Raw genomic sequence first — 104088 nt, 5'->3', positions numbered from 1 at the left:
TCAAACCTGACGATTTGGCGCTGCTGGCGGGAAAACTCGACGCCCACCAAGTGAATCGGCTTGCCCGCGGCGCGGTATTTGTCAGCGTAGCCTTTGGCTTTAATCTGCTCTAATGCCTTCCCTTCGGGTAGTTGCTCCACCACCTTAAACTCAAACAGGTAAAAGTGCCCGGCGAAATCCACTGTCATATCCACTTTGCCGAAATGGCTAGCGTCTTCTACCGTCACGTTTACCCCAAGGGCCGCGAAATGGCTATAGAAGACACTCGCATAATGCCCTTCATACTGGGCAATAGGGTTGTTGCGGTACCAGTCATGGGGCAGCCCGGCGTAAAGCGCCTTAAGGTGAACTTCAAGACCTGCTAAATCATGGGCGCGCAGGTGAGTAAACAGCGTTTTGCGCTCGCGAGCTGGGTTCTCAACACCTAATACCGGCAGTAACACTTGGTTTAAGCTGGTTTCTACTTCCTGGTTAGGAAAACCCAAGGTATAAAGCCGATACCCCACCATGGGCTCTTCCACCTGCTTAACGGTTAGATATCCCGTTTGAAACAGCAGCGCCTCAGTGCCTATATGGTCAACATCAAAACGGCCTAGCAACTCAGCCTCGGTTTCTAGCTGGTCTAATGAAGGCGTAAATACCCCGCGTTGCTTTAAAAGCTCCACTAAAAACGTGGGAGTAGCGCTTTCAAACCAGTAAGGCCCGAACTGTCGCTCCTGAAACAGCAGCAATACATCAAAGGGATTATATACAGCAGTCACTTCCTGCCCGCACCAGCGGTATCCGTTATACCAATGCTTAATTTGAGCACGGTCTAGCCTCGGTAACTCAGGGGCAAAGGTGCTGTCAATATCCTCATCGGTATAACCGCAAATGGTTGCGTAAGCAGGCGATAGCGTAATATCACGCAGGTTATTCAGTCCCGAAAAAAGACTCACTTTACTGAATATAGAGACACCGGTGAGCAGCACAAAGCGTAAGTGCGGGTCAGCGTCTTTGAGTACGCTGTACAGGTTTTTCAGCCCTTCGCGCAGCTCACGAGCTCGCTCTGGAACCAAAATATTGTCGAGAATAGGCTTATCGTATTCATCGATCAGTACCACCGCGCGCTGACCAAACGTCTGATGAGCACGGCGAATCAGATCCGAAAAATCATTGGCAATCAGCTTGGGGCGCTCGCTGACAATCCCCAAGCGCTCGCGATGCTGAGCCAACTGATAGCGGATATGGGTATCCAGATCTTCGCGACTAGCCAAATGCCCATCAGCAAAGCTAATACGAATCACCGGATGCTCAGTTTGCCAATCCCATTTATCGTGTATATACAGCCCTTCAAACAGCACTTTGCGGCCTTCAAATAGGCAACACAGGGTGTCTAATAACAGGCTTTTACCAAAAAGGCGCGGGCGGGAAAGGAAGAAGTAACCACCTTCTTCAACCAACTGGTGAAGCAATGGCGTTTTATCGACATAATAATAACCGCCTGTGCGTAACTTACCGAAAGCCTGAACGCCAATCGGCAGTTTGAGATGGTTTGCGGTGGGTCTTTCAGTGAGCATGGCAGCCTCAAGCAGCAGGTATTCTATGTATCAGCATAACACGCACAGCACTGCCTCTATCGAAAGACGACTGTTTGCCGAGACGCCTGATTTGCTGGTCAATATGATTAATCACCCAGCCTAGGGCCTATTGACTGATGCACAGATCCCCCCGTGTGAACAACAAAGTCAGTGCTGGGGTTCGGCACGCAGCCGCTCAACCTCCTCGACCGGCAGTTCTCGATCTCTGCAATCAGAAGGATGATAACGGTTAAACAGAAAGCGTCACCACATCAAAGCCGACAATTTGGCGCTGCTGGCGGGAGAGCTCAACGCCCACCAAGTGAATCGGCTTGTCCGCGGCGCGGTATTTGCTGGCGTAGCCTTGGTTTTTAATCTGCTCTAATCCGCTGCCTTCTAGCAATGGCTCTACCACTTTGAACCCAAATAGATAAAGGTATAAGCCGACACCCCACCATCGGCTTTTCCACCTGCTTGATGGTTAGTATCCCGTTTGAAATAACAGCGCCTCAGTGCCAATGTGGCTTCCAGGCCCATGTTCATTGATGGGAGGTACAGCTTGCACAGCCAAAACACTACTGTAATTGCCAATTATGGGTGATACAGTGCGCAGCATAAACATGGCCACTAGCGCTTACTATCCAGTGCTTGTACTATATATATGATAGCAAGATACAAGTAATGAGGTGAGCCCATGGCGATTAAACCTGATGCAGAACAACGATTTGCAGCCCAGGCGGCGCGTTACACGCGACGCGCTTATCAGGTATCGTTGAGCAGCGGTCAACACATAGTGGAGATCGTCGACGGTGAACTTGTTGAAACACGTCCCGATGGCAGCACGCAGGTTCTGAAGAAAGCGCCTCCTAAGCATAAAGCTCCCATAGGAATGAAGCTCAAGGTTACCTAATGGATGAGACACCCCGCTTGCGGATGTTTGCTGGGCCCAATGGTTCAGGAAAAAGCACGATTCAAAATGTAATTCCCTCTCACCTTAAAGGGGTGTACATCAACCCTGATGATATTGAGAGAAGCGCCAAAGATACAGGCGCAATATACTTCAGTGACTACTCCGTAGATGTTTCAAAATCTGCCATTGAGGACTATTTTTACCTTTCACCTCTAACAGAAAAAGCTTCCTTAACGCCGTAGCTTGAAACCATCATATTTGAAGACAATTGCATCAGCTTTCCCACAACAGAACCCAATTCCTATATTGCCTCCATCGCCTCATCGTTGATCCGTGACCAACTAATTGCGTCTCGAATTAGCTTCACATTTGAAACAGTTATGTCGTCTAAGGACAAAATTCAAGTGTTACAGGCAGCTCGGCACGCAGGCTTCAAGAACTATCTTTACTACATCGCCACTGACGATCCTGCTATCAACGTTCAGCGCGTTCGGAATCGGGTGAACATAGGCGGCCACCCTGTGCCTGAAGACAAAATTCGCCAACGCTATTACCGGTCGCTCGATTTATTACTCAGTGCTATCAAACTTACCGACCGCGCATTTATCTTCGATAATTCAGGTCACGAAGCTATTTGGCTAGTTGAAATAAATCCCGAAGGCGAAATCGAACCTAGAGTAGAAGAACTACCGGATTGGTTCTACAAGCGCATTATTTTATAACAAACTTATTTTATTGAGACACCATTGGCGATCTCAACAGACTAGCCGTCATTGATAATTGACTCGCTACGTCCTTCATATATCAGCGAGTTGCGCTCGCAAACACGCTACCGATGAACGGCTTAAACTACCTGAAACAAGCTCAGCCTTTACGGCACTGCCTGCCCCGTAGGCGCCAGAATCTTGCGCAAGAAGTGGCGCGTGCGCTCATCCTTTGGTGCGGTAAATAGCTCCTCAGGCGGAGCTTGCTCGACGATGCCGCCTTCGTCCATAAATACCACACGATCCGCCACGTCACGGGCGAACTGCATCTCGTGGGTAACAACGATCATCGTCTGGCGCTCTACTGCCAACTGCTTCATCAAGCTCAACACTTCCTCGACCCACTGCGGATCAAGCGACGACGTGGGCTCATCAAACAAAATCACATCGGCATTAGCCGCCATCGCCCGACCGATTCCAACACGCTGCTGCTGGCCGCCCGAGAGCGACGCCGGGTAAGCATCGGCTTTATCCGCCAGGCCGATGCGTTCCAGAATCTCCCTTGCCCGCGCATGGGCTTTAGCTTTCGGCAGCTTGTCCACCACGATCATCCCTTCGCTGATATTATCCAGCGCGGTTTTATTGGCGAACAGGCCATAGTTCTGAAACACAAACGCCGTGCGCCGACGCAGGGCCAGAATATCGGCCCGGCTGGCGCGCTGGGTATCAACCTTCAAATCACCCACCTGCAAATGCCCGGCGTCTGGCTTTTCCAAGAAGTTAATACAGCGCAGCAGCGTTGATTTACCGGTGCCGGAAGGGCCAATGATGACGATAATCTCGCCCTGGGAAAGGCTCAAATCAATATCGTTAAACACCGTGTGGCCGCCAAAGCGCTTGGTAATGCCTTGCAGCGAAATCATCGTTGGTAGGCCTTATTCAGGTAAATTTCTAACCGGCGCTGCCCCCAGGAAAGCATTTCAACGATGACCCAGTAGATGAGCGCCACCAGCAAGAAGGCTTCCAAATAGAGAAAGCTCCCCGCCGCCTCTTTTTGCGTCGCGCCCATTAATTCGGTCACCCCCAGCGTAAAGGCCAGCGAGGTCGCTTTGATCATATCGATGAAGTAATTCATCAGCGTCGGCGTCGCCACGCGGGTTGCTTGGGGCAAAATGATACGGCGCATTAACTGTGACTGGGTCATGCCGATGGAAAGCGCCGCCTCGGTCTGGCTGCGGTCAATCCCCACAATCGCCGCACGAATGGACTCGGCCATATAGGCAGAAAAGTGCAGCGTCAGCCCCAGCACCGCAGCAGTGACGCCGGTAATCGCAATCAACGAACTAATCAGTTGCGGCAAGCCGTAGTAAAAAAGAAACAGCTGAACCAGCAGCGGCGTACCACGAAAAAACGAGATAAACAGCAGCGAGAGCCCGTTTAACACCGGCACTTTTGATACGCGAACCACCGCCAGCAAGCATGACAATATCAGCGCAAACACCATCGCGATGGCCGCCATCTGCAGCGTGAGCGGCAGATAACGCAGCAGAACCGGCAGCAGCCCCCACATATACTCAAGGTTAAGCATGATTTTTCAACATTTGATAAATCGCTTATAAGCAAACGGCCGTGGCAATGCCACGGCCGCGTTGAACGGATTAGCCTAGCGGTTACGGCTGAGTGATATCAGTATCAAACCACTTTTCCGATATCTCACGCAGCTCACCGTTCTCACGTAGTTCATCTAGCGCTGCGTCTACGCGGTCGCGCTGCTCACGGCCCGCTTCGTCATCGCGGAACGGTAGCGCGTTCTCAATGGACGAGAACGGCTGACCCGCCAGCGCTAATGGCAGGCCTTTCTCTTTAATGACTTGCGTCGCACTCACGCGATCCATCACAAACGCCTCTACACGGCCCAGTGCCACATCCTGCTCAATGTTGGATTCATAGGTGCGAATATCAATTTCATCGGCATTGGGCTGTTCACGCAGCAGCTGCTCATAGTTCGAGCCCAGATTAACCGCGACACTCTTGCCGGATAAATCTTCAACACCCTGAATAGTGTCATTACCGGCCTTAACGACGACCTGGGCGCCGTCATACACGTAAGGCGAAGTAAACACATACTTCGCTTCCCGCTCTGGGGTAATCGTGATCTGGTTAGCGATGGTGTCGATACGTCCAGACTCCAGCATACCCGCTAGGCCCGAGAAGCTCGCCGTAACGAACTCAATGTCATCACCGGTGATCTCACCTACGGCGTTCATCACATCAACTTCAAAGCCTTGTAGCTCATCCTGCTCAACAAAGGTGAAGGGGAAGTAACCGCCGGACATGCCCACACGGAGCGTTTCGGCTTGGGCAGCAGCGGCAAACAACCCACTGGCAACGCTCAGCGAAAGCGCCGCTAGGGTAGTCGTTAACTTACGTGGTAATGGCATGAGTCTGTTTCCTCGTTGGTTGATAGCCCGACGATACGGATAGCCGCACAAATAGTCATGAGGCATTGATGGCTTGTATTTTACCCCTACGACAAAAGCATACAAAAGAATATTAAGGATAATTTTTATGCTTTTATTGCATATACGCTGATGCCGAGCTGTGTAGCTACTTTTGCATGACAGCCAGGAATGCTTTCGGCGTGGCCGGTTGGCGCTGTGCATCGGATATGCCACCTTCAAGCCCAGCTAGCTCTTGAATAAACGAAACAAATTTTCCCAGCTGCACCTTAGCAAGCCCGCGCCTGCGCTTAGGCTTATTAATGGCGCCACGCCCAATCTTAGGTTATCATTTGATGATAACTAAGGTGAGGCAAAGCGTATTGAGTGAAAAAACACCAGACCCAGGCCTGGACACCCTTTTAGACCTCAATGGCGAGGTCTTTCCTATGGATAACGGCTATTGGACAAAGTTCGAAGCTTGGCGTGTAGAGCCGAGCGAGCAGATACCGCATGGCATTAGGTATTCGCTCACCCTTCACGACAGACATAACCAGCGAATCATTGGCTACGACAACGCCCATGCCATCAAACCCAAGAGGAAGAATTTTTTAGCCAAAAAGAAGACGTGGGATCACAAGCATAAAATGGAACAAATTGAAGATTATGAATTTGAAAGCGCCGGAAAACTTATGGAAGATTTCTGGGATGAAGTTGAAAAAACGCTTGATAACTAGCAGGTGGGAAGAGATGAAAACTAAAGTAATGAAAGTCGGCATCATCTCAAAAGAGGACTATCGCAAACGCACTATTGCGATGGCCAAAGGAGATTACAAACCCAAAAAAAACGAGCCAAAGGTGTGGTTTGAATCTATAACCTCTATGGCTCAGGTTTTGAATAACGAAAACCAAGAGCTTCTAAGAACAATCATTCACAACAAGCCACGCTCAATATCCGACCTTGAAAAAATAACATCTAGAAAAAAATCAAATCTTTCAAGGACATTAAAGACTCTTGAAAAATACGGCATCGTAAGCCTTAAAAAAGAGCATGGTAAAGTCATACCAGAAGTTAACGCTACAGATTTTAATGTTCAGTTTGGGCTTCACTATAGCCATCCCATCAAGAACAGTCATTCATTGCCCCTATGACGTTATATGGCACTTACAACAGTTCATGGATCGATTCACGCGAGACCCAGCAAGCACGAGATATGTTTAGATAGAAATAGTCAAAATGTAGTGAGCCATACTTTCGTCAAGGAAAACCAATGAAGCCGAACCTAGTTAACGATTCCTCTGCGGCTGAAGTTAGCGTTATCTCCTGCCCCCAGAACGTTCGGCGTGAGGCTGTCTTACAGTTAAAGGCCGCGCGCGACGAATGGGGCCGTAACGAATTGGTGGTGGCTATTAACCTGATGCTGGAACAGGTAGATGCCGATTGGAGCGGCTTACTGATAACGGCGGACGCGGAAGGAAACCCCACTGGGGCCATTTGGGTGGAAGTGTTAACAAGCAAAGAAGCCAATCTATGGCTACCCCATAGCGAGTGTGGTTGTACGCCTGAGTTATTGAGCGCTGCTATTGGCTGGGCAAGACAGCAGGGCCTCAGGGTAGTGAAAACAGTGGTTGAGGGAAACGACCTACAAACTGCCACCCTTCTTCGGGAAAATGGTTTTCCCAAGACAGTCAGCTTGAACTATATGAGTGTTTCCACCCAAACGGTATTGAAAGCGCCTGTGGCTAATGCGCTTGCCAGCTTTATCCATGTAGAAGAGCTAGCACCTGAAAGGCTTGAAACCGTGTTTGGTCAGATTGAGAAAAACTCGCTGGACTGCCCTGATTTACAAGGAATGTTGACCGCGCAAGAAGCATTAGAGGGGTTTTATCGACAGGATGTGCATGCCCCTGCGCACTGGTACCTTGTGCACTGCGAAAGAGAGGATGCTGGCGTATTGCTACTTGCCCCGCACCCGGCGTCCAATAACTGGGAGCTGATGTACATGGGGCTAGTGCCCGCTTGGCGTGGCCGTGGGCTGGGTGTTCAAGTGGTGAATGAAGCCCTACACCGGGCCAGAGAAGCCGGGATAGAAGAAGTAATATTAGCGGTGGATGAACGCAACACGCCAGCGCGGCAGCTATATGAGCAGTTCGGGTTTAGATCACGGATCACCTGTGTCGTCCATGCCTGGATACACAAAAGCGAGAAGCCTCAGGAAAAGCTATAAAAAAAGCTTGAAGCCGTCACCTGTAAACGGCTTCTTAGCTTCCTACCATCAATCCAACATCGCCTGCGTATGCTCGCGCTGCTGCTTCACGGCATCATCCAAAATCGCCAGCAGCGTTTCATAATCCTCAGGCATGTCGTCGTCCATCCCTGTATTCTCAAAGCGCTTAAGCGTGGCTTGCGTTTCATCAATGACGGTTTGCAGCTCATCGATGACTTGCTCATATTCCTCTGGCGTCATCAGGGCACCTGGTCAATTAAAGAGTTTCCAGAATGGCAACGCCTTCAGGGGTATCACCTTCCCACGGTGTCACATTCAGGCCCGTCACGTTAGCGTTTTCTGGGCCGTTGGGTACAACATCGCACAGCGGCTGCAAGCGTTCCAGCGTGCCGTGAATCACCGCTTCGGCACTGCCATCGGCCAGGTTACGTACCCAGCCCGCTATCTCACGCTGGGTCAGCTCATCGGCCAGCCACTGGCGATAGCCTACCCCTTGCACTGTGCCGGTTATCATCAAGTGCAGAGTCAAGGGGGTATCCGACCCAGCGCCAGCCACCGGTGGCACGGGCAGTTCAAACGCCCAGGGCGCCACACCTGCTTTCTCACACAGCCGCGCATGAGCCAGCTCGGCTTGCTGCTGGGTGTCTTGCGTTTCATCCACTAGCTCAGCGCTGTGGATTAACGGGCGGTTCAGGCGTTCTGCCACATGGGTTGCCATGCTCAGTGCGGCCTGGTTGGCGGGAGTGTCTTCAATGATGTTCAGCACGACATCCACCGCCGGTAGCTTGCGTAAAAGCTCCGGGGTATTTTCCAGGGTGTCGACAAACAGCTCGACCCGCGTGATGTGCGCGACATCCAGCCCGCCGGGCAGGTGGCGATGGCCTTGTACCAGGGCATAGCGGAACTGTTGAGCATCAAACCGCCACTGGGAAGCGGCAGCGTTACGTAACACCAGCACGCGCAGCTTTTCTTCACGCTCAGCGTTGATGACGACGAACGGCCGCTTGAGCAGTGCGCGCCGCGCCCACAGGTCGCCCTGGGTGGGATAACCCGCCTCGTGGTACATGGCGGCTAACTGAAATATCCCCTGGGCGTTACTCGGGCGCAGCGCCACCAGCCGGTGCATTGCGCTTAAAGCGGCGCGGTCGTGCCCTAGCTGTGCGTGTAAACGCGCCAGACGCTCATAGACTTCCGGGTGGTTGGGCAACTGATACGAGGCACTCAATAACGAGGAAAGCGCTTCTTGCGGCTTGCCATGTTGCATCTGCAACGTGCCCGCCAGTAACAACACCTGCGGGTTCGCCGGGTCTTGCTGTTGCAGCGTTGCCAACAAGGTAACGGCCAGTTCGGTTTGGTCGTGGGCCAGCGCCGTGCGGATATTATCCAGCTGCTGTTGCGACTGCTGCGCCAACGGCGAAGGCGGCACAGCGGCTTGCCGACGTTGGCGGGCGGTGTTCGGTGATTTTTTCGACGTGCGAACCATGCGAGGAGTCCTGTGGGCGAGCGCTACCGGCGCGGTGTAAAGATGGCCCGATAGTAGCAAACAATGGGATGAGTGATGTCAGAGACTTGGGTAATCGGCAAGTAGGAGATCGCTTCAATACAGTGTCATGGCGAGGAGCGCAGCGACGTGGCCATCTCTAGCTTGTAGCTTGGCTCGGCACAACCCCATGATCACTTAACTGCGTGCCGAGCCGGTTTAAACAATCACTTGGAACCTGACATATAGCCTCTTTCTCTTAATACTCTTCGCGCAACACCCTTCTCGCTCTCTGAGTTGCCCGTAAAACCTTTGCTTTTTATTATGTTTACAAGCTCTTCATCAGGCTTTTGCTCATATTCTTGCTTGAGTTCTTTGAGTTCACCGGCCTTTTGTTCAATACCGTTAGAGACTACCGTAGCGGTATTTCCAAGAAATTTTGCAGTTTTATAGCTGACTTCACCAAACTTGTTCCAAAATCCCATAGTGTTTACCTATAAATTCACAGCTAACTTAGCAACCATTGTGCACTTCGAGTTTAACGATCTGGACAAGTCCGCTTATCATGCTGATAGCTACCACACACACTACACCGCCTAGCATCCGGGCATGTTTGTACATTATGACCAGCTCGACCACACCCAGAGCAACGTGACGGTTTTGGACAATTCTTTGCCGTATGACTTCCTGATCCACAAAACGAACATGCCATCTTGCGATGTCTCCCTTAAAGCATAAAAACGGGGCCTTTCGGCCCCGTTATATATCGATCAATCAGCTTAAAAGCTAACCAATTAACCCAACAGAGAAAGAACGTTCTGCGGAATCTGGTTGGCCTGGGCCAGCACGGACGTACCAGCTTGCTGAAGAATCTGCGCGCGGGTCATGTTAGCTACTTCTACTGCGTAGTCAGCATCTTCGATACGCGAACGGGCAGCAGAGAGGTTAGTCTCGTTGGTGCTCAAGTTGGTGATGGCAGACTCGAATCGGTTCTGCACAGCACCCAGTTCAGAACGCAGGCTGTCGACTTGTGACAGAGCGTTATCCAAGGCTGCCAGCGGGTTTTCGGTTGCATCCGCATCACTCAGAGCTTCTTTAGTCAGGCTACCATCTTCGGTAACGAAGATTTCGCTTGCAGCACCATCGGTGATCTTGCCATTATCATTGACGTAGACAGATGCAGTTGCTCCTGTGGTTCCTGAAGTTAGTGAATAATCACCATCAAAACCAGAAGTATAGGTCGCAGTAGTTGCATCCTGAGTTCCTGTTGATACATCATTGTAAACTGCATTAGTAGCATCGATACCATATAAATTGGCAGCGGTACCTTCACCATCGGTGTCTACATCGTAAGCGTTGGTTGTATCTTGAGCGACCTGATTCTGTAAATCTTCAAAGGCAATGGTTTCATTGGTAGTATTTACACTTCCAGCAAGACCATCGGCACTATAAACCGTATCTTCTGCAGTCGTAATGCTGCCTGCAGAACGGCCAACATCAGCGAGCTCACTGACCAAGTCGTCGATAGTGGCGACAGGGTCCCCAGCTGTGTTTGTTACACTTAAATCAGCCGAGCCAGCGGTACCGGTCAGGTATAAGTTCTCACCGGTAGACGCCAGGGTTAAAGCACCAGAAGAGGAAACGTTAACTTCCTTGTCATCGCCACCTAAATTAACGGTAATGGTGCTGGTCTCTCCAGCGCCTGGTGTCAGGCCTAGGTCAGTCGCAAGATTACCCGCAGTACCATCGACAGCCACACCAGTACGATCGAAGCTGAAGGTGTTGGTGTCCGCATTGAGGGTATACTCGACATTATCAGTCATCTGCTCAACGGTCGCACCATCTTTCAGGTTCTCGAACAGATCCCCAACGCTAGAGGCTGTATTGAAATTAGCGTTTGTATACTCGTTCGAGGTACCCACTTGAGTAAAGTCGTTGGCACGCAGATCCTGAACGGTAGCGGTGGAGTTAGCGGTACCGGTACCGTTAACATTGAAGCCAGCCAGGTTCAGCGTTTCGGCATTGATCTGCTTTAGATTGACTGAGATGGTCTGACCATCGTTAGCGCCAACCTGAATTTTCAGACCTTCGTCGCCTGCCAGCACCTTGGTACCGTTGAAGTCGGTTTCTTCGGAAATACGGTTGATCTCATCCAGACGCTGGTTGATTTCGTCCTGGATCGAGTTCAAGTCAGAGTCGGAGTTGGTGCCATTCTGTGCCTGAACGGACAATTCACGGATGCGCTGCAGGTTGTCGTTGACCTGGTTCAAACCGCCTTCCGCAGTCTGGGCGATAGAGATACCATCGTTGGCATTACGCTGCGCCTGGCCCAGGCCGGTAATCTGTGCGGTGAAACGGTTGGCGATTGCCTGACCTGCCGCATCATCCTTGGCACTGTTGATGCGCAGGCCAGAGCTCAAGCGTTCCATGGAAGTCTGCAGATCATTTTGCGACTTGTTCAGGTTCTGCTGGCCGATCATCGACGTGATGTTGGTATTGATCACTGACATGGTGTGATACTCCTTGCTTTGGACACTGGCCTTGAAGGCCCGCTTTTCGGCCACTGTGTGTGCCGTTATATTAATTAACGGCAGGGCGAGGAGGATCTTTAGGGGGAGTGGTAAAAAAAGATGTAAACGTTGGTAACTGGGAGGTGAGGGGATTCATGCTTGGCCTGGGAGCCACCGAGAGATTGAGATTGCTTCGCTGAGCTCAATGACATACCCACTCATTAATACAGTTTCTTTATCGTTCCAAAGCAAAAGCAGCGTCAAGCGCTGCTTTTTATCGTGCTTAAGCGATAGCTATTGATGTAACGCTACTTTTTACGCCCTAGCTGGGCATCCAGCGCATCGAACTGCTGCGTCAAGTAGGAGCTCATACTGTTCATTTGCGAGACCATTATATCGAGTTGGCTGAACTGGCTGCGGTAACGGGCAATGGTGGCATCAATACTTTTTTCCATACGCTCAAAGCGGGTATCGAGGCTTTTTACGCGGTTTTCCGCACCGGTGATAGCCCCTTTAATGACGCCGTTGCTGCCGAGCATCTGTTCAATTGACGCCCCCAGCTTGCCCGCCAAGCCACTCTCTTTTTTATCGCCCGCAAAAAAGGCGCCAAGCGCTTGGGGGTTATTCGCCACCAGGTCACTCAACTTAGCGTCGTCTACTTTTAGCGTGCCGTCACGCTGTAGGGAAATGCCTAACTGACTTAACGTGGAGAGCTCACCGCCTTCCACACCACCGGTTAATACGCTGCGTAAGCGTGATTCAACCGTGCGCACAGCGCTATCACCGAGTAGCTCTCCTGCGGTCTCACTATCGCCACTGAACGACGTTTGCTTAGTGATAACACCTTTTAAGTCGTTAAACGCTTTTACAAAGCCGTTAATCGCTTCGCGCTGTTTTAGCGTGTCGCGCTCGATGTTAACCGTGCTGGAAGCGGTTTCACCCTCAGCCATACTGAGTTCAGCGAGATTAAGCGTTACGCCCTGAATCGCACCCTCGATTTGATTTTTGGCGCTGCTGATCGCAATGCCATTAACCGTTAATGCAGCATCTTGCCCTTGGCGCTTGGCACCTGCTTCTACTGCCTCACTGAATGGGCCGGTTACGGGCGCATCTGCGGCATCGACAAAGCTGAAACTGTCAATGGAGGCATCGGCACCGGTTACCTTGGAACTTAACGCCAGCCGGTAACCTTCGCCATCGTTAATAATGGTGGCGTTTACGCCTGATTCTTTGTTGGCGTTAATGGTATCTCGAATACCGTTTAAGGTGCTACCTGGGGCAATGGCGATATCCACTGAATCGCCATTGCCAAAATTCAGCTTGAGCGCGGTAGCCCCCTGCAGATCAAGCGCTTGATCTTTTTTGTCAACCCGGCTGGAGGCGAGCGTGCCCGAGGTCGCCAGCTGGCTGACTTCCACCCGGTAACTACCTGGTAGCGCACTCGCGGTTGTGGTAGCGGTAATGCCATCACCGCGCACACTGGCGGAAAGGCTTTGGTAGAGCTTGGGATCATTGATTTTCGCTACGGCGTCTTGAAACGCATCCAGCGAGGTTTGCAGTTGGCCGTAGGCAGAAATTTTGGCTTGTTGCTGTGTTTTCTGCTGAGTGATGGGAGCGAGCTTCCCACGCTCTGCTTCTTGTAGTTGATCCAACAGGCCGGTCAGGTCGAGTCCCGAACCAACGCCAAGAGAGGTTATCGTCGCCATACTGGGTGTTCCTCAGTGAAAAGGCTAAACCAAAAACATTACGCGCACTTATGTGCACCATTAAACTTGATACTTACCTTATCGACTGAAAAGAGGGCGACTTTAGCGCTTTATCTTCCGCTAACTGGGCTAATTTATTTTTCTAATAAAAACGCCTGCTTAGCGCAGGCGTCAGAAACGTCAATGTCTAACTTTCAGTATCAATTACGGCCTAGCTGGGCATCCAGCGCATCGAACTGCTGAGTGAGGTAGCTGCTCGTTTGGTTCATTTGCGCAATAATCCCATCTAGCTGACCAAACTGCGTGCGGTAACGCGAGATGGTTTGGTCAATGGATTGCTCCATACGCGTATAGCGCTCACCTAGCGACTCTATGCGGTTTTCAGCACCTGTAATGGCCCCGGTCACGGTACCGTTGGTACTGAGCAATTGCTCGACCATTGTATTGACCTGCCCCGCCATACCGGTTTCATCTGAGCTACCCGCGAAAAAGGCTGACAGCGCATCTTGGTTGTTGGAAATAGCGTTGTCGAGTGCGTCGGAATCGATTTCTAACGTGCCATCCGTCTGCAGTGAAATGCCAATATCACTGAGCATCGATATCTCACCTTCCACACCACCGGTGAGCACGCTACGCATGCGTGATTCGACAGTGCGTACGGTGCTGTCGCCTAATAGCTCGCCCGCTGCACCGGTTTCCGCATTAAAACTGGTTAACTTGCCAATGGTGCCTTTCAGGTCATTATAGGCATCCACAAAGCTAGTCACGGCTTCACGAACAGCGAGTGTGTCCTGCTCTATTTTAACTGTACTCTCACCTTCTTCTTGAAGGTTCAGCGTTACGCCTTGAATCGCGCCTTCAACCTGATTAGTAGAGCTAGTAATCGCAATGCCATTAACGTTAAGAGCGGCATCAGTACCGCTTTGATGCGTACCTGTTCCATCACCCACATCACGATCTGCATCAAACGGAGCAACGCCAGTAAATGAGAAGTTACTAATTGATGCATCGGCGCCGGTTTCGCTTGAACTAAGTGCTAAACGGAAATCTGTACCGTCATTAACAATAGTCGCGTTTACACCAGAATCCCCGCTGGCGTTGATAGTATCCCGGACCTCTTCAAGGGTGCTGCCTGCCGCAAGCGTGATCTCTTTGGTGGAGTTATCAGCAAAGGTCAGGGTCAGGGTTTGATCTGCAGCTGCATCAATTATAGGCGTATCGGCAGCACCCACCCCGGTAGAAGCAAGCGTGCCGCGGGTAGCCAGGGTTTCAACGCTTACGTTGTAGCTGCCCGGCTGCGCTTCTGCATCGGCGGAGGCGGCTACGGCTTCGCCACCCACGTTAGTCGAAAGGCTTTCGTAAAGAGCGCTGTCATTGAGCGCATCAGCAGAATCCTGAAACGCTGAAAGCGCGCTTTGCAGCTGACCGTAGGCAGAAATTTTGGTCTGCTGGGTTTCCAGTTGCTGCTCTATGGGCTCAAGTTTACCTCGTTCGGCGTCTTGCAATTGATCCAACAAGCCGTTGAGGTCTAGGCCTGAGCCAATACCGAGTGATGAAATGGAAGCCATGCTTTACCGTCCTTTTATAACGTCGTAACTCTAATGCTTACGCTGCTCATGCAGAAACCTATCGATGTATTAATTAATACTATCGGCTATTCAATAGCAAACTTGAATAATTGCAGCCTATTTTAAGTATTTAAATGTCCAGGAAGTGTGCTTCTAGCGATTAATTTCATTCCTGCCGCATGAGGAAATCTCAGTTGAGACGCATTAAGCATCTCACACCCTCCTTAATAATAGACCTTGGTCTAATGCGCTTGGTCGTTTATAATGCGCTGCAACAAGCCCATTTTGGTGCTACCCGCAGGAGAATATCGTATGCCTTCAGAACCGATGCCTCTCGAGCGTTCTGAACAACGCCCCCCACTTTCGCCCAATGGGTTATCCACCGCGGCCAACGTTCAACGCAGCCTGCGCCAGTGCTTATCGATTGCCGCTGAATTGTTATACGACCACGGTCATGTGCTGGAAACCATTACCCTTCCTCAACGCGGCTTGGCCTGCCGTGAGCTGGCAACGCTTAGCGCGGCCGCGCCTACCTGGGCAACCTGCCAGCGAGTGATGGAAACCAGTGAAGCCGCCACTTTTAATGAATATGGCCGTTTTGTGTTGACCCACCTGGGGCGCGAATTGATGTTTGATATGTTTGGGCAAGGGGCCGCCGACTGCGCCTGACCCTGCGTAACTATTTCTTGACTGACTGTGCCTTGCCTATAAGAAAATCGCCCGCAAGCGAACGCTGCGGGCGATTTTGTTGGGGCGTCTTTTCTAGTAACTTTTGTTGATCAACTTTTTTCTAGCGCCTAGCTTTTAGGTCTGGTTTTCTTTGGCTTAACGCAGGCCGAGCAGCGAAAGAATAAACAGCACAACCACGATAAGACCAATAATGTAGATAATGTTACGCATTAGGGCGCTCCTTGCTTATTGCGTTTTAGGAAAATCAAAGGCTTGCTCACCCATGAGCCAATTTTGAACAGTTTAGCAGGCTTTTTCTTCTTTTGCGTAATGCCCCTGCATTTCCCTGTTTGAAAGTGACAGTGCTCGCGTGGCCGCCTCGCTAACGTTATCCGAGGTGTTGACGGTTCTCGTCGAATGCTCGCTGAATTATTTTCTGCTGCTTTCCATCGATTTCTAGTTCACGGCAAAGGGACGACCATTCGGATAGAGCATCAAGGGTCTGCTCGATATAAAGATCCGGGGTTAAGTACTTGAAGGAAGCACAAACCTGTTTGAGCTTCTTACGGGTAGCCAAGCCTGCACCGCTGAAAGACGTTGTATGCTCATCTGCGTAGCCCTGAACAGGAGCGTAAGTCAGGTCATAAGCTGGCGCCAGTGTCCATCGCCCTTGATCATGCAAAAAAGCGAAGTTCTTAGCGTGGTCATCGTGATTGTGGGTCAGGGCATTGAACACCATCAGCCTCGCCATACGCTCAACGTCTTCTGCATGGCGGGTGAAGGCGTTGGTTGCTTTTAAAAGATCTGAATAGTCCAGTGATGGAGCGCTGTAATCAGCATATAGAATACCGCTAGCCGTCATCATGTGGATTTTATGATTACCGTTGCGATCAAAACGCTGAGTAGAAAAGAAACGCTCGGTTCCCGTTGAGGCGTTGAGCTCAATCAGCTTGCTCGCGGCCATTTTCACCCCAGCACGCTCTGCCAACACTGAGTAGGCGTACTCGATAGCGCCGGTGTCCCGATGCTCAGTTGGCGCACGGAATTTCACTAGCCAATGCTGATAACCCGCAGGAAGTTCCTGGAAAGATGTACTGCACTGCTTACCATCAGTAGATAACGCCACGATCACCTTGGGCCGGGCACCTGCCGGGGAACCACCGGCTAGGCGCAGAGCATCCAGCGTGGTCGCGGTTTCACCTTCGTAAACAGCGTGAGATGCCTGATAGAGCTGGCTTAGGTCAATATTATCTTCGTCAGCAGTACGCTCAATAACGGGCTGATACTCCAATGCCCCCATTCCCCTATCGGCCATATAAGCTAGCCGATCAAGTGGGGAAATATCTCTCCGGTCTTTGCCATGCTCGGCAAGGAAATAGCGATCCATGAGCAGCATTCCCCATCCGTCCGGTAGAGAATCAGCAAATGCCCCATGTAGCCCATTGAAAAGGGCTGGGTCTGCTGCTTTCTGGGGTTGGCTGGTAAAATCCATGTTCAAGGGCGACAAATTGAAACCTTCCGCCACCCACTGGGGGTGATAGGCAAAGTAGATCCCCTGTCGGCTAGCGACCAGCTCCCCCACAGGGTTACCTGCTAGCAGCACCTCTACGGTGTTGATCCGCTTCATTTTCGCCCCCTAGTACGACCTGTCCGTTTGATCTCTTCAAGCGATATGGGGTGGTCATGCTTGAAGAGCTCGGCAATTTGAAATGTTGCGCCCAGCGCCGTGGCAATGAGCACTAGGCCATCGAGGGTTATTTGCCCATGAGACTCAAATCGCTTAATAGTGGACTCGGAAACACCCGCCATCTGCGCCAAGGTTTTACGGGAAAGGTTTTTCGCCAATCGCATTTCTCGCGCGTTGGCGCCAACCTGCTGGGCCAGTTCGCCAGGGGCAAGAAGTGAGTGAGTCAGGGCCATAGAAAACACCTCAATAACGGCTCATTTATAAACCATTATACACTAAAACTGGCTTTAAAAGCCCAAATATGAACCGTTAATATAGGCGATCGGCTCCAGATTTAGGCTCATAAAGCGCTATTGGCCTTACGTCTAGCGGCTATCTACTGCGGAACCTCTTCTGCTTCTAAACCTCGAACCTTTGCCACTTATACCGAAGGTGTTGCGATGCGCGCTACTGCTTTGCTTATTTCGTTTGCTGTTATGTCCTTATTCACCACTGCCAATGCAGTCGCTAATAAACCTTCTGCGAATACATTACAGACGCTAAACCAGCAAACCCGCCAGCTTGAGCGTGTACACAGCGTGGTGGTGGCTCACGAGGGTGAGATTATCCACGAGCATCATCAGGGCGGGCCAGGCGTTGCGTCGCCAGCCAACATTAAGTCGTTATCCAAAACGGTACTCGCCGCCATTACCGGTGCGGCGATTGAAGCGGGCGTTATCGAATCGGCTCAGCAGCGTTTGGTCGCACTGTTGGGTGATCAAGTGCCGAACGGCACCGACCCGCGTGTTGACGAGATTACCGTGGCGCATTTACTCGCACTGCAGGCCGGGCTTGAGCGCACCTCGGGCAGCAATTATGGCGCTTGGGTGGCCAGCGCCAACTGGGTAAACGATGCCATTACGCGCCCCTTCGTGGATGAGCCCGGTGGGCGCATGCTCTACTCTACCGGCAGCAGCCATCTGCTTTCCGCTGCGCTCACCCGTGCCAGCGGCGAGACAACCCACGCGCTTGCCCAGCGGCTATTGGGCGATCCGCTCAATATCACCATTCGCCCTTGGCTGCGCGACCCTCAGGGTATCTATTTTGGCGGCAATGATATGCAGCTTTCGCCAAGGGCACTGATTGAAATAGGCGAGCTGTATCGCAACGATGGTGTGGTCGATGAGGGTACAGAGGCTAGGCAGCGCGTCCTGCCTGAAGGTTGGGTAGAGGCCTCCTGGCAGGCGCGAGGCACATCGCAGTGGACCGGGGATGGCTACGGCTATGGCTGGTTTATTACTCAGTTGGCGGGGGAAGACGTTTACTATGGGCGCGGCTACGGTGGCCAAGCGTTGTATGTCATTCCGGAACGGGCGATGACCGTGGCGATCACGTCAGACCCCAACCCACCCTCGCCGGGCGGGCAGTTCCAACAGCGGTTAAATAGGCTGGTGGAGGGCTTGCTGGAAGAAAGTGCTGAGTAGAACAGCGAATCAACGTGGCTTACTCGCCTTTGTGGCCTAGGCTCATTAGGTAAAACGCGGCTGCCAATACCCCTGGTTTTCAGACGGGTTTAGGCGGCGGCGTTGAAACCGGATCAGGCATGACGGTACTTGAGTTATTATATATAAGTTGTTATATCAGGCTCATGGTGATCAATACGCAGGTGGCGACGAACAGCGCAAACCCAAGCAGCAGCGCGACACCGTCGCGGGCAACCAAGCCTAACCCCAAGAGGGTAAGCGCCAGCCCCGCCCCGTTGGCCGAAAACGGAATAAACTCCATCGGCGGCATCGCCAGAGCAATCAATAAACACACAACGGCAGTCACCCGGATACCCACGTAGCCCGTCAACCAGGGTAAACGCACCCGCAATAGCCCATCTATCCAACGGGCGGGCTTTTTCACTAACTGAATGCCCTTATCGAATTTTTGCTGAGAAATCGAACGTTTCAGCAGCCAGTTGGGCAGCCAAAAGGCTTCACGCCCTAACAGCAGTTGTACTGAGACAAGCAACACCAGTGCGGCCATTAGCGTCGGCATTCCCGGTATATCGCCGATAATCGGGGCGAGAGTAATCAATCCCGCCACCAGCAGCAGCGGTCCAAACGAACGCCGACCGACCGCCCGAACGACATTATCAACGCTGACTCGTGAAGCGTGCTGCTCCATGCGCTCAAGCGAATCAATTAAATCGATTAAAGTGGTATCTTCGTTGCGGTTATACATCGTCGTTATGGCGCTCTTCAACCTGTAGCTTGGTGCGAATAAAATCGCTGTGGCTGACATGGAGCAGGTCCGCCAACCGCCGAATCCGATGCTCTTCTAAAGGATCAACGTTGCCATCGGCCCAGGCCAGCTGCCACATTAATGCAACCAACTCATAGCGTTGATCATAGCCGTAATGGTCTTTGATTAAGCTAACGAACTGGTAGTGATCGACGGCGTCTTCCACTTCTGCCTGGGCCAACGCCATCAGCTCTTCCACATCGCTCTCGCTGAGCCGGTAGCGCTCAATAAGCATGCTGCGCAGCGTAGTTAGCTCTTCATCGGTGGTGTCGTAATCAGCTCGAACGATTTCACACAGCAGCGCGGCAGTGGCAAGCTCCAGGGTCAGCGTTTGGTTTTCGCGCTGCTCCGGCTGCGCCAGAGTACGCTGAAAAAAATCACTAATGGCGTTCAGCATGCGGTTTCTCCATGGATAGTTCTCAACTTCTGACCGTACTTAATCCTTGGAGTGCATTTATAAACAATGAGATTCACTGAGCGAAGAGCGATCATCAAGCGAATACACATAGGGCAGCCTTAGGGGCTGCCCTCTTTTGTGCCTTGAGTGAGGGTACTAATTAGCAAGACTGATTAGCAGGTTAGTGCTTACCAAGCAGAGCGTCCAAGCTATCTGCCGTTAGAATCTGTACTACCCACTCATCTAGCTGGGCGTCTGAAGCTAATGTCAGGCGATGATCTGCCCAATCGGGTATCTCGCCAAACTTCAAGGCGATTTGCTTACGCAACGTACCTTCCACTCCTTCATGGCGCCCTTCCTGGCGTCCTTCCTGGCGTCCTTCTAGACGCTCTTTCTCCCGCTCAAAGCGCTCAACAGTATTGACATAAGGCATGTGTTTTTCCTCCTGTATGGCGTAGACCGCCTGGACAAACTCGGACTCCAGGACTCTCGGTAGCTGGAGCATCCAGTCGATGATATTGAACAACCGCACAATCTGTTCACGGCTGTAGCCTCGTTCATACAGCAGCCGAATGAGAGCAATCTTGACGTCCTTGCGCGTAGCACCGTCTTTCAATCGCTTGGCGTAGATCTGGGCCATCACCACCAGCGCAAAGACATTGTCGCTGGCTTCCAGCTCTTTCCAGCGTGCTTCCCAATCAATCAGTTTAGCCGTGGGGAAGGTAAAGATCAGCTCGCACCCCCAGCGCTGATAGCGGAAAGTGGTGGGCCGGAAGCTATCGCGAGTATCAGCCAGCACCGCCAAGCTCACCACGTCCACCCCGTAGCGGTCTCGTAGCCGGTACTGATAGGTGTACATTCGCTCAGCAAACGCCTCCTCTGGCTCGCCCTGCACCTCAACGTGGATTAGCACCCAAGTCTCGCTGCCATCCTGTGCATAGACTTTGATCAGCTTGTCGGCGTAACGCCTGCCACTGTTGGCATCCGCCGTGATCTGCTGTAACTCCTTGTCAAGAAAGCTAAAGCCTTTCGACCAATCCACTTGTTCATAAATGGCTGGAAATAATAGGTCCAAAAACTCTTGGAAGTACCCTTCCAGCGCCATCTTCCAAGGGCTGTCGTGGTCGGTTGGTCGTGAGGTATCCGCTTCACTCATGCAAGCTCCTATTTCACTACTCGAATGCTAGCACAGTGGCGCTTTTCAAGCGCTATTCCGCTTAATGCTACCTGCCTGCGACGCCAATAAAAAAAGCGCTCAAATGGCTAGATCTCTCCTCAATCCTTCTGAATAAGCTGCTCTCTCAGCTGCTTGGGCACTTGCTTGATAATCAAGCGATCCTGAGTGGCGTCGTATTCGATGCTTGAGCCCAGCAGGTGGGAGTCAAAACTGATTGAGACGCCGCCCGCGCGTCCGGTAAAGCGGCGGAACTGGCTTAAGGTGCGCTTATCGGGCGGGATCTCCGGCGAGAGCCCGTAATCGGCGTTACGAATATGGTCGTAAAACGCTTTCGGCTGCTGTTCATTAACCAGGCCGGAAAGCTCGTCTAGCGTCATCGGCTCGCCACGGCGAAGCTGTTCGTTGGCGTAGTCCACCAGCGTGTCGGTTTTTTCGCGGCTGACCTCGTCGTTGTAATCTTCTTTCTCGACGTAGTCGCTAAACGCCTTGAGCAGCGTGCGGGTTTCCGCCGGGGCATCGACGCCCTCTTCCATGCCCAGCAGTGTGACCAATCCTTCAGCAAGCTTTTTACCACCGCGATCTTTTAGGAACGACACATACTGAGCGCTGGGGGCATCGCTCTGCCACTGGGTGAGGTTGATGCGCGCGGCCAGGGTCAACTGGCGGGTATTGAGCTGCGCGGCGGGCACAGGCTGGTGTTCCGCATCAATGCCAATGCCTTCCCCCTGATGCACTAACGCCACCAGCAAGGTTTCGGTGTCACCCTGGCGCTGGTGGCTAATCACTAAGTAACCACTTACTGACAGCTGCTCTTGAAGCTGCTTAACAAGCCGTTCGGCTAGCGCAACAGACAGCTCGACAAAGCTCTGCTCACCGGCAAGATAGGCGCGCAGCCACATGGCCAGCGGCCCGGCATGCTCGCCCTCTTCGGCAAAGCGCCCCCAGCCTTTGGGTTTGGTGTTGTAGGTGTCGTTCAACGCGCCTACCAAACTTGCCATCACCGGGTCGTCGCCGGGCTCTGGGGTATGCGGCGCGGCGGTAAGGTTTAAGCGCTCACCGTCAAGCGTTGGGTCGAGGCGGTGCACGATGCTTTGCAGTAGCGGCATAGGGGGTTACTAGCGTCCAGAGTAAAAGTGAATCAGGGTTTGAGGCGGTACCCGGTGCGGAAAATCCAACTAATGGTGACAAGGCAAACGGCCAGGAAGAGTATAATCATGCCCACGCTCGCCGCGAGACTGACATCGCTGATACCGTAAAAGCTCCAGCGAAAGCCGCTGACCAAGTACACCACGGGATTGGCTAAGGTAACGATTTGCCAAAACGGCGGCAGCATATCAATAGAGTAGAAGCTGCCACCTAAAAACGTTAGCGGCGTGATCACCAATAGGGGCACCAGCTGCAGCCGGTCAAAGCCATCGGCCCAAATGCCGATAATAAAACCGAGCAGGCTAAAGGTGAACGCCGTCAGCACTAAGAAAGTCAGCATCCAAAACGGATGGGCAACCTCCAGCGGTACAAATAAGTTCGAGGTAGCTAAAATAATCAGCCCGAGCAGAATCGACTTCGAGGCCGATGCGCCTACGTAGCCCAAAACGATTTCAAAATGGGAGATAGGCGCGGAAAGCAGCTCGTAAATGCTGCCAGAAAATTTAGGAAAGAAAATAGCAAAGGAGGCGTTGGAGACACTCTGGTTCAGCAGCATCAGCATGATCAAACCGGGCACGATAAAAGCGCCGTAGCTAACCCCGTTAACCTCGCTAATGCGTGAGCCAATCGCGGCGCCAAATACCACGAAGTAGAGCGATGTAGAAATCACCGGCGAAACAACACTTTGCAGTAAGGTGCGGCGCGTGCGGGCCATTTCCGCCATATAGATGGCGCGAATGGGGTGGAGGTTCATGGGCGCTCCTTGGGATTCACCAGGTCGACGAAGATATCCTCCAGCGAGCTTTGCCGAGTGTGCAGATCTTTGAAGGTAATGCCTTCACTCTCTAGGGTGGTTAACAGCTCTGATATGCCGTATCCCTCTTCCTCCTGGCTGCCGTCGTAGGTATAAATCAGTTCATACCCTTCAGCCGCTAGGCTTAGCTCAAAGCGCTGCAGGCTTGCAGGTAACTCGGTTAGCGGGTTGTGCAGATTTAGCGTTAGTTGTTTGCTGCCCAACTTGCTCATCAAGGCGGCTTTTTCTTCCACCAGCACCAGCTCACCGTGATTAATGACCCCGATACGGTCGGCCATTTCTTCGGCTTCTTCGATGTAATGCGTGGTTAGGATAATGGTCACGCCGTTGTCGCGCAGTTGGCGCACCACTTCCCACATTTCGCGGCGTAGCTCAACGTCGACCCCGGCGGTGGGTTCATCCAAAAACAAAATGCGCGGCTCGTGAGAGAGCGCTTTGGCAATCAGCACGCGGCGCTTCATACCGCCAGAGAGCGTTATTAGCCGGTTATTGCGCTTATCCCACAGTGCCAGCGATTTGAGCACTTTTTCGATATGCGTCGGGTTGGGCGCTTTGCCAAACAGGCCACGGCTAAAACTGACCGTGTTCCAGACGGTTTCAAACGCTTCGTTGGTGAGCTCTTGCGGCACCAGGCCAATACGTTCGCGCGCTTGGCGGTAGTGGCTAACGTTGTCAAAGCCGTCGACCAGCACATGGCCTTCGGTCGGGTTAACCAAGCCGCACACCACGCTGATCAGGGTGGTTTTACCCGCCCCATTGGGGCCTAACAGGGCAAATATTTCACCACGCTGAATGGTTAAATCCACACGAGTTAACGCCTGAAAGCCACCCTGGTAGGTTTTATTCAGACCGTTAATGCTAATAATCGGGTCGTTCAAGGCGTACTCCTCACGCCGCGACGCTGTAGTTGCGACGCTACAGTTGCAACACATGGCCACGGCGCTTCGAGACGAAATTAACTGCGGCTGGTGACTTCCAACAGATGATAGCCAAACTGGGTTTTTACCGGACCGTGCACTTGGCCTACTTCGTCGTTGAAAACGACTTTATCGAACTCAGGCACCATCTGGCCGGGGCCAAAACTACCCAGATCGCCACCCTGGCGGCTCGAAGGACAGCTGGAGTGCTCTTTGGCTACTTCGGCAAAGTCGCGGCCGTTTTGGATTTCTTCTTTGAGTGCTAAGCACTGTTCTTCACTGCTGACCAAAATGTGGCGGGCGCTGGCTTGTGTCATACGTTGCTCCTGAGAGGGGTTCTTTTTTGAGGTTGATCGTTTGGGGTTGATGATCGGTTTGGCATTTATGATCAAAAGGGCCGGTAGTTTATCACGGCACGCTTATAGCACCACTGCGGCGTATGGCTTCACCCACCTCTGCCAGCGCGCGTTCATGAGCACTGACTGCCACGGGTCCGCGGGTGCAGGCGACAATCACCCATGGCCCAGCGCTTTCATTGCCAGCACTGGCTGGCTCACGTTGAGCAATGCCTGCATCGCAACTGCGCCGCTGCTGCGTGCCGGTTTTATGGGCGAAGCTTATGCCGTCGCCCAGGCCCGCTTTAAGACGCTGTTTACCAGAACGGGTTCGCTGCATAACCGCTATTAAACGTTTGCGATGCAGGGCATCGAAATCTTCCATGCCGTCTTGCCTTTGTTGAAGGCCTTGTTTAACGCCGTGCAGGCTAGCCAACAGATCACCATAGGCGCTAAGCGTACCCACGTTCTCGCCAGTGGCTTCATAAGCATCAAAGGCGTGGTCGTAATCGGGTTGGGTGAAGGACCCCGTGCTGGCGCCCAGCCTGCGGGCTAATGCTTGGGCGCGTTGATTAACGCTGTGCTTGCGCAGGGCTATAAAATCCATTCCGCCCAGTTTGCGGGCATCAGGGTGCAGCTCGCCGTAAACTCCTTGGCGCACGCCCACCAGTTTGGAAATAGGCCCAAGCTCAGCGGGATTACCGCCGCTTGCGGCCACCATGCGACTGGCACGTTCGTTGACGGCCGCAAGCCCCACGCGATCAATCAGCATATCGGTGGCGGTGTTATCGCTGACGGTGATCATGTGTTCCAGCAAGTATCCGATGGAGATCGGCGTGCCGGGGTCGTGCCAGTTGGTAGGTCCGGCGCCGTCCACATAGTCACTGTGCGTAAGCGTCAAACGTTCATCCAGAGAAAGCGTACCCGCTTGGCGTTCAGCGAGCACTTGCGCTGCCACCGGTACTTTAATTAGCGAAGCTAAATACCAAGGGTCATCAGCGCGCCATGAAAATGCTTCGCCGCTGGCGAGGTTTTGCACATAAACGCCCAACTGGCCCGCAAAGACACCTTCAATGGCTTGTAAACGGGCGGTTAAATCGCCCTGCCAAACGCTGTGTTTATCTATTTCATAGTACCAGTTTGCATCGTACCCATTTGTGTCGTACCCATTGGTACCATCAACCTCGGCGTGAACAGGCAGCGCAATAAGCAGCGCAACCGCAACCAGCCCGCGTTGTATCCAGTGTCGCAAATCGTACGCCCCAGCAGTTATTAATTGCTTTTAATGGTGTTTAGCCATCCAACGGGTCAGCCAAATCCATGCCGCTGCGCCCAGTATCAACAGGCCGCCAACACCAAGCGCCTGTGGATAGCTGTACGCTCCCTGGCCTTTCCACAAAAAGCGCAGCATCAAAAAGATCACCACAATGTGGAAAATAAATGCTTTGAGGGCATCGGAACCGACAATGGTTAGCGGCAAAAGTGCCTTGGCGGCCTTGGCGCCGCCAGCAAGCGCTAAAGCTAATAACACCAGTGCGCCGCCCAGGCTAAACAGCATAAACTGCAGCCCAGGCGGGTGTTTACCCACATTATTGGCCACCGCCAGCATCGCCGCGTGTACATCGCCGCTAGCAAGCGCAATGGCATAAAACCCACCGACCATTAGCGCGCCCAGCCCCAGCAGGGTAAGTACTAGGCGTCGCCGCGCGATGGGCTCAAAGTAGCAGCGCAACAGGGCTTCACCGATGAGCAGCCCCACCAGGATTAGCGGTGCGCGGCTAATCTGCCCCCAGGTGTAGTGGTCTTCATGATCGACCAGCAGCGCTTTGAGAATATCGTTACCGCCAAACGTAAGGTTCTGCAACCAAACGGTCAGCGCGATTAATACCCCGATAGTGGCCAGGCGGCTCCATAGCGGCGCCCGCGCCCAAAGTGGCAGCATCAGCGGCACCCACAACAGCGCGATGGCGTAAAAGCCTAGGATTTCAACCCAGATGCCAAAACGCCCATAGAGCAGCGCATCGACGATCTCGCTGGGGGTATTGAACGGGAGCATTTCAATAATGAGCAGCGCCTTGTACCAAAACCATACTTCTACAGCTCGCAGCCACAGCTTTAACCGCCGCTTGGGCCAATCATCGCTTTGGGTATGAGAGAGAAATGCGACGGCTAAAGCGATCCCGAAGACCACGATAAATAACGACGATGAGAATTTGGTCAGTAAATGAACCGGCACCATGCCCCAGTCCGGCACATTACGAATACCCACTAATCCACTGACCGAATGACTCACGATCATTAACCCAATGGCGATGCCACGGGCCAAATCAATGGCTTCTATGCGGCCATCAGCCTTAGGCAGTTGGGGCGTTTCGTTCCAGGCAATCGCCATGGGCATTTCCTTATTTCCTGCGCTAATCCTGCTTCAGTCAATAAGTTAATACCGCATTTGCCAACAAACATGAACCCAATGCGCGCTTGCAGGTTCAACGCTTGCGTACTTGGCGCTTGGTTAGAACGTTCAAGATTCCTAACGAGAAATGCCCCGCATGAGCGGGGCATTTGGTGGTTATCGTTAGACTCGATGAGTTAGGCAATTAGACCTAAACCCTCAAAATCTATGATAACAGCTTACTCATCATCTAAAGCAGGCTGTCCCTGGGTGCCGGTCGGTGGCTCAGATTCTGCGCCAGTACCAGGGATGCCGGTATCATCATCATCGCCTTCCACAGTAGTTACTGTGCCTTCGTCATCTTCCAGATTAGTCTGCTGCCTAGTGCCATCGGCCGGATCATCTTCTAGGCCAACCGTCACGCCCTCTTCTTCAGGTTCAGGGGAAACAGTGCCTTGATCAAGGTTTAAATCAGTCTCTTGCCGAGTTCCGGTATCTGGCTCGCCTTCTTCATGCATGTCTGCAAAAGCGAGCGGACTTGCCATTAAAGCAAATGATACGCCAAAAATGCCTAATTTCTTAAAAGAATCCTTCTTCATCATAATACCGCCTCCTATTTGGCTTTACTTCCTTGGTAAAAACAACAGATCATCCTTGCTGTACAATACTTACCTTAGTAACCAAAGCTGTATCAGTCAAGTGCTATCTTGCTGTATTAAAGTTCCTCATACAGCTTACATGCGGGACATAAAATTTTTTTCAACTGATATCATGGCACTTTTTGTCATTTGTTGCTGGGTGGCCATAAACGCCCCAGGCTTATGACCAACGCCTAAGCAACTTCAATGTGATTACCAACATAGTATAGTCGCCTTTGAACAGTTTTTTACTCGTAGGCCATCTCTTCAAGTTCTTTCCCGCGCGTCTCTTTTACAAAATAGATAACGAAGAGTGTTGATGCAACGACACTGACCGCATAGAAGCCGTAAGCACCGACCAGCCCAATGGAAGCCAGCACAATGGGGAAGGTCATGGTGATACCGAAATTGGCCAGCCACTAAGAAAGACCTGCTAGCCCAATAGTGCTAAGCCCAGCCCGCATCCACCGCTAGTTCTTGCCCGGTGATGGCTTGGCTTTCGTCGCTGGCCAAAAACAGCACAGTAGGGGCGATGTGTTGGGGTTCGAGGCGTAATTTGAGGCACTGGCGCGCTTGAATGGCGGCTTCGTCGTCGGGGCCAATCCATTTTTCCAGCTGTCGTTTGGTCATCACCGCGCCGGGCACCAGCGTATTAACGCGAATATTGTGCTCGCCCAGGTCGCGGGCCAAGCTGCGGGTTAGGCCGTGGGCCGCCGCTTTTGCGGTGACATAGGCGGGCAAACCACCCAGCGCCATCTGCACGCTAACCGAGCCAAAGTTAATAATCGAGCCACCGCCCGCTTGGATCATCTGTTGAGCCGCCGCCTGGGCGGCAAAAAACATCGGCCGCAGGTTGAGCGACATTCGTTCATCCCAATAGGCAACATTCACCTCCCGCCAGTCGTGACGATCGTCGCTGGCAGCATTATTGATGAGGGTATGGATTTGCCCGACATTTTGTCCGGTATCGGCAATTACCTGTTGTAAGCTGGCTACATCGCGAATATCGCAATGGTGGTAGCGCGGCACCTCTCCGGTCTCGGCACGCAGTTCATCAACCAGCGACTCGCTGGCGGCGTCGTTGATATCGACAAACACCACCCACGCGCCCTGGTAGTGAAAGGCACGGGTAAGCGCGGCGCCAATGCCACTGCCACCCCCGGTAATAAAGACCACTCGCTGCTCAAGGCTGGTATAGCGCGCTGAGTGCTGTGTCATAGCGGTTCTCTCTTGGTTTTATTATTATTTGTTTTCCGTCACATATTCATCCACTGCCCACCGGCGGCAGACGAAGCCAACGCGCGCGTGATAAACCTCAGGCCATCAACGCCGTCCGCAACGCTCGGCGTGGGTGCAGCAAGTGCATTGGCATTTGAGCCGTTTTGATGCGCTTGGATTTGCACTGCGAAGTCGCTATAAAGCTGTGCGAAAGCTTCGAGATAGCCTTCTGGATGCCCTGCTGGAATCCGCGCCGCGGCCATGGCGGCGTCGCCCAGACCAGGGCCGTTGCGAGTTAAGATACGCGGGGGCTCACCCAGCGGCGAATGCACTAGCTGATTGGGGTTTTCCTGACGCCACTCAAGGCCACCGCGGCTGCCATAAACGCGTAACTGCAGGCCATTTTCATTACCTGCCGCTACCTGGCTCGACCACAGCATGCCCCGTGCGCCACCCTTGAAGCGCAGCAGCATATGCACGTTGTCATCCAGCGCGCGGCCTTCGACAAAGGTGTGCATATCGGCAGCGAGCGATTCGAGCTCTAACCCCGTCACATAGCGCGCCAGGTGGTAGGCGTGGGTGCCGATATCGCCCAAACAGCCCGCCGGGCCGCTGCGTTTGGGGTCGGTGCGCCACTCGGCTTGCTTCACGCCGCTGTCTTCCAGCCGGGTAGATAGCCAATCTTGCGGGTACTCAACCTGAACGACGCGAAGCTCGCCCAGCTCGCCGTTGGCGACCATCGCGCGCGCCTGGCGAACCAGCGAGTAGCCGGAGTAGTTGTGGGTCAAGCCGAAGAACAGTCCCGTCCGTTCCACCAGCTCGGCGAGGGTTTGCGACTCTTCCAGGGTGATTGTCATCGGCTTATCGCAGATGACGTGAAACCCCGCTTCAAGAAAGGTGCGCGCCACGTCGAAGTGCACATGGTTGGGGGTCACAATGGCAACCACGTCGATACCATCCGAGCGCTTGCGCTCCGCTTCGGCCATGGCTTGGTAGTCAGGGTAGGCGCGTTCGGCGTCAACGTGGAGCTCCGCGGCGGCGGCCCGGCTGCGCTCAGGGTCAGAGGCAAAGGCCCCGGCGACCAGCTCGTAGTGGTCATCCAACCGTGCGGCGATGCGGTGCACCCCGCCAATAAACGCCCCCTGGCCACCGCCGACCATGCCCAGGCGCAGCCGACGCGGCGTGTCGTGTTGATTGCTCATGTCGTATAGCCCTCCCCTTTGGTTAAATTAACTGAGGCTCGTTATTAAAGACCAAGGATGCGGCGATTGGCGGCTTGGTCGGAGCCGCCGTCAGCGAAGTCATCAAACGCCCGCTCGGTTACCTCAATAATGTGGTCGCGGATAAAGGTTGCACCTTCCCGGGCACCGACTTCCGGATGCTTCAAGCAGCACTCCCACTCCAGCACCGCCCAGCCGTGGTAGTCGTTGGCCGCCATCCACGAGAAGATTGACTTGAAGTCGATTTGGCCATCGCCCAGGGAACGAAAGCGGCCCGCGCGCTCTGTCCAGGACTGATAGCCCGAATAAACACCCTGCTTGGGGCTGGGGTTAAACTCGGCGTCCTTAACGTGAAACATCTGAATATGGTCGCGGTACACATCCAAAAAGCCGCGATAGTCGAGCTGCTGCAGGATCAGGTGGCTGGGGTCGTAAAGAATATGACAGCGTGGATGGTTGCCGACCCGCTCAAGAAACATCTCAAAGGTGATGCCGTCGTGGAGATCTTCGCCGGGATGAATCTCGTAGCAGAGGTTCACACCCGCCTCGTCAAAGGCATCCAGAATCGGCCGCCAGCGATTCGCCAGCTCGTCGAACGCCGTCTCGACCAAGCCCGCCGGGCGCTGGGGCCAGGGGTAGATGAATGGCCACGCCAGCGACCCGGAAAAGGTGCCGTGGTCGGTGAGGCCAAGATTTTGCGATGCTTTGGCGGCCAGCTTCAACTGCTCTACCGCCCAGGCCTGGCGAGCTTTGGGGTTACCGCGCACTTCGGGCACCGCGAAGCCGTCGAACATCTCGTCGTAAACCGGATGCACGGCGACCAACTGGCCCTGAAGGTGGGTGGAAAGTTCGGTAAGCGTCAGGCCGTGTTCGGCCAGGGTGCCTTTGACCTCATCGCAGTAGGTGCGGCTCTCGGCGGCACGCTTTAAATCGATCATGCGTGCGTCCCAACTGGGAATCTGCACGCCCTTATAGCCTAGCCCGGCCGCCCAGGCGGCAATGCTATCGAGGCTGTTAAAGGGGGCTTCGTCACCGGCGAACTGGGCGAGAAACAGCGCCGGCCCTTGGATCGTTTTCATAGGGCGTCTCTCTATAACGTCTCACTGGCAATCACATTTCAATGCGCCAGAAAATTTCAATGAAGCAGAGGAGCGCGGGCGGTTTCACCCGCGCCTTTTGGTCAGGTCAGACCATGATCAGAACGGCGAGTCAGGGAAGTAGTACTGCTCGGCGTTCTCCTCGGTAATCAGCGGCGAGCCTAGAATGTACTCGCCCACCACCGGGCCGTTGGAGACAAAGTGCTGCACGGTCAGGTCCATGGCAGTGGCGATCATGGCGGGTGGATAAAGCACGTCTACCGGCACCAGCTCATCGCCTTCCATGACCCGCTTGATAATGTCCTTCATGCCCGCGCCGCCGACAATAAACAGCTCATCTTCACGATCCGCCTGACGCACGGCTTCAATAACGCCGAGGGCGATATCGTCATCCTGGGCCCAGACGGCGTCGATGTTGTCGAAGCGCGACAGGTAGTCCTGCATGACTTCAAAGCCATCGTCGCGATTCCAGTTGGCGTGCTGCATATCGAGAATATTGACGTCGGAGCCTTCGATCGCTTCCTGGAAGCCTTCCACCCGCTCATCGTCGATCACGGTGGGAATACCGCGCAGCACGACAATGTCGCCTTCGCCATCAAGGCGCTCGCGGATGTACTCGCCGGACACGCGGCCTAACTCGTGGTTATTGCCCGCCACGTAGAGGTCTTCGATGCCCTCTTGAGTGAGCCCCCGGTCTACCACCGTCACGAAGACGCCGGATTCTTTGACGCGACGTACCGGATCGGTCAGCGGGCCCGACTCAAACGGCAGCACGACTAAAGCATCGATATTGCGCAGCGATACCAAGTCTTCGAGATCATTGGCCTGCTCGCCGGCCGTACCTGCCGTCGAGATCGTAATCTCGATATCGGGATAAAGCGCCTCGAGGCGCTTTTTAGCCTCTTCGGCGTGGTAATTGACGCCCCCCGTCCAGCCATGGGTGGCGGCGGGAATGGATACGCCGATGGTGTGCTCCTGGGCAACGGCGGCGCCGGAAAGCGCGATTGTTGAAGTGAGTGTGGCGGTAGTGACGCAGGCCGCCAGTGTGGTTTTGATGGTTCGCATAGTGGTGCTCCTTTCGTTTTTGTCTTTGTTTTGCTGTTTTTCTTGCTGCATTGCGAGCTGCTAAGGGTTGATGTTGCGAACGTTTTTCTGGTTTTTATATTTGTCTCATTACCTCAGGGCGCTGTTTTCTTCCACGACGCACGCTGCAGGTAGACCGCCACGATGATAATGGCACCCTGGACCGTTCCGTTGAGGTAGTTGGAAATGGCGTCGGTCAAGTTAAGAATATTGCCAATCATGGTCAGCATGATGGCGCCCACCACGGTGCCCCAGATTCGCCCATGCCCGCCCCTGAGCATGGTGCCGCCGATGATCACCGCGGCAATCGCCTCTAACTCCCAGAGCACCCCGGTAGCGCCCGATGCCGAGCCCAGCCGAGGCACGTAGATAATCGTCGCCAAGGCCACGCACACGCCCTGCAGCATGTAGGTCATGGTCTTGATACGGTCGACGTGGATGGCGCTGTATTCGGCAACTTTTTCGTTGGAGCCGATGGCAAAGCAGTAGCGCCCGAAGCGGGTGTAGTTGAGTAGGATGTAGCCAATAATCGCGACCGCCAGAAACACCCAGACCGGAATGGTGATGCCCAGGAAGCTGCCGTAATACACCGGACGGTAGATATCGCGCACTGCCCAGTCCAGGGTGAGGGTGCCGCCATCGGCGAGGTACGTCACCAGTGAGCGGTAAATCCCCATGGTGCCGAGAGTGACGATAAAAGCTTCAATTTTGCCTTTGGTGGTCACCATGCCGTTGATAAAGCCTGCGCAGAGTCCCAGCAGCAGTGAGGCACCCACGCCGAACAGCACGGTGGTGAGCCCTGCGCCAAACTGCTCGACCAGGCTGTTCATCAGGATAATCATTACCCCGGCAATAAAAGCCGCCATCGACCCGACCGAAAGATCCAGCCCGCCCGCGGTAATTACAAAGGTGGCGCCGATGGCAATGATGCCGATAAAGGCACTGCGGGTGAGCATGTTGGAGAGGTTATCCAGCCCCAGAAATGCCGGGTTGATCAGTACTCCCAATAGCGCCAGAATCACCAGCGCCACAAAAGGCCCCCAGGTTTTCAGGTCAACGGAAAAACCTCTCGATGCTGTCGTTTTGTTATTAGCCATAACGCTGCTCATCTGCGCCTACTCCCTTGATGCCGGATGCGTACTGCATGATTTCTTGTTCGTTGATCTGCTCGCCTTCGAGCAACCCGGTAAGTACTCCGGCGCACATTACCGCCACCCGGTGGGAAAGGCCGATCAGTTCGCCCATCTCTGAAGAGATCAATATCACTGAGCAGCCTGCTTCGGTCAGTTCATGAATAAAGTGATAGATCTGGTGCTTGGTACCCACATCAATGCCACGGGTCGGCTCATTGATAATCACGATTTCGGGGTCAATGGACATCACTTTGGCGAGCAGCAATTTCTGCTGATTGCCGCCGGAGAGTTCAGCGGCGGTGCGCACTGCCGTACGCAGGCGGATATCAAAGCGCTGGATAGCCTGCTGAAAGGCCTGCTCTTCGCGGCGGCGGTCGATAAGCGGGTGACAGTGAGCACGTAAATTGAGCAGCGTAACGTTGGAGCGCAGATCCATATTGAGCACCAGGCCTTTGCCCTTACGATCCTCGGTGAGATAGGCGATACGTTGATGCACCGCATCGCGCAGGTGGCGCAGAATTACCGGCTGGCCGTTGCGTAGCACCTGACCGGCGCTTTTACCGCGTAGCCCCAGCACGGCTTCAAGCAGCGCGGTTCGGCCAGCGCCCACGATGCCCCCAAACCCCAACACTTCCCCCCGGCGAAGGGCAAAGCTGGCCTGTTTCACGGCGCCGGGCACCACCATATCCCGCACTTCCAGCACCACCGGCGCATCGTCAGGAAGCTGCGTGCGCGGTGGGTACATTTCCGTGATTTCACGCCCCACCATCAGCCGCGCCAGCTCCTCTTTACTGCGTCCGGCCATGGGCCCGCTATCGACCAAATGGCCGTCGCGCAGCACCGTCACGCGGTCAGCGATCTGCTCGATTTCACGCAGCTTGTGGGAGATATACAAAATTGCTACGCCCCGCTTCCGCAGCCGGTCGATGAGTGCGAAAAGTACGTTTACTTCATTTTCCGTCAGGGTCGCGGTGGGCTCATCCATAATCAGCACGCGCACGTCGCGGGTGATTGCCTTGGCGATTTCCACCATCTGCTGATCGGAGGTACTCAGGTCTTTCACACGGGCGCGTGGATCAACGTCGGTTTCAAGCTCCGCCAGCGCCTCCCGGCTCTGTTGCCGCATGGCTCGCCGATCCAGAAACATGCCGCGGCGCAGTTCGCGGCCCAGGAAGATGTTCTCTTCCACACTGAGCTGTTCAGCTAGCGCCAGCTCCTGGTGGATCATTACCACGCCGTCGGCCTCTGCCTCACCGCTGGAGCGGTAGTGCCGCTGGCTACCGTCTACCAATACCTCACCCGAGGTGGGGCGAAGGTAACCGGCCAGAATTTTTACCAACGTCGATTTACCGGCGCCGTTCTCGCCCAGCAGGGCGTGCACCTCGCCCGCCTGCAGGTCAAGATCTACGTCGAATAACACCTGGTTTTCACCAAACGAGCGGCAGAGCTTGCGCGCCGATAACAGCATAGGGCCACCTGATGATGTCTGTTGTTATTGTATTAGGGGCTTATCAGCATCAATTGCTTTAGGAAGATGCTCTATTTACTTTAGGTACTAAAATAAATATCTGCATATGCAACTTAGGTCGTATTTTGACAATCGCGTTAACGCCCCACGATGAGTAACTAAATACAACGACTCAAGACAACGACTCATACAATCACGGCGACCCTATGGCCCTTCCGTCGACTGAGACTAGCCGCCTAGACAACACTCTAGCGGTGATCCGAACCCTGCGTGACCATGGGCCGGTTGCACGCACCGATCTGAGCAAACTCAATGGCATTAGCTCTGCCACCGTGACCTCAATTAGCGCCGAACTGCTTCAACAGGACTTGATCACGCAACAACCGCCTGAAACACCCCGCCCCTACGGGCGCGGTCGGCCGAAAACACTGATACAGCTCAACCCTCAAGCCGCCTATGTGGTGTGCATTAAGCTATCAATCAATGAGATCCAACTGGTAGTGGGGGATTTCGCGGGCCAAGTCCGCCATCGTGAGTACTACGCCGCATCCACTTTGGCGTTGAGCGCCGACGACCTGGAAGCACTGCTGGAAGACAAAATCAGCGCTGTCTGCGCTCAACAGTTGAAGGGTTTTCAACGCTTGGCGGGTATTTGTTTGGCAGTGCAGGGGGTGGTGTCATCGCAAAGCGGAACGATTATCTGGTCACCCGCCCTGAGCTTTCGTAACGCACCAATGTCAGCACGTTTGGCTGAGCGTTTTCACTGCAGCGTACTGCTGGAAAACGACGCCAACTGTATCGCCAATGTGCTGGCTGCACGGTCCGCCTATGCGGATTGCGCCAATTTAGTGGTCATTATGCTGGGCTACGGTATCGGTATGTCAGTGCTGATTAACGGCGTGCCTTATCTCGGCGCCAATGGCTCGGCGGCCGAGTTTGGGCACAGCAAATATCAGCCCGATGGAGCGCGATGCGCCTGCGGACGCCGCGGCTGTATCGAAGCCTACGCCAGCGACTACGCGCTCTATCGCGCCGCCGCCGAACAGCTAGCACTCCCCTCAGGCGACAGCGCACACCCTTCCGAACAGCAGATGCAGGCGCTGACACAGTTGGCATTAAAAGGCGACCCGACGGCCCAGCGCATTTACGATGAAGCCGGTCGGGCGTTGGGTGTCGGCATCGCCAATGTGCTGGCGCTCTTTAACCCCGATCTAGTGCTGATTACCGGCTCCGGCGTACGCGGCTTTGGCGCCATGCAGGCCGCCATGCACTCCGCCATTGACGATGCCCTGGTGGCCGAACTTAGAGGCACCACCCGCATCGAAAGCTGCGCCTGGGACCGCGACATGACCTGCATGGGCGGCATCGCCATGGCGCTAAACGCGACCGATGCCGAGACCCTCCAGGCAACCGCTCAACGAGTTCAATAGCCGTCAGTCGTGGTAGACAACGCTGCGCCCGCCGTCGATGGTTAAGCAGCTAGCGTTGATAAAGGGTGCTTCATCTGAGGCCAGGAAAACCACCGTCATGGCGACTTCCTCAGGTTGCCCCAGCCGCCCAGGCGGCAGCAAGGCTTCGATGCGGGCCTTCGCCGCGGCAGGGTCATCGAACGTCTGCCAATGCGCCTCTACCGCCGGGGTGGCGATATAACCCGGCGCAATCGCATTGACCCGTACACCGCGTGGGGCGTACTCAATGCCGAGCGCTCGGGTTAAACCAATCAAGCCGTGCTTGGCCACCGGGTAGGGAAAGCAGCCGGGAATAATCGAGAAGCTATGGGTGGAGGCAATATTGATAATGGCGCCGCCGCCCTGTTCTATTAGATCCGGCAACACCGCCCGGCTACAGTACCAGGCACCTTCCAGATCGACCGCCATACAACGTTGCCAGGCGTCCTCCGGCATGGCGAGCGGCTCATGGAAGACATTCATTCCGGCGTTATTAACTAGCGTGGTTAAGGGCCCGTTACTCTGACGCGCCTGCGCCACGGCGGCTTCCACCGCAGCACGGTCGGCAATGTCTGCCACCAGCGCTTGGGCGTAGTGGCCTTCGCCACGCAGCTCTTCCACCAGCCGTTCGACACCATCGCCATCCCGATCCAGCAAGGCGACTGTGGCCCCCTCGTGAATGCAGGCCTCCGCGATGGCACGGCCAATGCCGGTAGCCGCACCCGTCACTAGAATGTGCTTAGCGGCCAGCCTAGCGGTCATTGCGTTTCCTTATTAGTTAATCAATGCGAGTGGCGCGGTACCTCAGAACCCCGACACCCGACCAGGAAGTCGAAGTCACAGCCTTCGTCCGCCTGGAGTACCCGCTCGATATACAGCTGGCGATAGCCGCCCTGGCTGGCGATTAGCGTTGAGGCGGCAGTGGGGTCGCTTTCGGCCAGCCGTGAGGCCAGCTCTTCATCGCTGATATCCAGGTGCAGTCGGCCGCTCGCGCAGTCAAGTTCGATCCAGTCGCCGTTGCGCACGGCGGCCAGCGGGCCACCCGCTGCGGCTTCTGGAGCAACGTGCAGTACCACGGTGCCATACGCCGTGCCGCTCATGCGGGCATCGGAGATGCGCACCATATCGGTAATGCCCTGGGCAAGGATCTTGGGCGGCAGGCCCATGTTGCCCACCTCGGCCATGCCGTGATAACCCCGTGGGCCGCAGTGTTTCATAACAAGAATGTCGTTGGCTTCGACGTCCAGGTCAGGGTCATTGATGCGCGCCTTATAGTCGTCGAAATCCTCGAAGACCACCGCTCGGCCGCGATGCTGCATGAGTTCGGCCGTTGCTGCCGAGGGCTTGAGCACCGCGCCGTTGGGGGCCAGGTTGCCGCGCACTACGCAGATGCCGCCGTCCGCCGTGAGCGGGTTATCCAATGGGCGAATAACTTCGTCGTCATACAGCGGCGCATCCTGGACGTTCTCCCAGAGTGTTTTGCCGTTGACGGTGAGCGCGTCCTTGAAGGGAAGCCGGTCGGCTTCACCCAGGCGTCTAAGCACCGCTGGTAGGCCACCAGCGTAGTAGAACTCCTCCATCAAAAACCGCCCCGAGGGCTGTAGATCGACCACAGTCGGCGTGCCGCGGCCCACGCGGCTCCAGTCGTCCAGGGTAAGATCCACACCGATACGCCCGGCAATAGCTTTAAGGTGAATCACCGCGTTGGTGGAGCCGCCAATCGCCGCGTTGGTGCGAATGGCGTTGTCGAAGGCTTCTTTGGTGAGAATTTTGGAGAGTTTGAGGTCTTCATTGACCATCTCGACGATGCGGTTGCCCGAGAGGTGGGCGAGCACGTAGCGGCGCGAGTCGACTGCCGGAATCGCCGCGTTGTGGGGCAGCGAAGTGCCCAGCGACTCGGCCATGCATGCCATGGTGGAGGCGGTGCCCATAGTGTTGCAGGTGCCCGCTGAGCGCGACATACCCGCTTCCGCGGCCATAAAGTCGTGCAGGGAAATCTCGCCCGCTTTGACCTGCTCGGAGAGCTTCCAGACCACGGTGCCGGAACCAATGTCCTTACCCTTGTGCTTACCGTTGAGCATCGGCCCGCCAGTGACCACGATGGTGGGGATATCGCAGCTTGCCGCGCCCATCAGCAGCGCTGGGGTGGTTTTGTCGCAGCCCACCAGCAGCACCACGCCATCCATGGGGTTGCCGCGAATAGCTTCTTCCACGTCCATGCTCGCCAGGTTACGGGTGAACATCGCCGTGGGGCGCAGGTTGGATTCGCCGTTGGAAAACACCGGAAACTCTACGGGGTAACCGCCCGCCTCCAGGATGCCCTGCTTCACGTGTTCCGCCAGCTTACGAAAGTGCGCATTACAGGGGGTCAATTCCGACCAGGTATTACATATACCGATAATCGGCTTGCCCTGAAACTCATGGTCGGGGATGCCCTGATTTTTCATCCAGCTGCGGTACATGAAGCCGTTCTTGTCGGCGGTGCCGAACCACTGGGCAGAGCGTAATGGTGGCTTACGATCGGGCATAATAAAGTCTCCGTACAACCGGTAAAATAACAGTAATAAAAAAGATAAAAGCTTAAACGTCAGGCCCGCTGACGACGGGTTTGCTTCCAGCGGTCGAACATCACCGCCAACAGCAGAATCGCACCGCGCACCAGGTATTGGTAAAAGGTCGGCACGTTGAGCAGCCCCATGGCGTTCTGCACGCAACCCATAATCAGTACGCCGACCAGCACGCCGGTGATCGTCGCCACGCCGCCCGATAGCGCCACGCCGCCCAGCACACAGGCGGAGATCACAGCAAGCTCCAAGCCCATGGAGGTATTGGGGTCGCCCAGGCCCATGCGCGATGCCAGCAATACACCGACCACGCCAGCAACAACGCCCTGCAAACCAAAGACAATAATTTTGAGACGACGGACATTAACCCCGGCAAGTGCCGCGGCTTCTGAGTTGCCGCCGGTGGCCAGCACGTTGCGGCCAAAGGCGGTCATATTGAGTATCACGCCAAAAATCACAAAGCAGGCCAGCATGGTCCATACCGGTAGCGTTAGGCCCAGAAAGGAGGCACTGCCCAGGTCAAAAAAGCCCGGCACGGTAATCATTACCGCATCGCCACCGGAGGTGATGTAGGCCAGCCCGCGCACAAACTCCATGGCCGCTAAGGTCGCAATCAGCGAGTTAATACCGAACTTGGCAATCACCAGACCGTTAAACGCCCCTACTGCGCCACCGGCAACCACGCCCCCAATCACGCCGATAAACACGCTACCGGTACTGGAGGTCACCACCGCCGCGACCACCCCGGCAAAGGCCACCGTGGAGGCCACCGAAAGATCCACCTCGCCCAGCGCCAATACCAGCATCATGGTGGTCGCCAAACTGCCGATCAGGGTGATCGAAAGCAACAGCCCAACCATATTGCGGCCCGTCAAAAAATCGGGGATAAGTACTGCCAGCGCCACAAACAGCAGCAAGAAAATCGCGATCAGCCCGGAAGTATCGAGCAGCGTGCGCAACGGCTTGATCAGCCCCTGGCGACCCGCTGGGCGGGCAGGTGTATTCTCACCTTGGGTTACATTGTCGGTTGTCATGATTGTTGTCCTGAGCTTGTTCTTTTAACAGCGATTGTCTTCTTAACAGCGACTGTCTTGGATAAACGTCAATTTAGGCGGGCAGCGCCAAGCCCAACAGGCGTTCCGGGGTGGCCGATTCGCGTGGCAACACTTCGACTAGTTCGCCATCGCGCATCACGGCGATGCGGTCGCAAATCGAGCTGACTTCCGCCAAGTCACTGGAAATCACCACCACGCTTTTGCCCTGTTCGGCTAGATCGTAGAGCAGCGAATAGATATCTCGCCGCGCGCCTACGTCAATCCCTCGGGTCGGTTCGTCCATTACAAACAGGTCGATCTCTTCAGCCAGCCAGCGGGCCAGAATTACCTTTTGCTGGTTGCCCCCGGAAAGCTTGCCAATCGGCGTACGCGGTCCCGGCGTTTTGACGCTGAGCTGCTGGATATAGGCTTCGGCATTGCGCCGTTCACGGCCAGGGTGACGGAACATGCCCCAGCGTTTGAAAAAGCGCCGACAGCTGATATTGAGGTTGTCAGCGACGCTGGCCACCGGAAAGATGCCTTGGGATTTGCGATCCTCTGGGCACATGGCAATACCGGCACGAATCGCCTCACCGGGGCTTTTAAAACGCCGCGACTCCCCGTTAAATGTCACGCTGCCAGCTTTGGGAGACTCGACACCACAGACCAGCCGCAGCAGCTCGCTGCGCCCTGCTCCCACCAGCCCAAATAACCCAAACACTTCACCGCGCTTAACGGAAAAACTCACTGGCGCTTTTAAGCCACGGCCTTGAATATTTTCAACATTCAAGATGACATCGCCGTGTTCGCGAGAGCGGTAGCCGTAAACATCGTCGATATCGCGGCCGACCATTTCGCTTACCAGCAGGTCGTGATTCAGCTCAGACATATCCTCGTGGGTACGAATATGCTGACCGTCGCGAAAGATGGTGACCGCATCGCACATCTCGAACACTTCTTCCATGCGATGGGTCACATACAGCACCACCCGCCCCTCGTCGCGCAGCCGCTTTATGATGCGCTTAAGCTGGCGGATTTCCTGGATGGAGAGGCTGCTGGTAGGTTCATCAAAGGCAATCACTTTGGCGTCACGCAACAACGCGCGACCAATCTCGATCATTTGCTGCTGGCCGATTGAAAGCTCGCGTACCTTGGTCGAGGGATGAATATCGCCCTCGCCCAGGTCGGCCAGAATCGCCATGGCTTTTTCCTTCAACTGACGGCGGTTCACGAACCCCTGCCGCGTGGGCAGTTGGCCCAGCAGCAGGTTTTCGGCCACCGACATATTGGGAGAAAGCGTTAGCTCCTGGTAAATGATGGCAATCCCTTCGCGCAGCGCTTCGCGGGCGTTGCTAAACACGTGGCGTTGACCATCAATCCACAGCGCACCTTCGGCCACACGGTTAACGCCGCTAAGCACTTTGAGCAGCGTGGATTTACCCGCGCCGTTCTCGCCCATCAGGGCATGCACTTGGCCAGTGTGAGCCGCAAAGCTCACACCATCCAGCGCCCGCACACCGGGGAAAACAACGCTAATCGCGTCGAAACGTAGATAGGGATCAGACATGCGTGAACACTCCGCAGATGGTCCGTACAGGTGTTTAGTGACAGCTAGCCCATGACAGGCTAGCTCTTTTGCAGATCCAGCTCTTAAAGACCCAGCTCTTCGCGAACTTCCTCCCAGTCCTCACGGGTCATCAACACGCCAGAGGTTTCAGTGTTGGCCGGTGGCTTCTGATCTTCAGTAATCCAGCGGTAGAGATCTTCAGCTGTCTGGCTGCCGTGCATGGTAGAGCTGACCGCCACGGTGCCATGGAAGCCCGTCGGGGTTTCGCGGGAGAATTCCGCAAAAGCGGCACCCGAGCCGTTGATACCCACACCGATCACATCCTCTGGGGCAAGACCGTATTGTTCGGTAGCCCGAACGCCACCTAGAACACTCTCCTCATTAAGGGCATAAATCACCCAGTGTTCATAATCGCCGTGCTGGGCAAGTACCGGCGACGCGGCGGAAAAGGCACTGGCGGTGTCAGTGTTTTGCTGAGGCGCATCAAAGATATTGTCCTCAGGAAAGCCAGCATCAACCAGAGAGTCGGTCGCGCCAGTGGTGCGTTCAACGGCGGTGGGTAGCTCGTCGTTGGTGATGCGCAACGCGGCAACCTCTTCAGGATTCCAACCGCGGGCTTCCATTTCTGCAGCGATCGCCTCGCCTACCTGCTGACCAATTTTATAACCGGACATACCCAGGTGCGGTACGTCTTCCATCGGCTCTCCGCTGGAATTAACAAACCGATCGTCCACGGTAATGACTTTCATATCGTACTGGTTGGCGCGGTTCATAATCGCAGTCCCCAAACGCACGTCTGGTGGGCAAATCACAAACCCGTCTGCGCCCTGGGCATACAGGTTATCAATTGCGCTGAGCACCTGCTGGCCGTCTTCCCCGCCCAGACGCACCACATCAAAGCCAAGCTCTTCACCTACCTCGGTAGCCGCCCGCTGTTCATTAATGAACCAAGCCTGCTCGGGCTTCTTGACGATGAAGCCAATCTTCACCTCATCATCATCCTGCGCCTGCACTGACCCCAATGAGGCCACCATAATCGCGCTACCCAGGGCCAAACGGGTAAATGTCTTGGTGAACGTTGTTGTTAAATTAGTGGTTAATCGCATGGTCGTACTCCTGATGTTTTAGCGAATCTTGTTGTTAATTGTGCTGATGCCTATTGATGACTCAGGTTTCAGGGACAAGCCCTGGCAGGTTACGAATCAAAGGACTCCTGGGCGGAAAAGCGATACACCGTCCGCGAACGGTAAGTGTCGCCGGGTTCTAGGGTTGTGTTGGGGAATGCCTCCTGATTGGGGGAATCGGGGTAGTGCTGGGTTTCCAGCGCAAAGCCAGAGCGGTGCTCATAAGCCTGGCCCTGCTTGCCGGTCAGGCTGCCGTCAAGAAAATTGCCCGAGTAGAACTGGATAGCCGGCTCGGTAGTGGAAATTTCTACCATGCGCCCACTCTGCGGTTCCCATACTTTGGCAGCCAAGACAAGCTCATCGGCCTCGGCGTTATCGCGGTCCAGCACGAAATTGTGGTCATAGCCGCCGCCAAAACCCAGCTGCTCGTTATCCTGGTCGATTCGTTCGCCGATCGGCGTCGCCTGGGTAAAGTCGAACGGCGTACCCTCTACCGGGCGGATCTCACCGGTAGGGATCAGCGAATCGTTTACCGGAGTAAACGCAGGGGCATTAATCATTAAATGGTGATCAAGAATGCTGTCGCTACCCCCGCCCTTTAAGTTGAAGTAGCTATGCTGGGTAAGGTTGATCGGCGTGGCTTTGTCTGTTGTGGCGCGATAATCCACCATCAGCTCATCGGCATCAGTCAGGGTGTAGGTAACTTCAGTTTCCAGCCTACCCGGGTAGCCCTCCTCGCCATCCTCGCTGGTATAGCGCAGGACAAGCCCGGTGCCCTCATCGTTCTCAAACGGCTCGGCCTGCCACAGCACTTTATCGAAGCCCTGGTCGCCGCCGTGCAGATGATTGTTGCCGTCGTTGGTTGCTAATGAATAGGTTTCGCCATTAAGGGAGAACTCACCGCCCGCGATACGGTTACCGTAGCGCCCTATAATTGCGCCGAAATAGGGGTTGGCCTGGCGGTATTCATCAGAGAGATAGGTTTCCAGAGAGTCGAAGCCCAGGGCGATATCGTCAAATTCCCCTTCCACGTTAGGGGTCTTTAGCGACAGAATAATCCCACCGTAGTTGGTTACCTGAAGCTCAATACCGTTGGCATTGGTAAACCGATAGACATCGACCTGACGGCCGTCGGGTAAGTGGCCAAATGTCGATTTCTCAATGCCGTTTCCGGCACTAGTTTCAGCAGTCGTTTGTTCGCCCTGTGCCTGGGCCGCGCTAAGCAATAGCATCGCGACACCGGCACTCAGCAGCAATTTTGGTCCTGCGACGACCCTTTGTGCGGACATGAGAGGCATGTTCTTGTTCCTTGCGTTGTTGTTGTTAGAGCGACGCCACCGTCGCGTATTCACCCCTTACAGTAGACACTTCCGACATAACCAACCAATATACAAATGAATCATTTTCAATATACTTTTGGTTATCAATGATACTGCAAGGCTTATCCTATGGGCGTTCTTGACGAGAACTGGTTTTTAGACGTGCGACTAAAGTTGCGCCATTTTCAGCTATTTTTAGCCTTGGATGAGCAACGCAACCTGCACCGTGCCGCCGAGCAGCTCAATATGAGCCAGCCAGCTGCCTCAAAACTGCTCAGCGATCTGGAAGCGAATCTGGGGATTCGGCTGTTTGATCGCCACTCGCGGGGGCTAACGCCCAATTGGTATGGCGAAATCATGATTCGCCATGCCCATAGCATGCTCTCGTCATTACACCATACCGGGGAGGAGTTGAATGCACTGCGTGACGGTAATGCAGGAACGGTGGCGGTTGGCACGGTGATGGCGCCGGCTGTGACGCTTATCACCAGTGCGATAGAGCGTGTGCACCGCGACCGGCCGGGGCTAAAAATCAGCGTGGATGTGGCGGTTAGTAAAGTGCTGGTACCGCGCCTACTCGAAGGCGAACTGGATTTTGCCATCACCCGGATACCGGCAGGCGTTGATGCCGAACGCTTCGTGTTTGAGGAAATTGGCGAGGAGGAGCTGTGCTTTGTCTGTCGCGAGGGGCACCCCTTAGCGAATAAAGCATCACTAAGCTTGGCGGATATGGCGGTCTATCCCTGGTCGTTGCAGCCCACCGGCGCGCTGATGCGCCAGCGAGTGGATAGCCTGTTCCTGCATCATCAAGTCGCACCGCCTCGCCAGATAATTGATACCGCCGACCTACTGGTGTCGCTGGCGCTGGTGGATAAATCCGACACTATCACGGTGACCACTCGTGAAGCCGCCAACCTGCTCTGCAACCCACAGCGCTTCCATCTGTTGCCCTTCAGCGAGACGCTTAGCGTGCAGCCTTACGGACTCGTTAGCTTACGCCACCAGCGGCTTTCGCCTGGGGCCGCCGCTTTTATGAGCGCCCTGCGGGAGATTATTGCTGAGGATGACCAGTAAAATCGGTGTTACTCGACAAACGCGTCGGTAGCCTCACGATGACCGTATAGAAACGCATCGGCGACCTGGCGCAGCGGGGCGACATCCACCTCGCTGCGTCCGCTTGCAATCAGCTCGGCAAAGCGCGCGTAGAGGCCCTGATACTCGCGCTCTTCGGCTTCAACCACCAGCTCGTCATCAATCATCAAACGACAGCCGCCATGGGTGAGGCTCAAACGGCTGCCGTCGCTATCGATATGCATATCCCAGGTAGGCGGACCGCTCTGAAGGAAGTCAAAATCGGCCTCGATCGCCGCGCCTTCTGGATCGGTAAAGGATAACTTTGCCGCAATCGGGGTTTGTGCATTACTCGGCACCAGCAGCCGCGCCTGTTGCAGAAAAAATGGCTGGGGCAGGATTTCAGTCGCAATTGAAAGCGCGTTGATACCGGGGTCAAAAACGCCCATACCACCGGGCTCCCATATCCACGCCTGGCCGGGGTGCCATACCCGCACGTCTTCCTTCCACTCGATTTCAACTCGCTGCACCTGCCGCTGGGCTAGCCATTGCTGGGCGTGGGCCACGCCGGGAGCAAACCGCGAGTGCCAGGCGGCAAACAGGCTAACGTCCTGCTTCTTAGCGCAGGCAATCAAGTCCTCTACTTCACTTAACGTCGCCCCTGGCGGCTTTTCCAGCAGCACGTGCTTGCCACGCATCAGCGCCGCTCGCGCCTGGGAGTAACGCAGGTGCGTCGGCGTGCAGATTGCCACCGCGGTGATGTCAGGGTGAGCGTCGAGCATCGCCTCCAGGTCTTGATAGCCGGGTAGTTCCGGCAGCGAGGCGTAAGGGTCTGCCGAAGCGATAAGCTCGCAGCTCGGTGTGGCGGCTATCGCGGGAAGGTGCTGGTCGCGGACGATTTTGCCCACGCCTACCAAGCCGAGGTTGAAATCAGACATATGCTTACCTTTGTTATTAGCCATTAAAAAAGTCAGGGGCGGTGTGTGGCAACTCAACGCTGCGCCCTAATGAACTGGCGCTATGCTCAAGCCCCAACGCCTCTGCAGTGCCCGCCAGCACCGCCTGGGCGGCCAGAAAAGCTTCTTTTGGACGGCGCAGGCGGATACTCTCCATCAGCCTACGGTGACGTTCGAGGCTTTCTTCCGGATCAGCAGCACTCTCATTGGACATGGAGATCAGCATATAAATCGAAGGGCGCAGGATATGCGATAGCTGCGCCCAAACGATATTATGGGTCGCCTTGAAGATGGCCTCGTGAAAGGCAAAATCGCACTCGCTATGCAGGCGTCGTTCCTCTTCGCAGGTGGCATTGCGCAGATTCTGCCCCAGGCCCTCGAACGCCTCTTCGATGGCAACCAAATCACGCGCCTTGGCCCGCTTGGCGGCGGTCATCGCCACATAGGGCTCGACATCCAGGCGGAAAGCGAGGATTTCACGCTGAATCTCCGGGTTGGGCGCGGCATAACGGGTCAACCAGCTGGTCACCTGAGCATCGAGAATATGCCACTCGGAGTACTCACGCACCTTGGAACCATGGCCAGAGATTCGCTCGATAATGCCGACATCGACCAACTGACGCAGATCGCTACGCACCGCCGAGCGATTAATCGCAAAGCGTTCGCATAGATCCATTTCACGCGGTACAAAATCGCCGGGGTGATAGCGACCACCGAATATCTCTTCGGCGAGATATTCGGCGACGCTAGGGCGAATGACTGGTTTGCTGAGAGATGATGTCAATGCGATGGGACCCTATTTCGATTCGAGCCAATCATAACGTACTTGACTGGTCTACTGTTACCGGCGGTGCTGCGCCTAACACGGCACGCTGCCGCAGTTCCAGGCGCCGCTCATAAAGCCCCTTGGCCAGCAGCGTACCTAGCACCATGCCGCCGCCCAGCAAGGCCACGGGGGCGGGCTGTTCACCGAGAATCCACCAGGCCAGCAGCGTGCCCACCACCACTTCCAGCAACAGCAATAGGCCCACTTCAGCAGAGGGCAGATACAACGGCCCGCGCTGCAGCAGTGTTACGCCACAGGGCACAATGATCAGACACAGCAGGATCACCACGGCGAGCTGATTGACGGCGGGCAGGGTGGGCTCGCTCCCCACCAGCCAAAACAGCCCAGCAACGCTGCCGACCAACAGGCCGTTGAATACCAACATGGGGCTCATGTCCACCCCGGGGCGCGTGCGGCAGAGGGTAAAGTTAATCGCCAGGGTGGTCGCCGCCATCAAGGCGAACGCGTTGCCCACCCAGGAACCTGCGCCCGCATCGTCCAGCGCGATCATGGCAACACCCGCCATACACAACAGGATTGCCAACCAGGTACGCCTGGGCAGGCGCTCCTTGAGGATGATCCAGGACAGCACCGCCGCAATTAACGGCGAACTGGCCAGTATCATCAACACGTTGCCCGCCTTGGTGTACTGATTACCCAGCACGAAACCACAGGTAGTCAGGCTGAACAGCAGTGCCACGGCGATACCCGTCCAGCCGCAGCGACGATAGGCCGCCAGAGTGCCACGGCCATAGCGCAGCAAGGCGATAAGCAGAAAACCTAATCCTGATAGATAACCGCGCCACATCAGAATTTCTGCATCGGGCAGGTCGGCTACCTTGATCAGCAAGGCATCCGGCGCCATGATCAGTGCGCCGCCAGCGGTTAACAGCAGGCCCTGCTGACGATGCGATAAGGTGCTTAAACGACTCATCGAAGTGCTCGCCCCTTCAGTGATTATCCCTGGGCGGATGCTGACGGGCCACATCGCGATATTTGGTGGCGGGTTCCAACGTCATACCGCGATCCAGCGGCTCGACCATACTGCGCTGGATCTCTTGCCAGGGGGTCTGGTGGCCGGGGTAGCGGTAACCACCTTGCTGAGCTAGCCGCTCGCGGCGCGCTTCTAGCTCACTGGCCTCAATCAGCAGCTGCACTTCGCAGCGCTTAAGATCGACCCGCAGACGGTCGCCGGTTTCCAGCAGCGCTAGCCCACCGCCGGTGGCGGCTTCCGGGGAGGCATTGAGAATCGACGGCGAGCCAGACGTACCCGACTGACGGCCATCACCCAGGCACGGCAGTGACTCGATGCCCTGTTTGATCAGCGCCTCCGGCGGCTGCATATTAACCACCTCGGCACCGCCGGGGTGGCCTACCGGGCCAGCCCCACGCATCACCAGAATGGTACACGCGTCGATGTTCAGCGCCGGGTCATCAATACGCGCGTGGTAATCCTCCGAGCCGTCAAACACCACTACCTTGCCTTCAAAGGCTTCCAGGTCGTTGGGGTCATTTAGGAAGCGCTCGCGAAAGTCCCGAGAGATAACGCTGGTTTTCATCAGCGCCGAGTCGAACAGATTGCCCTTGAGATTGAGGAAGCCCGCATGATCCACCAATGGGTCGTTATAGCGGCAAATCACATCAGCATCCTGGGTTTCACGGCCCTGAACATTATCGCCTATAGAGCGACCGTTGACCGTCAGCGCATCGCTGTGCAGCTTACCCGCCGTTTGTAGCTCGTGGAGTATGGCGGGCACGCCGCCAGCGCGGTAGAACTCTTCGCATAGGAAGGCACCTGCAGGCATAACGTTGGCCAGCAAGGGGATTTCATGGCCCAGGCGCTGCCAGTCATCGTTATCCAGCTCGATGCCCGAATGGCGGGCAATCGCATTGATATGTACCGGCGCATTAGACGAGCCGCCTAGCGCGGAGCAGGCCACAATGGCGTTCTCGAATGCTTCCCGGGTCAGAATATCCAGCGGGCGCAGGTCTTCCCACACCATATCGACAATCCGCGTGCCGGTGTCGTAGGCGGCCATCGCGCGCTCTTTATAAGGCGCGGGTATCACCGCCGAACCCGGCAGACTCATGCCCAACACTTCGGCCATGGAGTTCATGGTGGAGGCAGTGCCCATGGTATTGCAGTGGCCAATCGAGGGCGCTGAATCGCTGGCACGGGAAAGAAACTCGGCGTAGTCGATATCGCCCGCTGCCAGACGCTTGCGTAGCTCCCAGATGATGGTGCCCGAACCCACCCGCTCGGCGCCCCGCCAGCCGTTTAGCATCGGCCCGCCGGAAAGCACGATGGCAGGAATATTCACCGTTGCCGCCGCCATCAGCGCTGCCGGAGTGGTCTTGTCGCAGCCGGTGGTCAATACCACACCGTCTAACGGGTAGCCGTGCAGCACTTCCACGATGCCCAAATAAGCCAAATTACGATCTAGCGCGGCGGTGGGCCTACGCACGTTCTCGTGAATAGGGTGCATGGGGAATTCAAACGGCACGCCGCCCGCGGCGCGAATCCCGTCTTTCACCCGCTTCACCAGCTCAATGTGATGACGATTGCAGGGGGTTAAGTCCGAGCCCGACTGGCAAATACCGATAATCGGCTTACCGCTGGTCAACTCATCCAGCGTAATACCGTAATTAAGGTAGCGCTCAATACACAGCGCTGTGGTGCCAGGGTGATCGGGATTATCGAACCAATAACGTGAGCGCAATTGATCGGGAGTTATTCGCTGAAAATTGGCCATGGTGCCGCTCCACGCCTAGAGTAAAGTTGTTAGAGTCAAAAGAAAAACTGCTCATGACGGTACGCTTTCTTCGCTCTATCGTCGACACATACAAAAGTATATGTTGAACATACAGCTGAAACATTAGACATTTAGCTGCGGGTTGCGGTGCTATCCTCGAAAAGACGGCTCCGCACACATACAAAAACAACACACAACTTGCTGTGGTTCGCTGAGAAAACACCCTTAGCGTAGCGATCTACAGCACGCCAGGAGAGTGGCCACTATGCATTATTTTTGGAAACGCAGCCTATTAATCACCGGCGCCACGCTGCTCAGCTCAACGGCCGTTTACGCGCAAACGCCTGACCTATCCGATCCACCAGAGATTGAGGTTGATGTCATCACCGAGGATCTTGGTTCGCACAATATCCGTGTTGGCATTGGCTTAGCCGAATCCTCACCGCTGTATATCTCTACTCAATATTTCGGTGACATTCTTTCCGAGCGCACCGAGGGGCGGCTGACAGTTAATGTCTTTCCCAACAGCCAGCTCGGCGACGATGCGCAAATGATGGAGATGCTACAAACGGGGACGTTGGATATGACCATCCCTTCTACGTCCCCTGCGACCAGCTACGTAGAAGAGCTTGCCGTTTTCGACCTGCCGTTCTTGTTCCCTACCCGTGAAGCCGCCATGGCAGTGCTAGAAAGCGACGTTGCCCTGGACCTGCTCGACAAGTTCGATGGGACTGGCATTAAGGCCTTCGCCTATCATGAAAACGGCTACCGTCAACTCACCAATAGCGTGCGGCCCGTGGAGTCGCCTGAGGATGTGGCAGGACTGGACGTTGGTGGCCTGACCATTCGCACCATGGAAAATCCCGTGCAGTTAAGCATCTGGCAAGCGCTAGGCGCCAACCCAACGCCGATGGCGTTTGGCGAGGTATTTTCGGCCATGGAGCAAGGGGTTATTGATGGCCAGGAAAACCCTTGGAGCACTATCCTGACCTCCAATTTCCATGAAGTGCAGGATTACGGCTCCGAAACGCGCCATGTTTATACCCCCTTCATTATCATGATGTCCGAGCGTACCTGGGATCGCCTTGATCCGGCCTACCAGGAACTGGTCGAAGAAGCCGCCCGCGAGGCAGCCGCCTACGAGATCCAGTTGGCGACTGAGTACGACGACTGGGCACGTAATCAGCTTGAAGAGCGCGGCATGCAAATTACCCGCCTTAATGATGATCAAATTGCCGACTTCCAGGAAGCCGTGCAGCCCGTTTACGACGAGTGGGCCCCACGCATTGGCGAAGATTTGGTCGCTGAAATTCAGCAAATTGTCGAGTCGTCGATGGCAGAGTAAACGGCTTGCGATAACCGGGTTTTGTATTAAGAAGCTTACTAATAGACCAGGCAAGAGGCAGCCGCCTCTTGCCACTTACTCGTCTCTTCGGAGCGCTTATGGACACACCCAATACACCTATTCCGGATACCGCGGCATTTCTCGACGACCCCCAACGCAAACCGTTGGAGATCGATACTGAGGAGCGCCGGGGGCCTGCGCTATTTCGTTGGTTAACGCTGGCCATGGAACATGTGATCGCTGCCTTACTAGTCGCGCTGATCGTCTCGGTATCAGCCAACGTCATTGGGCGCTCGTTGCTTAATAATTCGGTGCCCTGGGCCGATGAGCTGGCCCGCATGCTGTTTATCTGGCTAATTTTTATCGGTGCCGCCGCCGCCTTTGCCCGCTTTGAGCATATCGCCGTGGATATTCTGGTCCGGCGGCTAAAACCGCGTGCAGCCCATACGCTTTACTTGATTCAGCATCTGTTTATCACCGTATTGATGGGGGTAATCATCTGGGGAGGCTACGTGGTGATGTCACGCGCTTCCGGGCGAACAGCGATCCTCAACGTGCCCTGGAACTTCGTCAACGTCTCGCTCGTGCTTTGCGCCACCTTTATAGGCGCGGTGGCGATTTGGCGCGCTTGGCAGAGCATTCAACAGATTCGCTCGCCCGACGTGCCGTCGACCACTCAGGGAGGCCGATAGACCATGTTATGGATTTTTCTCGGCATTCTGTTCGCTTCGCTAGCGCTGGGTTTGCCCATTGCCTTTGGCCTGGGTATCGCCGCCGTGGTGATGGCGGTACTCTCCGATATTCCATTGTCGATCTTGATTGAGCAGTCGATTCGCGGCGTTAACAGCTTTCCGCTGCTGGCAATCCCGTTCTTTATTCTGGTCGGGGAGGTGATGAGCAACGGCGGCATCGCCCGCCGGTTGATGGAGTTAGCGGGGGCTCTGGTAGGCTTTGTGCGCGGCGGCCTCGGTCAGGTAGCGATTACCGGCTCGATGTTCTTCGGCGGCATTAGCGGCTCTGCCGTCGCCGACACCGCGGCGACCGGCGCGATGATGATTCCCTCCATGACCAAGCAGGGCTACACCGCGCCGCAAGCCACGGCGATCAACACCGTTTCGTCGGTGATCGGCATTATTATTCCACCCTCTATCCCGCTGATTCTATACGGCATTGTGACCGAAACGTCGATTAGTCGGCTGTTTATTGCGGGCATCGTGCCGGGGATATTGATCGGTTTTGGCTTAATGGCAACGACCTTCATCATGGCAACCATCGGCCATGCCGGCCAAACCCGCAAGTTCCGTGTCGATGTGCTATGGCAGGCGTTCAAGGCGGCATGGTTGGCGCTGGTACTGCCGGTGCTCGTCATCGGCGGCATTATTGGCGGCATCTTCACCGCTACTGAGGCCGCCGTTGCGGCTCTACTTTACTCGCTGTTCATCTCGCTGGTGGTCTACCGCGAATTTAAGATTACGGCGCTCTGGGGCATGCTGATTCGTACTGCCCGCTTGACGGGCATGGTTTTGCTCCTACTGGCATTCGCTACCGTTATTGCGTGGTTTTTAACCATTAACATGGTGCCTCAGACGTTAGTTACCCAAGTACAGGCGATCACCCAAGATCCTTTCCTATTGCTCTTAATCGTCGCCGGCTTACTGCTACTGGTGGGGTTTGTAATGGACCTGACCCCCGCCATGGTGATTATGGCGCCGATGCTAACGCCCATTGTCACCTCGGTAGGGGTCGATCCCGTGTACTTTGGCGTACTGATGGCCTTTATTCTTGGCATTGGTCTTTTGACGCCGCCCGTGGGCACCTGCCTATACGTCGGCTGTGGGGTCGGCAAAGTCTCCATGGAACAGCTGGTTAAGGCCATGCTGCCTTACTACGCTACTTTGCTAGTGGTGCTGGTCATCCTGATCGCATTCCCCGGCATTGTGACGTGGTTACCTGACCTCACTGACGTGAGTGGCAATTAATGACACCCCTTACCATCACTACAACAAGGAATTCATGATGCGGTTGATTCAATACCTTGATCAGCGCCAGCTGCGGGTCGCCATGGTAGAAAACGCCGACGCCGTTCGCCCCATTACCATTGAGGGCGGCACCTACGCGCTGGCTCAGGCGGCTATCAACACGGGGGAGTCGCTTGAAGCCGCCATTACCTCACGCTTAGAAGACACGCTCATTGATTATCAGGTGTTGGTTGATGAGCGCCGCTTGCTACCGCCCCTTACCCACCCCGACCCCGCTCACTGCCTGGTAACCGGCACCGGGTTAACCCACTTGGGCAGTGCCGACACCCGCTCCGCCATGCACGCCAAAGCCCAGGCCGCAGAAGAAGATCTGACCGACTCCATGCGCATGTTCAAACTCGGCGTCGAGGGTGGCAAACCCGCCGCTAACTCGGTCGGCGCGCAGCCGGAGTGGTTCTATAAAGGCGACGGTGACTGCATCGTTGCGCCTGAAGCTGAGATGCCCAGCCCCGCGTTCGCAGAAGACGCCGGTGAAGAGCCCGAGCTGGCCGGGCTGTATGTTGTCGCGTCTGATGGCACGCCTTGGCGGGTCGGTTATGCCATCGGCAACGAGTTTTCCGATCACGTTACCGAACGTTTCAACTACCTATGGCTTGCCCACTCCAAGTTGCGCGCATGCAGCTTTGGGCCCGAGCTGTTGATCGGAGAACTGCCCGCCCATCTCGAAGGCACCAGCTGTATTCAACGCGACGGTCAAACGCTGTGGGAAAAGCCGTTTCTGACCGGTGAAGCCAATATGGCCCACAGCATTGCTAACCTTGAGTACCACCACTTTAAATATCCAGGCTTTCGCCGTCCTGGCGATGTCCACGTTCACTTCTTCGGTACCGCCACCTTAAGCTTCGCCGACGGGATTAAGGTACGCGAAGGGGATCGCTTCGAAATCACGCTTGGCGATTTTGGCCGCCCGCTGCGCAACTCGCTACGGGTGGAAGCAGACGAACCGGCTATCAGCGTAAAAACGCTTTAACTTAATCGCACCAACCCAGCAGGAGGATGTATGACCCTGGAAGGTAAACTACTGATTGGTCAGCAGGCCGTTAGCGGCCAACAGGCTGACATTCAAGCCGTCAATCCCGCCACCGGCGAAACTCTCGAACCCACCTATGCTGGCGGAAGCAAGGCCGAGGTCGAGCGCGCCTGTGAACTCGCCGAAGCGGCTTACGCCAGCTACCGCGAAACCTCGCTCGAAGAACGGGCCGTCTTCCTCGAAACCATCGCCAGCGAGATTGATGCGATTGGCGATGAGCTAACCGCGCGCGGCGTCGCTGAAACCGGCCTGCCCGAAGCCCGCCTGCAGGGCGAGCGTGGGCGTACCTGCGGCCAACTACGCTTGTTCGCCAACGTAGTCCGGGCCGGCGAGTGGCTGGATGTACGCATTGATCCGGCAATGCCTGATCGCGAACCGATGCCGCGTGTTGACCTGCGCCAGCGGCATATCGGCCTGGGCCCGGTAGCGGTGTTTGGCGCCAGCAACTTCCCGCTAGCCTTTAGCGTTGCCGGTGGCGATACCGCCTCGGCACTGGCCGCTGGCTGCCCGGTGGTGGTCAAGGGCCATTCCGCCCACCCCGGCACGTCCGAGCTGGTGGGTCGCGCCATTCAGCGCGCCGTTGCCAAGTGTAAACTGCCTGAGGGTGTCTTTTCGCTACTGTTTGGTTCGGGCAAAGAGATCGGTCAGGCGCTAGTTGCTGACCCGCGCATCCAAGCGGTAGGTTTCACCGGCTCGCGCAGCGGCGGCACGGCACTAATGGCCACCGCCCAGGCCCGGCCGCAGCCAATCCCCGTCTACGCCGAGATGAGTTCAATCAACCCGGCGTTTCTGCTGCCGGAAGCCCTCAAGGCACGCGGCAAGGAGATCGCCGAGGGGTTTGTCGGCTCCCTCAACATGGGCGCCGGGCAGTTCTGCACCAACCCAGGGCTGGTGATTGGGGTTCAGGGTCCTGAGCTGGATGCCTTTGTTGAAGCGGCCGCTGAAGCGGTCAAGGGCAGCGCTGCCCAGACCATGCTCACCCCGGGCATTCACGACGCCTACCAACAGGGTGTTGATCGGCTGGCCAACCATGCCAAGGTCACCGAGGTCGCCCGCGGCCAAGCGGGTGAGTCGGCCAACCCTTGCCAGGCAGGTCTATTCGTCGCAAGCGCGACCGACTTCCTGGCCGATGAGGCCCTGCAAGCTGAAGTGTTCGGCGCCAGCTCGCTGGTCATCGAATGCGCCAATGTCGACGAGATGCAGCGTGTCGCAGCCCAGGCCGAAGGCCAGCTAACCATTACCCTACAGATGGACGACGGTGACTTGGCGACGGCCAAACAACTGCTGCCCACGCTGGAGCGCAAGGCAGGGCGTATTCTAGCTAATGGCTGGCCTACAGGAGTCGAGGTGTGCCACGCCATGGTGCACGGCGGCCCGTATCCCGCCACATCCGACTCACGCACTACCTCGGTGGGTAGCGCGGCGATTTATCGCTTCCTGCGCCCAGTGTGCTATCAGGCGCTGCCGGAAGGACTACTGCCTGAAGCGCTGAAAGATAACAATCCTTTCAATGTACCGCGGCTGGTCGACGGCAAACGCGAGGGCTAGGACCGCTAGGAGGCATCCGAAAGGCGCTTTTTAAGCTGCATATAAGTGCCGTAGTGACGGTCGAGGTGGCGCTGCATGGCTGCCTCGGCCGCATCCGGGTCGCGGGATTCAATCGCCGCGATAATTTCGCTATGCGCAGAGGTAGCAGCTTTGTCCTCATCTTTTTTCTGCAGAACCAGAGCGCGACGATCATCCAGCCACTCGGAAAGCGCCACGTGAATGGCATCGAAGATCGGGTTACGGCCAATGCTTGCTAGCACGCCGTGAAAGTCGTTATCAGAACGCTTAAAGCGCGCTTCATCACCAATCGCATCGCGATTATCGGCCAACGCAGCGCGTAGCCTGGCCAAGTCCTCCTCGCTGGCATTGCGCGCGGCATAGCGGGCTAGCGATATCTCAAACATCGCGCGCGCTTCCTGGAAATACTGCTGGCCGTCGGGTTTGGAAAGCAATTGCCGGGTGACCCCGGAAAGCCTGGACATTACCGCTTCGGCGGTGGGGCGAATCACCCTGGCACGGGTGCCGCTGTTGATGGCAATTAAACCCAGCTGCTGAAGGTGAAACAGCGCTTCACGTACCGCGGGCCTGCCCACGCCAAACTGCTCCATCAACTCCCTTTCTGAAGGCAGTTGATCATTTTCACTTAGCCGCCCTTCGAGAATCTCCGCCTCGAGCTGTTCAGCGACCTGTTCGGACAGCGTTTTTCGCTCGATCCGGTATCTGCTCATAGGCAGTCACCCCTGGTTAACCTGGAATTTTCCACCATTTTACTGCATTTTCGTCATTGTCTTTCAACTAAGCCTTCAATTAGGCCTCAATCAAGTCGAGTGAGCGGGGCTATTCGGTACTCTCGAGCAATGTCGGCATAGGCCTGTTGATTGGCGGCATCAAGCGGGATTCCTTTAGCATCGCGTTCAGTTTGGCAGCGCCATTCCCTATCCCCCGGCGCCATGACTTCTGCTCCCTCGGCGGCTGGCTGGGAACGCAGGTCGGCTAAATAGTCCGCTAACCCACGGGCAAAGGTACCTTCCTCAACAAACGCATCGGGTTTCATGGCGAGAAAAAAATGCCCAACCCCGCGCGGGGTCGACATATCCGGCCCGCCCATCGGCAAAAGCTTAAAGCCATGCTGCATCCCGGATAGCATCGAACTTAAAATTTCCACCATGCCCCCCAGGCCGGCGCCTTTAAAGCCAAAAGCACTGCCTCCCAGCGGCAGCAATGCAGTGACTTCGCTGGGATCACGGGTTACCTGCCCGTTGGCATCGGCGGCCACTTGATCAGGCAGTTCACGGCCAATGGCATCGTACTGCTGCACGCGATTCCAGGGTACTGAGCTTGTTGCCATATCCAGCAGGTAGGGAGACTCCCCCGCCACCGGTGCCGCAAAGGCGATGGGATTAGTGCCGTGAAAAGGCTTGGCGCCATCGTGCAGCAGCACAAAGGGGTCCGAGTTACAAAACGCCATACCCAAATAACCGCGTTCGGCGGCCGCTAGCGCGTAACATCCCTCGGCACCAAAGTGCGACGAGTTACCTACGGCGACGGCGCCCATGCCTACCTTCTCCGCCATGGTCGTGGCGTGCTTCATGGCAGTGTAGCCTGCCAGGTGCCCCAGCCCATCATCCGCATCTAAATAGCCTGTTGCCGCTAAGCGCTGATGAAACACCATGTTGGGCGCGCCCTTGATACGCCCGCCTTTGAGTGCCTTCAAATAGTGGGGCAGCAGACGCAGGCCGTGGCTGTCTATACCCATGCGTGAGGCTGTTACCAGGGCCTGGGTGACAGCCGCTGCCGAGGCGCTGTCAGCACCGCCCGCCGCGAGTACCGCGCCCATAAAGTGCTTCAGGTCATCACGGGCAACGCGGAAATCCTGTTGGGAATCAGACATCAATCACTCCTATCACCGATAAATCAGCGTGGGCAGCCACAGCGAGATGGCCGGTATAAAGGTGACCATCAACAGCGCGATAACCAGCGGCACCAGGAACGGTAGCGTGCCGCGCATGCATTTCTCGAAGGAAATACCGGACACCCGCGAAAGCACATAGAGCACCATACCCACCGGCGGCGTGAGCAAACCTATCATCAGGTTGAGCACCATGATCACGCCGAAGTGAACCGGATCAACGCCCGCAGTCACCGCCACGGGCAATAATACCGGCACCAGTATGGTGATCGCCGCAATGGTTTCCATAAAGCAGCCCACCAGGATCAGCACCAGGTTGATGATGATCAACGTGACGATGGGATTGTCGGCGAACGGTCCGAGCAGGGTCACCACGTGCTGAGTGACCTGGTTACTGGTCAGGATCCAGGCAAATATCGAGGCACCGGCAACGATCAGCAGGATAACCGCCGTGGTCTCGATGGTTTCCATGCTGACCTTGAGCAAGCGGCGCCAAGTCAAAATCCGGTAGACCACGGCACCGAGGAACAGCGCGTACGCCACCGCCGCAATGGCGGCTTCGGTGGGCGTAAAGACGCCGCTCATAATGCCGCCGACGATGATGATGGGCGTTAGTAACGATAAAAAAGCCCGCTTGAAGGTATGACCCAGCACCCCTAGCGAGAACACCGCATCACGGGTATAGCCGCGCCGCCGTGAAATGATCGTGATCATCGCCATTAGCACCAGGCCCATCAATAGGCCCGGTACTAGACCTGCGACGAACAACTGGCCGACCGACACTGACGCCATCACGCCATAGATGACCATCGGCAGGCTCGGCGGAATAATCGGGCCGATAGTCGAAGAGGCCGCCGTGATGCCGACCGCGAACTCCTCGTCGTAACCGGCGTCCTTCATGGCTTTGATCTCGATAGTACCCAGCCCCCCAGCATCGGCCACTGCGGCACCCGACATGCCAGAAAAGACGATGCTGGCGCCGACATTGACGTGGCCCAGGCCACCACGCATCCAGCCCATCAGCGCCTTGGCGAAATCAAATATCCGCGAGGTAATGCCGCCGTTGTTCATTAAGTTACCGGCGAGAATAAAGAACGGGATCGCCAACAGCGGAAAGCTGTCGACACCGTTGATCATGCGGTGCATTACCACAACATCGGGCACCCTGCCGGTGAGCGTCACATAGAGCAGGCACGAACCCGCCAGGCTGATCGCGATCGGCACCCCCATCACCAACAGGGTGAACAGCAGCGCAAACAAGAACAATAGGTAGTGTTGGGTAACGGCCAGCGCGACGCAGCCGAGTATCGCAACCGCCGCGACCAGTGGCGCGACCAACGCGCCACCGCGCCGCATAGACAAAATGTTGGGCATTGGAGTGATCTCCGGGAGCGTGTCGTTTTGACGTTTTATTGTTGGGTTTGGTTGTTGGGTGTTGTTACGGGGTATCGCTATTGAGCAGTTCACTGGTTCCCGAACGCCAGTGACGTATCGCCACTTGAATACCGCGCACCAGCATCATGATGAAGCCCAGCATTACCAGGTAGTAGAGCCAGCTCTTGGGGATATCCACCGACACCATCAGTGCACTAGTGCGGTCGGCAAGCTTAAAGGTAATCCAAGCCATAATGGCGAAGAAGGCAATATTGATGAGGTCGACCAACGTCGACATGACACGCCCGAGCCAATCCGGCAGGTAGCGATAGAAAAACTCCACGGCAATATGCGACCCCTTGCGCACCGCCATGGTGCTGCCCAGAAAGCCCACCAACACCAGCAAGTAGCGCGCCATCTCTTCGGTCCAGGCGATTGAGTTGCCGAGTACATAACGGCTGAAAAATTGTAGAAAGACATCCAGCGCCAGCACCCAAAAGATCCCCAACGTCAGGAAATCTTCTAAGGCATACTCACGGATATCGAAAGTGTCGTCATCATCGAGACCGGCGAAACTGATCTCGTCAGTAGAGTCGCGTTGGCTCATGGTAGGCTCCTATTCTCCCCACCCCAAGCCTGGGGTGGGGAGATGCTTAGGCTACAAAAGGACGATTACAGACAAGGACGGACCCGGCCAAGGTCAGTCCGCTCGACCTTACTGACCAATGGCCTGCAGGCGATCATAGGTTTCCTGATCCCAGGTCGCCGCCTCTCCGTTATGGGCCGGTATCGTGGCTTCACGGAAGGGTGTAATGTCAACCTCGTTGACGGTCACCCCCTGCTCTTCAAACCAAGCCACCAGCTCCTCCTCGGACGCCAAAATATCCTGGGTGATACGCTCACCGGCTTCGCTGTAGACCTCACGGAAGGTATCGCGGTCTTCCTCAGAAAGACGATTCCATAACGGCCCACCGGCGATGGTAATCAGCGAATCGGTAATATGACCGGTCAGGTTGATATAGTCCTGCACTTCATAAAACGCCTTGGCGCGAATGGTCGGCAGTGGGTTCTCCTGGGCATCCACTACGCCCTGCTGAAGCGCCAAATAGACCTCAGAGAAGGCAATTGGCGTAGGGTTGGCACCCACTGCTTCGGGGAACATCATGTACATGGGGGCATTGGGCGTACGGATTTTAAGACCTTCCATGTCCTCGGGCGTATTGATTGGCTCGTTGGAGGTCACATGGCGACGCCCATAGTAATTCATGGCCAGTGGCACGTTACCGGTTTCATCTTGGTAACCCTGGGCGATTTCGTCGAACAGATCACTGTCAGCGTAGGCCTGCCAGTGGTCGAAATCACGGAACATGTAAGGCGCGCCGGCAATAGCCACCGGGCCATAGAAGCGGCCGGCGAACTGGTTGCCGGTGTAAATCAGGTCAACGGTGCCCAGCTGTAGCCCTTCGTTGATGTCCGCCTCCTTACCCAGTGACGACGCCGCGTGGACATTGATCGAATAACGGCCATCGGTACGCTCCTCAATTTCATCCGCCGCCCACAGGGCCCACTCATGGTAAGGCTCTGATGTCTCGTAGACGTGAGCAAACGTAAGCTCTTCTTGGGCATGTACGGCACCGGTCAGGGTGAGACCACTCGCGATTAGCGTCGCCGTTGCCAGGTGCGTCATCTTAAAGTTGGGTTGGCGTTTATAGTTCATTGTGTACTCCTTATAACCATTGGATTTGTTGTTGGTTATTTGTTAAGCGGCGGCAGTCGATATAACCGATCATCTGGCTGTATACGTGTCATACCACTAGATTCAAAACTAGTTGGTTGGCTGGCGTCGCGCAACCATTCTGATCAGAGTTTTTTAGTCGCGTTTAAAACGCCTCAAGAGTTAGCTTTAGCTGGTCATGCAAGCGTGCAAGCAGCTGTGGGTCACCGAAACCACCTGCTTTGGTCATCACTTTTTGTCGTGGGTCGCCATCCAGGCATCCCAACGCCACGCCTGGCGACCACTCAGCATCCACGTCGATATAACTCACCCCCTGCCGGGTAAGCACCGCCATGGCAATATCGCCACCGGTTAGAAATAGCAAACGCTCGGTATCGGCCTGCCAGGTTGCGGTAATTGAGGCCACCTGAGTGGCCATTGCATCGGCGACCTCGCTAGCCGTGCGCTGCTTTTCGCTAGTCACGCCGGGCACCACCACACAGGCACTATTAATAAGTCGCTGCCCGTTTTGCTCATGGCAAGCTTTCACAACGTCCAACTCGGGTGAAAACAGGCACAGTTGCTGAAGCTGCTCGGCAGCACGGGGGCTTCTTGAGCCAATGGCGTAGAGCACCGAGTTGACACCTTGCAGTGATTGAAACGGCGCATCAGGTTGCCCAAAACAGCGCTGAGCGATAGCCGTTGCCAAGCCTGCCGCGCCAGCCATCGCACGACTGTTTTCAAAACTGTTTTCAAGACCGTTTTCAAAACCGCGTAATGCATCGTAAAGCGCAGAGAGTTCTGCGTCGCTTTGCGCATCGGCGATGCAATCATGATCAGGAAGCGACGCCCCAAGCCCGGTGCGGTATCGCTGCAAGGGCATGCCTTTGGCGGCGAAGGCTCGATCAATGGGCCCAACTAAAGAGGGTGAACGTGCATCGTGTTGATAGGCGGTATCAGCCAGAGGGAGGCCATCAACCCATACGTTGGCATCGCGCACTAACCGCCCCTGGGCGGGCACGGCTGGCGCTAGCAGCAACGGCATGCCAAGCGCTTCTCGCAATGCCTTGCACTCAGCAATCACCTGTCCTCGCAGGGTCGAATCGACTTTTTTAAACCACTGCTGTGGGCTTGCTCGCTTGAGTACGCGCACAGCTTCGCTTACTCGACGCGCCGCCTCTTCCGCCTGAAGATGGCGAGATTCGGTATTGACGGCGATCACGTCTGGCCACTGGCCTTGCCAAGCCCCCAGTGTCGCCGCTAATACGTCCAGGCTGATAACCACGCGGGCATCCGCGCCACGGGCGGCAAAGGGCGCCGTGGCATCCAGCGCTCCCGACAAGTCGTCGGCAATAATCGCCACCTGACAGCCATTCATGAAGCGGCACCGCTGGCTAGCCGCCGGGCATAGGCAATCGCCGAGCCCATATTGGTGGCATCGGCTTTGCCCTGCCAGGCGATATCAAAGGCGGTGCCGTGATCCACCGAGGTGCGCTGAAGCGGCAAACCGAGGCTGACATTCACTGTGGTATCAAAGGCGATCAGTTTGACTGGGATATGTCCCTGATCGTGATACTGGGCAATCACCAGGTCGAACTCCCCCTTTGAGGCACGGTAAAACACTGTGTCCGCCGAGATCGGACCGCTCACGTCAAAACCGCGCTCGCGCAAGCGCTCCACCGCCGGGGCGATACAGCGGCTATCTTCGTCGCCGAAAATGCCGCCTTCGCCGCAGTGCGGGTTGAGGCCGGCAACGGCGATGCGCGGTGCCTCCAACCCCAGCTCAACCAAATGCGCATGCCCTGCCTCCACCGTGGCAATAATACGTTCAGGCATCACCCTATCAATGGCTTCGCGCAGCGACACATGGGTGGAAACATGCAGCGTCGAGAGCGTCTCTGAAGCCAGCAGCATGAACGATGAGGGCGCGCCAGTCAGCGATGCCAGCATCCCGGTATGGCCATCGTAATGGTGTCCGGCCTCATGCAGCGCCGCCTTGTTTAACGGTGCGGTGACAATCACCTGCGCCCGCCCGGCCTGCACCAATTCCACGGCTTTGTGCACGCAGCGAAACGCCATATCGCCAGCAGCGGCGCTGATTTTACCATCGGGCATATCAACGCCTTGCGGCGCTTCGACCACACCGACGGCCACATGACCCTTACCGCCCTCTGCTTGCTCCAGTGGCACGAACTCAAGCGCGGCGCCAACACTAGCGGCCGCACGGCGATAAATAGCCGGGTCACCGATGACCATGGCCGTGTCGCGCTCAGTATCAGACATAGCGCTCAACGCGCGGCAAATGATTTCCGGGCCAATACCGGCAGGGTCGCCCATGGTGATTGCAATGTCATAACAACGTGGGGAGCTATTCATGGCATTAGCTGCCCGCCGTTAACCTCAATGATTTGGCCAGCAACGTAGCCACTAAGGGCATCGGTACCCAGGAAAACATAGGCACCCACGCACTCTTCCGCCGTGCCCAAGCGCCCCATGGGAATCGACGCCCGGGCAGCGTCCAGATGCGCTTCGCTGGAGTGGCGTTCATGGAAGTCGGTCTCAATCGTACCTGGGGCGACGGCATTAACGCGGATGTTATCCCCCGCCAGCTCCTTGGCCATATTGCGGGTGATCGTACTCACAAAACCTTTGGCAGAAGCGTATAACCCCGCGCCGCCCCCACCGCCGTTGCGCGCGGCAATCGAGGTAGTGTGAATAATATTGCCGCCTCCCGCGCGGCGAAAGTGCGGCAGCGCCGCCCGGCTGGCCATGATCACCGAGCGCGCATTAAGGTCCATAACCCGGTCGTACTGGTCATCATCCATCTCATCCAAGCCAACACGGCCCCGCATATCGCCGGCGTTATTGATCAACAGATCCAATCCCCCCAGCCGTTCGGCAGCGTCATCGACGAGTTTTTGAGTCTCGCTGGTATGGCTGACATCTGCTTTCAGGGTAAAGGCGTTGCCGCCTGCATCACGAATAGCCTTGGCAACCGCTTCGGCGGGCGCTTCACTGCTGTGGTAATGCACCGCCACATGGGCGCCAAGCGCGCCTAATTGCTTGGCAACCGCCGCACCAATTCCGCGACTGGCACCGGTGATCAGTACTCGCTTACCTTTCCACTCGTCTAACATGACATTCTCCTAAACGCTTTGTACTTTTGTTGTTAAGAGCCTTTATTGTTAAGAGTCTTATTGTTAAGAACCTTGCTCAGCGCCATCGTCCTCATCTAGATAGATTTTCCTATCGACCCGAAATAGAACGTTGCGCTAGAGTGAGCAATAAACTGGCATACCTGTCATACAACACAACATCCATAACATGATAGGCGATGGCGCACCAACCGCCAGTCATTGACTACTTTCTTATCGTGCATCGCTATAGGAGGCGCCTATGCAACCATTGTCACTGCCGGATGCTCTACCCGCTGACGTTGAAAACGCCTTACTCGTTGGCCGTGTTTGGTTAGACAGCCAGCACCCCGGCCCTGTGCTGGCCACTGTGCAAAACGGCCAGGTGTTCGATATCACCGAGTTTGGCCCCACCATGGCCGATCTGCTCGAACGCGACGACCTGCTCGATGTGGTAAAGCGCGCCGACGGCGCGTCTCTGGGTAGTGTGGAGACGCTGCTGAAGAACTCACAGATGTCCCCACCGCAAGCGCCTTACTTACTAGCCCCCTGCGATGTTCAGGCCATTAAAGCCTGTGGCGTCACCTTTGCCGTCAGCCTGCTGGAACGGGTCATCGAGGAGCAAGCGGGCGGCGATTCGGCCAGGGCAGCCGAGCTGCGTGACGACTTGCAGGCGCTAATCGGCAAAGATCTTTCTAAAATCAAGCCGGGCTCTGACGAGGCGATGTCGCTTAAAAAAGCCCTTCAGGCGCGCGGTGGTTGGTCACAGTACATGGAAGTCGGCATCGGCCCGGATGCAGAGGTATTTACCAAAGCCCAGCCGCTGTCATCGGTAGGCTTTGGCACCCCGGTAGGTTTGCATCCGTCTTCCAAGTGGAATAACCCCGAGCCGGAAATCGTCCTGGCGGTGGACAGCCGCGGCCAAGTGCGCGGCGCCACCCTGGGCAACGACGTCAACCTGCGCGACGTGGAAGGTCGTAGCGCCCTGCTGCTCGGCAAGGCGAAAGACAACAACGCCTCCTGCTCCATTGGCCCCTTTATTCGCCTGTTCGATGACAATTTTGATATCGACAGCGTGCGCAATTGCCAGGTATCACTACGCATTGAAGGCGAGGACGACGACTTCCTGCTACAGGGCGAGAGCGATATGCGCGAGATCAGCCGCGACCCACTGGACCTGGTTAGCCAAACCATCGGCGACCATCATCAATACCCAGATGGTTTTATGCTGTTCCTGGGCACTATGTTCTCACCGATTCAGGACCGCGACGGCGAAGGTCAGGGCTTCACCCACCACCTGGGTGACCGCGTCACTATTGCGACGCCAGCGCTCGGCGCTCTGGTTAACCCAGTGGGGCAAAGCGATCAGTTGCCGCCCTGGACTTATGGCATTCGCGAACTGATGCGCCACTTAGCGCAGCGGTAAATAACTCACCCACTTCAACGCCTAGGAGAAAACAATGACAACCATCACCCGCGTCGAGATCCAGGATATTCGCTTCCCCACCTCGCGCTCACTGGACGGCTCGGACGCCATGAACGCCGCGCCGGACTACTCCGCCGCCTACGTTATCCTGCACACCGATGACGGCAGCCCTGAAGGTCACGGTTTAACCTTCACCATTGGCCGCGGCAACGAGATTGTGGTCACCGCCATCCAGTCGCTCGCGCCACTGATCGAGGGCCGCACGCTTTCCTCGATGACCGACAATATGGGCCACTTCTGGCGGGAGATCACCGGCGACAGCCAGCTGCGCTGGATCGGCCCTGATAAAGGCGCGATTCACCTCGCCACCGCCGCCATCGTCAACGCCGTGTGGGATATGTGGGCGAAAAGCGAAGGCAAGCCGGTGTGGAAACTGCTGGTGGACATGACGCCGGAGCAGCTGGTGCGCTGTCTCGACTTCCGCTTTGTCACCGATGCGCTAACGCCGGAAGAAGCGATCTGCCTGCTGCGCCGCCAATCCTCTGGCAAAGCCGAGCGTGAAGCCGAAATGCGCCGCGATGGCTACCCCGGCTATACCACCTCCGCAGGCTGGCTGGGCTACAGCGATGAAAAAGTGCGCAGCTTGGCTCGCGAAGCGCTGGCCGAAGGCTGGACGTACTTTAAGCAGAAGATCGGCGGCGACATTGAAGAAGATGCCCGCCGCGCGGCGCTGCTGCGTGAAGAGATCGGCTGGGACAACGTGCTGATGATGGACGCCAACCAGGTGTGGGAAGTCGATGAAACCGTCACCAAAATGCGTCGGCTTGCCGAATTTGACCCGCTGTGGATTGAAGAGCCCACCAGCCCTGATGACATCCTCGGCCACGCCGAAATCCGCCACCGGGTCACGCCTATCGGCGTCGCCACCGGCGAGCACTGCCACAACAAAGTGATGTTTAAGCAGTTCTTTCAGGCGGACGCAATTGACTACTGTCAACTCGATGCGGCGCGCCTGGGCGGGCTTAACGAAGTGATTCTAGTAACGCTGATGGCCGCCAAGTTCGGCGTACCCATTTGCCCCCACGGCGGCGGCGTTGGGCTATGCGAATATACCCAACACATCTCGCTGTTCGATTACATTGCAGTATCCGGCAGCCTTGAAGGCCGGGTGCTGGAGTATGTGGATCACCTTCATGAGCACTTTATCGACCCGGTCGTCATCAAGCGAGGTCGCTACCAGGTACCCGAGGCGCCGGGTTACAGTATTGCTATGCACGCAGAATCCCAAGCCCAGCACCGCTTCCCGGAGGGGGCTGCCTGGCAGGAAGAAACCTAATGACCGACAACACACCCTTTTTAAATGAGCTAACCACCCTGCTTGGCGAGCGCGGCTTAATCCGCGACCCGGACGCCATGGCGCGCTACACAAGCGACTGGGCGGGCGATACGTTGGGCGTGCCGCTGGCCGTAGCCCGCCCGGCGAATACCGCGGAAGTCGCCGAGGTAGCCAAGCGCTGCTATGAGCAAGGCGTCGCCATGACCCCCCAGGGCGGCCATAGCGGCCTAGTGGCAGGCGCCTTGCCTGCCACCAGTGGTCAGGAGCTGGTGATCAGCCTTGAGCGCTTGAATAGCGTGCGCGCCATTGACCCAATCAACTTCACCATCACCGTAGACGCGGGCTGCATCCTTGAAAACGTTAAGCTAGCCGCCTTTGATCACGACTGCGACTTTCCGCTCTCGCTGGGGGCCCAGGGCAGCTGCCAGATCGGCGGCAATATCGCTACGAACGCAGGCGGGCTTAACGTACTTCGCTACGGCATGATGCGCGAGCTGGTGCTGGGCCTTGAAGTAGTACTCCCCGACGGGCGCATCTGGGAGAGCCTTAACGCCCTGCACAAGGACAACCGCGGTTACGACCTTCAACAGCTGTTTCTAGGCAGCGAAGGCACTCTAGGCATTGTCACCGGCGCGGTACTCAAGCTCTCACCGCGGCTAACTCAGAGCCGCACCGCGCTGCTCGGCCTGCCCTCCGTTCAGGCGGTGATTGATCTCTACGGTTTGGCGCGCCGGGAGTGCTGTGACTTGCTGACCGCTTTTGAGCTAATCCCCCGCCGCTGCATCGAGCTGGCCATGGAAGCGACCCCTGAGCTGCGTGACCCGCTTGAAGACGACTACCCCTGGTACGTGTTAATGGAGGTCGCGGCCACGGGGCCAGTGGACCTCGGCGTAATGCTGGAACAGCTGCTGGAAACCGGCATGGAACGCGAGCTGGTGCTGGATGGCGCCCTGGCGTCCAGCGACACCCAGTCCGCTCAGCTATGGCAGTTCCGTGAGAGCATGCTGGAAGGCCAGCGGCGGCGCGGCGAGCACCTGCGCACCGATATCTCGGTGCCTATCTCGGCGATACCCGACTTCGTCGCCCGCGCAAGCGAGGTCGTCATGGCCGCCTCCCCCGAGTGCGAAATCATTGCCTACGGGCACGTGGGCGACGGCAACCTGCACTTCAATATCCTGCCGCCCAAGGCAATGGCGGACAGCAACAAGAAAGCCCACCTGCACGACTTGGAGGAGCGGCTGTTTGAAGTGCTCGACGGCTTCAACGGCAGCATTAGCGCCGAACACGGCATTGGCCGCACCAAGCAAGTGCCCTATTTGGCGCGGTTATCGCCAATTGAGCGGGAGATGGTCAGCGGCGTTAAAGCGCTATTCGACCCCAAAGGGCTGATGAACCCAGGCAGGATTTTGCCGGCTGGGGAATAGACGCTCAGCCATTAGTATCTGAAACGCTCCGCCAACTCACGCAGGGCGTTTGCATAAAGCAGCGTATCAATACCCACGCCGACGAAAGTGCAACCTGCGGCCAAGTAGCCGCGGGCCGCCTGCTCGTCTACCGTGACGATACCGGCAGCCTTACCCGCAGCACGAATTGTGGTGATAGCGTCACTGATCGCTGCAGTCACCTCGGGATGACCAGCATTGTTAAGATGCCCCATTGAAGCTGACAAATCCGCCGGACCAATAAATATTCCATGGACACCCTCTACGGCAGCAATTGCTTCCAGGTTCGAAAGCGCCTGGGGACTTTCCACTTGCAGCATCAGACAAATCTCATCGTCGGCGCGGGAGAGATAATCGACTACCTGCCCCCAGCGGGAAGCGCGCGCCAGCACATGGCCCACCCCGCGAGTGCCACGGGGCGGGTAACGCGTGGCCGCTACCAGTTCAGCCGCCTGTTCGGCAGTCTCTACCATAGGAATTAGCAGGTTCTGCACGCCAATATCCAAGTAGCGTTTGATCAGCACCGCATCGCCCGTAGGTGGCCGCACCACCGGGTGGCTGTCATAGGGCGCCAGCGCCTGTAGTTGGGCAAGCAGGCTCGACACGTCATTGGGGGCGTGCTCGGCGTCAAGCAGCAGCCAGTCGAATCCTGCCGTGGCGGCAATCTCGGCGGTGTAAGCGCTGGCCAAACCTAGCCAAATCCCCGTCTGGGGCTTTCCCGCTAGCAGCTGTTGCTTAAAGGTATTGGGTGGCATTGTCATACGGGCTCCTTGGCATGGGTAAAACCAGCGTACCGCACCTAGCTAAGCGCTAAATAGCAAGCGATGCAAGGCGCAAGCCTCCTGTCAATCCAGCGTGGTTCGCAGGCTGCAGAGCTATGGCATTAAAGTCGCCAAGTGATTTTTTCGCTTGACACCGCTGCTGTCATCAACCATCCATATAAGTGTCATACAACGGCAACACCTTCAACACAAGCTGAACTAATAACAACCAACGGCCGGTGATGTGTGTGCTATGTCAAACCAATCGCGAATATGCTTAGAGGGCGTCACTAAACGTTGGGGCGCCTCTGCCGCTGTCGATGATATTTCGTTTGATGTTACCCCAGGGCAATTCGTCATTCTGCTGGGCCCGTCGGGCTGCGGTAAATCCACCACGCTGCGCATGATTGCGGGTCTCGAAGAGGCCAGCGACGGACGTATCCATATCGGCGAACGCGACGTCACGCGCCTGCCGCCCGGGGATCGCGGGCTGAGCATGGTGTTCCAGTCCTACGCGCTGTTTCCGCATTTGAGTGTGGCTGACAATATCGTGTTTGGCCTGCGCAGCCGCAAGGTACCCAAAGATGAGCAGCGCCAGCGGCTGGCCAAGGTCGCCGAACTGGTTGATTTAACCGATTACCTGAACCGCAAACCCGCCCAGCTTTCCGGCGGCCAACGCCAGCGGGTGGCACTGGCCCGCTCAGTGATTTCCGAACACCCCATCTGCCTGATGGACGAGCCGCTTTCCAACCTGGATGCCCGGCTGCGCAGCGACATGCGACGGGAAATCAAAGCACTACAAAGCCGCCTGAATATGACGGTTATCTACGTCACCCACGACCAGGTGGAAGCCATGAGCATGGGCGATCGTGTAATTCTGATGCAGCACGGCAAAATCGTGCAGGACGGCACGCCCGACGAGCTTTACAACCGCCCCGCCAGCGCCTTCGCCGCGAGCTTTATTGGCAGCCCCGCCATGAACCTGCTGCCACTAGTGGCCAGCGAGAATGGCGCCGTTATTGAAGGCGAACCAAGCACACCGGTCGCCTCACTGGAGGCCGCAGGCGGACAATTAGGCATTCGGCCTGAAGATATCGAACTGTGCTCGACGGACGCTCCAGGTGTTCCGGCGACGGTGCTCAGCGATGAATACTTGGGTGCCGACACCATTGCCCATGTCGCCGTTGGCAACCATACCGCCAGGATTCGTATGAGTGGCAAGCACGCGTTGGCGGGCCAAGCATGCCGTCTTTACTGGACGAGCGAAAATGCTCACCTGTTTGGTGCTGACGGCCTGTGTCGGGATGACTTAACGCCGATGCCATTATCCAGCTCTTCTCCAAGCGTTCCACGTCCACCGGCGGTGGGCTCTTTCCAACACTGATAGCTGTATTGACACTTGCGGAGTCTCTTATGCGTGCACGGATACCTTTTGCGATGACGGCCCTGGCAGCGGGCTTGTTAAGCGCCGCCCAGGTAAACGCGGATAGCGTCGATCTGACCATGTACTACCCGGTCGCGGTGGGCGGTGCCCTCACCGACGTCGTTGATAATCTGGTGGAAGAGTTTGAAAGCGAACACCCCGATATCAATGTGGAAGCGATCTACGCCGGTAACTACGACGACACCCGCGTGCGCGCGATGTCGGCGATGGAAGCGGGTGATACGCCTCAGCTGTCGGTGATGTTCTCGATCGATCTGTACGAGCTGATTGAGCAGAACGCCATCGTCGCCTTTGACGACCTAATCGAAACCGATGAGGAGCGCGAATGGCTGGATAGCTTCTACCCAGCGCTGATGGAAAACGGCCAACTGGATGGCAAAACCTACGGCATCCCCTTCCAGCGCTCCACTATCGTACTGTTTTGGAACAAAGACGCCTTTGAAGCCGCCGGCCTGGACCCCGAAACACCCCCAGAAAACTGGGAAGAGATGGCCGAGATGGCCGCGACCGTGCGCGAAGCCTCCAACGGCGAGCAGTGGGGCGTAATGGTGCCGTCGACTGGCTACCCCTACTGGATGTTCCAGGCCTTCGCCTTTCAGAACGGCCACCGGCTAATGAACGAAGATGGCACCGAGGTCTACTTTGACGACCCCGCAGCGGTTGAAGCGTTGGAGTACTGGGTGTCACTGGCCGAAGAACACAATGCCATGCCCGACGGCACCATCGAGTGGGGCACCCTGCGCCAGAACTTCCTTGAAGAGTCCACGGCGATGATGTGGCACACCACGGGCAACCTGACCGCCGTACGCAGCGAAGCCAATTTTGATTTTGGCGTCGCCATGCTGCCGATGAAAACCCAGCGCGGCAGCCCCACCGGCGGCGGCAACTTCTACATTTTTGAAGATACGACGGAAGAAGAGCAGCGCGCGGCGATGACCTTCATTCGCTGGATGACCGCTCCCGAACGCGCCGCTGCCTGGTCAATTGAAACTGGCTACATGGGCGTCAGCCCCGCTGCCTACGAAACCGACGCGCTACAACGCTATGTGGAAGAATTTCCACCGGCCGCAGTCGCCCGTGACCAGCTTGAGCACGCCACGGCGGAGCTTTCAACCTACCAGGGTGGCCGCATTCGCCGCGCCTTGGATAACGCCGTGCAAGCGGCGTTAACCGGTCAAATGACGCCGCAAGAAGCACTCAGCCAAGCACAGCAAGAAGCCGATAGTGTGTTGCGCCGCTACGCCCGCTAATCGTTAGACATTTCACTGTCGCCGGGGCTTGCCCCGGCTTTTCCAACTTGTGGTACGTGTCTATGTCATTCACCAACCACCGCAAAATGCAGCTCTATGGCGCGCTTCTGCTGCTGCCCGCTGCGCTACTGCTGACGACGTTTGCTTATTTACCGACCGTGACAACGGTCATTAACAGCCTATTTTTACCCGGTTTTCGCGGTGCACCCACCGAGTTCGTTGGCATCGAGAACTATCAAGTGCTGTTCGACGACCCAACGTTCTGGCAAGTAGCCCGTAACAACCTGCTCTATGCACTGGGCACCATTCCCACCTCCATCGCCCTGGCGCTGGGCATGGCGCTGTTCGTCAATGGCAAGCTTCGCGGGCGGGGCTTTGTGCGCATGGCCTACTTTACGCCGACGATTCTACCCATGATCGCCGCCGCTAATATCTGGATGTTTTTCTACGCCCCGCAGATTGGTCTGTTCAATAGCCTGCTTGATTCGCTGGGAATCCCTGGCGTTAACTGGCTGGGCGATCCAAGCGTTGCACTCGGCTCGGTGATCGTTATGTCGGTGTGGAAAGAAGCCGGCTTTTTTATGATTTTCTACTTGGCGGCGCTACAGAGCATGCCACCCGAGTTAAAAGAGGCGGCTGACTTAGAAGGCACTAGCCGCTGGAGCTTCTTTTGGCGTGTCACCTTTCCGCTACTCATGCCCACCACACTGTTTGTGCTCATCAATGCACTGATTAACTCGGTGCGGGTCGTGGATCACCTGTTTATCTTGACCAAGGGCGGGCCCAACAACGCCACCAACTTGCTGCTTTATTACGTCTACGAGAATGCGTTTTCGTTCTTTGACCGCACCACGGCCGCCACCATTACGGTGGTTATTCTGCTGGTGCTTGCGGTAGTGGCAACGCTTAAGTTCACGATGTTAGATCGCAGGACGCACTATCAATGAATACGACCACGGCCTATGCGCCCCGCTCCCGTTTCGTTTCAATTCCAGCGCTGGAAACAGTAGCGGCGTGGCTACTGGCGATTATTTGGATTTTTCCGCTGCTGTATGCCTTTTGGGCCGCCTTCCACCCCAGCGAGTTTATGGTGAACTTTGAGCTCTTCGCCCCGCTGACGCTGGAGAACTTCACTAACGCCTGGTCTCAAGCACCCTTTGCCCGCTACTACCTGAACACCTTTGCGCTGGTGACAGGGGTAGTGATAGGTCAGTTTGTGATCTGTACCCTGGCGGCGTTTGCCTTTGCGCGCTTCCCAATTCCCGGGAAGAACGTTTTATTTATGCTGGTGCTGATTCAGCTCTTTGTGTTCCCCGAGGTGCTGATTGTCGAGAACTACCGCATCGCCAGTGAGCTGGGGCTGATCAACACCATCACCGGGATAGGCCTGCCCTATGTGGCCAGCGCCTTGGGTATTTTTCTGCTCCGCCAAACCTTTAAAACCATCCCAAGGGAGCTTGAAGACGCCGCCCGCATCGAAGGCTGCAACTGGCTGGAAATTCTCTGGAAGGTGTACGTACCGCTCGCCAAGCCTACCTACCTTGCTTACGGGCTGGTCTCGATTAGTCATCACTGGAACAATTTTATCTGGCCGCTGGTGGTCACCAACTCGGTTGAGAGCCGTCCATTAACCGTAGGACTGGGGGTCTTTTCCGCGCCCGAAACCGGCGTTAACTGGGCCACCGTCAGCGCCGCCACACTGCTCAGTATCGCCCCACTGCTGGTCGCTTTCCTGCTGTTCCAACGCCAGTTTGTGCAGTCGTTTTTACGGGCGGGGATTCGCTAGCAGACGCCCCTCGGGTTTTTCGTGCGACAATTCTCCTTCAGGCATGAGACAAGGAGAGCATTGATGCACGGCGACCCTCACCCGGCAGCCCTCAAGGTGTTGCAGGAGGTATTTGGCTACGACAGCTTTCGCGGCCCGCAGCAGGCCATCATCGAGCATGTGATCGCAGGAGGCGATGCGCTGGTGCTGATGCCCACCGGCGGTGGCAAGTCGCTGTGCTATCAGATCCCGGCACTCCTGCGCGAAGGCACCGCCATCGTGGTCTCGCCGCTGATCGCGCTGATGCAGGATCAGGTCGCAGCGCTTAAGCAGAACGGGGTCAGGGCGGACTACCTTAACTCCAGCCTCGATTATCACGAGGCAGTCGAGGTGGAAAACCGCCTGCGAGCAGGGGAGCTGGACCTTTTGTATGTCGCGCCCGAGCGCCTGGCCATGCCACGTATGCAGATGCTTTTGGAGCAGACCCGGGTTGCGCTGTTCGCCATTGATGAAGCCCACTGCGTCTCCCAGTGGGGCCACGATTTCCGCCCTGAGTATCGCCAGCTTTCCCAGCTACACCAGCGTTTCCCCCAGGTGCCGCGTATCGCCCTGACTGCCACTGCCGATGTGCCCACCCGGGGCGATATCATGGAGCATCTGCAGCTCCAGGAAGCGGCGCTTTACAACAGCGGCTTTGACCGGCCCAACATCCGCTACCATATCGCTGAGAATCAGGGCAACGCCAAGGAACAGCTGCTGCGCTTTATTCGCGAGCACCACGACGGCGAGGCAGGTATCGTCTACTGCCTTTCCAGGCGCAAAGTGGAGGAAACCGCCGCCTGGCTGGAACGCCAGGGGCTGACCGCACTGCCCTACCACGCAGGACTTCCCCCCGAGCAGCGCCAGCACCACCAGACCCGCTTTCTGCGTGAAGATGGCGTGGTCGTCGTCGCCACCATTGCTTTCGGCATGGGGATCGACAAGCCCGACGTGCGCTTTGTGGCCCACCTCAATCTGCCCAAAAGCATTGAAGCCTACTACCAGGAGACCGGCCGCGCCGGGCGCGACGGCCTGCCCGCCGACGCCTGGATGGCTTACGGCCTTCAGGACGTGATCACACTGCGCCAGATGCAGCAGGACTCCAGCGCCGCCGACCATCAAAAGCGCATTGAGCAGCAGAAGCTAGACGCCATGCTGGGGCTGTGTGAGATCATCAGCTGCCGCCGCCAAGCGCTGTTGCACTATTTTGGCGATCACCTGGACGCCCCCTGCGGCAACTGCGACAACTGCCTGACCCCACCCGAAACCTGGGAGGCCACCGTGGCAGCGCAAAAGGCACTTTCGTGCGTTTACCGAACCGAGCAGCGCTTCGGCGTGACCTACCTGGTGGACGTGCTGCTAGGCAAAAGCAACGAACGCATCACCCGCTTTGGCCACGACCGCCTCAGCACCTTCGGCATAGGCCAAGACCTCGCTGCCAGCGAATGGAAAGCGCTCTTTCGCCAGCTGATTGCCAGCGGCTTTTTGAGCGTGGATATGGAGGGCCACGGCGGCATCAAGCTCACTGCCAATGCCAAGCCGGTGCTGCGCGGCGAACAGAACCTCACTCTGCGCAAGCCAAGCAACAAACCCAGCAAAGCCAAAACCGCCCGACGAGGAAGCAAAGGCGCCTCTGCGCCGCAGGGCCACGGCCCGCTGTGGGAAGCACTGCGTCAGCACCGCCGGGAGCTGGCCGAAGCCCAGGGCGTACCAGCCTATGTGATCTTCCACGACGCCACCCTGGCCGAACTGGTCGAGCAGAACCCCCAGAGCCTGGACGCATTAGGCGCCATCTCCGGCATCGGCGCGCGCAAGCTGGCGGATTACGGCGAGGGCTTTCTGGACGTCATTCTGGCGCATCAGGAAACCGAGCAAAATAGCTGAGACAAACTGGATAAGGAGTAAAGGCATGCAGCGCGAACAAAACCCCAAGACACTCGACTGGACGTTCACACTCGGACACGAAGAACTGGTGGTGCACCAACGCTATGAAGCACTGAGCATTCTGAATGATTTCATGTTGGGGATCTGGTTTACCATAGGCAGCGTCTGTTTCTTCTACGAAGGCAGCCTCAGGACACTGGGCGTGTGGCTGTTCGTGATTGGCAGCGTGCAGCTACTGCTGCGCCCGGCGATTCGTCTGCATCGCTATATCTATTTCAAGCGGCTGCCGGACACCAATCACGATGCCTAGCAGACCGTTCAACGCAGCTGGCTATCCTTGCTGCCACGGCGGTTATAGCCACTGACGGTTGACTGCTTTTTGTCCACGGCCGCCTGGCAATCCACGCACAGCCGAACGCCGGGAATGGCCTTGCGGCGCGCCTCGGGAATCGGTTCGCCACACTCTTCGCAGGTTTCCAGGCTTTCGCCCCGTGGCAATTGGCTGCGAGCACGCCGCACCGCATCCTCAAGTGTGCTTTCCATTTGCTCTTGTTCGGCGCCGTCTTTTGCCCATCCACCGGCCATGGTCACGCTCCTCGCTAAGGTGAAACTTCTTCCAGCATAGCAGCTAGGCGGACGGTTCGTTTTGCTCGACGTCCTCAAACACCTCGGGGTATCTGCGCTTGGCGCGCACCAGCCGAATGATGGTAATGATATTGGTGACCACGATCATAGCTTCGGCGAGCGTGCCGCCAATCGTGCCGATCAGCAGGTTGTTGAGCATCCACGCCAGGGCGGCCAGCCCCAGGAAGACGCGCATGGCGATACCGCGCAGCAGGAACATGCCCAGCGTGCCCAGCACCATGGCGGTCAGGGGCAACACGTCGATCCAGCTCTGCCAGGTAAGCCACGCCGCAATACCGCTGACCGCCAGCACCCCCGCCATGACCGGCTTGCTGCCCAGATAGCGCCGGGCCAGCACGATGCGTACGATCACCAGCACCGTCAGCGCGGCGGCGGTCCAGCTCTCGAAAAACACGAACTGCAGCGCAAAAGCCACATTGGCCGAGATCAGCAGCACCAGCAGACGATCATCGTGCTTGCTTGAAAACGCCACCAGGCAAATCACCAGTGCGACCAGGCCAAAGAATTGACCGGCCAGTGCACTTTGGCTGAACGTTGAAAGCATAACGGCTGGGCTCCTAGGGGTGTGGTGGGGCTCCTAGGCTAGCATGTTGCTGACGGTGCCGCTGCCAGGCGATGGCGAGCAACGGCACCAGCGCCACGGGGATCAACAACAGGTTGAGCATTGCCCACCCCAAGCCGCTGACCAAGGGCCCCGCGAGCAGGGCCGTCGTGGCGGCGGTGCCAAACACTAAAAACTCGTTGGCGGCCTGGGTGCGGGCTTTATCCACCGGGCGATAGACTTCGGTGAGCAGCCCGGTGGCGGGCAGAAAGGTGAAATTCCAGCCCAGTCCCAGCAGAATCAGCGCCACGTTGAAACCGGCTAGACTGATACCCAACTGAGCGACCAAGGCGCTTGCCACCAGCAGCAGACAGCCTGCCATAATGACCTGCCTGGCGCCGAAGCGGGTGGCCAAATGCCCAGTAAAGAACGAAGGTAAGAACATCGCCACTACGTGCCACTGAATGGTCATTGAAACGTGATTAAAGTGGTGCCCGGCCCCCGACATGGCGAGCGGCGTGGCGGTCATGGCCAGATTCATCACGCCGTAACCGACCATTGCCGCGCTCACCGCCACAATAAATCCGGGCTGGCGAAGTATCCGCCCCAGCGGCAAGGCGGTACCTTCACCGTGGGTGCGCGAAGCGGGCGGTAATCGCGTCAGTATCAGCACCACCAACGCCAGGGCGTAGATGGCGGCCAGGCCGGCAAAGCTGCCCAGAAACGGCACCTCACCCAGCTCCCGGCTGACTCTTGCCAGCCACGGCCCGGCAAACGCGGCCAGCACGCCGCCGCCCATCACCAAACCAATCGCTCGGTCACGCAGGTGCGCGGGCGCCGCTTCAACGGCGGCAAAGCGGTACAGCTGGCCAAAGCCAATGCCGATACCTATCAACCAGGTCGCCAGCAGGAACAGACCGAAGCGTTCGCTCATCAGCGCTTGCACGGCGACCAGCGCGCCCACCAATCCCACTATGTTGCCAAGAATAAACCCGCGCTTGCGGCCCAGCCTGGCCATGATCAGCGAGGCGGGGATCGTCGCGCACATCAGCCCCAACCACTGGGTAGCGACCGGTGCAGTCGACCATGACGCACTGGGCGCCAGAGACGCCCCAATCAGCGGCGAAACGGCAATCAGCAAGACATTGCCGGTGACCAGCAGCGCCTGACAGAGCGATAACAGGGTGACGGTTAAAGGCATGCGACAATCTCCTGAGTAGAAGCGGTATAAGAGGACGCAAAGCGCTGACGATAGACCGAGGGTGATACGCCGTAGTAGCGCTGAAACTGGCGGCGCAGCTGCTCTGCGCCACCCAGCCGCCAGCGTTGGGCAAGACGTTCAAGGGAGAGCTGTTCACGCTCGTTGAGCAGTGCCAGACGCGCTTGTTCAAGCCGCAGTTGCGTAAGGTAGGTGCCCGGCGTGGTGTTCAGATGCCGCTTGAACAGCCGTGATAGATGGCGAGGCGTGACGGCCATGAAGTCCGCCATCCCGGTCACGGAATGCTCGGCGGCGGGATCCGCGTGCAGCCGGTCGAGCAGGCGCCGAAGCGGGCCAGCCGCTTGCTGACCACGCAGTATCTCGCTGAACTGGGACTGCCCGCCGGGGCGATGCAGGAACACCACCAGCTCGCGGGCCACTCGCCCGGCAAGTTCAGCGCCGTGGTCGGCTTCCACCAGCGAGAGCGCCAGGTCGATCCCCGCCGTCACGCCCGCGCTGGTGTAGCGTCCGCCGCTTTCAACGTACAGCGCATCCGGCTCTACCTTGAGTGACGGGTAGGCGCTGGCCAGCGCGTCGGCGTGCCGCCAATGGGTGGTCACGCGCAGGCCATCCAACAGCCCTGCCGCCGCCAGCAAAAAAGCGCCGCTGCAGATGGACCCCAGGCGGCGTACCTGCGGGGCGAGCGCGCGCAGCGTCACCAGCATCTCGGGCGTCTCGCATTGACGGGCCACGCCGCTGCCGCCCGCCACCAGCAAGGTATCCAGCGGCTGTAACGCTGCCAACTGGTCGAGGGAATGACTGGCATCAAGCGCCAACCCGCCGTTTGTCATCAGCTTGCCGGGCGCACTGGCAGCAAGGGTTAGCTGATAGAGCGGACGTTGGCTCAGCTCATTGGCAGTGGCGAATACCTGCCAGGGGCCGCTCACATCGAGCAGCTGGCAGTCAGGATAGGCGAGTAGCGCAATATGGCGGGACACGGTGGTCCTCCCTTCAGTCGATAGAAGCCTTCAGTCGATAGAAGAGAGTGTCACCGTTCAGTGAAATGTCGGCAAGGACCATTACCCCACCGATTAAGACATTGGTCGCTCAGCCCGTTTGACTGACGGGCGCGTCTTCCATCCGGCGCACGCTGGACACGAAGTCGCTGAAACGCTCGCCCTGAATCAGTACATGGTCGCTTAGCGCCTGCTGGGTACGCGCCGCATCGCCGCTTTCGATGGCATCGAAGATGACTTGGTGCTCACTAAGTGAATTGTGCATGCGCTGGCGAACCTGCAGCTGCAAACGCCGATACGGCTTCAAACGCTGCTTGAGCTGGCGGGCCTCGCTGGCCAGAAAGGTGTTGTGGCTCGCCGTGTAGATACAGTCGTGAAAGCCTTCGTTCTCGTAGTAATACTCGTCGGTGTCCCCCGCCAGCGCCGCCGCTTCGCAGCGTTGATGCGCCTCGCGCAGTGCGGCCAGTTCCTGCTCGGTGATGCGCCGGGCGGCCAGCCGACCGCACATGCCCTCCAGCTCGGCCATCACCTCGAACATTTCGATCAGCTGATCAATGCCCACCTTGGCAACAAAAGTCCCTTTTTTGGGCGACACCGTGACCAGGCCGCTGGCTACCAGCTGCTGGATCGCCTCCCGAACCGGCGTGCGCGAGACGTTGAACTCTGCCCCCAGGGTTTCAGGGTCGAGGCGCTCGCCGGGGGAGCGGCGGCCGTTAATGATGTCGTCTTCCAGGGAATCCTTGAGCCGCTGGGCGTTGGAGCGTTTCGTGCCGGGCATGCGTCACCTCCTTTTTGGCAGCGCCACAGTTTACACAATGCATGTGTCATAAAGTTGACATTAGCATACATAACGCCTATTGATGTATATATCAGCCTGTCTGATACATACAAAGTGCCATCCAAACCACAACAACAATCGTTGGAGACGCCTCATGCAACGCAAGCATATCCTAACCGCCACCGCTCTGGGCCTCGCGATCGCCGCCTCTCACGCCTCGGCGAATACCGTACTGCGCGCTTCCCACCAGTTTCCTGGTGGCCAGGGCGACGTGCGCGATGAAATGGTCCAGATGATGGCCAAGGAAGTGGCCGATGCCGACGTCGGCCTGGAAATTGAAGTCTACCCCGGACAGTCGCTGTTCAAGGCCCGCGAGCAATGGGGCGCGCTGGCACGGGGACGCCTGGACATCACCTCGCTACCGCTCGACTACGCCAGCGGCCGTCACCCGGAGTTTTCCGCCACGCTGATGCCCGGGCTGGTGCGCAATCACGAGCACGCCCAGCGCCTTAACGACTCCGAGTACATGGACATGATCAAGGACGTCATTCAGGAAGGCGGCGCGCGGGTGCTGGCGGATGCCTGGCTGTCCGGCGGTTTTGCCTCCAGCGAACAGTGCATTACCTCCCCCGATACCGTGGACGGCCAGGTTTTCCGTGCCGCAGGCCCGGCCTTTGAGGAAATGCTCGAGGCCGCCGGAGCGTCCATCGCCTCGATGCCGTCATCGGAAATCTACACCGCTATGCAAACCGGCGTACTGGACGCCGCCAACACCTCATCGATGTCGTTCGTGTCCTATCGCCTTTACGAACAGGTCGAGTGCCTGACCGAGCCCGGCGACTTTGCCCTGTGGTTCATGTACGAACCGATCCTGATCTCCGAGCAAGTCTGGCAGGGCCTCAACGACGAGCAGCAGGCCGCGCTGATGGACGCTGGCGAAAAGGCCGAGGCGTTTTTTGCTGAAGAGGCCGCCGCCATTGACCAGCAGATGGTCGACGTCTACGAGGAAAACGGCGTTGAGGTCGTCAAGATGACCGAAGAGGATTACAACGCCTGGCTCGAGATCGCCCGTGAAACCTCGTATAAAAACTTCGCCGAAAACGTCCCTAACGGCCAAGCCATCATCGATGCGGCGCTAGCCGTCGAATAAGCAGCTGGCTTTTCTTGCATGCCGGCCACCTTGTGGGGTGGCCGGTATCGCTCTCTGCTTGCCCGATCTGATGCATCCGACGTGATGAAAATAGCTTGATGAGGGATATATGGCGACGACAACAACGCACACTCCGCCAGCGCGTAGCGGCCTGATTGGTGGCTACATACGGACCATGGATCAGCTTTCGCGCTTTTCAGCCTACATCGCCTGCGCCCTGTTTATCGCCGGGGTGCTGGCCATCTGCCACATGGTGTTCACGCGTTACATACTCGGCTGGAGCACCAGCTGGCAAACCGAGTTTACGATTTTTTCCGTTACCGGGGCGATGCTGATGGGTAGCTCCTACGTACTCATGACTGGTGGTCACGTGGCCATCACCATTTTACCCGACGCCATTGGCGGCCTGGGTCGCAAGATAATGCTCACCATCGCCTCGCTGTTTGGCTTTGCGTTCTGCGCAGCGCTGGCCTATGCCAGCTGGGTCTACGTCTTAGAGGCGCTCCACGGCGAATGGACCACGGGCTCGGTGTGGAATCCGCCGCTCTGGCCAGCGCTGCTCCCTGTGGCAGTAGGCGCGACCTTACTGGCGTTGCAGTACGTCGCCGACATGTTGCGCGGGGAGGGCTGACTATGGATCCGATTACGCTGGGTATTATCGTGGCCGTCGGCCTAATAGCGCTGATGGCCATCGGCACGCCGATTGCCTTTGCCCTGGGCGGTGTTTCGTTGATGGCGCTGCTCTACGACCGCGGCCTTCCCGAACTGACCTACTTCGGGGAAACGTTTTTTGACCGCATTGCCGAATTCGGCTTTGTGGCGATCCCCATGTTCATTCTGATGGGCGCGGCCGTGGCATCCTCGCCCACCGGGCGCGACTTGTATCGCTCGCTGGATTTGTGGATGGGTCGTCTACCGGCGGGCCTTGCCGTATCCAATATCGGTGCCTGCTCGATTTTTGCCGCGCTGTCCGGCTCCTCCCCCGCCACCTGTGCGGCCATCGGCAAAATGGGCATTCCTGAAATGCGCACGCGGGGCTACCCCGACGGCGTCGCCGCTGGCTGTATTGCGGCAGGCGGCACGCTAGGGATACTGATTCCGCCTTCCGTGACCATGATCATTTACGGTATTTCCACCGAAACCTCCATCGGCCGTTTGTTTATCGCCGGCGTTGTGCCGGGCTTCATGCTGGCTGGGTTATTCATGATCTGGACGATCATCGCCTGCAAGCTGGCGGGCGGCTACGCCAACCCCGTGGCAGCCTCTGCGGAAAAGCTCAAGAACACCGTTCAGCAGAACGTCGACAGCAACATGAAAGCCGTGGTGCGCGTCCTGCCCTTCCTCGGGGTGGTCGCAGGCATTCTATTCGCACTGTACGGCGGGGTCGCGACACCGTCCGAAGCGGCGGGCGTCGGCGCCTTCCTGTGTCTGATGCTGGCCATCCTGATCTACCGCATGTGGCAGATCGGGCCGATCAAGCTGATCATGCGCGACTCCCTGCGCGAGAGCGTGATGATCATGCTGGTCATCGCCTGCGCCGAGGTCTTCGCCTATGCGCTGTCGTCGATGTTCATTACCCAGACCGTGGCGGCCGCCATTGCCGATATGGACGTCAATCGCTGGGCCCTGATGGGCGTCATCAACGTCTTTCTACTGGTCGCCGGCTTTTTCCTGCCGCCGGTGGCGGTGATCGTCATGACCGCGCCGATCCTGCTGCCGATCATTCTGGCGGCGAACTTCGATCCTTACTGGTTCGCGGTGGTGCTCACCATCAATCTGGAAATCGGCCTCATCACGCCGCCGGTCGGGCTCAACCTGTTCATCATCAAAGGCATTGCACCGGACATTTCGCTGCGCGACATCCTGATGGGCAGCCTGCCGTATGCGCTGTGCATGGTGCTCGCCATCCTGCTGCTGTGCCTGTTCCCCGGCATTGCCCTATGGCTGCCCAACCTGATCATGGGCTAAAGGGAGGATTACCATGAACATGACGTTTCTACAGGAACTGTTCAACAACATTACCCAGCGCGATGCGCTACTGCGGCGGCGCCAGTCTGTTGCCTCGGCGGTAGACCACACTCACCTGGTCAAGGCCTGCCAGGCGCTACTGGAAAGCGACGGCGAAGCGTCCAGCATCGCCCTGGCCAGCCGCGCCCTGGCAATCTACCGGCGCCTCTCCGAAGCGGAAAAGCAGCATTTTTTCAAACGCCTCGCCGAAGATTTCGCCGCCGAGCCCGAGCAGATTGACAGCGCCTACGCAACTTACCGCAAGGCCCGTGACAACCGTTCCCTGCAGACGCTGTTCGAAGCCTGCGAGCCGCTTCGCCAGGAGCTTTTCCGGCGGCTCAACTTCGCCAGCGACGGAACCTACGAGCTGGTCAATATGCGAAGGGACCTACTTGGTCTGCTCCGCGAGCAGCCCGACCTCGCGCCGATTGATGACGACTTCGCGCACCTGTTCGGTTCCTGGTTCAACCGTGGCTTTTTGATGCTCAAGCGCATCGACTGGAATACTCCGGCGTCGATTCTCGAGAAGATCATCCGCTACGAAGCGGTGCATGAAATTCAGGACTGGGACGACCTGCGCCGCCGTCTGGATGCCCGCGACCGGCGCTGTTTTGCGTTCTTCCACCCCGCCATCGGCGATGAACCGCTGATCTTTGTGGAAGTGGCGCTGCATAAAGGCCTGCCCAGCCGCATCCAGCCGATCCTGTCCGGCGCGGAAGGCGGCATCGAAGACCCCGAGGACGCCGACAGCGCCGCCTTCTTCGGTATCAGCAACTGCCAAACCGGCCTGCGCGGCATATCGTTCGGTAACTTCCTGATCAAGCAGGTGGTCCAGGAGCTTTCCCAGGAACTGCCGCAGCTCAAGCACTTTGTGACGCTCTCGCCGGTACCGGGGTTTGCCCAATGGCTCGCCGAGCAGCGCCAGGATGAGCAATGGCCGCCCAGCGTACGCGACGCACTCGCCGAGCTAGACACCCCAGGATGGCACCAGGACAAGCAGCGTCAGGAGCGGCTCAAGGCCATCATCCAGCCGCTTGCCGCGCACTACCTGGTGGATGAAAAAAACCGCCACGGCGTGCCGCTCAACCCCGTCGCCCGCTTTCATCTGGGAAACGGCGCCAAGCTTCAGCGTATCAACTGGCTTGGCGATATTTCCGACAAGGGCCTCAAGCAGGCCGCAGGCCTGATGGTCAACTACCTCTATGTGCTCGACGACATCGAGCGCAACCACGAAAACTATACCGCCAAGGCCACCGTGGCCTGTTCGAGCGACGTGCGCGACCTCGCCAAACGGGCGCGCAAGCTGGCCAAGGGAGAACCTGCCAAATGAACCACAACCTGTTTGCCACCTTCGCCACGCAAATGCACAAACGCGGCGAGGCCGATTTCATTACCACCCGCAAGGGCCGCCGCTACTCCTACGCCGATGCGCTTGCCCAGAGCGCCCAGCTTGCTGGCGCGCTGATAGCACTGGGCGTGCGTCAAGGCGACCGCGTGGCCGTTCAGGTGGATAAAAGCCCCGAAGCCATTCTGCTTTACCTGGCCTGCCTGCGCATGGGTGGCGTCTACCTGCCACTCAATACCGGTTACACCGGCGATGAAATCCGCTACTTCCTGGAGGATGCCGAACCGGCCCTGTTTGTGTGTCGCCCTGCCGTGGCCGACGAGGCCCGCCGAATCGCCGCCGACACCGGCTGCCCCGCCGTGGTGACGCTGGGCAGCGCGGCGGACGGCAGCCTGATGGACGAGGCCGAAAGCGCCACGCCCCATGACGCTATCGCCGAGCTTGCTCACCGCGACCTGGCGGCGATTCTATACACCTCGGGCACCACCGGGCGCTCCAAGGGGGCCATGCTGACACACCAGAACCTGGCCTCCAATGCCGACACCCTGGTAAAGGCCTGGCACTTCAGCGCCGAGGACCGCCTTATTCATGCCCTGCCGATTTTTCATACCCATGGGTTGTTTGTGGCATGCAACGTCACCCTGATGGCCGGTGCCAGCATGCTGTTCCTGCCCAAGTTTGACGCCGATGTGATTTTCGAGGAACTGCCCAAGGGCAGCGTGATGATGGGTGTACCAACCTTCTATACTCGCCTCGTGCAGGATCCGCGTCTGACCCCGGAGGTCACGGCCAATATGCGCCTGTTCGTCTCGGGCTCAGCCCCGCTCACCGCCGACACCCACGAAGCCTTCAAAGCCAAAACCGGGCATGCCATTTTAGAGCGTTACGGCATGACCGAAACCAACATGAACATCTCCAATCCGTATAAAGGTGAGCGTCGGGCGGGCACCGTGGGCATGCCGCTCCCCGGGGTGGAGATGCGCCTCACCGACCGGGAAACCGGCAATGAGGTCGCCCCCGGCGAGATCGGCATGCTGCAGATTCGCGGCCCCAACGTGTTCATCGGCTATTGGCGGATGCCGGAAAAGACCCGCGAAGAACTCCTGGAGGATGGCTTTTTCATCACCGGAGACCTTGCCATGGTCGACGAGCAGGGCTATGTGCATATCGTTGGGCGGGATAAGGACCTGGTGATTTCCGGGGGCTATAACGTCTATCCCAAGGAAATCGAGCAGGTCATCGACGAGCTCGAAGGCGTGTCCGAGTCGGCGGTGATCGGCCTGCCCCACCCCGACTTTGGGGAAGGCGTGACTGCCGCCGTGGTGCCCCAGCCGGGGGCCGACCTCGACGAAGCCACGATTATCAACCACCTGCAGGGAAGGCTTGCCAAGTACAAGCAGCCCAAGCGCGTGTTCTTTATCGATTCCCTGCCGCGCAACACCATGGGCAAAGTGCAAAAGAACGAACTGCGCAAACGCTTCCAGAACACCTACCACACCCCATAACCGCGAACCTCTAGCCCCGTACATCTGGCCCCGTCGCATACGGGGCTTTTGGCAGCGCTTTTTTGCCCAAAGGAACCATTTCTTCCGCTAAGTGTTAAGGTGAAGACACTTTATGAACGATGGAGAAAATTCCTTTGACTACGCCTACTGTCACCACTGGTATCACCGCCGCCGAGCTGTATCGTTTGGTGAGTCAACCTGCACCGAACAACGGCGAGTCGGCCGCGCTTGAGTGGCCTGAGGGCACCCCCAGCCTGGACGAAACGAATCAAACGCTGATCTGGGAGCTAAACGATTACGGTAACTTAACGATCACCCTCTCGCGCAGCGAAAACGAATGGGTGGCAATGGCACCTATTGTTGCCGTGGACAGTGTCAAAAACACTTCAGAACTCAACGAAGTACTGCTGCGCCAAGGCGTTGCCTTACCGCTGGCCTCCGTGGGTATTGTCGAAATTGACGGGCGCGACGTTTATGTGGCTTATGGGCAGCTGTTTGGCGACTCCAAGCTTGAGTCAATTTGCGCCGAGCTACATGCCACGGCCAGTGCGGCAATGGATGTCGCCGAACTGATCCAGACGCATTTCGTCTAAACTGATTTTCTAATCAGGTTTATCGGTCATCACCTCTGATATCTATACCAACATCGCTTCCGATAAAGTGGCGCTATTTAAAGATAGTTCTAAAAAGAGACACTGACTATGTTAAGCAAAATCATGACCGCCCTTCGCGGCAAAGCAAGTGAGAGCGGACAAGCCGTGGTGGATTCCCAGGCCCTGCGTATCCTAGACCAGGAAATCCGCGACTCGGAAAATCACCTCAGCCAGTCTAAAACCGAGCTTACCCGCCTGATGGGCCAACGCCAGCTAAACAGCAATAAAGCTGACACACTGGAAAGCAAAATTGTCGAGCTGGAAAAAAGCGCCGAGGCTGCCCTGGATAAAGGCGAAGAGCAACTCGCCGTGGAAGTCGCCGAGCGCATGGTGGCGTTGCAGGAGGATCTAGAAGCTGAGCGGGCAATTGTCGACGAGTATGACGCCAGCATCGAAAAACTGCGTGGCGCGATTCGCGGTACCGACAACCAGCTTCGCCAGCTCAAGCAGCAGGTTAGCGTGGTGAAGGCCACCGAATCGGCGCAGAAAGCCCAATCCGCCGTGGCGGCGCGTCACTCGGGCCAAAACAGCGCCATGAGCAGCGCCATGGAGTCGCTTGAGCGTATTAAAGAGAAACAACAGCTTAACTCAGCGCAAATGCAAGCGGCCGACGATATGGCAGCGGAAGAAAGCGGCAGCTCGCTGGAGGCGCGCCTGAAAGCGGCTGGTGTCGGCGGTACGCAGCGTAAAGCGGATGACGTACTGGCGCGCCTGAAAGCCAAAAAAAATACCACGCAAGAATAATCCACTGATGTCGCCCGCCCTTCCCGGCGGGCCTTTGCTAAGGGGCCTGCAGTGCCGGTTTTTTTACGCCTGATCAGGGCGCTTCAGGCGTCTACGCTCAATGTCAGTTGGTCGTTTCTGTTTTTGATGGTCATCGGCCATGCGACTCTATCATGGGTCTTTATGGCGATGAGCAATGAAGCTGTCGCTGACACGTTCGGGACATGGGTTTACTTTTACGTCACCACGGCAACAACGGTGGGCTATGGTGACTACAGCCCGGTAACGTCTGGTGGTCAGTGGGCCGCCACCCTCTGGGTCATTCCCGGCGGCATCATGCTGTTTGCGGCGTTCATCGGTAAAGCAACGGCGAATATTAGTGCAACATGGAGAATGCTGGTGCAGGGTAACGCTAATTACAGCAGTCTTAGCGGGCATACGCTCGTCATCGGTTGGCACGGCGAACCAACGGCGCAGATTATTCGCATTCTGCAGGCCGACGCCAACCTCCCCGACGATATTGTGTTGTGCGTAACGAAAGACATCGACAACCCGCTGCCTGGCAGCATTAAATTTGTAAAAGGGGATAGTTTTTCCAATACCCAGTTGCTAGTGCGAGCAGGCATCCAGGGCGCCAGCCGCATCATTATCTATGATGAGACCGATGAACGAGTGGCCACCATTGCCTTATCGGTCTTCGATCAGAAAACGCCTGGCTGCCACGTTGTCGCCCACTGCAGCAATCCAGCGACCGCCAATATGCTGCGGCGTACCTTGCCGGGTATCGAGTGCACCCAGGGCTTATCGATTGAAATGTTGGTTCGCTCCGCTACTGATGCGGGTATCAGCCGTGTGGTCAATGAGCTGCTTGCGATTGACCATGGCGCAACACAGTATCAGGGATACTTGCCCGACTCGCTGCCCGCCGACCAAACGGTTCGCTACGGCGACCTGATGAGCCTAGCCAAAGCACGCGACAACGTGACGTTATTAGGGGTTTGGCGCCCGTCGACTGAGACGCAGCAACTGCTCAATCCACCGGCTGATTTCGCCGTGGGAAAAGGCGACACGCTGTATTACATGGGTAACAAACGACTGACCGAGGCCGAACTCACCACCTTGTTCCAGTCTGCTGCACAGGGAGCTGCTTGATGTTTAACATCCTCAAGGCGCTTTTGCGTTCTACCACGCAAAAACCGCCTGAACCCTCCACCGGTAGCCCGGTTGCTGCGGGCCTGTCCATGGGTGTCAGTCAGGAACAGCTTGAAGGGTTGCGCCTGGACGGGCGCGTTAACATTAAACTGATCGGCCTGCGTGCTCACCCGGATGCGCTATTTCGCTGGGACGACGACGCTTACCACCACATTGCTGCCGTGGGTCACGTTGACCTGGGGCAAGGCGCGCACCTGGTACGCTTCTACCTGGATAACGACACTTGGCTGCAGGCCAATATCGAGCATGGCCAAGTGCTTGAATATAAGCTGTTCGACTTTTACCGTGTTGCGCATCTCTCGGACGCCGAATTTGATAATTTGATAAACGGTGATGGCGGCATCAACGGAGAAGATAAACAGCCCGACAGCATCGGCGCCAAAGCTATCACGCTTACTTCGACCACTGACGAGGCACGCGATTGTACGTATCAGCGCGTGTGGGGCGATGAAGACAGCCTGTGGTCGCCGCCGGTGGTTTTTGAAGAGCAGGTAATGACCACCGAGAGCATGTCGGCCCGCCATGTGACTCATCATGCGATGCTCTATGAACGCCCCATCGAAGGCGCTGAACGTATGGAGTACTTGTTTCTGAGTGCTGAAAACGATGGCGAAGGCAGCTTTATGGTGGTGCACAATGTGGGGGTGGATATCGCCTCTGTTGATATCGACGCAATGTAACCTATCGACGCTTAATGAGCGTCTGTTTTTAAAGCTATAAAAGGAAACCGCACCATGGTGAACTACCTCTACGGCCTGCCGTCATTTCTCGCCTATCTAGTGACCGCGATTGTGCTGCTCGCCGCTTTTATGTACTGCTACAGCCGAATTACCCCGCACCACGAGTGGACGCTGATTCGTGAAGGCAATGCGGCCGCGGCTTCTGCCTATGGCGGCTCCATTTTAGGCTTCACCATTCCGCTTTACAGCGCGATGGCAAACTCCATCAGCTTCATCGATTTTGTGCTCTGGGGCATTGTCGCCTTTATCGTTCAGTTGGCCACCTTCTTTGGCGTTAAGCTGTTTCTGCGTAAGCAGGGTGAAAGCCTTTCCCAGCACATTACCGAAGGCCACCAAGCCTACGGCATTTTAATGGCCAGCGTGGCCGTGGCAGTCGGCTTACTCAACGCCGCTTCGATGACTTGGTAACGACGACGTGGTAAAGGAGAGCCTGCATGTCTAAACACGATCAAACACCGCATTTACCGCGCCGCAAGCGCAGCGGGCGTTTAACCCTGGCAATGATGGGCGCCAGCGCCTTTGGTCTCACTGCCTGTGGTCAACCGCCCCAAGAAGAACAAATCACCGAGATTGAATTTGACGAGCCGAAGAGCTTTCAAAGCGTCGAAGATTGCGTCGCCGAGAATGTCTATACGCGCAGCGCCTGTGAAGACGCCTACGAAGCCTCTTTAGAGGAAGTACCACGCTTTAGCACCCTGGAAGAGTGTGAAGCCGAGCATGGCGAAGGCGCTTGTACCGCGCCCACCGAAGAACAGGCGCAAGCGGCCACCGGCAACAGTGGCGGCAGCTGGTTTATGCCCGCCATGATGGGTTATATGGTCGGCAGCATGATGTCGAACACCAACCGCGGCCGCTCCTTCGAGCGGGTGTATCAGGAACCGGTGTACCGCAATCGTCAAAACCAGGGCAACTGGAACACGGCTACCAATCAGGCGACCCAGCGCATTACCCAGCGTAATGATGCAATGCGTAACTCGGTGGCGACCTCTCAGCGCCGGGGCTTTGGCTCGCGCTCTTCGGCACGGGGTGGCTGGGGCTCTTAGCCGCCAGCCAAGGTAACCATGCTACGCATCGATATCCCTGAACGCAGTAACTGGAAAGCCCTGGCTCACGAGCTGGGCTTTCATTTTCATACCATCGACGGGGAGCCCTACTGGAAAGAGGACGCCTACTACCAGTTCACCATGGAGCAGGTAGAGCGTGACATTGAAGCGCCTACCGAGGCGGTGCACGAGATGTGCATGGAACTGGTGGATAAGGTCTGCCACTCCAATGCACTCATGCAGCGTCTGGCGTTGCCCGAGCACATGTGGGACAGCATCCATCACTCCTGGAAATCGGGCCAGCCGCACCTCTACGGGCGGATGGATTTTGCTTATTCAGGCGATGGCCCAGCGAAACTGCTGGAGCTCAACTATGACACTCCCACCTCGCTCTACGAAGCGGGCTTTTTCCAATGGGTATGGCTTGAGCAAGCCATTTCACAAGGCATCCTGCCACGCCACGCGGATCAATATAACTCGATTCAAGAGCGGCTGATCAACGCCATGGCGCACCTTGGCGACCGCATTGAAAACCGCACGTTGTATTTTTCCTGTATCAAAGATAACCCTGAAGAGCGCGCCACCGTGCACTACTTACAGGATGTGGCGGTGCAGGCGGGCCTTAAGGCGCCGTTTATCTACACCGAGGATATTGGTCTGCAAACCGGGGCCGAACACTTTGTTGACCTGGATGATCTGCCCATCCACGCCCTGTTCAAGCTCTACCCCTGGGAAGAGATGGCCGACGATGCCTTTGGCGAACATATTCCGCAGCTAAATACCCACTGGTTTGAGCCGCCCTGGAAAGCCATCCTCTCCAACAAAGGGATTCTGCCCCTGCTATGGGAGCATTTCGAGGGTCACCCTAATCTGCTACCGGCATTTTTTGAGGATGCCAACAGCCCACCGCTGCCAGCAGGCTGGGTGCGTAAACCGTTCTTTTCCCGGGAAGGCAGCAACGTAGAGCTGGTTACCCCGGCGGGCCACCGCGAAGCGGTCGGCGGTCCCTACACCGACAGCCCCTGGATTCGCCAGGCCTACCACCCGATGCCGCGGTTTGGTAATAACCACGCCTTAATTGGCAGTTGGGTGGTGGGTGACCGCGCCTGTGGCATGGGTATTCGCGAAGACGTTGGCCGCATTACCAAAGACTCTTCCTGCTTTGTGCCCCACGCTATCGTGTAAGCGTCAGTACCAAAATACGCTTATATAGGCTAGACAGCCCTCACAAAAAAAGCTGAAATCGTTGCCACCACCCTAAGTAGAGTGGTAAGTATCACTCTACTTCTCACCCTGAGCGCTATTGAGCAGCGTCGTTAGGGCCACCGTTTACTTTGGAGCAACGGCTAACATGATGGCGCGCTGGAAATCCCTACCTCTACGGCTTCGTTTATTTCTCTCTTTTGGGACAGTCTTAGCACTCGCGATGCTTTTAGCGCTCTATCTTCAAGCACGCTCACACAGCCAAGCACGGCTGAATAACCTGCTTAATCAAGAGCTACCGGCACAGGTCAAAGGGCTAGCAGCGCATGTAAACCTTAGCCTTAGCCAGGAGCTGGCCATTTCCGAAAGCCTGGCCAATAGCTACTTCATTGAACAGTGGGTTCGCGACGGGCTACCGGAAGAGCGACAAAACGAAATCACGAGGTATCTAGCGCGCCTCATGGAGCAGTTAGACACCGAGCTGCTGTTTATCGCCGCTCAATATCAGGGCCAGGGCTACTATTTCCAGCTGCGTAACGGAGAGTTTTTGCAGCGTAATATCCAGCCGCCTGGCAGCGAAGATGACTGGTATTACCACTTTACTGACAGTGATAACACTTACGAACTAAATTTAGACAGCGACACTTTTTCACCCGATGATGCCTTTGTGTACATCAATTATCGTAGCGCGGTAAACGCCGCCAACGGCCGACCGTTGGTCGTGGCCGGTGCGGGGCTTGATCTCACTCAAATGGCCAGTTTGATTGATGACTTTCGCTTAGGCGACACTGGCCACGCCTCGCTGCTCAGCGCCGAAGGTGAGCTGCTTGTTCGCAGCGGTGAAACCATTTTTAGCGATGAACCCACGCCAACTGTCGAAACAACCAACGAAGCATTACCCGAGCAAGCGTCGCAGGACCTGCTGCAAAACGAGCAGCTACAAGTGCATGAAGTGACGCGCGGCGGCCAAGAAATGTTAGTCAGTACTATCTGGCTACCTAAGCTACAGCGCTACCTGATGGTGGAAGTCGATAAAGAGGCTTACTTGGCGTCCACCCGTGAGCGCTTCCTGGAGTCCAGCGGCATAGGCTTGCTCATTCTGCTCGTTGGGCTGTTGGTGCTCTACCCGCTGACCGGCAGCCTCATTCGCCCGCTGATCGATTTCCAGCGCCAGCTGAAAAACATCACCCACAGCCTGGATCTCTCCCGCCGGGTCAGCACCGACGACAAAGCCGAGCTTGGCGACTTAGCCGATCAAACCAACGAGCTCCTTGAGCGTCTCTCCCGCGCCATTGCGGCGGTGGCCAAAAACGCTCAGGCGCTAACCCAAGTCGCCGACCGACTGGCAAAAACCGCCGGCCTTTCCGGTGTGCACGGCAGCGATATCGATCATGAAGCCAGCCAAACCATGGCCGCCGCAGTGGAGGAGATGGCCTCTTCAGTCGCGGAAATCACTTCCACCATGGAAGAGCTCTCTACCTCATCTACCCAAATCGCCGACCACTCCCAATCGGTGGTCGACGTTGCCAATCAGACGCTGGAGCGCAGCCGTAAAGGCAGCTCGGCCATGCAGCTGCTACAGTCAAAAATGCAGGATATCCGCAGCGACAGCGAGCAGAGCCTGACCGAAATTATGACGCTGGGGGCGAAGTCCAAACAAATCAACAAGGTGATGGAACTAATCAACACCCTGGCCGCCCAGACCAAGTTGATTGCTTTTAATGCCGCATTGGAAGCTTCAAGCGCAGGGGAATCGGGTCGCCGCTTCTCGGTTGTGGCCAGCGAGATACGCCGCTTGGCTGACAGCGTGACTGACTCAACTCAAGAGATTGAAGCGCATACCGATGATATTCAGACGGCGATTAATCGCTTGGTGGTAGCCTCTGAAAAAGGCGCCTCCTCAATCGAGCAGGGCGTTGAGGCAAGCATGAGTACCGCCCAGGATCTGGAGGCGCTGCTTAAGGCGGCGAGCCAAACCAGCAGCGCGGCGCAGCAGATATCGCTGTCGACTCAACAGCAAAAAACCGCCAGCAGCCAGGTAGTGATGGCACTACGCGATATCGATACGGCCAGTTCGCGCAACGCACACTCGGTGCGCAGTATTACCGATATCAGCCAGGACATGATCCATATGTCGGCTGAGCTTAACGCGCTGGTGCAGGAGTTTACTCTAACAAATAAAGATCGCTGAGAAGGATACCGGATGAGTGTAATTCGGGTAGTCATTGCCGACGACAGCCAGGTAGCCCGCGACGTGCTACGCGATATCCTCAGCCGAGACGATGATATTGAGATCGTCGGTGAAGCCACTAATGGCCGCGAAGCGGTGGAATTGGCCAAAAGCCTTGCGCCGCACTTGATCACCATGGATCTCAACATGCCGGTGATGGACGGCCTGAGCGCCATTGAAGAGATCATGTACAGCAAAGGGGTGCCCATTCTGGTGGTCAGCGACCGTTCCGATGCGCAAACGGCTTATCAAGCCCTTGAGGTAGGCGCGCTGGAAGTAATGCCTAAACCCTCGCTGGAAGGCGCCGACGCTGAACGCTTGCTGGAGCGCGTGCGCCTGCTTTCCGGCGTAGCGGTCATCACTCGTCTAAGGCGGCGCGGTTTAGCACCGACACCGACTCCCCCAATAGCGACGTTTGCTTTAACGCCACAAGGAGTGCCGCGTAATTTTCAGCACGTGGTCGCAATCGCCTGCTCAACCGGTGGCCCGCAAGCCTTAGTGCGGGTGCTGCGGCGGCTGCCCAGCGGGTTTCCGGCTCCTATTGTGATCGCCCAGCACATCAGTCATGGATTTATTGATGGCATGGCGCAATGGCTGGCATCACTGTGCACCATGCCGGTTAGCGTGGGCCAAGAGGGCGAAATGCTCAGCCCTGGACATATTTACTTATCGCCTTCCGAGCGTGATTTATGCGTCTCCCCCCGCCACCGTTTCCAGCTTCAACCCAGCCCCGAGAAGTCCCTATACCACCCCAGCTGCGATGTGCTACTGCAGAGTGTCGCAAAGGTCTACGGCAGTGATGCCATTGGGATTATTTTGACCGGCATGGGCCGCGATGGGGTGAATGGCATGCGGGCGATACATCGCGAAGGTGGAACCACTTTCGCGCAGGATGAAGCCAGCTCAGTGATTTACGGCATGAACCAGGAAGCCGTCAAAGCGGGCGTCATACACTATGAATTACCGCTTGATAGCCTTCCGGATCGGCTAATGCGCGATGTGTGCGGCTACTTGGATAGCCGACCGGAGCCTCTGGCATGAGCGCGTTTGCCCCCCTCAAAGCCCTGGTGCATCAGCGCTGCGGTTTACACCTTGAAGGCTTGGCCGAAGCCCGGCTATTCCGAGCAGTCGCTAGATTACAGGCCTCTACAGGGCTGACCGACAACACTCAGCTTCTCAATAAGTTAACCAACGACCCAGCGCTATTCGATCAGTTTGTCAGCCAGCTGACGGTCAACGAAACCTATTTTTGTCGCGAGCCGGATGCCTTAACTTGGTTAGTCAACACCTACTTACCCGAGCGCCTAGCGACAGAAGAGCCCCCGCTGTCTATCTTCAGCGCAGGCTGCTCTTCCGGCGAAGAGCCTTATAGCGTAGCGATGATGCTGTTTGAGCGCTTTGGCGAGCAGGCCAAAGCGCTGTTCACCCTAACCGGCGGTGATCTGGATCAGCAGGTTCTCGCCAAAGCGCGCCAGGGCGTTTACGGTGGCATGGCGTTTCGCGCTCTTTCCCCCGCCTTTAAAGAGCGTTACTTCAGCCCCTACCAGGGCCGCTACAAGCTTCACGAATCACTGCGCCAATGGGTGACCTTTCGACCTTTTAACCTCTTGAACGTCAATGAAGACAGCCACGGTGGCCCCTTTGATGTAATTCTGTTTCGCAATGTCTCGATCTACTTTGATCAGCAGACGCGACGCCATATCCATCAGCAGCTTAGCCAATTGCTAGCCCCTAATGGGATTTTACTCTGCGGCGTCACCGAGACATTGGGTAACGATCTCGGCGTGTTTAAGCTGACCGAAACTCAGGGCGTATTTTACTTTCGCCGTGAAGAGCAACCCGCGATAGTGCCAGCGACTCCTCTTCAGCCCTCATTGCTCGCGATGGGCAACAAGGCTGAAGACACCATTAGCAGCGCTGGTTTAGCGTCTGATTTGCTGTCTGATCAAGAAGCGGAAAGCACGGAATTAGAAAAAATAGAATTAGGAAAAACAGAGTTAGAAAAAACAGAGTTAGAACACACAGAAAAGGAGAGCATTAGCCACCAACTGCAAACCGCCCATCAGTTGCTTGATCAAAACGCCTTTAACGATGCCGCTGCACTGCTAGAAGCGCTGCTTAAGCAACAGCCGTGGTTGATCGATGCGCTGGTGCTGGCCGGGTTGGTCGCCCGCTGGCAGCAGCAGCCCAATCAGGCCTACGACTATTTTAAGCGAGCCATTTATGTGGCGCCGGAGTGTTGGCCGGCCCATTTCTACTTAGCTGAACTTTATCGCCAAGGCGAACTGACCGACAAGCCATTACAGCGCAAGCAGCGCTATGCCGCGGTGGTTCGTTTACTGACCACCGCGCCCACCTCTGATGGAGGGCTAGAGACAATCACCCCGCCGCTACCACCAGGCGATGCGCGCTTTCTTGCCGAACGTTATTTAGACGCAGCTAGCCTCACACTGGCATCGACCAATACCACACAGGGAGTGGGTTAATTATGGCGCTGGATATTCGCCGCTTTATACAGCGCTTTGTGGAAGAGGCAGCCGACCACCTGCCCCGCCTGCGCGAAGGCATTAGCGCACTCGAGCAGGGCCATGCTGATCGCGAACAGATCAACGAGCTGTTTCGCGCTGCGCATACGCTGAAAGGCTCATCGCGAATGCTTAAACTGGCGCCGATTACAGCGCTAGCACATAGTACTGAAGAGCTGCTCAGCGCTCTGCGCGACGGCACCCTAACCGCAACGCCGACGGTGACCAGCCTTCTCAGCCAGGCAGTGGACGGACTTTCGGACTTAGTCAGTCGACTCGCCGAAGGCGCGACCGGTGACGACCTACCCGCGGCTGATGAGGCGCTATGTAGCGCCCTGGAAGCGACTGCCCTCGGCCAGGCCCCAACCCGGCCCATGACGCACGCTGAGGCGGCACCATCCTCTTTGCCTGCGCTACCGTACTCTTCAACGCCGCCTTCCTCCGCTGCGCTAGTGACGGAGAGCGAACTACGCCTCAGTGATACTGTACGGGTTCGCTTGGATCGACTGGACGATGTTATTCGTTTGATGGGCGAAGTACTTTCCGGCCACCATCATTTGCATAGCCTCGTTGAACAAGCCCGTGAGCTAAGCAGTGCGCTTCCTGCCGAACAGCAGGGGCCTTTTCACGCCTTTCACCGTGAACTGAAAGATAGTGTATTAAGCCACGATTCGCTGATGAGTGACCTACACGACCGCGCACTGCAAATGCGCATGCTGCCGCTAAGCGTGGTTTTTGAGCCACTCGCGCATATGTCGCGTGAATTGGCCCAGTCACTCGGCAAACAGGTCGACTGCCGCGTGCGAGGCAGCGAAATCGAACTTGATCGCCAGATGATTGATCGCCTATCTGATCCGCTCATTCACCTGCTGCGCAATGCCTTGGATCACGGCTTAGAGCTACCTGCCGAGCGCCAGGCGGCGGGTAAACCTCCCCGTGGGCAGTTGATTATCGAAGCCTGGCAAGACGCTGACTGGGTGGTGGTAGAGATGCGTGATGACGGCGCGGGGATAGCGCTGGACGCAGTGCGTCAAAAAGCGCTCACCAAGCAGCTGATCAGCGAAGAGCAGCTCAATGCGCTGAGCGAACAGGAGACGCTAGAGCTTATATTTCTGCCGGGCTTCTCTACCAAGAGCATGATTACCGATTTTTCAGGGCGCGGCGTGGGCATGGATGTGGTCAAACGCACCGTGGTGGATGAGCTTAACGGCGACCTGCAGCTTGTCAGCGAATCCGGCAGCGGCACCCGCTTCACCCTGCGCCTGCCGCTCTCGTTGGCGATGATGCGGGTGCTGCTGGTCAGCGTCGGCGGCGTCAACCTAGGGGTAACGGCACCTTACGTATCAGAGTTGGTAGAGTGCTCATCACAATCATTTATTGATGCTGCGGGTCAGCGCACGTTGATTTTACGCAATGAATTTGTGCCGGTGGTATCGCTAGCCCAGCTGCTTGGGCTATCTGAGACGGCATCCGGTACTGATACCACCCTACTGCTGGTCGTCCACCAGCGGCACCAGAAGCTTGCTCTCATTATTGACTCACTGATTGATGAACGCGATATGATCATCAAGCCGCTGCCCGTGCATCTTCGTTATTTACCGCTGGTCTCGGGCATGGTTTCCATGGGGCGCAATACGCTGGCAAGCCTACTTCACGTACCTGCTTTACTGGAAGCCAACCGGCACGGCCCCCAACATGCTAACGAAGAGCATGCATCCTCCGCTCTCGCGAAACGCATTTTGGTGGTTGACGATTCACTGAATACCCGCGAAATAGAAAAAGACGTGCTCGAAGCGTGGGGCTACCACGTCACCCTGGCTGAAAATGGTCGCGACGGATTAGCCAAAGCACTGGCAGAGCGGTTTGATGCCGTACTTACCGACGTTGAAATGCCGGTTATGGATGGCTTTGCGCTAACTGCGCGCCTGCGCGAAAATGAGAATTACCGTTATCGGCCGATTATTATTATCACCTCACGAGAAAAAGAGGCCGATCGCCGGCGCGGTATTGAGGTCGGTGCCGACGCTTATATCGTCAAGGGCAGCTTTGATCAGAACAATTTAGTAGAGACGCTCCAAGCCCTCCTGGGCTAACGATGAGCGTTACTGACACAACCATTAATGACACAATAACCATGAGGTTATGGAATGCCTATCCTGGTCGTAGACGACGATCCGCTTGCTGGGGAAATGACAGCAGCACTGCTTGAGTCTCAGGGTCATGACACCCTGCTGGCCAATGATGCGATGGAAGCCGTCGATCAGCTAGATACTCACAGCGATATCAAGCTGATTGTCAGCGATATGCACATGCCTCTCGTCAGTGGGGTAGCACTGTTGGCGATGTTGCGCGAGCAAGATAACCATCTGCCGTTTATTTTACTCACCGGGGACACACCGAACGCAACGCTTCAGCAGACACCGGGCCTAGATGCCTGTTTGCGTAAAGATGCCGAGCTGGCATCCGCCCTAGAGGCCGCTGTAAAACAGGCGCTCGACGGGTAACCACCGTTAGAGAGAATGGAGAACTGAAGGAATAGATCGCCGCTTTCGACCACTTACGTAGGTAGTTTGATGTCTCAGCCCGCCCCTTCCGCCCCTTCGCTGCACGATAAGCTGAATCAGCTGCGTGAGCGTTTTATTGATCAGTTGCCGACTCGCTTAGCGCAAACCGCCGAGCTATGGCAGCAAAGCCGCACGTCGAGCGAAGAACAGACACGGCTAGCACCCGAGCTACACCGCTTCTTTCATAGCCTGAAAGGAACCGGTAAGTCGCTGGGCTTTGAGCGACTTGCCGTGCTGGCAGACCAAGCGGAAGCGGCGCTTACTGACGCTCCCACACGTGGCGATATCGACGCTTATATCAGCCAACTGCTACTCCAGCTAGGTAGCGAACAGCAGCACCTGCGCTCCCACTATGGCCAGCAGCAAGCACTGGCGGCCGTGAACAGTTTCGAGCTGACTGGTCAGGCTGAACCACTGCGCAATAAGCGCCAGCGGTTAATTTATCTGTGCGACGATGAGCCTGAGCAGGTCGACCAACTGATCCATCACCTACGCTGCTTTGGTCATGAAGTCGTTCAGTTTATCGATACAGACACCTTCTTTAACGCCGTGCTCACGCGTCGTCCTGACGCGGTCATCATGGATGTGCAGTTTCCCCAAGGCCAGACAGCAGGCACTGAAACTCTGACCAGCTTGAACAAATTAACCGGCCAACCGCTGCCCGCCATCGTTTTGTCGGCTCACAGCGACTTTCATTCGCGCCTGAGTGCCGTTCGTGCAGGCTGCGGTGGCTACTTTACCAAGCCGGTAAAACCACTGGATCTGATGCTGGCAGTGGATGAACTGACCGCTCCGGCGTTAGAAGAGCCGCTGAAGGTGCTGGTGGTAGATGATGAACCCGAAGCAGCCGCTTACCACGCCTTGCTGCTTGAAGAAGGCGGCATGCTGGCTCACCAGGTTCATCATCCCGCCGATGCACTCACGGTCATGGAACGCTTTAGTCCCGATTTACTGCTGGTCGATGTGTATATGCCGGTGTGTTCCGGAGAAGAGCTGGCAACAATTATTCGCCAACAGCCGGAATACCTCGGCTTACCGATTATCTATCTCTCCAGTGAAACCGACAGCCAAAAGCAGATTTCCGCCATGTCGGCGGGAGTTGAAGCCTTTCTTACCAAACCCGTTCAGCCCGATGAGCTGATCTCTGCCGTGCGGCTGCGAGCGGAACGCCTGCGCCTGCTGCGCTCATTAATGACCCGTGACAGTATGACCGGGCTGTATAACCACAGCACCACCACCGAGCTGATCAATAAAAACCTCGCTCAGGCTCACCGTGATAATAGCCAGCATGCCATGGCAATGATTGATATTGATCACTTCAAGCAGGTCAACGATACCCACGGCCATTTGGCGGGCGATCAAGTGATAATCACCCTGGCAAGGCTATTAAAGAGTCGCCTGCGTCTCTCCGATATTATTGGCCGCTACGGCGGTGAAGAATTTGTGGTGCTGCTAAAGGGTATTAATGCCGAGAAAGCCGCCACATTAATCAATAGCCTGCGCGAGGATTTTGCCCTGGTTGATTTTCACGCCGGTGACGTTCGCTTTCGTTGTACCTTCAGTGCGGGCATTAGCAGCTTCCCCGCACAGCCTTCTACCGAGTCGCTGCGGTTAAGTGCCGACCAAGCGCTCTACCGCGCCAAACACCAAGGGCGCAACCAGGTAGTGCTATCGACGGAGTTGGCCGATGACCACTGAAAAACCCAATGACGGCGAAGCGAATGACCGGCCGTTCGCCACCCAGACATTGGACGAGGCGTTAGCGGCAAACGGCGATGCTGAAGCGGTGGTGGATGTTGATGAGCCTACCCAACAGCTAGTGCTCTTCCAGCTCAACGGCCAGCGTTTTGCACTGCCCGGCAGCGCGGTGAGTGAAATTCTATCCAGCGACCAGCCCGTCTACTACGTGCCGGGGCTGCCCGCCTCTACCGAAGGGGTGCTGCACCTGCGCGGCAAAATCGAGTCCGTGATTAGCCTGCATCGACTCATCGGTTTACCTGCACCCGAAGGTAGCAATCAGGGCATGATTCTATTAGTAAGCGCGGCGGGGATGACCAGCGGCGTGCGTATTGAGCAGCTTGATGATGTGTCCGAGGTCACCCAGAGCATGCTGCAAGCGCCGCCAGAGACGCTTTCCGGCACGTTGCGACCTTATGTCAGCGCGCTTTTGCAGATAGATGAGCGAGAAGCGCTTGCCCTGCTTGACCCAGAGGCGCTGTTCGACGCCTACCAACAGGGTCTGGGTTAAAGTGCCCTTGCATCGCGGTCATCATGAGCAGGCCCAGGTTGCCTTGGTGCTGTTCTCGGTAGGGCCTTACCGTGCGGCCTTGGAAGCACGCCATGTGCTGGCCATGACCGGTCACCCCACGGCACTGCGCACTGCCAATGCTCAAACGCTCCTCTACGATGAAGACGATCACAACTCCCCACCTGACCGCTGGCTCACCCTGTCCGACGCTCAGGCAGCCAGCGGCAACAGCACTTGGCAACTGGGCGTAAGCGGAGACATAACGCTTCAGCAACTGCCGGCCAACACGCTCTACCCGCTGCCTAAACTGCTACTTTCCCGCCGTTTTTCAACGGCGCTATGCGGATTAACCTTCGACCAGCAGCAGTTAGTACTACTACTGGATGCACGCAAGCTTAGCCCTCCCAAACACTAGCCCGCCAACCATAAACAGCTGATGGCATCGCCCTCGGCTATATCGCTATTGGCCGGAATCACTGCAAAAGCATCGGCGTCAATACAGGATGAGAGCACCCCAGAATTCTGGTCATCAAAGGCTGTCGCCGTCACCCCGCTTGAAGTGAACTCAAGCGTTACACGCATATAGTGCTCACGGGGACCGGTAGAAGTGACAAACCCCGCTTTCGCGGTCACCGTTGGCAGCGATGTTAGCGCAGGACAGCCAAGCATTGCGCCCAGCAAGGGACGCAAAAACAGCCAGGCGCCAACAAACCCCGAGACCGGATTGCCCGGCAAACCAACAAACCGCGCCTGGTTACCGTCATCGCGAGGCAAGCGGCCCAATGCTAGCGGCTTACCGGGGCGGATCGCCAGCTTCCACATATCAAGCTGGCCAATCGCTTCCAGCGCTGCTTTGACGTGATCCTCTTCGCCGACGCTAACGCCGCCGGTGGTCACCACCAGGTCTGCGTCAGCAGCAGCGGCCGTTAACAGTGCCACGGTGCGGGCATAGTCATCTGGCACACTAACGGTACTCACCACCTCCGCGCCAAAATTCTCTAGCAGTCGCTTAAGCATCGGCCGGTTAGAGTTGTAAAGCTGACCCGGCTTGAGCGGAGTGCCCGGATCAATGATCTCATCGCCCGTCGAGAGTAGCGCCACCCGGGGCCGACGCCGTACGCTCACATACGTAACACCTTGACCGGCTAGGTGACCAAGGGCCGCTGCTTCGAGCCGCTCACCAGCATTTAGCAGTACAGCCCCGCTTTTCACGTCGCGTCCTTGGCGGCGGACATTATCGCCCACAGGAATATCGGCAGGCATCAGCGCACGTTCACCGTCGACTTGTACGCGCTCCTGCATCACCACGCAGTCAGCTCCGGATGGAATCTCACCCCCGGTAAAAATACGCACGCAGCTACCCGGCGCAAGCGCTTTCGCCTGCGTGCCCGCAGCAATGCGTTGACTCACCGGCAGCCACTGCCCCGCATCAGCAGCGCGCAGTGCATAACCATCCATCGCGCTGTTATCAAACGGCGGCACATCCAGCTGGGCGTTGACAGCTTCGGCCAACACACGCCCGGCAGCGGCTTCCAATGGAACGCTCTCGGTACTTAGCGAGCTGACGTCTGCTAGTAGCGCCTCAAGCGCGGCTGATATAGGTTGCAAATCAGCCATGTTGCCCCCGGCCTGGGATGACCAGGTTGTTAAGCATGCGCTGGGCATTAAGAAATGATGGCATAGTCGCCTCTAAAAACAGGAAAATCGGAGTAGTGAAAACCAAGAATTAGGTTACCGGTGCAGGTAGAATGCCACGATAAACGCATAGAAACAGCCCATAGGGGCCTCACTCTATTTTCTAGACAGGCACTCTATTTAATACCATTGGAAGCCCCATGTTCGAACAAACCTTCAGAAACATTGATAACGTCCTTTGGAAAGAGGCTGGTTGCGCCAGCGAACTGGATTATACCGAGCAAACATCCTGGATGTTGTTTCTTAAGTATCTCGATGATCTGGAGTTTGAACGCTCTCAAGAGGCGGAACTGCGTGGTCAAGCCTACGAATTCATTATTGATGAAAAGCATCGTTGGTCCCGTTGGGCAGCACCGAAAAAGGATGATGGCAGCTTTGACCATGACAATGCGCTAACCGGCGATGACCTGATTCAATACGTCAGCTTTGAACTCTTCCCCTATCTGCATGGTTTCAAAGAGCGCGCAACGAGTAGCGACACGATTGAATACAAAATTGGCGAAATTTTTGGCGAGATCCGCAACAAATTCGCCAGTGGTTATAGCCTGCGTGACGCCTTAGAGCTGGTGGATGAACTCAGCTTTGGCTCTCAGGCTCAGAAGCACGAGCTGTCTCATCTGTACGAAGCCAAAATCAAGAATATGGGCAATGCTGGACGTAACGGCGGCGAGTATTACACCCCTCGCCCGCTGATCCGCGCCATGATCAAAGTGGTTAACCCGAAAATTGGCGAGCGTATATACGACGCGGCTGTCGGGTCGGCAGGCTTCCTGTGCGAAGCCCATGATTACCTTCGCTATGACCCAGAAGGCGAGGAGGACGGCAAACGTCTCTCCACATCGGATCTTGATACTCTTCAGTCCCGCACCTTTTACGGCAAAGAGAAAAAGAGCCTGCCGTACGTAATTGGCATCATGAACATGATCCTGCACGGCATTGAAACACCCAATATCGTTCACACCAACAGCTTGACTGAAAACCTGAATGATATTCAGGAGAAAGACCGCTTTGATGTCATCCTCGCCAACCCGCCTTTCGGCGGCAAAGAGCGTAAAGAAATACAACAGAATTTCCCTATCAAATCGGGGGAAACCGCATTCCTGTTTATGCAGCACTTCATCAAGTATTTGCGTGCTGGTGGGCGTGGGGCGGTGGTCATTAAGAACACTTTTCTGTCTAACGCGGACAACGCCTCAAAAGCGCTACGCAAAGAGCTGCTGGAAAGCTGCAACCTGCATACCATTCTGGACTGCCCCGGCGGCACCTTTTTGGGGGCAGGGGTAAAAACCGTTGTGCTGTTTTTCGAGAAAGGCGCACCCACGCAAAACATTTGGTATTACCAGCTAGAGCCCGGCCGTAGCCTGGGCAAAACCAACCCGCTGAATGATGATGACCTCAAGGACTTTGTCGCCCGCCAAGCTAGTTTTGCGAATTCTGATCAATCATGGACGTTGAGTATCGACGATATCGACGCCACTACTTTCGATTTATCGGTGAAGAATCCAAACAAAGCCGATGAGGCACCGCTGCGTGACCCAGAAGTGATCATCAACGAGATTGAGACGCTGGATAAAGAAAGCGAGGAAATCCTGGAAGGGATTCGGGGGATGTTATGAGAGAAGGATGGAAAACCTGCAACCTGGGAGATGTATGCACATTACAGCGCGGTTTTGATCTTCCAAAAAAGAATAGACGAAGTGGTCACATTCCTTTGATGAGTTCTAGTGGCGCAATCGACTTTCATAACGAAGTAAAAGTGATAGGGCCAGGAGTGGTGACGGGTCGTAGTGGAAGCATTGGAAATGTATTCTATGTTGAGGGTGCGTTTTGGCCCTTAAACACTACACTGTATGTGAAAGACTTCCATGGGAATCATCCTCGTTTTATCTATTATCTTCTTTCAAGCTTTAATTTGAAGCGCTTTTCTACTGGCGCTGGTGTACCAACGCTGAACAGGAATAATGTCCATTGTGAAACAGTAAATATTCCAAGGAGCGTCGAAGAACAGAAACTGATCGCCAGCATCATCGACGAGGCCTTTGATAGTATCGATGCAGCTATTGCCAACACCGAAAAGAACCTTGCTAATGCTAAAGAATTATTTGAAAGCTATTTGAATGGCATCCTAGGGCCTGTTGACGTTTTGAGGGATAGCATTGGCAGGATAGGGGCAAACTCGCAGAATACAGGTTCCGACACCAAC

Annotated in this window: 100 protein-coding genes and 1 pseudogene; 46 read left to right on the top strand and 55 right to left on the bottom strand. The window is 56.5% G+C overall.

The genetic code is table 11. From position 1 onward, the window contains the following. On the bottom strand, positions 1 to 1559 hold a 1559-nt coding region (locus RZA33_RS14700; protein WP_317508460.1), incomplete at its 3' end, for an ATP-binding protein. A 250-nt stretch (positions 1560 to 1809) separates the two neighbouring features. Beyond that, a pseudogene (locus RZA33_RS14695) lies at positions 1810 to 1986 on the bottom strand (PD-(D/E)XK nuclease domain-containing protein); the annotation flags it as partial. Between the two features lie 267 nt (positions 1987 to 2253). On the opposite strand from RZA33_RS14695, the gene RZA33_RS14690 reads away from it, so the two are divergent. The 3 genes from RZA33_RS14690 (at position 2254) to RZA33_RS14680 (ending at position 3191) form a co-directional block, all read left to right on the top strand. Next, positions 2254 to 2469: a hypothetical protein gene (locus RZA33_RS14690; RefSeq protein WP_317508459.1), complete on the top strand. Its 216-nt coding sequence runs from the start codon at positions 2254 to 2256 to the stop codon at positions 2467 to 2469. Continuing rightward, entirely contained in the window at positions 2469 to 2711 is a 243-nt protein-coding gene (locus RZA33_RS14685) for a hypothetical protein (RefSeq protein ID WP_317508458.1), read from the top strand. The genes RZA33_RS14690 and RZA33_RS14685 overlap by 1 nt, the downstream gene beginning before the upstream one ends. Before the next feature lie 84 nt (positions 2712 to 2795). Next, entirely contained in the window at positions 2796 to 3191 is a 396-nt protein-coding gene (locus RZA33_RS14680; protein ID WP_317508457.1) for a zeta toxin family protein, read from the top strand. Between the two features lie 149 nt (positions 3192 to 3340). On the opposite strand, the gene RZA33_RS14675 is transcribed toward RZA33_RS14680, so the two are convergent. The 3 genes from RZA33_RS14675 to RZA33_RS14665 all read right to left on the bottom strand — a co-directional run bounded on the left by RZA33_RS14675 (position 3341) and on the right by RZA33_RS14665 (position 5614). Beyond that, positions 3341 to 4096, bottom strand: a complete 756-nt coding sequence (locus tag RZA33_RS14675; RefSeq protein WP_317508456.1) for an amino acid ABC transporter ATP-binding protein — start codon at positions 4094 to 4096, stop codon at positions 3341 to 3343. Next, positions 4093 to 4761, bottom strand: coding sequence for an amino acid ABC transporter permease (locus tag RZA33_RS14670; protein WP_317508455.1), 669 nt, complete (start codon positions 4759 to 4761; stop codon positions 4093 to 4095). The genes RZA33_RS14675 and RZA33_RS14670 overlap by 4 nt, the downstream gene beginning before the upstream one ends. An 82-nt stretch (positions 4762 to 4843) precedes the next feature. Continuing rightward, a complete protein-coding gene (locus RZA33_RS14665) occupies positions 4844 to 5614 on the bottom strand; it encodes an amino acid ABC transporter substrate-binding protein (protein WP_317508454.1) in 771 nt (256 codons plus the stop codon). Positions 5615 to 5934: 320 nt separating this feature from the next. On the opposite strand from RZA33_RS14665, the gene RZA33_RS14660 reads away from it, so the two are divergent. The 3 genes from RZA33_RS14660 (at position 5935) to RZA33_RS14650 (ending at position 7839) form a co-directional block, all read left to right on the top strand. Continuing rightward, on the top strand, positions 5935 to 6348 hold the full coding sequence (locus RZA33_RS14660) for a toxin-antitoxin system TumE family protein (protein ID WP_322976215.1): 414 nt from the start codon (positions 5935 to 5937) through the stop codon (positions 6346 to 6348). A 13-nt stretch (positions 6349 to 6361) separates the two neighbouring features. Then, complete coding sequence (locus RZA33_RS14655; RefSeq protein WP_317508452.1) at positions 6362 to 6763, top strand: transcriptional regulator; 402 nt, start codon at positions 6362 to 6364, stop codon at positions 6761 to 6763. 119 nt (positions 6764 to 6882) lie between these two features. Then, complete coding sequence (locus tag RZA33_RS14650; RefSeq protein ID WP_317508451.1) at positions 6883 to 7839, top strand: GNAT family N-acetyltransferase; 957 nt, start codon at positions 6883 to 6885, stop codon at positions 7837 to 7839. A gap of 48 nt (positions 7840 to 7887) precedes the next feature. Here the strand turns inward: RZA33_RS14650 and RZA33_RS14645 are convergent, their stop codons facing one another. The 6 genes from RZA33_RS14645 to fliD (RZA33_RS14620) form a co-directional block, all read right to left on the bottom strand. Next, positions 7888 to 8079, bottom strand: a complete 192-nt coding sequence (locus RZA33_RS14645; protein WP_317508450.1) for a hypothetical protein — start codon at positions 8077 to 8079, stop codon at positions 7888 to 7890. Between the two features lie 16 nt (positions 8080 to 8095). Continuing rightward, positions 8096 to 9322, bottom strand: coding sequence for an acylphosphatase (locus tag RZA33_RS14640; RefSeq protein ID WP_317508449.1), 1227 nt, complete (start codon positions 9320 to 9322; stop codon positions 8096 to 8098). A 224-nt stretch (positions 9323 to 9546) separates the two neighbouring features. Continuing rightward, on the bottom strand, positions 9547 to 9804 hold the full coding sequence (locus RZA33_RS14635; RefSeq protein WP_317508448.1) for a hypothetical protein: 258 nt from the start codon (positions 9802 to 9804) through the stop codon (positions 9547 to 9549). Positions 9805 to 10113: 309 nt separating this feature from the next. Next, positions 10114 to 11829, bottom strand: coding sequence for a flagellin (locus RZA33_RS14630; protein WP_317508447.1), 1716 nt, complete (start codon positions 11827 to 11829; stop codon positions 10114 to 10116). Between the two features lie 308 nt (positions 11830 to 12137). Beyond that, positions 12138 to 13535 (bottom strand): flagellar filament capping protein FliD, encoded by a 1398-nt coding sequence (gene fliD / locus RZA33_RS14625; RefSeq protein ID WP_317508446.1) that lies wholly within the window; start codon positions 13533 to 13535, stop codon positions 12138 to 12140. Positions 13536 to 13735: 200 nt separating this feature from the next. Next, positions 13736 to 15103, bottom strand: coding sequence for a flagellar filament capping protein FliD (fliD, locus tag RZA33_RS14620; protein WP_317508445.1), 1368 nt, complete (start codon positions 15101 to 15103; stop codon positions 13736 to 13738). A 327-nt stretch (positions 15104 to 15430) separates the two neighbouring features. On the opposite strand from fliD (RZA33_RS14620), the gene RZA33_RS14615 reads away from it, so the two are divergent. Next, complete coding sequence (locus tag RZA33_RS14615; protein ID WP_416337872.1) at positions 15431 to 15772, top strand: hypothetical protein; 342 nt, start codon at positions 15431 to 15433, stop codon at positions 15770 to 15772. A 388-nt stretch (positions 15773 to 16160) separates the two neighbouring features. Here RZA33_RS14615 and RZA33_RS14610 read toward each other — a convergent pair whose 3' ends face one another. Together RZA33_RS14610 and RZA33_RS14605 are read right to left on the bottom strand one after the other, a co-directional pair. Then, on the bottom strand, positions 16161 to 17399 hold the full coding sequence (locus RZA33_RS14610) for a type II toxin-antitoxin system HipA family toxin (protein ID WP_317508443.1): 1239 nt from the start codon (positions 17397 to 17399) through the stop codon (positions 16161 to 16163). After that, a complete protein-coding gene (locus tag RZA33_RS14605) occupies positions 17396 to 17692 on the bottom strand; it encodes a helix-turn-helix transcriptional regulator (protein WP_317508442.1) in 297 nt (98 codons plus the stop codon). Before RZA33_RS14605 ends, RZA33_RS14610 begins: the two co-directional genes overlap by 4 nt. A 207-nt stretch (positions 17693 to 17899) precedes the next feature. Here RZA33_RS14605 and RZA33_RS14600 point away from each other — a divergent pair, with 207 nt between their 5' ends. Further along, positions 17900 to 18922: a serine hydrolase gene (locus RZA33_RS14600; RefSeq protein ID WP_317508441.1), complete on the top strand. Its 1023-nt coding sequence runs from the start codon at positions 17900 to 17902 to the stop codon at positions 18920 to 18922. Between the two features lie 151 nt (positions 18923 to 19073). Here RZA33_RS14600 and RZA33_RS14595 read toward each other — a convergent pair whose 3' ends face one another. From RZA33_RS14595 to RZA33_RS14515, 17 genes are all read right to left on the bottom strand, one after another. After that, positions 19074 to 19667 carry an exopolysaccharide biosynthesis protein gene (locus tag RZA33_RS14595; protein ID WP_317508440.1) on the bottom strand — a complete coding sequence of 198 codons (594 nt, stop codon included), beginning with the start codon at positions 19665 to 19667 and terminating at the stop codon, positions 19074 to 19076. Beyond that, positions 19660 to 20124 (bottom strand): TerB family tellurite resistance protein, encoded by a 465-nt coding sequence (locus RZA33_RS14590; RefSeq protein WP_317508439.1) that lies wholly within the window; start codon positions 20122 to 20124, stop codon positions 19660 to 19662. The genes RZA33_RS14595 and RZA33_RS14590 overlap by 8 nt, the downstream gene beginning before the upstream one ends. Before the next feature lie 181 nt (positions 20125 to 20305). Continuing rightward, the gene (locus RZA33_RS14585; RefSeq protein WP_317508438.1) at positions 20306 to 21280 is read right to left on the bottom strand and encodes a hypothetical protein; all 975 of its coding nucleotides are present in this window, start codon (positions 21278 to 21280) and stop codon (positions 20306 to 20308) included. A gap of 119 nt (positions 21281 to 21399) precedes the next feature. Further along, positions 21400 to 22407, bottom strand: coding sequence for a nucleoid-associated protein (locus tag RZA33_RS14580; protein ID WP_317508436.1), 1008 nt, complete (start codon positions 22405 to 22407; stop codon positions 21400 to 21402). A gap of 32 nt (positions 22408 to 22439) precedes the next feature. Then, a complete protein-coding gene (locus RZA33_RS14575; RefSeq protein WP_317508435.1) occupies positions 22440 to 23201 on the bottom strand; it encodes an ABC transporter permease in 762 nt (253 codons plus the stop codon). After that, positions 23198 to 24139, bottom strand: a complete 942-nt coding sequence (locus RZA33_RS14570) for an ABC transporter ATP-binding protein (RefSeq protein WP_317508434.1) — start codon at positions 24137 to 24139, stop codon at positions 23198 to 23200. Before RZA33_RS14570 ends, RZA33_RS14575 begins: the two co-directional genes overlap by 4 nt. Positions 24140 to 24216: 77 nt before the next feature. Further along, positions 24217 to 24495 carry a peptidylprolyl isomerase gene (locus tag RZA33_RS14565; protein ID WP_317508433.1) on the bottom strand — a complete coding sequence of 93 codons (279 nt, stop codon included), beginning with the start codon at positions 24493 to 24495 and terminating at the stop codon, positions 24217 to 24219. 91 nt (positions 24496 to 24586) lie between these two features. Then, on the bottom strand, positions 24587 to 25765 hold the full coding sequence (locus RZA33_RS14560; protein WP_317508432.1) for a serine hydrolase: 1179 nt from the start codon (positions 25763 to 25765) through the stop codon (positions 24587 to 24589). Positions 25766 to 25795: 30 nt separating this feature from the next. Continuing rightward, the gene (locus RZA33_RS14555; protein ID WP_317508431.1) at positions 25796 to 26905 is read right to left on the bottom strand and encodes a heparan-alpha-glucosaminide N-acetyltransferase domain-containing protein; all 1110 of its coding nucleotides are present in this window, start codon (positions 26903 to 26905) and stop codon (positions 25796 to 25798) included. A 239-nt stretch (positions 26906 to 27144) separates the two neighbouring features. Continuing rightward, positions 27145 to 27507, bottom strand: coding sequence for a hypothetical protein (locus tag RZA33_RS14550; RefSeq protein ID WP_317508430.1), 363 nt, complete (start codon positions 27505 to 27507; stop codon positions 27145 to 27147). Positions 27508 to 27791: 284 nt separating this feature from the next. Further along, on the bottom strand, positions 27792 to 27959 hold the full coding sequence (locus RZA33_RS14545) for an MFS transporter (protein WP_317508461.1): 168 nt from the start codon (positions 27957 to 27959) through the stop codon (positions 27792 to 27794). A gap of 31 nt (positions 27960 to 27990) precedes the next feature. Continuing rightward, a complete protein-coding gene (locus tag RZA33_RS14540) occupies positions 27991 to 28761 on the bottom strand; it encodes an SDR family oxidoreductase (RefSeq protein ID WP_317508429.1) in 771 nt (256 codons plus the stop codon). A 38-nt stretch (positions 28762 to 28799) separates the two neighbouring features. Then, positions 28800 to 29963, bottom strand: coding sequence for a Gfo/Idh/MocA family oxidoreductase (locus RZA33_RS14535; RefSeq protein ID WP_317508428.1), 1164 nt, complete (start codon positions 29961 to 29963; stop codon positions 28800 to 28802). A 44-nt stretch (positions 29964 to 30007) separates the two neighbouring features. Then, entirely contained in the window at positions 30008 to 31060 is a 1053-nt protein-coding gene (locus RZA33_RS14530) for a sugar phosphate isomerase/epimerase (RefSeq protein WP_317508427.1), read from the bottom strand. A gap of 117 nt (positions 31061 to 31177) precedes the next feature. Then, entirely contained in the window at positions 31178 to 32143 is a 966-nt protein-coding gene (locus tag RZA33_RS14525; RefSeq protein WP_317508426.1) for an ABC transporter substrate-binding protein, read from the bottom strand. Between the two features lie 113 nt (positions 32144 to 32256). Beyond that, positions 32257 to 33258 carry an ABC transporter permease gene (locus RZA33_RS14520; RefSeq protein ID WP_317508425.1) on the bottom strand — a complete coding sequence of 334 codons (1002 nt, stop codon included), beginning with the start codon at positions 33256 to 33258 and terminating at the stop codon, positions 32257 to 32259. Next, a complete protein-coding gene (locus tag RZA33_RS14515; protein WP_317508424.1) occupies positions 33251 to 34762 on the bottom strand; it encodes a sugar ABC transporter ATP-binding protein in 1512 nt (503 codons plus the stop codon). Before RZA33_RS14515 ends, RZA33_RS14520 begins: the two co-directional genes overlap by 8 nt. Before the next feature lie 206 nt (positions 34763 to 34968). Between RZA33_RS14515 and RZA33_RS14510 the strand changes: the two genes are divergently transcribed. Beyond that, entirely contained in the window at positions 34969 to 36192 is a 1224-nt protein-coding gene (locus RZA33_RS14510) for an ROK family transcriptional regulator (RefSeq protein ID WP_317508423.1), read from the top strand. Between the two features lie 3 nt (positions 36193 to 36195). On the opposite strand, the gene RZA33_RS14505 is transcribed toward RZA33_RS14510, so the two are convergent. The 6 genes from RZA33_RS14505 to RZA33_RS14480 form a co-directional block, all read right to left on the bottom strand. Next, positions 36196 to 36972, bottom strand: a complete 777-nt coding sequence (locus tag RZA33_RS14505) for an SDR family oxidoreductase (protein ID WP_317508422.1) — start codon at positions 36970 to 36972, stop codon at positions 36196 to 36198. Positions 36973 to 36992: 20 nt separating this feature from the next. Next, a complete protein-coding gene (locus RZA33_RS14500) occupies positions 36993 to 38738 on the bottom strand; it encodes an IlvD/Edd family dehydratase (protein ID WP_317508421.1) in 1746 nt (581 codons plus the stop codon). Positions 38739 to 38797: 59 nt separating this feature from the next. Continuing rightward, positions 38798 to 39808, bottom strand: a complete 1011-nt coding sequence (araH, locus tag RZA33_RS14495; protein WP_317508420.1) for an L-arabinose ABC transporter permease AraH — start codon at positions 39806 to 39808, stop codon at positions 38798 to 38800. Between the two features lie 73 nt (positions 39809 to 39881). Continuing rightward, entirely contained in the window at positions 39882 to 41375 is a 1494-nt protein-coding gene (araG, locus tag RZA33_RS14490; protein ID WP_317508419.1) for an L-arabinose ABC transporter ATP-binding protein AraG, read from the bottom strand. 83 nt (positions 41376 to 41458) lie between these two features. Continuing rightward, complete coding sequence (locus RZA33_RS14485) at positions 41459 to 42481, bottom strand: arabinose ABC transporter substrate-binding protein (protein WP_317508418.1); 1023 nt, start codon at positions 42479 to 42481, stop codon at positions 41459 to 41461. 89 nt (positions 42482 to 42570) lie between these two features. Further along, positions 42571 to 43797: an aldose epimerase family protein gene (locus RZA33_RS14480; protein ID WP_317508417.1), complete on the bottom strand. Its 1227-nt coding sequence runs from the start codon at positions 43795 to 43797 to the stop codon at positions 42571 to 42573. A 150-nt stretch (positions 43798 to 43947) separates the two neighbouring features. On the opposite strand from RZA33_RS14480, the gene RZA33_RS14475 reads away from it, so the two are divergent. After that, on the top strand, positions 43948 to 44892 hold the full coding sequence (locus RZA33_RS14475) for a LysR substrate-binding domain-containing protein (protein ID WP_317508416.1): 945 nt from the start codon (positions 43948 to 43950) through the stop codon (positions 44890 to 44892). A gap of 8 nt (positions 44893 to 44900) precedes the next feature. Here RZA33_RS14475 and RZA33_RS14470 read toward each other — a convergent pair whose 3' ends face one another. The 4 genes from RZA33_RS14470 to RZA33_RS14455 are packed head-to-tail and all read right to left on the bottom strand — an operon-like array spanning position 44901 to position 49424. After that, positions 44901 to 45827, bottom strand: coding sequence for a Gfo/Idh/MocA family oxidoreductase (locus tag RZA33_RS14470; RefSeq protein WP_317508415.1), 927 nt, complete (start codon positions 45825 to 45827; stop codon positions 44901 to 44903). 16 nt (positions 45828 to 45843) lie between these two features. Further along, on the bottom strand, positions 45844 to 46629 hold the full coding sequence (locus RZA33_RS14465) for a FadR/GntR family transcriptional regulator (RefSeq protein ID WP_317508414.1): 786 nt from the start codon (positions 46627 to 46629) through the stop codon (positions 45844 to 45846). A 31-nt stretch (positions 46630 to 46660) separates the two neighbouring features. Then, positions 46661 to 47605 carry a DMT family transporter gene (locus RZA33_RS14460; protein WP_317508413.1) on the bottom strand — a complete coding sequence of 315 codons (945 nt, stop codon included), beginning with the start codon at positions 47603 to 47605 and terminating at the stop codon, positions 46661 to 46663. Positions 47606 to 47621: 16 nt separating this feature from the next. Then, complete coding sequence (locus RZA33_RS14455) at positions 47622 to 49424, bottom strand: IlvD/Edd family dehydratase (protein WP_317508412.1); 1803 nt, start codon at positions 49422 to 49424, stop codon at positions 47622 to 47624. A gap of 265 nt (positions 49425 to 49689) precedes the next feature. Here RZA33_RS14455 and RZA33_RS14450 point away from each other — a divergent pair, with 265 nt between their 5' ends. From RZA33_RS14450 to RZA33_RS14430, 5 genes are all read left to right on the top strand, one after another. After that, positions 49690 to 50769, top strand: a complete 1080-nt coding sequence (locus RZA33_RS14450) for a TRAP transporter substrate-binding protein (protein WP_317508411.1) — start codon at positions 49690 to 49692, stop codon at positions 50767 to 50769. A 98-nt stretch (positions 50770 to 50867) separates the two neighbouring features. Continuing rightward, entirely contained in the window at positions 50868 to 51461 is a 594-nt protein-coding gene (locus tag RZA33_RS14445) for a TRAP transporter small permease (RefSeq protein ID WP_317508410.1), read from the top strand. 3 nt (positions 51462 to 51464) lie between these two features. Further along, positions 51465 to 52748: a TRAP transporter large permease gene (locus tag RZA33_RS14440; protein WP_317508409.1), complete on the top strand. Its 1284-nt coding sequence runs from the start codon at positions 51465 to 51467 to the stop codon at positions 52746 to 52748. Positions 52749 to 52785: 37 nt separating this feature from the next. Beyond that, positions 52786 to 53778 (top strand): AraD1 family protein, encoded by a 993-nt coding sequence (araD1, locus tag RZA33_RS14435; RefSeq protein ID WP_317508408.1) that lies wholly within the window; start codon positions 52786 to 52788, stop codon positions 53776 to 53778. A gap of 30 nt (positions 53779 to 53808) precedes the next feature. After that, entirely contained in the window at positions 53809 to 55386 is a 1578-nt protein-coding gene (locus tag RZA33_RS14430) for an aldehyde dehydrogenase (NADP(+)) (protein ID WP_317508407.1), read from the top strand. A gap of 5 nt (positions 55387 to 55391) precedes the next feature. Here RZA33_RS14430 and nanR read toward each other — a convergent pair whose 3' ends face one another. The 8 genes from nanR to RZA33_RS14390 all read right to left on the bottom strand — a co-directional run bounded on the left by nanR (position 55392) and on the right by RZA33_RS14390 (position 63520). Beyond that, a complete protein-coding gene (nanR, locus tag RZA33_RS14425) occupies positions 55392 to 56114 on the bottom strand; it encodes a transcriptional regulator NanR (protein ID WP_317508406.1) in 723 nt (240 codons plus the stop codon). Positions 56115 to 56200: 86 nt separating this feature from the next. Next, positions 56201 to 57277 carry an Ldh family oxidoreductase gene (locus tag RZA33_RS14420; RefSeq protein ID WP_317508405.1) on the bottom strand — a complete coding sequence of 359 codons (1077 nt, stop codon included), beginning with the start codon at positions 57275 to 57277 and terminating at the stop codon, positions 56201 to 56203. Between the two features lie 12 nt (positions 57278 to 57289). Beyond that, positions 57290 to 58651: a TRAP transporter large permease gene (locus RZA33_RS14415; RefSeq protein ID WP_322976216.1), complete on the bottom strand. Its 1362-nt coding sequence runs from the start codon at positions 58649 to 58651 to the stop codon at positions 57290 to 57292. 82 nt (positions 58652 to 58733) lie between these two features. Next, the gene (locus tag RZA33_RS14410; protein WP_317508403.1) at positions 58734 to 59276 is read right to left on the bottom strand and encodes a TRAP transporter small permease; all 543 of its coding nucleotides are present in this window, start codon (positions 59274 to 59276) and stop codon (positions 58734 to 58736) included. A gap of 108 nt (positions 59277 to 59384) precedes the next feature. Next, positions 59385 to 60386 carry a sialic acid TRAP transporter substrate-binding protein SiaP gene (locus RZA33_RS14405; RefSeq protein WP_317508402.1) on the bottom strand — a complete coding sequence of 334 codons (1002 nt, stop codon included), beginning with the start codon at positions 60384 to 60386 and terminating at the stop codon, positions 59385 to 59387. Positions 60387 to 60549: 163 nt separating this feature from the next. Beyond that, positions 60550 to 61761 carry a four-carbon acid sugar kinase family protein gene (locus tag RZA33_RS14400; RefSeq protein ID WP_317508401.1) on the bottom strand — a complete coding sequence of 404 codons (1212 nt, stop codon included), beginning with the start codon at positions 61759 to 61761 and terminating at the stop codon, positions 60550 to 60552. After that, on the bottom strand, positions 61758 to 62759 hold the full coding sequence (gene pdxA, locus RZA33_RS14395; protein ID WP_317508400.1) for a 4-hydroxythreonine-4-phosphate dehydrogenase PdxA: 1002 nt from the start codon (positions 62757 to 62759) through the stop codon (positions 61758 to 61760). Before pdxA ends, RZA33_RS14400 begins: the two co-directional genes overlap by 4 nt. Beyond that, entirely contained in the window at positions 62756 to 63520 is a 765-nt protein-coding gene (locus tag RZA33_RS14390; RefSeq protein ID WP_317508399.1) for an SDR family NAD(P)-dependent oxidoreductase, read from the bottom strand. Before RZA33_RS14390 ends, pdxA begins: the two co-directional genes overlap by 4 nt. Positions 63521 to 63779: 259 nt before the next feature. Here RZA33_RS14390 and RZA33_RS14385 point away from each other — a divergent pair, with 259 nt between their 5' ends. From RZA33_RS14385 to RZA33_RS14375, 3 genes are read left to right on the top strand one after another with little or no spacing between them, the layout of a single operon-like run. Further along, on the top strand, positions 63780 to 64943 hold the full coding sequence (locus RZA33_RS14385; RefSeq protein WP_317508398.1) for a fumarylacetoacetate hydrolase family protein: 1164 nt from the start codon (positions 63780 to 63782) through the stop codon (positions 64941 to 64943). Between the two features lie 34 nt (positions 64944 to 64977). Continuing rightward, positions 64978 to 66279 carry an L-fuconate dehydratase gene (locus RZA33_RS14380; protein WP_317508397.1) on the top strand — a complete coding sequence of 434 codons (1302 nt, stop codon included), beginning with the start codon at positions 64978 to 64980 and terminating at the stop codon, positions 66277 to 66279. Then, complete coding sequence (locus RZA33_RS14375; protein WP_317508396.1) at positions 66279 to 67703, top strand: FAD-binding oxidoreductase; 1425 nt, start codon at positions 66279 to 66281, stop codon at positions 67701 to 67703. The genes RZA33_RS14380 and RZA33_RS14375 overlap by 1 nt, the downstream gene beginning before the upstream one ends. A gap of 11 nt (positions 67704 to 67714) precedes the next feature. Here RZA33_RS14375 and hpaI read toward each other — a convergent pair whose 3' ends face one another. After that, positions 67715 to 68482, bottom strand: a complete 768-nt coding sequence (gene hpaI / locus RZA33_RS14370; protein WP_317508395.1) for a 4-hydroxy-2-oxoheptanedioate aldolase — start codon at positions 68480 to 68482, stop codon at positions 67715 to 67717. A gap of 253 nt (positions 68483 to 68735) precedes the next feature. Here hpaI and RZA33_RS14365 point away from each other — a divergent pair, with 253 nt between their 5' ends. From RZA33_RS14365 to RZA33_RS14340, 6 genes are all read left to right on the top strand, one after another. Next, a complete protein-coding gene (locus RZA33_RS14365) occupies positions 68736 to 69866 on the top strand; it encodes an ABC transporter ATP-binding protein (RefSeq protein ID WP_317508394.1) in 1131 nt (376 codons plus the stop codon). Positions 69867 to 69895: 29 nt separating this feature from the next. Beyond that, a complete protein-coding gene (locus tag RZA33_RS14360) occupies positions 69896 to 71176 on the top strand; it encodes an ABC transporter substrate-binding protein (RefSeq protein ID WP_317508393.1) in 1281 nt (426 codons plus the stop codon). A 62-nt stretch (positions 71177 to 71238) separates the two neighbouring features. Then, entirely contained in the window at positions 71239 to 72123 is an 885-nt protein-coding gene (locus RZA33_RS14355; protein ID WP_317508392.1) for a sugar ABC transporter permease, read from the top strand. Further along, positions 72120 to 72962: a carbohydrate ABC transporter permease gene (locus RZA33_RS14350; protein ID WP_317508391.1), complete on the top strand. Its 843-nt coding sequence runs from the start codon at positions 72120 to 72122 to the stop codon at positions 72960 to 72962. The genes RZA33_RS14355 and RZA33_RS14350 overlap by 4 nt, the downstream gene beginning before the upstream one ends. 63 nt (positions 72963 to 73025) lie before the next feature. Next, the gene (gene recQ, locus RZA33_RS14345; RefSeq protein ID WP_317508390.1) at positions 73026 to 74864 is read left to right on the top strand and encodes a DNA helicase RecQ; all 1839 of its coding nucleotides are present in this window, start codon (positions 73026 to 73028) and stop codon (positions 74862 to 74864) included. A 25-nt stretch (positions 74865 to 74889) separates the two neighbouring features. Next, entirely contained in the window at positions 74890 to 75174 is a 285-nt protein-coding gene (locus RZA33_RS14340; RefSeq protein ID WP_317508389.1) for a YrhK family protein, read from the top strand. 8 nt (positions 75175 to 75182) lie between these two features. Here the strand turns inward: RZA33_RS14340 and RZA33_RS14335 are convergent, their stop codons facing one another. From RZA33_RS14335 to RZA33_RS14315, 5 genes are all read right to left on the bottom strand, one after another. Beyond that, positions 75183 to 75449, bottom strand: a complete 267-nt coding sequence (locus tag RZA33_RS14335) for a DksA/TraR family C4-type zinc finger protein (protein WP_317508388.1) — start codon at positions 75447 to 75449, stop codon at positions 75183 to 75185. Between the two features lie 43 nt (positions 75450 to 75492). Next, positions 75493 to 76053, bottom strand: a complete 561-nt coding sequence (locus tag RZA33_RS14330) for a YgjV family protein (protein WP_317508387.1) — start codon at positions 76051 to 76053, stop codon at positions 75493 to 75495. A gap of 13 nt (positions 76054 to 76066) precedes the next feature. Beyond that, positions 76067 to 77251 (bottom strand): MFS transporter, encoded by a 1185-nt coding sequence (locus RZA33_RS14325; RefSeq protein WP_317508386.1) that lies wholly within the window; start codon positions 77249 to 77251, stop codon positions 76067 to 76069. After that, the gene (locus tag RZA33_RS14320) at positions 77242 to 78246 is read right to left on the bottom strand and encodes a GlxA family transcriptional regulator (RefSeq protein WP_317508385.1); all 1005 of its coding nucleotides are present in this window, start codon (positions 78244 to 78246) and stop codon (positions 77242 to 77244) included. The genes RZA33_RS14325 and RZA33_RS14320 overlap by 10 nt, the downstream gene beginning before the upstream one ends. Before the next feature lie 109 nt (positions 78247 to 78355). Further along, a complete protein-coding gene (locus RZA33_RS14315) occupies positions 78356 to 79042 on the bottom strand; it encodes a GntR family transcriptional regulator (protein ID WP_317508384.1) in 687 nt (228 codons plus the stop codon). A 154-nt stretch (positions 79043 to 79196) separates the two neighbouring features. On the opposite strand from RZA33_RS14315, the gene dctP reads away from it, so the two are divergent. From dctP to RZA33_RS14215, 20 genes are all read left to right on the top strand, one after another. After that, the gene (gene dctP, locus RZA33_RS14310) at positions 79197 to 80192 is read left to right on the top strand and encodes a TRAP transporter substrate-binding protein DctP (RefSeq protein WP_317508383.1); all 996 of its coding nucleotides are present in this window, start codon (positions 79197 to 79199) and stop codon (positions 80190 to 80192) included. 109 nt (positions 80193 to 80301) lie between these two features. Next, the gene (locus RZA33_RS14305; RefSeq protein ID WP_317508382.1) at positions 80302 to 80823 is read left to right on the top strand and encodes a TRAP transporter small permease; all 522 of its coding nucleotides are present in this window, start codon (positions 80302 to 80304) and stop codon (positions 80821 to 80823) included. A 2-nt stretch (positions 80824 to 80825) separates the two neighbouring features. After that, on the top strand, positions 80826 to 82160 hold the full coding sequence (locus RZA33_RS14300) for a TRAP transporter large permease (protein ID WP_317508381.1): 1335 nt from the start codon (positions 80826 to 80828) through the stop codon (positions 82158 to 82160). A 13-nt stretch (positions 82161 to 82173) separates the two neighbouring features. Further along, positions 82174 to 83529, top strand: coding sequence for a malonyl-CoA decarboxylase (locus RZA33_RS14295; RefSeq protein WP_317508380.1), 1356 nt, complete (start codon positions 82174 to 82176; stop codon positions 83527 to 83529). Then, the gene (locus RZA33_RS14290) at positions 83526 to 85049 is read left to right on the top strand and encodes a malonyl-CoA synthase (protein ID WP_317508379.1); all 1524 of its coding nucleotides are present in this window, start codon (positions 83526 to 83528) and stop codon (positions 85047 to 85049) included. The genes RZA33_RS14295 and RZA33_RS14290 overlap by 4 nt, the downstream gene beginning before the upstream one ends. 134 nt (positions 85050 to 85183) lie before the next feature. Then, positions 85184 to 85642 (top strand): DUF2170 family protein, encoded by a 459-nt coding sequence (locus tag RZA33_RS14285; RefSeq protein WP_317508378.1) that lies wholly within the window; start codon positions 85184 to 85186, stop codon positions 85640 to 85642. 108 nt (positions 85643 to 85750) lie between these two features. Next, positions 85751 to 86446 (top strand): PspA/IM30 family protein, encoded by a 696-nt coding sequence (locus RZA33_RS14280; RefSeq protein ID WP_317508377.1) that lies wholly within the window; start codon positions 85751 to 85753, stop codon positions 86444 to 86446. A gap of 51 nt (positions 86447 to 86497) precedes the next feature. Further along, positions 86498 to 87577 (top strand): potassium channel family protein, encoded by a 1080-nt coding sequence (locus tag RZA33_RS14275; protein WP_317508376.1) that lies wholly within the window; start codon positions 86498 to 86500, stop codon positions 87575 to 87577. Beyond that, on the top strand, positions 87577 to 88317 hold the full coding sequence (locus RZA33_RS14270; RefSeq protein ID WP_317508375.1) for a DUF2491 family protein: 741 nt from the start codon (positions 87577 to 87579) through the stop codon (positions 88315 to 88317). Before RZA33_RS14275 ends, RZA33_RS14270 begins: the two co-directional genes overlap by 1 nt. A gap of 54 nt (positions 88318 to 88371) precedes the next feature. Next, entirely contained in the window at positions 88372 to 88785 is a 414-nt protein-coding gene (locus RZA33_RS14265; protein ID WP_317508374.1) for a DUF350 domain-containing protein, read from the top strand. Positions 88786 to 88811: 26 nt separating this feature from the next. Beyond that, positions 88812 to 89420: a DUF1190 domain-containing protein gene (locus RZA33_RS14260; protein WP_317508373.1), complete on the top strand. Its 609-nt coding sequence runs from the start codon at positions 88812 to 88814 to the stop codon at positions 89418 to 89420. Positions 89421 to 89438: 18 nt separating this feature from the next. After that, positions 89439 to 90605 (top strand): glutathionylspermidine synthase family protein, encoded by a 1167-nt coding sequence (locus RZA33_RS14255; protein ID WP_317508372.1) that lies wholly within the window; start codon positions 89439 to 89441, stop codon positions 90603 to 90605. A 166-nt stretch (positions 90606 to 90771) separates the two neighbouring features. Next, positions 90772 to 92814 carry a methyl-accepting chemotaxis protein gene (locus tag RZA33_RS14250; RefSeq protein WP_317508371.1) on the top strand — a complete coding sequence of 681 codons (2043 nt, stop codon included), beginning with the start codon at positions 90772 to 90774 and terminating at the stop codon, positions 92812 to 92814. A 12-nt stretch (positions 92815 to 92826) separates the two neighbouring features. Further along, positions 92827 to 93894, top strand: coding sequence for a chemotaxis-specific protein-glutamate methyltransferase CheB (gene cheB / locus RZA33_RS14245; protein WP_317508370.1), 1068 nt, complete (start codon positions 92827 to 92829; stop codon positions 93892 to 93894). After that, the gene (locus RZA33_RS14240) at positions 93891 to 95339 is read left to right on the top strand and encodes a protein-glutamate O-methyltransferase CheR (RefSeq protein WP_317508369.1); all 1449 of its coding nucleotides are present in this window, start codon (positions 93891 to 93893) and stop codon (positions 95337 to 95339) included. The genes cheB and RZA33_RS14240 overlap by 4 nt, the downstream gene beginning before the upstream one ends. A gap of 2 nt (positions 95340 to 95341) precedes the next feature. After that, positions 95342 to 97471 (top strand): hybrid sensor histidine kinase/response regulator, encoded by a 2130-nt coding sequence (locus RZA33_RS14235; RefSeq protein ID WP_317508368.1) that lies wholly within the window; start codon positions 95342 to 95344, stop codon positions 97469 to 97471. A gap of 54 nt (positions 97472 to 97525) precedes the next feature. Continuing rightward, positions 97526 to 97882 carry a response regulator gene (locus tag RZA33_RS14230; RefSeq protein WP_317508367.1) on the top strand — a complete coding sequence of 119 codons (357 nt, stop codon included), beginning with the start codon at positions 97526 to 97528 and terminating at the stop codon, positions 97880 to 97882. Positions 97883 to 97951: 69 nt separating this feature from the next. Beyond that, positions 97952 to 99640: a diguanylate cyclase gene (locus RZA33_RS14225; protein ID WP_317508366.1), complete on the top strand. Its 1689-nt coding sequence runs from the start codon at positions 97952 to 97954 to the stop codon at positions 99638 to 99640. After that, on the top strand, positions 99630 to 100190 hold the full coding sequence (locus tag RZA33_RS14220) for a chemotaxis protein CheW (RefSeq protein WP_317508365.1): 561 nt from the start codon (positions 99630 to 99632) through the stop codon (positions 100188 to 100190). The genes RZA33_RS14225 and RZA33_RS14220 overlap by 11 nt, the downstream gene beginning before the upstream one ends. A gap of 1 nt (position 100191) precedes the next feature. Continuing rightward, the gene (locus RZA33_RS14215) at positions 100192 to 100605 is read left to right on the top strand and encodes a hypothetical protein (RefSeq protein WP_317508364.1); all 414 of its coding nucleotides are present in this window, start codon (positions 100192 to 100194) and stop codon (positions 100603 to 100605) included. On the opposite strand, the gene glp is transcribed toward RZA33_RS14215, so the two are convergent. Further along, positions 100602 to 101807: a gephyrin-like molybdotransferase Glp gene (gene glp / locus RZA33_RS14210; protein ID WP_317508363.1), complete on the bottom strand. Its 1206-nt coding sequence runs from the start codon at positions 101805 to 101807 to the stop codon at positions 100602 to 100604. The two genes, RZA33_RS14215 and glp, sit on opposite strands and share 4 nt — an antisense overlap. A 218-nt stretch (positions 101808 to 102025) precedes the next feature. Here glp and RZA33_RS14205 point away from each other — a divergent pair, with 218 nt between their 5' ends. Both RZA33_RS14205 and RZA33_RS14200 read left to right on the top strand, forming a co-directional pair. After that, positions 102026 to 103501: an N-6 DNA methylase gene (locus RZA33_RS14205; protein WP_317508362.1), complete on the top strand. Its 1476-nt coding sequence runs from the start codon at positions 102026 to 102028 to the stop codon at positions 103499 to 103501. Continuing rightward, positions 103498 to 104088: restriction endonuclease subunit S (locus tag RZA33_RS14200; protein WP_317508361.1), on the top strand; the 591-nt coding region annotated here is incomplete at its 3' end. The genes RZA33_RS14205 and RZA33_RS14200, both read left to right, overlap by 4 nt.

The sequence above is a fragment of the Halovibrio sp. HP20-59 genome (assembly GCF_033052795.2).
Classification (GTDB): domain Bacteria; phylum Pseudomonadota; class Gammaproteobacteria; order Pseudomonadales; family Halomonadaceae; genus Vreelandella.
The sequence above is the reverse complement of the archived record's forward strand: the minus strand, read 5'-3'. Positions and strand labels throughout refer to the sequence as shown.

Excerpts from the sequence above, each read along its gene's own strand:
- RZA33_RS14520 (WP_317508425.1), bottom strand. The coding sequence starts at position 33,258 with ATGGCTAATAACAAAACGACAGCATCGAGAGGTTTTTCCGTTGACCTG.
- RZA33_RS14415 (WP_322976216.1), bottom strand. The coding sequence starts at position 58,651 with ATGCGGCGCGGTGGCGCGTTGGTCGCGCCACTGGTCGCGGCGGTTGCG.
- RZA33_RS14505 (WP_317508422.1), bottom strand. The coding sequence starts at position 36,972 with ATGACCGCTAGGCTGGCCGCTAAGCACATTCTAGTGACGGGTGCGGCT.
- RZA33_RS14325 (WP_317508386.1), bottom strand. The coding sequence starts at position 77,251 with ATGCCTTTAACCGTCACCCTGTTATCGCTCTGTCAGGCGCTGCTGGTC.
- RZA33_RS14580 (WP_317508436.1), bottom strand. The coding sequence starts at position 22,407 with ATGCCGCTACTGCAAAGCATCGTGCACCGCCTCGACCCAACGCTTGAC.
- RZA33_RS14535 (WP_317508428.1), bottom strand. The coding sequence starts at position 29,963 with ATGAGCAATCAACACGACACGCCGCGTCGGCTGCGCCTGGGCATGGTC.
- RZA33_RS14655 (WP_317508452.1), top strand. The coding sequence starts at position 6,362 with ATGAAAACTAAAGTAATGAAAGTCGGCATCATCTCAAAAGAGGACTAT.
- RZA33_RS14380 (WP_317508397.1), top strand. The coding sequence starts at position 64,978 with ATGACAACCATCACCCGCGTCGAGATCCAGGATATTCGCTTCCCCACC.
- RZA33_RS14475 (WP_317508416.1), top strand. The coding sequence starts at position 43,948 with ATGGGCGTTCTTGACGAGAACTGGTTTTTAGACGTGCGACTAAAGTTG.
- RZA33_RS14350 (WP_317508391.1), top strand. The coding sequence starts at position 72,120 with ATGAATACGACCACGGCCTATGCGCCCCGCTCCCGTTTCGTTTCAATT.
- RZA33_RS14330 (WP_317508387.1), bottom strand. The coding sequence starts at position 76,053 with ATGCTTTCAACGTTCAGCCAAAGTGCACTGGCCGGTCAATTCTTTGGC.
- RZA33_RS14305 (WP_317508382.1), top strand. The coding sequence starts at position 80,302 with ATGGCGACGACAACAACGCACACTCCGCCAGCGCGTAGCGGCCTGATT.
- araG (WP_317508419.1), bottom strand. The coding sequence starts at position 41,375 with ATGTCTGATCCCTATCTACGTTTCGACGCGATTAGCGTTGTTTTCCCC.
- RZA33_RS14590 (WP_317508439.1), bottom strand. The coding sequence starts at position 20,124 with ATGCTGAACGCCATTAGTGATTTTTTTCAGCGTACTCTGGCGCAGCCG.
- nanR (WP_317508406.1), bottom strand. The coding sequence starts at position 56,114 with ATGAGCAGATACCGGATCGAGCGAAAAACGCTGTCCGAACAGGTCGCT.
- RZA33_RS14615 (WP_416337872.1), top strand. The coding sequence starts at position 15,431 with ATGCCTCTCGAGCGTTCTGAACAACGCCCCCCACTTTCGCCCAATGGG.
- RZA33_RS14375 (WP_317508396.1), top strand. The coding sequence starts at position 66,279 with ATGACCGACAACACACCCTTTTTAAATGAGCTAACCACCCTGCTTGGC.
- RZA33_RS14540 (WP_317508429.1), bottom strand. The coding sequence starts at position 28,761 with ATGACACAGCACTCAGCGCGCTATACCAGCCTTGAGCAGCGAGTGGTC.
- RZA33_RS14675 (WP_317508456.1), bottom strand. The coding sequence starts at position 4,096 with ATGATTTCGCTGCAAGGCATTACCAAGCGCTTTGGCGGCCACACGGTG.
- RZA33_RS14610 (WP_317508443.1), bottom strand. The coding sequence starts at position 17,399 with ATGAAGCGGATCAACACCGTAGAGGTGCTGCTAGCAGGTAACCCTGTG.
- RZA33_RS14460 (WP_317508413.1), bottom strand. The coding sequence starts at position 47,605 with ATGAGTCGTTTAAGCACCTTATCGCATCGTCAGCAGGGCCTGCTGTTA.
- RZA33_RS14410 (WP_317508403.1), bottom strand. The coding sequence starts at position 59,276 with ATGAGCCAACGCGACTCTACTGACGAGATCAGTTTCGCCGGTCTCGAT.
- RZA33_RS14565 (WP_317508433.1), bottom strand. The coding sequence starts at position 24,495 with ATGACACAAGCCAGCGCCCGCCACATTTTGGTCAGCAGTGAAGAACAG.
- RZA33_RS14255 (WP_317508372.1), top strand. The coding sequence starts at position 89,439 with ATGCTACGCATCGATATCCCTGAACGCAGTAACTGGAAAGCCCTGGCT.
- RZA33_RS14260 (WP_317508373.1), top strand. The coding sequence starts at position 88,812 with ATGTCTAAACACGATCAAACACCGCATTTACCGCGCCGCAAGCGCAGC.
- glp (WP_317508363.1), bottom strand. The coding sequence starts at position 101,807 with ATGGCTGATTTGCAACCTATATCAGCCGCGCTTGAGGCGCTACTAGCA.
- RZA33_RS14365 (WP_317508394.1), top strand. The coding sequence starts at position 68,736 with ATGTCAAACCAATCGCGAATATGCTTAGAGGGCGTCACTAAACGTTGG.
- RZA33_RS14525 (WP_317508426.1), bottom strand. The coding sequence starts at position 32,143 with ATGCGAACCATCAAAACCACACTGGCGGCCTGCGTCACTACCGCCACA.
- RZA33_RS14450 (WP_317508411.1), top strand. The coding sequence starts at position 49,690 with ATGCATTATTTTTGGAAACGCAGCCTATTAATCACCGGCGCCACGCTG.
- RZA33_RS14600 (WP_317508441.1), top strand. The coding sequence starts at position 17,900 with ATGCGCGCTACTGCTTTGCTTATTTCGTTTGCTGTTATGTCCTTATTC.
- dctP (WP_317508383.1), top strand. The coding sequence starts at position 79,197 with ATGCAACGCAAGCATATCCTAACCGCCACCGCTCTGGGCCTCGCGATC.
- pdxA (WP_317508400.1), bottom strand. The coding sequence starts at position 62,759 with ATGAATAGCTCCCCACGTTGTTATGACATTGCAATCACCATGGGCGAC.
- RZA33_RS14690 (WP_317508459.1), top strand. The coding sequence starts at position 2,254 with ATGGCGATTAAACCTGATGCAGAACAACGATTTGCAGCCCAGGCGGCG.
- RZA33_RS14405 (WP_317508402.1), bottom strand. The coding sequence starts at position 60,386 with ATGAACTATAAACGCCAACCCAACTTTAAGATGACGCACCTGGCAACG.
- RZA33_RS14270 (WP_317508375.1), top strand. The coding sequence starts at position 87,577 with ATGTTTAACATCCTCAAGGCGCTTTTGCGTTCTACCACGCAAAAACCG.
- araH (WP_317508420.1), bottom strand. The coding sequence starts at position 39,808 with ATGACAACCGACAATGTAACCCAAGGTGAGAATACACCTGCCCGCCCA.
- RZA33_RS14225 (WP_317508366.1), top strand. The coding sequence starts at position 97,952 with ATGTCTCAGCCCGCCCCTTCCGCCCCTTCGCTGCACGATAAGCTGAAT.
- RZA33_RS14645 (WP_317508450.1), bottom strand. The coding sequence starts at position 8,079 with ATGACGCCAGAGGAATATGAGCAAGTCATCGATGAGCTGCAAACCGTC.
- RZA33_RS14355 (WP_317508392.1), top strand. The coding sequence starts at position 71,239 with ATGTCATTCACCAACCACCGCAAAATGCAGCTCTATGGCGCGCTTCTG.
- RZA33_RS14515 (WP_317508424.1), bottom strand. The coding sequence starts at position 34,762 with ATGCTGTTATCGGCGCGCAAGCTCTGCCGCTCGTTTGGTGAAAACCAG.
- RZA33_RS14250 (WP_317508371.1), top strand. The coding sequence starts at position 90,772 with ATGATGGCGCGCTGGAAATCCCTACCTCTACGGCTTCGTTTATTTCTC.
- RZA33_RS14295 (WP_317508380.1), top strand. The coding sequence starts at position 82,174 with ATGAACATGACGTTTCTACAGGAACTGTTCAACAACATTACCCAGCGC.
- RZA33_RS14340 (WP_317508389.1), top strand. The coding sequence starts at position 74,890 with ATGCAGCGCGAACAAAACCCCAAGACACTCGACTGGACGTTCACACTC.
- RZA33_RS14640 (WP_317508449.1), bottom strand. The coding sequence starts at position 9,322 with ATGGTTCGCACGTCGAAAAAATCACCGAACACCGCCCGCCAACGTCGG.
- RZA33_RS14485 (WP_317508418.1), bottom strand. The coding sequence starts at position 42,481 with ATGCGATTAACCACTAATTTAACAACAACGTTCACCAAGACATTTACC.
- RZA33_RS14635 (WP_317508448.1), bottom strand. The coding sequence starts at position 9,804 with ATGGGATTTTGGAACAAGTTTGGTGAAGTCAGCTATAAAACTGCAAAA.
- RZA33_RS14665 (WP_317508454.1), bottom strand. The coding sequence starts at position 5,614 with ATGCCATTACCACGTAAGTTAACGACTACCCTAGCGGCGCTTTCGCTG.
- RZA33_RS14400 (WP_317508401.1), bottom strand. The coding sequence starts at position 61,761 with ATGAATGGCTGTCAGGTGGCGATTATTGCCGACGACTTGTCGGGAGCG.
- RZA33_RS14235 (WP_317508368.1), top strand. The coding sequence starts at position 95,342 with ATGGCGCTGGATATTCGCCGCTTTATACAGCGCTTTGTGGAAGAGGCA.
- RZA33_RS14230 (WP_317508367.1), top strand. The coding sequence starts at position 97,526 with ATGCCTATCCTGGTCGTAGACGACGATCCGCTTGCTGGGGAAATGACA.
- RZA33_RS14595 (WP_317508440.1), bottom strand. The coding sequence starts at position 19,667 with ATGTATAACCGCAACGAAGATACCACTTTAATCGATTTAATTGATTCG.
- hpaI (WP_317508395.1), bottom strand. The coding sequence starts at position 68,482 with ATGACAATGCCACCCAATACCTTTAAGCAACAGCTGCTAGCGGGAAAG.
- RZA33_RS14470 (WP_317508415.1), bottom strand. The coding sequence starts at position 45,827 with ATGTCTGATTTCAACCTCGGCTTGGTAGGCGTGGGCAAAATCGTCCGC.
- RZA33_RS14445 (WP_317508410.1), top strand. The coding sequence starts at position 50,868 with ATGGACACACCCAATACACCTATTCCGGATACCGCGGCATTTCTCGAC.
- RZA33_RS14300 (WP_317508381.1), top strand. The coding sequence starts at position 80,826 with ATGGATCCGATTACGCTGGGTATTATCGTGGCCGTCGGCCTAATAGCG.
- RZA33_RS14660 (WP_322976215.1), top strand. The coding sequence starts at position 5,935 with ATGGCGCCACGCCCAATCTTAGGTTATCATTTGATGATAACTAAGGTG.
- RZA33_RS14575 (WP_317508435.1), bottom strand. The coding sequence starts at position 23,201 with ATGAACCTCCACCCCATTCGCGCCATCTATATGGCGGAAATGGCCCGC.
- RZA33_RS14530 (WP_317508427.1), bottom strand. The coding sequence starts at position 31,060 with ATGAAAACGATCCAAGGGCCGGCGCTGTTTCTCGCCCAGTTCGCCGGT.
- fliD (WP_317508445.1), bottom strand. The coding sequence starts at position 15,103 with ATGGCTTCCATTTCATCACTCGGTATTGGCTCAGGCCTAGACCTCAAC.
- cheB (WP_317508370.1), top strand. The coding sequence starts at position 92,827 with ATGAGTGTAATTCGGGTAGTCATTGCCGACGACAGCCAGGTAGCCCGC.
- RZA33_RS14650 (WP_317508451.1), top strand. The coding sequence starts at position 6,883 with ATGAAGCCGAACCTAGTTAACGATTCCTCTGCGGCTGAAGTTAGCGTT.
- araD1 (WP_317508408.1), top strand. The coding sequence starts at position 52,786 with ATGCGGTTGATTCAATACCTTGATCAGCGCCAGCTGCGGGTCGCCATG.
- RZA33_RS14315 (WP_317508384.1), bottom strand. The coding sequence starts at position 79,042 with ATGCCCGGCACGAAACGCTCCAACGCCCAGCGGCTCAAGGATTCCCTG.
- RZA33_RS14455 (WP_317508412.1), bottom strand. The coding sequence starts at position 49,424 with ATGGCCAATTTTCAGCGAATAACTCCCGATCAATTGCGCTCACGTTAT.
- fliD (WP_317508446.1), bottom strand. The coding sequence starts at position 13,535 with ATGGCGACGATAACCTCTCTTGGCGTTGGTTCGGGACTCGACCTGACC.
- RZA33_RS14500 (WP_317508421.1), bottom strand. The coding sequence starts at position 38,738 with ATGCCCGATCGTAAGCCACCATTACGCTCTGCCCAGTGGTTCGGCACC.
- RZA33_RS14280 (WP_317508377.1), top strand. The coding sequence starts at position 85,751 with ATGTTAAGCAAAATCATGACCGCCCTTCGCGGCAAAGCAAGTGAGAGC.
- RZA33_RS14390 (WP_317508399.1), bottom strand. The coding sequence starts at position 63,520 with ATGTTAGACGAGTGGAAAGGTAAGCGAGTACTGATCACCGGTGCCAGT.
- RZA33_RS14440 (WP_317508409.1), top strand. The coding sequence starts at position 51,465 with ATGTTATGGATTTTTCTCGGCATTCTGTTCGCTTCGCTAGCGCTGGGT.
- RZA33_RS14550 (WP_317508430.1), bottom strand. The coding sequence starts at position 27,507 with ATGATGAAGAAGGATTCTTTTAAGAAATTAGGCATTTTTGGCGTATCA.
- RZA33_RS14630 (WP_317508447.1), bottom strand. The coding sequence starts at position 11,829 with ATGTCAGTGATCAATACCAACATCACGTCGATGATCGGCCAGCAGAAC.
- RZA33_RS14220 (WP_317508365.1), top strand. The coding sequence starts at position 99,630 with ATGACCACTGAAAAACCCAATGACGGCGAAGCGAATGACCGGCCGTTC.
- RZA33_RS14670 (WP_317508455.1), bottom strand. The coding sequence starts at position 4,761 with ATGCTTAACCTTGAGTATATGTGGGGGCTGCTGCCGGTTCTGCTGCGT.
- RZA33_RS14420 (WP_317508405.1), bottom strand. The coding sequence starts at position 57,277 with ATGTCTGATTCCCAACAGGATTTCCGCGTTGCCCGTGATGACCTGAAG.
- RZA33_RS14430 (WP_317508407.1), top strand. The coding sequence starts at position 53,809 with ATGACCCTGGAAGGTAAACTACTGATTGGTCAGCAGGCCGTTAGCGGC.
- recQ (WP_317508390.1), top strand. The coding sequence starts at position 73,026 with ATGCACGGCGACCCTCACCCGGCAGCCCTCAAGGTGTTGCAGGAGGTA.
- RZA33_RS14240 (WP_317508369.1), top strand. The coding sequence starts at position 93,891 with ATGAGCGCGTTTGCCCCCCTCAAAGCCCTGGTGCATCAGCGCTGCGGT.
- RZA33_RS14205 (WP_317508362.1), top strand. The coding sequence starts at position 102,026 with ATGTTCGAACAAACCTTCAGAAACATTGATAACGTCCTTTGGAAAGAG.
- RZA33_RS14385 (WP_317508398.1), top strand. The coding sequence starts at position 63,780 with ATGCAACCATTGTCACTGCCGGATGCTCTACCCGCTGACGTTGAAAAC.
- RZA33_RS14555 (WP_317508431.1), bottom strand. The coding sequence starts at position 26,905 with ATGGCGATTGCCTGGAACGAAACGCCCCAACTGCCTAAGGCTGATGGC.
- RZA33_RS14585 (WP_317508438.1), bottom strand. The coding sequence starts at position 21,280 with ATGAGTGAAGCGGATACCTCACGACCAACCGACCACGACAGCCCTTGG.
- RZA33_RS14685 (WP_317508458.1), top strand. The coding sequence starts at position 2,469 with ATGGATGAGACACCCCGCTTGCGGATGTTTGCTGGGCCCAATGGTTCA.
- RZA33_RS14265 (WP_317508374.1), top strand. The coding sequence starts at position 88,372 with ATGGTGAACTACCTCTACGGCCTGCCGTCATTTCTCGCCTATCTAGTG.
- RZA33_RS14290 (WP_317508379.1), top strand. The coding sequence starts at position 83,526 with ATGAACCACAACCTGTTTGCCACCTTCGCCACGCAAATGCACAAACGC.
- RZA33_RS14335 (WP_317508388.1), bottom strand. The coding sequence starts at position 75,449 with ATGGCCGGTGGATGGGCAAAAGACGGCGCCGAACAAGAGCAAATGGAA.
- RZA33_RS14360 (WP_317508393.1), top strand. The coding sequence starts at position 69,896 with ATGCGTGCACGGATACCTTTTGCGATGACGGCCCTGGCAGCGGGCTTG.
- RZA33_RS14480 (WP_317508417.1), bottom strand. The coding sequence starts at position 43,797 with ATGCCTCTCATGTCCGCACAAAGGGTCGTCGCAGGACCAAAATTGCTG.
- RZA33_RS14605 (WP_317508442.1), bottom strand. The coding sequence starts at position 17,692 with ATGGCCCTGACTCACTCACTTCTTGCCCCTGGCGAACTGGCCCAGCAG.
- RZA33_RS14510 (WP_317508423.1), top strand. The coding sequence starts at position 34,969 with ATGGCCCTTCCGTCGACTGAGACTAGCCGCCTAGACAACACTCTAGCG.